The 109,548-nt window shown below is 66.3% G+C and carries 107 protein-coding genes and 3 pseudogenes (1 of these 110 only partly in view); 45 read left to right on the forward strand and 65 right to left on the reverse strand.

Annotated elements, in window-relative coordinates:
- Both atpA and ACE3Q6_RS04165 read right to left on the reverse strand, forming a co-directional pair.
- Positions 1-1,068 (reverse strand): F0F1 ATP synthase subunit alpha (atpA, locus tag ACE3Q6_RS04160; protein ID WP_374428856.1); only part of this gene is annotated, 1,068 nt, incomplete at its 3' end.
- Positions 1,068-1,628 carry a F0F1 ATP synthase subunit delta gene (locus tag ACE3Q6_RS04165; RefSeq protein ID WP_374428858.1) on the reverse strand — a complete coding sequence of 187 codons (561 nt, stop codon included), beginning with the start codon at positions 1,626-1,628 and terminating at the stop codon, positions 1,068-1,070. The genes atpA and ACE3Q6_RS04165, both read right to left, overlap by 1 nt.
- Positions 1,629-2,036: 408 nt before the next feature.
- Here ACE3Q6_RS04165 and ACE3Q6_RS04170 point away from each other — a divergent pair, with 408 nt between their 5' ends.
- Entirely contained in the window at positions 2,037-2,582 is a 546-nt protein-coding gene (locus ACE3Q6_RS04170) for a L,D-transpeptidase (RefSeq protein ID WP_374428860.1), read from the forward strand.
- A 25-nt stretch (positions 2,583-2,607) separates the two neighbouring features.
- Here ACE3Q6_RS04170 and ACE3Q6_RS04175 read toward each other — a convergent pair whose 3' ends face one another.
- Entirely contained in the window at positions 2,608-3,357 is a 750-nt protein-coding gene (locus tag ACE3Q6_RS04175) for a class I SAM-dependent methyltransferase (RefSeq protein WP_374428862.1), read from the reverse strand.
- A gap of 61 nt (positions 3,358-3,418) precedes the next feature.
- Between ACE3Q6_RS04175 and ACE3Q6_RS04180 the strand changes: the two genes are divergently transcribed.
- The 3 genes from ACE3Q6_RS04180 to clpA all read left to right on the forward strand — a co-directional run bounded on the left by ACE3Q6_RS04180 (position 3,419) and on the right by clpA (position 7,083).
- A complete protein-coding gene (locus tag ACE3Q6_RS04180; RefSeq protein WP_374428864.1) occupies positions 3,419-3,841 on the forward strand; it encodes a GFA family protein in 423 nt (140 codons plus the stop codon).
- Positions 3,842-4,606: a hydroxyacylglutathione hydrolase gene (gene gloB / locus ACE3Q6_RS04185; protein WP_374428866.1), complete on the forward strand. Its 765-nt coding sequence runs from the start codon at positions 3,842-3,844 to the stop codon at positions 4,604-4,606. It begins immediately after the preceding gene.
- Positions 4,607-4,764: 158 nt separating this feature from the next.
- Complete coding sequence (gene clpA, locus ACE3Q6_RS04190; RefSeq protein ID WP_374428868.1) at positions 4,765-7,083, forward strand: ATP-dependent Clp protease ATP-binding subunit ClpA; 2,319 nt, start codon at positions 4,765-4,767, stop codon at positions 7,081-7,083.
- 326 nt (positions 7,084-7,409) lie between these two features.
- On the opposite strand, the gene ACE3Q6_RS04195 is transcribed toward clpA, so the two are convergent.
- The 4 genes from ACE3Q6_RS04195 to ACE3Q6_RS04210 all read right to left on the reverse strand — a co-directional run bounded on the left by ACE3Q6_RS04195 (position 7,410) and on the right by ACE3Q6_RS04210 (position 11,773).
- Positions 7,410-8,258, reverse strand: a complete 849-nt coding sequence (locus tag ACE3Q6_RS04195; RefSeq protein ID WP_374428871.1) for a DUF2189 domain-containing protein — start codon at positions 8,256-8,258, stop codon at positions 7,410-7,412.
- Positions 8,259-8,393: 135 nt separating this feature from the next.
- Positions 8,394-10,001 (reverse strand): peptidoglycan -binding protein, encoded by a 1,608-nt coding sequence (locus ACE3Q6_RS04200; RefSeq protein WP_374428873.1) that lies wholly within the window; start codon positions 9,999-10,001, stop codon positions 8,394-8,396.
- Position 10,002: 1 nt separating this feature from the next.
- On the reverse strand, positions 10,003-11,178 hold the full coding sequence (locus ACE3Q6_RS04205) for a biopolymer transporter ExbB (RefSeq protein ID WP_374428875.1): 1,176 nt from the start codon (positions 11,176-11,178) through the stop codon (positions 10,003-10,005).
- A gap of 67 nt (positions 11,179-11,245) precedes the next feature.
- On the reverse strand, positions 11,246-11,773 hold the full coding sequence (locus ACE3Q6_RS04210) for a gamma-glutamylcyclotransferase (protein WP_374428877.1): 528 nt from the start codon (positions 11,771-11,773) through the stop codon (positions 11,246-11,248).
- 63 nt (positions 11,774-11,836) lie between these two features.
- Between ACE3Q6_RS04210 and ACE3Q6_RS04215 the strand changes: the two genes are divergently transcribed.
- Positions 11,837-12,865: a DUF2125 domain-containing protein gene (locus tag ACE3Q6_RS04215; RefSeq protein WP_374428879.1), complete on the forward strand. Its 1,029-nt coding sequence runs from the start codon at positions 11,837-11,839 to the stop codon at positions 12,863-12,865.
- A gap of 6 nt (positions 12,866-12,871) precedes the next feature.
- Here the strand turns inward: ACE3Q6_RS04215 and ACE3Q6_RS04220 are convergent, their stop codons facing one another.
- From ACE3Q6_RS04220 to rpsD, 6 genes are all read right to left on the reverse strand, one after another.
- Positions 12,872-13,756, reverse strand: coding sequence for an extensin family protein (locus ACE3Q6_RS04220; protein ID WP_374428881.1), 885 nt, complete (start codon positions 13,754-13,756; stop codon positions 12,872-12,874).
- Positions 13,757-13,761: 5 nt separating this feature from the next.
- Complete coding sequence (locus ACE3Q6_RS04225; protein ID WP_374428884.1) at positions 13,762-14,682, reverse strand: prephenate/arogenate dehydrogenase family protein; 921 nt, start codon at positions 14,680-14,682, stop codon at positions 13,762-13,764.
- Positions 14,679-15,764 (reverse strand): histidinol-phosphate transaminase, encoded by a 1,086-nt coding sequence (gene hisC / locus ACE3Q6_RS04230; protein WP_374428886.1) that lies wholly within the window; start codon positions 15,762-15,764, stop codon positions 14,679-14,681. The genes ACE3Q6_RS04225 and hisC overlap by 4 nt, the downstream gene beginning before the upstream one ends.
- Positions 15,765-16,076: 312 nt before the next feature.
- Positions 16,077-17,492 carry a homospermidine synthase gene (locus ACE3Q6_RS04235; protein WP_374428890.1) on the reverse strand — a complete coding sequence of 472 codons (1,416 nt, stop codon included), beginning with the start codon at positions 17,490-17,492 and terminating at the stop codon, positions 16,077-16,079.
- A 12-nt stretch (positions 17,493-17,504) separates the two neighbouring features.
- Positions 17,505-18,041, reverse strand: coding sequence for a TIGR00645 family protein (locus ACE3Q6_RS04240; RefSeq protein ID WP_374428892.1), 537 nt, complete (start codon positions 18,039-18,041; stop codon positions 17,505-17,507).
- A gap of 73 nt (positions 18,042-18,114) precedes the next feature.
- Positions 18,115-18,735, reverse strand: a complete 621-nt coding sequence (rpsD, locus tag ACE3Q6_RS04245; protein ID WP_374428895.1) for a 30S ribosomal protein S4 — start codon at positions 18,733-18,735, stop codon at positions 18,115-18,117.
- Positions 18,736-18,961: 226 nt separating this feature from the next.
- Between rpsD and ACE3Q6_RS04250 the strand changes: the two genes are divergently transcribed.
- Positions 18,962-20,806 (forward strand): methyltransferase domain-containing protein, encoded by a 1,845-nt coding sequence (locus ACE3Q6_RS04250; protein WP_374428899.1) that lies wholly within the window; start codon positions 18,962-18,964, stop codon positions 20,804-20,806.
- Positions 20,807-20,878: 72 nt separating this feature from the next.
- On the opposite strand, the gene ACE3Q6_RS04255 is transcribed toward ACE3Q6_RS04250, so the two are convergent.
- Positions 20,879-21,868, reverse strand: coding sequence for an MDR family oxidoreductase (locus tag ACE3Q6_RS04255; RefSeq protein WP_374428901.1), 990 nt, complete (start codon positions 21,866-21,868; stop codon positions 20,879-20,881).
- Positions 21,869-21,964: 96 nt separating this feature from the next.
- On the opposite strand from ACE3Q6_RS04255, the gene ACE3Q6_RS04260 reads away from it, so the two are divergent.
- From ACE3Q6_RS04260 to ACE3Q6_RS04275, 4 genes and pseudogenes are all read left to right on the forward strand, one after another.
- Positions 21,965-22,852, forward strand: coding sequence for an NAD(P)-dependent oxidoreductase (locus ACE3Q6_RS04260; protein ID WP_374428903.1), 888 nt, complete (start codon positions 21,965-21,967; stop codon positions 22,850-22,852).
- Positions 22,853-23,142: 290 nt separating this feature from the next.
- Positions 23,143-23,370 (forward strand): annotated as a pseudogene (locus tag ACE3Q6_RS04265) (integrase); the annotation flags it as partial.
- Positions 23,371-23,507: 137 nt separating this feature from the next.
- Complete coding sequence (locus ACE3Q6_RS04270) at positions 23,508-23,813, forward strand: MFS transporter permease (protein ID WP_374428905.1); 306 nt, start codon at positions 23,508-23,510, stop codon at positions 23,811-23,813.
- Positions 23,813-24,448: a class I SAM-dependent methyltransferase gene (locus ACE3Q6_RS04275; protein ID WP_374428907.1), complete on the forward strand. Its 636-nt coding sequence runs from the start codon at positions 23,813-23,815 to the stop codon at positions 24,446-24,448. Before ACE3Q6_RS04270 ends, ACE3Q6_RS04275 begins: the two co-directional genes overlap by 1 nt.
- A gap of 138 nt (positions 24,449-24,586) precedes the next feature.
- On the opposite strand, the gene ACE3Q6_RS04280 is transcribed toward ACE3Q6_RS04275, so the two are convergent.
- On the reverse strand, positions 24,587-24,985 hold the full coding sequence (locus ACE3Q6_RS04280; protein ID WP_374428909.1) for a RidA family protein: 399 nt from the start codon (positions 24,983-24,985) through the stop codon (positions 24,587-24,589).
- A 56-nt stretch (positions 24,986-25,041) separates the two neighbouring features.
- Positions 25,042-25,878, reverse strand: a complete 837-nt coding sequence (locus ACE3Q6_RS04285) for an alpha/beta fold hydrolase (RefSeq protein ID WP_374429668.1) — start codon at positions 25,876-25,878, stop codon at positions 25,042-25,044.
- Between the two features lie 350 nt (positions 25,879-26,228).
- Between ACE3Q6_RS04285 and ACE3Q6_RS04290 the strand changes: the two genes are divergently transcribed.
- Positions 26,229-27,179: a LysR substrate-binding domain-containing protein gene (locus ACE3Q6_RS04290; protein ID WP_374428911.1), complete on the forward strand. Its 951-nt coding sequence runs from the start codon at positions 26,229-26,231 to the stop codon at positions 27,177-27,179.
- A 30-nt stretch (positions 27,180-27,209) separates the two neighbouring features.
- Here the strand turns inward: ACE3Q6_RS04290 and ACE3Q6_RS04295 are convergent, their stop codons facing one another.
- A complete protein-coding gene (locus ACE3Q6_RS04295; protein ID WP_374428913.1) occupies positions 27,210-28,124 on the reverse strand; it encodes an AraC family transcriptional regulator in 915 nt (304 codons plus the stop codon).
- A gap of 96 nt (positions 28,125-28,220) precedes the next feature.
- On the opposite strand from ACE3Q6_RS04295, the gene ACE3Q6_RS04300 reads away from it, so the two are divergent.
- Both ACE3Q6_RS04300 and ACE3Q6_RS04305 read left to right on the forward strand, forming a co-directional pair.
- Entirely contained in the window at positions 28,221-28,976 is a 756-nt protein-coding gene (locus tag ACE3Q6_RS04300) for an SDR family oxidoreductase (protein ID WP_374428915.1), read from the forward strand.
- Positions 28,977-29,046: 70 nt separating this feature from the next.
- Positions 29,047-29,985, forward strand: coding sequence for an alpha/beta hydrolase family protein (locus ACE3Q6_RS04305; RefSeq protein ID WP_374428917.1), 939 nt, complete (start codon positions 29,047-29,049; stop codon positions 29,983-29,985).
- Between the two features lie 20 nt (positions 29,986-30,005).
- Here ACE3Q6_RS04305 and ACE3Q6_RS04310 read toward each other — a convergent pair whose 3' ends face one another.
- On the reverse strand, positions 30,006-30,581 hold the full coding sequence (locus tag ACE3Q6_RS04310; protein ID WP_374428919.1) for a TetR-like C-terminal domain-containing protein: 576 nt from the start codon (positions 30,579-30,581) through the stop codon (positions 30,006-30,008).
- A gap of 109 nt (positions 30,582-30,690) precedes the next feature.
- Here ACE3Q6_RS04310 and ACE3Q6_RS04315 point away from each other — a divergent pair, with 109 nt between their 5' ends.
- Positions 30,691-31,128, forward strand: a complete 438-nt coding sequence (locus ACE3Q6_RS04315; protein WP_374428922.1) for a nuclear transport factor 2 family protein — start codon at positions 30,691-30,693, stop codon at positions 31,126-31,128.
- Positions 31,128-31,961 carry an NAD(P)H-binding protein gene (locus ACE3Q6_RS04320; protein WP_374428924.1) on the forward strand — a complete coding sequence of 278 codons (834 nt, stop codon included), beginning with the start codon at positions 31,128-31,130 and terminating at the stop codon, positions 31,959-31,961. Before ACE3Q6_RS04315 ends, ACE3Q6_RS04320 begins: the two co-directional genes overlap by 1 nt.
- A 30-nt stretch (positions 31,962-31,991) precedes the next feature.
- Here ACE3Q6_RS04320 and ACE3Q6_RS04325 read toward each other — a convergent pair whose 3' ends face one another.
- Positions 31,992-32,876 (reverse strand): LysR substrate-binding domain-containing protein, encoded by an 885-nt coding sequence (locus ACE3Q6_RS04325; protein WP_374428927.1) that lies wholly within the window; start codon positions 32,874-32,876, stop codon positions 31,992-31,994.
- Between the two features lie 111 nt (positions 32,877-32,987).
- Between ACE3Q6_RS04325 and ACE3Q6_RS04330 the strand changes: the two genes are divergently transcribed.
- Entirely contained in the window at positions 32,988-33,710 is a 723-nt protein-coding gene (locus tag ACE3Q6_RS04330) for an SDR family oxidoreductase (RefSeq protein ID WP_374428932.1), read from the forward strand.
- Positions 33,711-33,718: 8 nt separating this feature from the next.
- On the forward strand, positions 33,719-34,021 hold the full coding sequence (locus tag ACE3Q6_RS04335) for an Atu4866 domain-containing protein (protein ID WP_374428934.1): 303 nt from the start codon (positions 33,719-33,721) through the stop codon (positions 34,019-34,021).
- Positions 34,022-34,082: 61 nt separating this feature from the next.
- On the opposite strand, the gene ACE3Q6_RS04340 is transcribed toward ACE3Q6_RS04335, so the two are convergent.
- Positions 34,083-34,994 carry a LysR family transcriptional regulator gene (locus ACE3Q6_RS04340; protein ID WP_374428936.1) on the reverse strand — a complete coding sequence of 304 codons (912 nt, stop codon included), beginning with the start codon at positions 34,992-34,994 and terminating at the stop codon, positions 34,083-34,085.
- Between the two features lie 163 nt (positions 34,995-35,157).
- Here ACE3Q6_RS04340 and ACE3Q6_RS04345 point away from each other — a divergent pair, with 163 nt between their 5' ends.
- Together ACE3Q6_RS04345 and ACE3Q6_RS04350 are read left to right on the forward strand one after the other, a co-directional pair.
- Entirely contained in the window at positions 35,158-35,784 is a 627-nt protein-coding gene (locus ACE3Q6_RS04345; RefSeq protein ID WP_374428939.1) for a glutathione S-transferase family protein, read from the forward strand.
- A gap of 55 nt (positions 35,785-35,839) precedes the next feature.
- Positions 35,840-37,492: a pyridoxamine 5'-phosphate oxidase family protein gene (locus ACE3Q6_RS04350; protein ID WP_374428941.1), complete on the forward strand. Its 1,653-nt coding sequence runs from the start codon at positions 35,840-35,842 to the stop codon at positions 37,490-37,492.
- A gap of 53 nt (positions 37,493-37,545) precedes the next feature.
- Here ACE3Q6_RS04350 and ACE3Q6_RS04355 read toward each other — a convergent pair whose 3' ends face one another.
- Positions 37,546-38,172: a TetR family transcriptional regulator gene (locus ACE3Q6_RS04355; protein WP_374428943.1), complete on the reverse strand. Its 627-nt coding sequence runs from the start codon at positions 38,170-38,172 to the stop codon at positions 37,546-37,548.
- A gap of 89 nt (positions 38,173-38,261) precedes the next feature.
- Here ACE3Q6_RS04355 and ACE3Q6_RS04360 point away from each other — a divergent pair, with 89 nt between their 5' ends.
- The gene (locus tag ACE3Q6_RS04360) at positions 38,262-39,245 is read left to right on the forward strand and encodes an aldo/keto reductase (RefSeq protein WP_374429670.1); all 984 of its coding nucleotides are present in this window, start codon (positions 38,262-38,264) and stop codon (positions 39,243-39,245) included.
- 305 nt (positions 39,246-39,550) lie between these two features.
- Complete coding sequence (locus tag ACE3Q6_RS04365; RefSeq protein ID WP_374428946.1) at positions 39,551-40,486, forward strand: alpha/beta hydrolase; 936 nt, start codon at positions 39,551-39,553, stop codon at positions 40,484-40,486.
- 60 nt (positions 40,487-40,546) lie between these two features.
- Here the strand turns inward: ACE3Q6_RS04365 and ACE3Q6_RS04370 are convergent, their stop codons facing one another.
- Positions 40,547-41,443 carry a LysR family transcriptional regulator gene (locus ACE3Q6_RS04370; RefSeq protein ID WP_374428949.1) on the reverse strand — a complete coding sequence of 299 codons (897 nt, stop codon included), beginning with the start codon at positions 41,441-41,443 and terminating at the stop codon, positions 40,547-40,549.
- A gap of 185 nt (positions 41,444-41,628) precedes the next feature.
- Here ACE3Q6_RS04370 and bla point away from each other — a divergent pair, with 185 nt between their 5' ends.
- On the forward strand, positions 41,629-42,513 hold the full coding sequence (gene bla, locus ACE3Q6_RS04375) for a class A beta-lactamase (protein ID WP_374428954.1): 885 nt from the start codon (positions 41,629-41,631) through the stop codon (positions 42,511-42,513).
- On the opposite strand, the gene ACE3Q6_RS04380 is transcribed toward bla, so the two are convergent.
- Positions 42,405-43,454, reverse strand: coding sequence for an AraC family transcriptional regulator (locus ACE3Q6_RS04380; protein WP_374428957.1), 1,050 nt, complete (start codon positions 43,452-43,454; stop codon positions 42,405-42,407). The genes bla and ACE3Q6_RS04380 overlap by 109 nt on opposite strands.
- Before the next feature lie 101 nt (positions 43,455-43,555).
- On the opposite strand from ACE3Q6_RS04380, the gene ACE3Q6_RS04385 reads away from it, so the two are divergent.
- The 5 genes and pseudogenes from ACE3Q6_RS04385 to ACE3Q6_RS04405 all read left to right on the forward strand — a co-directional run bounded on the left by ACE3Q6_RS04385 (position 43,556) and on the right by ACE3Q6_RS04405 (position 50,038).
- Complete coding sequence (locus tag ACE3Q6_RS04385) at positions 43,556-44,434, forward strand: NAD(P)H-binding protein (protein ID WP_374428959.1); 879 nt, start codon at positions 43,556-43,558, stop codon at positions 44,432-44,434.
- Between the two features lie 87 nt (positions 44,435-44,521).
- A pseudogene (locus ACE3Q6_RS04390) lies at positions 44,522-45,054 on the forward strand (tyrosine-type recombinase/integrase); the annotation flags it as partial.
- Between the two features lie 555 nt (positions 45,055-45,609).
- Positions 45,610-48,357 carry a cyanophycin synthetase gene (cphA, locus tag ACE3Q6_RS04395; protein ID WP_374428961.1) on the forward strand — a complete coding sequence of 916 codons (2,748 nt, stop codon included), beginning with the start codon at positions 45,610-45,612 and terminating at the stop codon, positions 48,355-48,357.
- The gene (locus ACE3Q6_RS04400) at positions 48,354-49,217 is read left to right on the forward strand and encodes an isoaspartyl peptidase/L-asparaginase family protein (protein ID WP_374428963.1); all 864 of its coding nucleotides are present in this window, start codon (positions 48,354-48,356) and stop codon (positions 49,215-49,217) included. Before cphA ends, ACE3Q6_RS04400 begins: the two co-directional genes overlap by 4 nt.
- 23 nt (positions 49,218-49,240) lie before the next feature.
- On the forward strand, positions 49,241-50,038 hold the full coding sequence (locus ACE3Q6_RS04405; RefSeq protein ID WP_374428965.1) for a cyanophycinase: 798 nt from the start codon (positions 49,241-49,243) through the stop codon (positions 50,036-50,038).
- Between the two features lie 11 nt (positions 50,039-50,049).
- Here the strand turns inward: ACE3Q6_RS04405 and ACE3Q6_RS04410 are convergent, their stop codons facing one another.
- On the reverse strand, positions 50,050-50,292 hold the full coding sequence (locus ACE3Q6_RS04410; protein WP_374428967.1) for a DUF2934 domain-containing protein: 243 nt from the start codon (positions 50,290-50,292) through the stop codon (positions 50,050-50,052).
- A gap of 114 nt (positions 50,293-50,406) precedes the next feature.
- On the opposite strand from ACE3Q6_RS04410, the gene ACE3Q6_RS04415 reads away from it, so the two are divergent.
- A complete protein-coding gene (locus ACE3Q6_RS04415; RefSeq protein ID WP_374428969.1) occupies positions 50,407-51,678 on the forward strand; it encodes an NAD(P)/FAD-dependent oxidoreductase in 1,272 nt (423 codons plus the stop codon).
- Here the strand turns inward: ACE3Q6_RS04415 and ACE3Q6_RS04420 are convergent.
- Together ACE3Q6_RS04420 and ACE3Q6_RS04425 are read right to left on the reverse strand one after the other, a co-directional pair.
- Positions 51,679-52,596: pseudogene (locus tag ACE3Q6_RS04420) on the reverse strand (manganese catalase family protein).
- 1,095 nt (positions 52,597-53,691) lie between these two features.
- Positions 53,692-55,962: an adenosylcobalamin-dependent ribonucleoside-diphosphate reductase gene (locus tag ACE3Q6_RS04425; protein ID WP_374428970.1), complete on the reverse strand. Its 2,271-nt coding sequence runs from the start codon at positions 55,960-55,962 to the stop codon at positions 53,692-53,694.
- Positions 55,963-56,074: 112 nt separating this feature from the next.
- On the opposite strand from ACE3Q6_RS04425, the gene ACE3Q6_RS04430 reads away from it, so the two are divergent.
- Entirely contained in the window at positions 56,075-56,494 is a 420-nt protein-coding gene (locus tag ACE3Q6_RS04430) for a DUF1489 family protein (RefSeq protein WP_374428972.1), read from the forward strand.
- Between the two features lie 42 nt (positions 56,495-56,536).
- Positions 56,537-57,394, forward strand: a complete 858-nt coding sequence (locus ACE3Q6_RS04435) for a DMT family transporter (RefSeq protein WP_374428974.1) — start codon at positions 56,537-56,539, stop codon at positions 57,392-57,394.
- Positions 57,395-57,418: 24 nt separating this feature from the next.
- Here the strand turns inward: ACE3Q6_RS04435 and hisG are convergent, their stop codons facing one another.
- The 3 genes from hisG to hisS all read right to left on the reverse strand — a co-directional run bounded on the left by hisG (position 57,419) and on the right by hisS (position 60,775).
- Positions 57,419-58,117, reverse strand: a complete 699-nt coding sequence (gene hisG, locus ACE3Q6_RS04440; RefSeq protein WP_374428976.1) for an ATP phosphoribosyltransferase — start codon at positions 58,115-58,117, stop codon at positions 57,419-57,421.
- Positions 58,114-59,208, reverse strand: a complete 1,095-nt coding sequence (locus ACE3Q6_RS04445) for an ATP phosphoribosyltransferase regulatory subunit (protein WP_374428980.1) — start codon at positions 59,206-59,208, stop codon at positions 58,114-58,116. Before ACE3Q6_RS04445 ends, hisG begins: the two co-directional genes overlap by 4 nt.
- A gap of 94 nt (positions 59,209-59,302) precedes the next feature.
- A complete protein-coding gene (gene hisS, locus ACE3Q6_RS04450; RefSeq protein WP_374428983.1) occupies positions 59,303-60,775 on the reverse strand; it encodes a histidine--tRNA ligase in 1,473 nt (490 codons plus the stop codon).
- A gap of 86 nt (positions 60,776-60,861) precedes the next feature.
- Here hisS and ACE3Q6_RS04455 point away from each other — a divergent pair, with 86 nt between their 5' ends.
- Positions 60,862-61,059 carry a SlyX family protein gene (locus ACE3Q6_RS04455; RefSeq protein WP_149587443.1) on the forward strand — a complete coding sequence of 66 codons (198 nt, stop codon included), beginning with the start codon at positions 60,862-60,864 and terminating at the stop codon, positions 61,057-61,059.
- 97 nt (positions 61,060-61,156) lie between these two features.
- Here the strand turns inward: ACE3Q6_RS04455 and ACE3Q6_RS04460 are convergent, their stop codons facing one another.
- The 14 genes from ACE3Q6_RS04460 to ACE3Q6_RS04525 all read right to left on the reverse strand — a co-directional run bounded on the left by ACE3Q6_RS04460 (position 61,157) and on the right by ACE3Q6_RS04525 (position 73,973).
- Positions 61,157-61,585 (reverse strand): hypothetical protein, encoded by a 429-nt coding sequence (locus tag ACE3Q6_RS04460; RefSeq protein ID WP_374428986.1) that lies wholly within the window; start codon positions 61,583-61,585, stop codon positions 61,157-61,159.
- Complete coding sequence (locus ACE3Q6_RS04465; protein ID WP_374428988.1) at positions 61,582-62,163, reverse strand: hypothetical protein; 582 nt, start codon at positions 62,161-62,163, stop codon at positions 61,582-61,584. Before ACE3Q6_RS04465 ends, ACE3Q6_RS04460 begins: the two co-directional genes overlap by 4 nt.
- Positions 62,156-62,893, reverse strand: a complete 738-nt coding sequence (locus ACE3Q6_RS04470; RefSeq protein WP_374428990.1) for a TIGR04255 family protein — start codon at positions 62,891-62,893, stop codon at positions 62,156-62,158. The genes ACE3Q6_RS04465 and ACE3Q6_RS04470 overlap by 8 nt, the downstream gene beginning before the upstream one ends.
- Before the next feature lie 101 nt (positions 62,894-62,994).
- Positions 62,995-63,789, reverse strand: a complete 795-nt coding sequence (locus tag ACE3Q6_RS04475) for a ParB/RepB/Spo0J family partition protein (protein WP_374428992.1) — start codon at positions 63,787-63,789, stop codon at positions 62,995-62,997.
- 65 nt (positions 63,790-63,854) lie between these two features.
- Complete coding sequence (locus ACE3Q6_RS04480; RefSeq protein ID WP_374428994.1) at positions 63,855-64,844, reverse strand: sterol desaturase family protein; 990 nt, start codon at positions 64,842-64,844, stop codon at positions 63,855-63,857.
- Positions 64,845-64,847: 3 nt separating this feature from the next.
- The gene (locus ACE3Q6_RS04485) at positions 64,848-65,693 is read right to left on the reverse strand and encodes a 3-methyl-2-oxobutanoate hydroxymethyltransferase (protein WP_374428996.1); all 846 of its coding nucleotides are present in this window, start codon (positions 65,691-65,693) and stop codon (positions 64,848-64,850) included.
- Positions 65,690-66,685 (reverse strand): hypothetical protein, encoded by a 996-nt coding sequence (locus tag ACE3Q6_RS04490; protein ID WP_374428998.1) that lies wholly within the window; start codon positions 66,683-66,685, stop codon positions 65,690-65,692. The genes ACE3Q6_RS04485 and ACE3Q6_RS04490 overlap by 4 nt, the downstream gene beginning before the upstream one ends.
- 139 nt (positions 66,686-66,824) lie before the next feature.
- Positions 66,825-67,706 carry an SMP-30/gluconolactonase/LRE family protein gene (locus ACE3Q6_RS04495; protein ID WP_374429000.1) on the reverse strand — a complete coding sequence of 294 codons (882 nt, stop codon included), beginning with the start codon at positions 67,704-67,706 and terminating at the stop codon, positions 66,825-66,827.
- Positions 67,703-68,803, reverse strand: a complete 1,101-nt coding sequence (locus ACE3Q6_RS04500; RefSeq protein WP_374429002.1) for a mannonate dehydratase — start codon at positions 68,801-68,803, stop codon at positions 67,703-67,705. The genes ACE3Q6_RS04495 and ACE3Q6_RS04500 overlap by 4 nt, the downstream gene beginning before the upstream one ends.
- Positions 68,803-69,579 (reverse strand): SDR family NAD(P)-dependent oxidoreductase, encoded by a 777-nt coding sequence (locus ACE3Q6_RS04505; protein WP_374429005.1) that lies wholly within the window; start codon positions 69,577-69,579, stop codon positions 68,803-68,805. The genes ACE3Q6_RS04500 and ACE3Q6_RS04505 overlap by 1 nt, the downstream gene beginning before the upstream one ends.
- A gap of 10 nt (positions 69,580-69,589) precedes the next feature.
- On the reverse strand, positions 69,590-70,579 hold the full coding sequence (locus ACE3Q6_RS04510; RefSeq protein WP_374429008.1) for an ABC transporter permease: 990 nt from the start codon (positions 70,577-70,579) through the stop codon (positions 69,590-69,592).
- A complete protein-coding gene (locus ACE3Q6_RS04515; RefSeq protein WP_374429010.1) occupies positions 70,576-72,114 on the reverse strand; it encodes a sugar ABC transporter ATP-binding protein in 1,539 nt (512 codons plus the stop codon). Before ACE3Q6_RS04515 ends, ACE3Q6_RS04510 begins: the two co-directional genes overlap by 4 nt.
- 53 nt (positions 72,115-72,167) lie before the next feature.
- Positions 72,168-73,130, reverse strand: a complete 963-nt coding sequence (locus ACE3Q6_RS04520; protein WP_374429012.1) for a substrate-binding domain-containing protein — start codon at positions 73,128-73,130, stop codon at positions 72,168-72,170.
- Between the two features lie 108 nt (positions 73,131-73,238).
- On the reverse strand, positions 73,239-73,973 hold the full coding sequence (locus tag ACE3Q6_RS04525) for a FadR/GntR family transcriptional regulator (protein WP_374429014.1): 735 nt from the start codon (positions 73,971-73,973) through the stop codon (positions 73,239-73,241).
- Between the two features lie 168 nt (positions 73,974-74,141).
- On the opposite strand from ACE3Q6_RS04525, the gene uxuA reads away from it, so the two are divergent.
- From uxuA to ACE3Q6_RS04540, 3 genes are read left to right on the forward strand one after another with little or no spacing between them, the layout of a single operon-like run.
- Positions 74,142-75,338, forward strand: coding sequence for a mannonate dehydratase (gene uxuA / locus ACE3Q6_RS04530; RefSeq protein ID WP_374429018.1), 1,197 nt, complete (start codon positions 74,142-74,144; stop codon positions 75,336-75,338).
- 11 nt (positions 75,339-75,349) lie between these two features.
- Positions 75,350-76,036: an RraA family protein gene (locus ACE3Q6_RS04535; RefSeq protein WP_374429022.1), complete on the forward strand. Its 687-nt coding sequence runs from the start codon at positions 75,350-75,352 to the stop codon at positions 76,034-76,036.
- Positions 76,036-76,935, forward strand: a complete 900-nt coding sequence (locus tag ACE3Q6_RS04540) for a sugar kinase (RefSeq protein ID WP_374429026.1) — start codon at positions 76,036-76,038, stop codon at positions 76,933-76,935. Before ACE3Q6_RS04535 ends, ACE3Q6_RS04540 begins: the two co-directional genes overlap by 1 nt.
- Here ACE3Q6_RS04540 and dnaE read toward each other — a convergent pair.
- From dnaE to ACE3Q6_RS04555, 3 genes are all read right to left on the reverse strand, one after another.
- Entirely contained in the window at positions 76,932-80,378 is a 3,447-nt protein-coding gene (gene dnaE / locus ACE3Q6_RS04545) for a DNA polymerase III subunit alpha (RefSeq protein ID WP_374429030.1), read from the reverse strand. The two genes, ACE3Q6_RS04540 and dnaE, sit on opposite strands and share 4 nt — an antisense overlap.
- Before the next feature lie 104 nt (positions 80,379-80,482).
- Entirely contained in the window at positions 80,483-81,097 is a 615-nt protein-coding gene (locus ACE3Q6_RS04550) for a glutathione S-transferase family protein (RefSeq protein WP_374429034.1), read from the reverse strand.
- Positions 81,098-81,192: 95 nt separating this feature from the next.
- Positions 81,193-81,732: a DUF2269 family protein gene (locus ACE3Q6_RS04555; RefSeq protein WP_374429038.1), complete on the reverse strand. Its 540-nt coding sequence runs from the start codon at positions 81,730-81,732 to the stop codon at positions 81,193-81,195.
- Between the two features lie 290 nt (positions 81,733-82,022).
- On the opposite strand from ACE3Q6_RS04555, the gene xdhA reads away from it, so the two are divergent.
- From xdhA to ACE3Q6_RS04600, 9 genes are all read left to right on the forward strand, one after another.
- On the forward strand, positions 82,023-83,399 hold the full coding sequence (xdhA, locus tag ACE3Q6_RS04560; protein WP_374429042.1) for a xanthine dehydrogenase small subunit: 1,377 nt from the start codon (positions 82,023-82,025) through the stop codon (positions 83,397-83,399).
- A complete protein-coding gene (xdhB, locus tag ACE3Q6_RS04565) occupies positions 83,396-85,807 on the forward strand; it encodes a xanthine dehydrogenase molybdopterin binding subunit (RefSeq protein WP_374429046.1) in 2,412 nt (803 codons plus the stop codon). The genes xdhA and xdhB overlap by 4 nt, the downstream gene beginning before the upstream one ends.
- A complete protein-coding gene (gene xdhC / locus ACE3Q6_RS04570) occupies positions 85,800-88,289 on the forward strand; it encodes a xanthine dehydrogenase accessory protein XdhC (RefSeq protein ID WP_374429050.1) in 2,490 nt (829 codons plus the stop codon). Before xdhB ends, xdhC begins: the two co-directional genes overlap by 8 nt.
- A gap of 173 nt (positions 88,290-88,462) precedes the next feature.
- The gene (locus tag ACE3Q6_RS04575) at positions 88,463-89,542 is read left to right on the forward strand and encodes an ABC transporter permease (protein WP_374429672.1); all 1,080 of its coding nucleotides are present in this window, start codon (positions 88,463-88,465) and stop codon (positions 89,540-89,542) included.
- The gene (locus ACE3Q6_RS04580; protein ID WP_374429054.1) at positions 89,542-90,474 is read left to right on the forward strand and encodes an ABC transporter permease; all 933 of its coding nucleotides are present in this window, start codon (positions 89,542-89,544) and stop codon (positions 90,472-90,474) included. Before ACE3Q6_RS04575 ends, ACE3Q6_RS04580 begins: the two co-directional genes overlap by 1 nt.
- Before the next feature lie 52 nt (positions 90,475-90,526).
- The gene (locus tag ACE3Q6_RS04585) at positions 90,527-91,615 is read left to right on the forward strand and encodes a BMP family ABC transporter substrate-binding protein (RefSeq protein ID WP_374429057.1); all 1,089 of its coding nucleotides are present in this window, start codon (positions 90,527-90,529) and stop codon (positions 91,613-91,615) included.
- A gap of 108 nt (positions 91,616-91,723) precedes the next feature.
- The gene (locus tag ACE3Q6_RS04590) at positions 91,724-92,800 is read left to right on the forward strand and encodes an NAD(P)/FAD-dependent oxidoreductase (RefSeq protein ID WP_374429061.1); all 1,077 of its coding nucleotides are present in this window, start codon (positions 91,724-91,726) and stop codon (positions 92,798-92,800) included.
- A 104-nt stretch (positions 92,801-92,904) separates the two neighbouring features.
- Positions 92,905-93,690 carry a GH25 family lysozyme gene (locus tag ACE3Q6_RS04595; RefSeq protein ID WP_374429066.1) on the forward strand — a complete coding sequence of 262 codons (786 nt, stop codon included), beginning with the start codon at positions 92,905-92,907 and terminating at the stop codon, positions 93,688-93,690.
- Positions 93,691-93,826: 136 nt separating this feature from the next.
- Complete coding sequence (locus ACE3Q6_RS04600) at positions 93,827-94,000, forward strand: hypothetical protein (RefSeq protein ID WP_374429071.1); 174 nt, start codon at positions 93,827-93,829, stop codon at positions 93,998-94,000.
- On the opposite strand, the gene ACE3Q6_RS04605 is transcribed toward ACE3Q6_RS04600, so the two are convergent.
- From ACE3Q6_RS04605 to ACE3Q6_RS04675, 15 genes are all read right to left on the reverse strand, one after another.
- Positions 93,969-94,766 carry a division plane positioning ATPase MipZ gene (locus ACE3Q6_RS04605; protein WP_374429076.1) on the reverse strand — a complete coding sequence of 266 codons (798 nt, stop codon included), beginning with the start codon at positions 94,764-94,766 and terminating at the stop codon, positions 93,969-93,971. The two genes, ACE3Q6_RS04600 and ACE3Q6_RS04605, sit on opposite strands and share 32 nt — an antisense overlap.
- A gap of 82 nt (positions 94,767-94,848) precedes the next feature.
- On the reverse strand, positions 94,849-95,364 hold the full coding sequence (locus tag ACE3Q6_RS04610) for a ferritin-like domain-containing protein (RefSeq protein ID WP_374429080.1): 516 nt from the start codon (positions 95,362-95,364) through the stop codon (positions 94,849-94,851).
- 110 nt (positions 95,365-95,474) lie between these two features.
- Positions 95,475-95,696 carry a 50S ribosomal protein L31 gene (rpmE, locus tag ACE3Q6_RS04615; protein WP_374429085.1) on the reverse strand — a complete coding sequence of 74 codons (222 nt, stop codon included), beginning with the start codon at positions 95,694-95,696 and terminating at the stop codon, positions 95,475-95,477.
- 11 nt (positions 95,697-95,707) lie between these two features.
- Positions 95,708-96,082 carry a 50S ribosomal protein L19 gene (gene rplS / locus ACE3Q6_RS04620; RefSeq protein ID WP_374429090.1) on the reverse strand — a complete coding sequence of 125 codons (375 nt, stop codon included), beginning with the start codon at positions 96,080-96,082 and terminating at the stop codon, positions 95,708-95,710.
- 255 nt (positions 96,083-96,337) lie between these two features.
- On the reverse strand, positions 96,338-97,141 hold the full coding sequence (trmD, locus tag ACE3Q6_RS04625) for a tRNA (guanosine(37)-N1)-methyltransferase TrmD (RefSeq protein WP_374429095.1): 804 nt from the start codon (positions 97,139-97,141) through the stop codon (positions 96,338-96,340).
- 43 nt (positions 97,142-97,184) lie between these two features.
- Positions 97,185-98,153 carry a hypothetical protein gene (locus ACE3Q6_RS04630; RefSeq protein ID WP_374429100.1) on the reverse strand — a complete coding sequence of 323 codons (969 nt, stop codon included), beginning with the start codon at positions 98,151-98,153 and terminating at the stop codon, positions 97,185-97,187.
- A gap of 42 nt (positions 98,154-98,195) precedes the next feature.
- Positions 98,196-98,699 carry a ribosome maturation factor RimM gene (gene rimM / locus ACE3Q6_RS04635; RefSeq protein ID WP_374429104.1) on the reverse strand — a complete coding sequence of 168 codons (504 nt, stop codon included), beginning with the start codon at positions 98,697-98,699 and terminating at the stop codon, positions 98,196-98,198.
- Position 98,700: 1 nt separating this feature from the next.
- Positions 98,701-99,333 (reverse strand): 5,6-dimethylbenzimidazole synthase, encoded by a 633-nt coding sequence (gene bluB / locus ACE3Q6_RS04640; RefSeq protein ID WP_374429108.1) that lies wholly within the window; start codon positions 99,331-99,333, stop codon positions 98,701-98,703.
- A gap of 4 nt (positions 99,334-99,337) precedes the next feature.
- Positions 99,338-99,691, reverse strand: a complete 354-nt coding sequence (gene rpsP / locus ACE3Q6_RS04645; RefSeq protein ID WP_374429114.1) for a 30S ribosomal protein S16 — start codon at positions 99,689-99,691, stop codon at positions 99,338-99,340.
- A gap of 39 nt (positions 99,692-99,730) precedes the next feature.
- Complete coding sequence (locus ACE3Q6_RS04650) at positions 99,731-100,024, reverse strand: chorismate mutase (protein ID WP_374429118.1); 294 nt, start codon at positions 100,022-100,024, stop codon at positions 99,731-99,733.
- 37 nt (positions 100,025-100,061) lie between these two features.
- Positions 100,062-100,598, reverse strand: coding sequence for a GNAT family N-acetyltransferase (locus ACE3Q6_RS04655; RefSeq protein ID WP_374429123.1), 537 nt, complete (start codon positions 100,596-100,598; stop codon positions 100,062-100,064).
- Positions 100,598-102,109, reverse strand: coding sequence for a signal recognition particle protein (gene ffh / locus ACE3Q6_RS04660; protein WP_374429129.1), 1,512 nt, complete (start codon positions 102,107-102,109; stop codon positions 100,598-100,600). Before ffh ends, ACE3Q6_RS04655 begins: the two co-directional genes overlap by 1 nt.
- A gap of 158 nt (positions 102,110-102,267) precedes the next feature.
- The gene (locus tag ACE3Q6_RS04665; RefSeq protein ID WP_374429133.1) at positions 102,268-103,245 is read right to left on the reverse strand and encodes a hypothetical protein; all 978 of its coding nucleotides are present in this window, start codon (positions 103,243-103,245) and stop codon (positions 102,268-102,270) included.
- Positions 103,246-103,363: 118 nt separating this feature from the next.
- Positions 103,364-104,248, reverse strand: a complete 885-nt coding sequence (locus ACE3Q6_RS04670) for a glycosyltransferase (RefSeq protein WP_374429138.1) — start codon at positions 104,246-104,248, stop codon at positions 103,364-103,366.
- Positions 104,249-104,299: 51 nt separating this feature from the next.
- Entirely contained in the window at positions 104,300-104,800 is a 501-nt protein-coding gene (locus ACE3Q6_RS04675; RefSeq protein WP_374429140.1) for a hypothetical protein, read from the reverse strand.
- Positions 104,801-104,929: 129 nt separating this feature from the next.
- Between ACE3Q6_RS04675 and ACE3Q6_RS04680 the strand changes: the two genes are divergently transcribed.
- Both ACE3Q6_RS04680 and ACE3Q6_RS04685 read left to right on the forward strand, forming a co-directional pair.
- Positions 104,930-105,814: a LysR family transcriptional regulator gene (locus ACE3Q6_RS04680; protein ID WP_374429142.1), complete on the forward strand. Its 885-nt coding sequence runs from the start codon at positions 104,930-104,932 to the stop codon at positions 105,812-105,814.
- Between the two features lie 14 nt (positions 105,815-105,828).
- A complete protein-coding gene (locus tag ACE3Q6_RS04685) occupies positions 105,829-106,716 on the forward strand; it encodes a DMT family transporter (protein WP_374429674.1) in 888 nt (295 codons plus the stop codon).
- Positions 106,717-106,758: 42 nt separating this feature from the next.
- Here ACE3Q6_RS04685 and ACE3Q6_RS04690 read toward each other — a convergent pair whose 3' ends face one another.
- The 4 genes from ACE3Q6_RS04690 to ACE3Q6_RS04705 all read right to left on the reverse strand — a co-directional run.
- Complete coding sequence (locus ACE3Q6_RS04690) at positions 106,759-107,703, reverse strand: phosphotransferase enzyme family protein (RefSeq protein ID WP_374429144.1); 945 nt, start codon at positions 107,701-107,703, stop codon at positions 106,759-106,761.
- Positions 107,696-108,439, reverse strand: a complete 744-nt coding sequence (cobF, locus tag ACE3Q6_RS04695) for a precorrin-6A synthase (deacetylating) (RefSeq protein WP_374429146.1) — start codon at positions 108,437-108,439, stop codon at positions 107,696-107,698. The genes ACE3Q6_RS04690 and cobF overlap by 8 nt, the downstream gene beginning before the upstream one ends.
- Positions 108,436-109,161, reverse strand: a complete 726-nt coding sequence (gene cobA / locus ACE3Q6_RS04700; RefSeq protein WP_374429148.1) for a uroporphyrinogen-III C-methyltransferase — start codon at positions 109,159-109,161, stop codon at positions 108,436-108,438. Before cobA ends, cobF begins: the two co-directional genes overlap by 4 nt.
- Before the next feature lie 97 nt (positions 109,162-109,258).
- Positions 109,259-109,548: the final stretch of a cobyrinate a,c-diamide synthase gene (locus ACE3Q6_RS04705; protein WP_374429150.1), read on the reverse strand. It continues 1,027 nt past the right edge of the window; only the last 290 of its 1,317 coding nucleotides appear in the window; its start codon lies off the right edge, out of view; the stop codon is at positions 109,259-109,261.

Genomic DNA, 109,548 nt, shown 5'->3' on the forward strand with positions numbered 1-109,548 from the left:
GGTTTCCAGGAAGATCTGGCCGTCGGTGATCGAGATCACGTTCGTCGGAATATAGGCCGACACGTCGCCCGCCTGGGTCTCGATGATCGGGAGAGCGGTCAGCGAGCCAGCGCCGAAGTCGCCGTTCAGCTTGGCCGAACGCTCCAGCAGACGCGAGTGCAGGTAGAACACGTCGCCCGGATAGGCTTCACGCCCCGGCGGACGGCGCAGCAGCAGCGACATCTGGCGGTAGGCGACGGCCTGCTTCGACAGGTCATCATAGATGATCAGGGCGTGACGGCCGTTGTCGCGGAAGAATTCCGCCATCGCGGTCGCCGAATAGGGCGCCAGGAACTGCATCGGCGCCGGGTCCGAGGCGGTCGCGGCCACGACGATGGTATAGGCCATCGCGCCGGTTTCCTCGAGCTTCTTCACCAGCTGGGCGACGGTCGAACGCTTCTGGCCCACGGCGACGTAGACGCAGTAGAGCTTCTTCGATTCGTCCGAACCGGCCGCGTCGTTGTAGACCTTCTGGTTCAGGATGGTGTCCAGCGCCACGGCGGTCTTGCCGGTCTGGCGGTCACCGATGATCAGTTCGCGCTGGCCACGGCCAACGGGGATCATCGCGTCAACGGCCTTGAGGCCGGTCGCCATCGGCTCGTGCACCGACTTGCGGGGAATGATGCCCGGGGCCTTGACGTCGGCCACGCGACGCTCGGACGCCACGATGGGGCCCTTGCCGTCGATCGGGTTGCCCAGCGCGTCCACGACGCGGCCCAGAAGGCCGTTGCCCGCGGGCACGTCCACGATGGCCTTGGTGCGCTTGACGGTGTCGCCTTCCTTGATGTCCTGGTCGGACCCGAAGATAACGATACCGACGTTGTCGACTTCGAGGTTCAGCGCCATCCCGCGGATACCGCCGGGGAATTCCACCATCTCGCCAGCCTGGACGTTGTCCAGCCCGTGGACGCGGGCAATCCCGTCGCCGACCGACAGCACGCGGCCGACTTCGGCCACTTCCGCATCCTTGCCGAAGTTCTTGATCTGGTCCTTGAGGATCGCAGAGATTTCAGCAGCCTGGATTCCCATCACCCAACCTCTTTCATTGCATTTTGCAGGGCCGCGAGCTTTGCCTTGACCGAAGTGTCGATCATGGTCGAGCCCAGCTTGACGACGAGACCGCCGATGAGGGATTCATCGACGGTCGTTTTCAGTTTCACGGTCTTGCCGACGCGGGCCTTCAGCGTCTCGGCAAGTTTCTTCGATTGGGCGGCCGACAGGGCGCGGGCGGCGGTGACCTCGGCGGTCACTTCGCCCTTCTCCTCGGCGATCATGTCGGCCAGCTGGGTCACGAACTGCGGCAGCACGAAGAGGCGGCGCTTGTCGGCCATCAGGGCCAGGGTGTTCGACATCAGGGTGCTCAGGCCCAGCTTGGCGGCGATGGCAGCGATCACGCGGCCCTGGTCATCACGGCTGATGACCGGAGAGGCGATCACGTCCCGCAGCTCCTCGCTGGCGGCCAGCGTCTCGGACAGCGCGGTCGCATCCGATTCCAAGGCCTTCAGCGCGCCGCCTTCCTTGGCCAGATCGAACAAGGCCGACGCGTAGCGCGCGGCGATGCCCAGAGAGATCGAAGCTGGTTCTGACACGTCAACCCTTCCGCTGTCTTTTGCCCCGGGCTCGTGCGAACCGGGCATCCCCTTGGCGCACACCTCGACAACCGTCTGGGCGGCACCATTCGTCGCGGGGGTCATTAGCAGAGGTGTCCCGACCCCGCAACCGGGTTGAACACGCTTTCTTGAGCCTCCGGACAGGCCAATTTGTCGCTGTTGGCGCAAACTTCGGGGCCGCGGGGCGATTGGGCGGGGACTTGGGGAAGACCCACCCGAATCCGGTGTCGATCCCCGCCGCTCGTTCCTGCCGATCCCTCTGGGACCGTCGGGGCTTCGCGGGCTCACGACGGGTCACATGGCCGTCAGGCGCGGCCTCTTGCGGTTGACCCTTCGTGTCGGCGCGGAAAGGGTGCCCGGCAACGAAGAAGCAGAAAGGCAGGCAGCATGACCCTCTCGCGACGCGCGCTTATCGGAGCAGCCCTGGGCGCACCCTTCCTGGCGACCGGAGCCCTCGCCAACCCCTCGGCCGTGCGCAACAACATCTCGAGCTTCACCATGCAGGACTGGCGCGACCATTTCCCGGATCTCGGGAAGGCCACTATCGTCGCCGATACCACCTCGCGCGCCCTGCATTTCTGGAGCGGCGACGGAGCGGACTATCGCATCTTCCCGACCTCGGTCCCGATTTCCGACGAGCTGACGAAGCGCGGCTATACCGAGATCGTCCGGAAAAAGGTCGGCCCCAGCTGGACCCCCACGCCCTCGCAGATGGAACGCTACCCGGACTGGAAGCCCATCGGCCCGGGACCCGAGAACCCCCTCGGCACCCATGCGATGTATCTCTCCTGGCCCGCCTACATCATTCACGGCACCCACGACACGCGGAAGATCGGGCGGCGGTCCTCGGACGGCTGCATCGGCCTGTTCAACGAGAACATCGCGACGCTGTTCGAGCTCTGCCCGGTCGGCACCCAGGTCCGCATCATCTGAAGGAAAGGTGGGCGGATCGCCCACCCTACTCGCGGTTCAGTGCGGGCTCGGCTTGGCCCACGCCCTCCAGCACCCGAAGCGGCTTCTTCACCGCCGCGCGCAGACCGCCCTGCGTGGGCGCGTAGACCTGCTTCGACGCCTCGACCATCAGAACCCCGCCCGCCAGCCACGGCATCTTCCGCCCGAAGGCTTCCCAGAAATCCGCCGACCGCAGCCAGAACCGCGTCGCCGACGGCGGGGCGAACAGGACCGAGCAGCTCCGTTCGGGCGTGAAGCCGTGCCGCTTCAGCTGGGCTTCCAGCTGCGCCACCGAATAGGGCCTGCCGAAGCCGAATGGCGTCACATCCCGCCGCGACCAGAGGCCCGACCGGTTCGGCACGATGAACAGCGCCCGCCCCCCCGGCCCCAGCACACGCGCGCTTTCCTCCAGCACGGCCGAGGGGTTCTCCGACGTCTCAAGCCCGTGCATCAGCACCAGCCGGTCCACCAATCCCGTCGGCAGCGGCCAGGCCGTGTCCTCGCAAAGGACGCTCACGTTTTCCATGCCCGCCGGCCAGGGCATCACCCCCTGCGGCCCCGGCATCAGGCCCACGACGCGCCGCGCCTCGGCGAGGTAGGGGCGGAGCAGCGGCACCGCGAAGCCGAACCCCGCCACCGTCTCGCCCGCCTTGGGCGCCCAAAGCCGCACGACCTGGTCCCGGATCGCGCGCTGCGCCACGCGGCCCAACTGCGTCCGGTAGTAGAAATTCCTCAGGTCCAGCACGTCGAGATGCATTGCACAGCGGCTCCGGCGCGGTCAGATTGGCGGGATCATACCCACATTGACGCCCCGCACCATGCCCGAAACCACGCCGCCCCCGGACCGAGTGGCCTCCTGCGAATGCGGGGCGCTTCGGCTGCATGTCAGCGTCGATCCGGTGCATGTCCACGGCTGCACCTGCACCCGCTGCCAGCGCAGCACCGGCAGCGTCATGAAACTGTCCGCCTGGTTCCCCGAGGACGGCGTCCGCATCACCGGCCCCTTCACGACCTGGCACTTCGCCGGCACCAACGACCCCACGCTCACGGCCTGCTTCTGCCCGACCTGCGGCGGAGGGCGGTTCTTCCGGACGGGCGACTACCTGAAGGGCTGCATCGGCATTGCCGTGGGCGGCTTCGCCGACCCGGCCTTCCCCACCCCCGACCACATCCACTGGTGGACCGACCGGCCGCACTGGCTCGGCACCCCCACCGGCCCCACGCTTCTGGAGGGCAACTGAATGCTCACGCTCGTCACCGTCCCCTGCCTGCAGGACAACTACGCCTACCTGATCCATGACGAGGCCACCGGGCAGACGGCAGTCGTCGACGTGCCCGAACCCGGGCCGATCCGGGCCGCGCTCGAGGCCCACCAGTGGCGGCTCACGCATATCCTGATCACGCATCACCATGACGACCATATCCAGGGCGTCGACACGCTGCGCGCCCAGACCAATGCCATGGTGCTTGGCGCCCGCGCCGACGCGCATCGCCTGCCGCGCCTTGATCTTGCTCTGGACGAGGCCACCAGCTTCTCCATCGGCACCGAAGCCGCCCGCGTGATCGAGGTTCCGGGCCACACCATCGGTCACATCGCCTTCCACTTCCCGCAAAGCCGCCTCCTCTTCACCGCCGACAGCCTGATGGCCGGAGGCTGCGGCCGCCTGTTCGAAGGCACCGCGCGCCAGATGCACGCCAGCCTGCAGAAACTCGCGCAGGTCCCGCCCGAAACGCTTGTCTGTTCCGGCCATGAATACACCGCCTCGAACCTGCGCTTCGCTTTGACCCTTGAAGCCGACAATCCGCAGCTTATCTCTCGTGCAGCCGAGGTCGCAGCGTTGCGCGCCCAAGGCCGTCCCACCGTCCCCGCGACGCTCGCGCAGGAGCTGGCGACGAACCCTTACCTGCGGGTGCATCTGCCCTCGCTGAAGACTGCAGTCGGCCTGCCAGATGCCGACGATGTCACCGTATTCGCCGAAATCCGGGCCAGAAAAGACAAGTTCTGACTGTCTCGTATCACAAATGGCGTGATACCTGCGGGGAAACCCCAAAATCTGGAAGATTGCGCTTGAAGTGCGGTGAAGAAAACCGAACTTTAAGCTTATGAGGCCACGGTCAGTGTGGGCGCTCGTGCCCGGCTGACCTGCAGGACAGGAGCACTGAAGTGCCATCGTTTTCGACTACCCTTGAACAGGCAATCCACAGCGCCCTGGCCCTGGCCAACTCGCGCCGCCACGAACTCGCCACGCTGGAACATCTCCTGCTGGCGCTGATCGACGAACCCGACGCAGCCCGCGTGATGAAGGCCTGCGCCGTCGACCTGGACGAACTTCGCAAGACGCTCACCGACTTCATCGACGACGACCTGTCGACGCTGGTGACCGATGTCGAGGGGTCCGAGGCCGTGCCGACCGCCGCCTTCCAGCGCGTCATCCAGCGCGCGGCGATCCACGTCCAGTCCTCGGGCCGCACCGAAGTCACCGGCGCCAACGTCCTGGTGGCGATCTTTGCCGAACGGGAATCCAACGCCGCCTACTTCCTGCAGGAACAGGACATGACCCGCTACGACGCGGTGAACTTCATCGCGCATGGCGTGGCGAAGGACCCGTCCTACGGCGAATCCCGCCCCGTGCAGGGCGCCGACGAACAGCAGGAAACCCCCAAGGCCGAGGCTGGCGAAGCCAAGGAATCGGCGCTGTCCAAGTACTGCGTCGACCTGAACGTGAAGGCCCGCAAGGGCGACGTCGACCCGCTCATCGGGCGTGAGGCCGAGGTCGAGCGGGCAATCCAGGTCCTCTGCCGCCGTCGCAAGAACAACCCGCTTCTCGTGGGCGACCCCGGCGTGGGCAAGACCGCCATCGCGGAAGGGCTGGCCCGCAAGATCGTCCTGGGCGAGACGCCCGAGGTTCTGTCGAAGGCCACGATCTTCTCGCTCGACATGGGCGCGCTGCTCGCCGGGACCCGCTATCGCGGCGACTTCGAGGAACGCCTGAAAGCCGTCGTGAAGGAGCTTGAGGATCACCCCGACGCGATCCTCTTCATCGACGAGATTCACACCGTCATCGGCGCTGGCGCGACCTCTGGCGGGGCGATGGATGCCTCGAACCTCCTGAAACCCGCGCTGCAGGGCGGCAAGCTGCGCTGCATGGGCTCCACCACCTACAAGGAATTCCGCCAGCACTTCGAAAAGGACCGCGCCCTGTCGCGGCGCTTCCAGAAGATCGACGTGAATGAGCCTTCGGTGCCGGATGCGATCAAGATCCTGATGGGTCTGAAACCGCATTTCGAGGAACACCACGACCTCAAGTACACCAACGACGCGATCAAGTCGGCGGTGGAACTGGCCGCGCGCTACATCCATGACCGCAAGCTGCCCGACAGCGCGATCGATGTGATCGACGAAGCCGGGGCCGCGCAGCACCTCGTGGCGGAATCTAAGCGCCGCAAGACGCTGGGTATCAAGGAGATCGAGGCTGTGGTGGCCAAGATCGCCCGCATCCCTCCGAAGTCCGTGTCGAAGGACGACGCCGAAACCCTGCGCGACCTGGAAAAGACCCTCAAGCGGGTGGTCTTCGGCCAGGACAAGGCGGTGGAAGCGCTCTGCTCCGCGATCAAGCTCGCTCGTGCGGGCCTGCGCGAACCGGAAAAGCCCATCGGCAACTACCTGTTCGCGGGCCCGACCGGCGTCGGCAAGACCGAGGTGGCCAAGCAGCTTGCCTCCTCGCTGGGGGTAGAGCTGATCCGCTTCGACATGTCGGAATACATGGAAAAGCACGCGGTCAGCCGCCTGATCGGTGCGCCTCCGGGCTATGTCGGCTTCGACCAGGGCGGGATGCTGACCGACGCCATCGACCAGCATCCGCATTCCGTCCTGCTTCTGGACGAAATGGAAAAGGCCCACCCGGACGTCTACAACATCCTGCTGCAGGTGATGGACCACGGGAAGCTCACCGACCACAACGGCCGGACGGTGGATTTCCGCAACGTGATCCTGATCATGACCTCGAACGCCGGCGCGCGTGAGCAGTCCCAGGCTGCCATCGGCTTTGGCCGCGAACGCCGCACGGGTGAGGATACCGCCGCCATCGAGCGGACCTTCACGCCGGAATTCCGCAACCGCTTGGACGCCGTGATCAACTTCGCCCCGCTTGGCAAGGAGATCATCATGCAGGTGGTCGAGAAGTTCGTGCTGCAGCTCGAGGCGCAGCTCATGGACCGCAACGTCCACATCGACCTCGCGCCCGAAGCCGCGATGTGGCTGGGCGACAAGGGCTACGACGACAAGATGGGTGCGCGCCCCCTGGGCCGCGTGATCCAGGAGCACATCAAGAAACCGCTTGCGGAAGAGCTTCTGTTCGGCCGCCTCGTCAAGGGCGGTACGGTCCACGTGAAGGTCAAGGACGATGCCATCGTCCTCGACATCGAGGAACCGCAGAAGCCTCGCCTTACCGGCCAGAAGCCCCCGCTCCTGACCGCCGAGTAAGTCGCACCAAATCAGAGACCCCCGCCCTCACCGGCGGGGGTTTTGCTTTGCGGGTCCCCAACCGGTTCAAGCCTTTCATCTTTGCCCAAATATCCCCGCCGGAGGCATTGCCCCACCCGGCAACCCCCATACATATTGGCCCAGATATCCCCGCCTGAGGCTCCCGTCCGCCCGTCCCGCGACCGGACTTCGGGGCGCAACACCGCGGCCCGCGATGAAAAGCCGAAGGCCCCGAAGGGCCTTTGCGCGGGCGTTAAGAAACCCCTAACGCCCGCGGCCAAGTCACTGTAATCATTGACGCATCAGCGATTGTCCACCGTGGACACTCAGGCGACCGCGGCCCTGTAGAGATGCCAGGTCGCGTGCCCCAGCACCGGCAGCACCACCACCAGCCCGATGAGCGCCGGCAGGATGCCGACCGCCAGCAGCCCCGCCACGATCAGCCCCCAGGCGGCGATCACCATCGGGTTCTCCCGCGCCACCCGGACCGAGGTCGCCACCGCCACCGGCAGGCTCACGTCCCGGTCCAGCAGCAGCGGGAAGGACACCACCGACACCGCCAGCACCGCCAGCGCCAGCAGGAACCCGACCCCAGTTCCGACCAGGATCATCGCCCACCCCGCCGGGGTCGACACCGCCTCGGCCAGCAGTGCCCCCAGGCTCTGCACCCGCTCCGGCCCCAGCGTCGCCGCGTGGATCATGTCGGCCAGCAGCAGCCAGACTATGAAGATCACGGCGTTGAACAGGGCCAGCATCACGATCCGCGGAAACCGGGGCGAACGCAGGACATCGAACATCGCGGCCCAGCTCACCTCCATCCCCGCCTCGCGCCGTCGGCTCAGTTCATAAAGGCCCAGCCCCGCCACCGGCCCGACCAGGGCGAAGCCGGACAGGACCGGGAACATCAGGTGCGTCAGCGATCCCTGCGTCGCCAGTCCCAGCAGCACCGCCCCCATCAGCGGGTAAAGCATGCAGGCGAACATCACGTCCGACCGCATCGCCGCAAGGTCCTCCCAGCCCTTGCGCAGCGCCGCCGTCAGGTCCGCCATCGTCAGGCGCCGCGTCACCGGCGAGGCGTGTTCGCGCGCCGGGGCCGCGACCACGGTCGCATAACCCGCCGCCGACCCAAGCGCGCCCATCGTCCAGGAGAGGGGATTTCCGATCGTCTTCGGCATGAAGTTTCCTCCGTTCAGAGGGACTCCGGGCCGGTCTTCCGCCCCGGTTCGTCCCAGTGGCATCGACTTCGCAAGCAACGACTTGTGGTGGAGCCTAGCACGGAACGTCCCGGGATGCAGTCACGGAATGGCGACCTACCGTTCCGTCAGCTTCAGCTCGATCCGGCGGTTCAAGGCGCGGGCGGCCTCATCGTCGCCCACCGCCACTGGCCGGTACTCCCCGAACCCCGTCGCCGCCATCCGCTCGGGCGGGAAGCCCAGCTCGTCCTGCATGAAGCGGACCACCGACAGGGCCCGCGCCTGGCTCAGTTCCCAGTTGTCCGCGAAGGCCGCGCCCGCGTTGATCGGCACATTGTCGGTGTGCCCGTCGACCCGGATGATCCAGTCGATCTCCTCCGGGATCTCGTCCCGGATCTCGTCTAGGATGCTGACCACCCCGGCGATCTGCAGCCGACCCTCCAGCGCAAGGTCGGCGGACCCCGGATTGAACAGTACCTCGGACGAGAAGACGAAGCGGTCGCCCACCACCCGCACGCCTTCCCGGCCCTCCAGCAGGTTCGACAGCTGCCCGAAGAATTCGGACCGGAAGCGTGCCAGATCGCGGTTCTCCTCGGCCAGCCGCGCCGCCTCGGCCGCCTCCAGCTCCGCGCGCTTCCGCTGCTCGGCCGCAACCTGCGCCAGGGCCGCGTTCAGATCCTTGCCCAGGCTCTCCAGCTGCACCTTGGCCGCCTCGTCCCGCGCTTGCCAATCGTCCAAGAGCGCCTGCAGGCTGCCCAGCTGGCTGCGCAGCGCCGCGACCTGCTGGTTCAGAAGCTCCACTTCGCGCGCCGCGGCGAGGACCTTCTCCTGCTCAGCCAGCAACGCCGTCTCCGCCGCGGCCAGCGCCGCGTCCTTCTCGGTCGCGCCTTTCGCCGCCTCGGTCCGCGCCGCCGCGAGAAGGGTCAGTGTCTCCTCCGCGCGCTTCCGCTCCTCCTCCAGCGCCAGCGTCATCGCCGTCAGCTCGGTGTCGGCATTGGCAAGCCGGTCGCGCAGCGCCTGCAGCGCGGCCGCATCGGCCAGCCGGGCCGCCTCGGCCTCGCTGACCTCCTCTTGCGCGGACTTCAGTGCCGCCGCATCGGCTGCGCCCTTGGCCCGCTCCTGCGCCAGCAGCGCCTCCAGCGCATCGCGCCGCGCCGCCGCCAGCCGAGCGGCCTCGGCATTGGCGTCCACCTCCTCGCGCGCCTTGGCCAGCGCCAGAGCCATAGCCTCTGACTCGCTCACCAGCTTCGCCTGCGCCGCCTCCAGTTCCGCGACCGAGGCCGTCAGCCGCTCGGCATCCCCCCGCGCGCGGTCGCGTTCGACCAGAAGGGCGGCCACCTGCGCCTCGAAATCGGTGATCCGGCTCCGTGCCGCCGCCAGTTCCCCCTCGCGCGCCGTCAGGTCTGCCGTCAGCGCCGCGATCACCCCCGCCTGGCGTTCACCCTCTGCCAAGGCCGTGGACAGACCCGCCTGCAACTCTGCCACCCGCGCCTCAAGGTCGGTGGCCTTCGCCTGCTCCAGCCCCAGCGCCTCGGCCAGCTGCGCGACCTGCGCGGTCAGCGCGTCCAGTTCCGTGTCCTGCGTGGTGATCGTGTCGCGCAGGACCGACTGCATCACGGTGAAGATGGTCAGGACGAACATCAGCACCATCAGCAGCGTCGTCACCGCATCGACGAAGCCCGGCCAGATAAGCGAGCTGTCACGGCGGCGGGTGCGGGCAACCATCTCAGGCCCGCCCGGCGCTGCGGCCCAGTTGCCGAATGGCCGCGGTCAGCTGCGAGATATCGGTCTTGAGATCGGCCAGCGTCTCTTGCCGGCCCGCCGACATCTCTTCCAGGATACGCAGAAGCTGCACGTCGATCGACCGCAACCGCATCCGGCTTTCCGGGTCCGTGCCCGACCCGCCTTCGCCGGCCTGCAAGGCCTCCAGAAGCTTTTCCTGCCCCTCGGCGATCCGCCGCAGCAGGGCCGACTGCCCGCGTTCCGCGTCGATCCGGTCAGTCAGCGCCGTCATCGCCGTGACCAGCTCGTTGATCTTCATCTCGGAATGGAAGCGGTTCGACTCGGTCTGCATCTGCAGCGCCTGGAGCTCTTCCAGCTGCTGCGCCATGTGGTCGACCAGAAGCCCCAGGGCGTTCTGGTCGGCCCCCTCGCCATCCCCGGCATAGCCCAGCCGGGTGATCGAAGAGAGCCATTCCTCCAGCTCGCGGATGAAGCGGTTCTGGCCGTGACCCGCGAAAAGCTCCAGAAGGCCCAGCACCAGCGACCCGGCAAGCCCCAGAAGCGAGGACGAAAAGGCCGTACCCATGCCGCCCAGCTGGCTTTCCAGTCCCCCCATCAGCTTTCCGAAGACATCCAGGCCGCTTTCCCCCTCTTGCGGCGCAAGCGAGCGGATCGTCTCGACCACGGCGGGAACGGTGGTCGCAAGGCCCCAGAAGGTCCCAAGAAGACCCAGAAAGACCAGAAGGTTGATCAGATAGCGGGTGATGTCCCGCGCTTCATCGATCCGCTGGACGACCGATTCCTGGATCGAGCGTGAGGAGGAGGCCGAGATCGACAGCCGTGCCGTCCGCGACCGCAGCAGCGCCGCGAGCGGGGCCAGAAGGCGGGGCGGGGCCATGCTTTCCGTACCCGGAGTGCCGCGGACGAAATTCTCGATCCAGTAGACCGACTGAGCCAGAATCCAGACCTGCCAGAAACAGGACAGCACCCCCACCAGGAAGACGAACGCGATGACCCCGTTCAGCACCGGGTTGGTGCGGATGATGTCGATGACCGTACCGTGGATCAGCCAGGCGCCCGCGCCGACCAAAAGGCAGACCAGCAGCATCGTGGTGATCGCCCGGATCGGCTGCGAGAAGGTCGTCGCGACCTCGGCCCGACCGGTGTCTGTCTGGGACATCTTGCCCTCTGGTTCCCCTGCCTTAACGCCGAGTCTAGCAGGCTGGTTGCAACAGCCAAGCAAAAGGTCAGGTCAGGGCGCGGACACGCTCGGCCAGCCAGTCAAGGTCGGGGTCGCTTATGCCAAGCTCGGCAAGGTGCGCGGCAGTGGACCAGAGGTAGTCGCAGTTCCGCCCTCGCCCGCCCGTTGCGCGCGCGATGATCTGGGCCTGTTCCTCGTGGGTCAGGTTGCAATACTGCACGTGGTCGGGGTCGATGACATAGGCCAGCACGTCCAGCGGGCCCGCCTCGGTGGTGACAGGCAGCGTCACCTCCAGGTAGGCCGAGGACACCAGTTCCCGTTCCCGCAGCGCGAAAAGCGTGGCCGCCTCGTGCCCCGGTTCGACGCGGAAGGCGACGCCGGTGCAGCTTGCCCCCTTGGCGCGGTCCAGCGCCAGGACAAGCCCCGGGTTCTCCACCGTGCCGCGATGGTGGATCGACCGCATGCAGAAACTGCGGTGCCAGCCGTCGGCCCGCGCGATCCGGCGTTCCGCGACCGGGAAGCCGGGGTCCCAGATCAGCGATCCGTAGCCGAAGACCCAGAGCGGTGCCTGCATGACTGGTCCTGTTGCCTTTGGCCCTGTAAACACCGGGGAACGGGCAATGAAAAGGGCCGCCGGATGCGCAAGCTACTCTTCCTCATGATCGCGGTGACGGCGCTCTGGTCGGGCTACTGGTTCGTCGGATCGAATGCCGTGCGCGAGGGCGTGGTCACCTGGTTCGCCGATGCGACCCGGCAGGGGATCACGGCCGAGAATGCGGGGGTGACGGTTGCGGGTTTCCCCAATCGCTTCGACCTGACCATAGACGAGCCCCGGCTTGCCGACCCGGTCTCCGGCGCGGGCTGGCAGGCGCCCTTCGTCCAGGTCTTCGCGATGACCTGGAAGCCCTGGCACGTCATCGCCGCCCTGCCGCCAGAGCAGGTGGTGACGCTGCCCGACCAAGTCGTGACCGTCGGTTCCGACGGGCTGATGGCCAGCGCCCGGGCCAAGCCCTCGACCGACCTGCCCCTGGCCGAGGTGCGGACGGCGGGGCCGTCTCTGAGCCTCGCCTCGGACGCCGGTTGGACCCTTGGCCTTGGCGAATTCACAGTGGGCCTGCGTGCTGACGAGGCACTCGGGCCGGCGGGCTATGAGTTCGGCTTCGACCTGGCGCCCCTGACCCCCGATCCCGGCTTCCTGGCCGCTGTGAAGGCCGTGTCGATCCCCGACCTTCCGGCGTCGGACTTGCCTGAGGTGGTCGAGGCGCTGTGGGGCAGCGTCTACCTCACCTTCTCCGCCCCGTTGGACCGTCATGCGGGCAAGGCAAGGCCCCATCTGCGGCGTGTTGAGATCAACCAGTTCAACCTTTCCTGGGGGGAGCTGGCCGCCAGCGCCTCGGGCGTCGTCGAGGCCGATGGCAACGGCTATGCGGCCGGGCGCGTCACCATCGACGTCACCAACTGGGACCGCTTGCCCGCCGTCCTTGTCGCGGCAGGTGTGGTGCAGCCCGAAATGGCCCCGACCATCGTGCGCGGAATGCAGGCCCTTGCGGCACAATCGCCCGATATGAAGGTCCTGTCCCTGTCGCTGGTACTGGAGGATGGCCGCATGAGCTTCGGCCCGTTCCCGCTTGGCCCGGCCCCGCTTATGGTCCCGCCCAGCGGCTGACCCTGCCTAGCGACAGTAACGCCCGCCCTTCCGGGCCGAGGTGTCGAAGTGGAAATGGTCCTCGTGATAGCCGTCCGACCCCGGCCCAAGCGTGGTCATGAAGTAGTTGCACCCGGCCTTGTAGATCCGCCGCAGCAGCCGGTTGTAGTCCCGCGCCACCGTTAGCACCTTGCCGTTCGACAGGATGAAGGCCGAGATGTCGACGGCGCGCCCCTTGCCGTGCTCGCTGATCTTTGCCCCGCGGACGTTGTTCCGGCTCCGGCAGATGTAATGCGCGGCGATCTGCAACTCGACCAGTCTTCCGTCGAAGGCGGGCTGCGCCACCTCGTCCACCCAGGAGTTCAGCGCCTTGGCGATCGAGCAATCCACCGTCGCCGGCTGGCTGAGCCTGACGCCCGAAACCGAGGTCACCATCACCGGGTCCTCGACCCCGCAGCCCCGGACGTTCGAGGTGATCCGCGCGATCTCCTCGCCCTTGATCGCGGGCACGCCGCAGACCGCACCCTTCATCGACGCCTTCTCGCGCCGCTTGCGACGCTCTTCCTTCTTGGAGGGCGGCGGGATCGCGGCGATGTCGACCTCATCTTCCGGCTCCTGCGCCGACAGATCGAGGCCCGGAGCGTTGGACGTGGCCTTCAGCGCCGCGATGCGCTCGACCAGAGCACGGGGACGGGGCGCAGGGCGCAAGGAACTCGCCAGCGCCGCCTCGGGCAGGGCCGTGGCCTCACTTGGCGCGGCGACGACAGCTTCGGACGCCGGGGCGGGTGGCGCAGGCTCGGCCACAGCGACGGCAAGGCGCGGATTGGCGGGCGGGCGGGGAGACTGGCTTACCTCCTCGGCCAAGGCCGCCTGGGCCAGCACCAGCGACAGCGCCAGGAATGCGCCCCGCATCCGGCCTAGCCCTCTTTCGCGGGCGGCGCGGCCCGGCCGAAATCCGGCGCGGCGGTGTCCTGCCCGGCTTCGATGATCCCGCGACGGATCGCGCGGGTGCGGGTGAAATAGGCGTGCAGATGCTCGCCGTCGCCCATCCGGATCGCCCGCTGCAAGACGAACAGCTCTTCGGCAAAGCGGCCAAGGATGTCCAGGACCGCGTCCTTGTTGGTCAGGAACACGTCGCGCCACATCACCGGGTCGCTGGCGGCGATCCGGGTGAAGTCGCGGAAACCGGCGGCAGAATACTTGATGACCTCGGACTGCGACACGCGGCGCATGTGGTCGGCCACGCCCACCATCGTATAGGCGATGGCATGAGGCACGTGGCTGACCACGGCCACCACCAGGTCATGGTGCGCCACATCCATCGTGTCGACCTTGGCCCCCATCGCCTCGATCAATTCCCGCAGGCGGGCAAGCGCTTCGGGGTTGCAATCCTCGGCCGGCGTCAGCAACCACCAGCGGTTCTGGTAAAGGCTTGCGAAGCCCGACCGCGGACCGGAATATTCCGTCCCCGCCATCGGGTGGCCTGGAATGAAATGCACGCCCTTCGGCAGGTGCGGCGCCACCGCGTCCACGACTGCCTGCTTGACCGACCCCACGTCGGTGACCGTCGCGCCCGGCTTCAGGTGCGGGCCGATCTCCCCGGCGATCGCGCCCATCGCGCCGACCGGTACCGCCAGCACCACCAGGTCCGCGCCCTTTACGGCTTCTGCCGCACTGTCGCAGACCCGGTCGCAGAACAGCTCCTTCGCCACCGCCCGGGTCTCGGCCGACTTGGCGTATCCCACGATCTCACCGGCCAGCCCGCCCGCCCGCATCGCATGCGCCATCGAGGACGCGATCAGCCCCAGGCCGATCAGGGCGACGCGGCCGTAGATCATTTCACACCCTTGAACTGCGCCACGGCATGGGCGACCTGGCGACAGGAGGATTCGTCGCCGATGGTGATCCGCAGGCAATGCGGCAGCTTGTAGCCCGCCACCCGGCGCACGATCAGGCCCTGCTTCTGCAGGAAGGCATCGCAGGCCTCGGCCTCTTCCTGGCTGGCGAAGCGCGCCAGGATGAAATTGGCCATCGAGGTGTCGGAGGGCACCCCGATCTCGGCCAGCGCATTGGCGAGCCAGGACCGCATCCGGGTGTTCTCGGCCCGGCACTTCGCCACGAAATCCTGATCGCGCACGGCCGCCTCGGCCGTCTCCAGCTGCGTGGTCGACAGGTTGAACGGCCCGCGGATGCGGTTCAGCACGTCGATCACGTGTTTCGGGCCATAGCCCCAGCCGATCCGCAGCCCCCCAAGGCCGTAGACCTTCGAGAAGGTCCGCGTCATCACCACGTTGTCGCGCGCATCGACCAGCGCCGCGCCACCATCGTAGCCCTCGACATATTCCGCATAGGCCCCGTCCAGAACCAACAAGGCCTGCGGCGGCAGGTTCTCGGCCAGCCGCGCGATCTCGGCGCCCGAGATCATCGTGCCCGTCGGGTTGTTCGGATTGGCGATGAAGACAAGCTTCGTGCGCCGGTTGCAGGCCGCCAGGATCGCGTCGACATCCGCCGTCCGCTCGCGCTCGGCCACCTCAACCGGCGTGGCGCCCACCGCCATGGTGGAAATCCGGTACATCAGGAACCCGTGCTCGGTGAACACCACCTCGTCCCGCGGCCCGGCATAGGCCTGGCAGAGGAAGGTGATGATCTCGTCCGACCCAGCCCCGCAGATGATGCGGGACGCATCCAGCTTGTGCACCTCGGCAATCGCCGCGCGCAGGTCGGCGTGATCGGTGTTCGGATAGCGGTGCAGAGAATGGACGGTGCGCCCGAAGGCCTCTTTCGCCTTGTCCGACGGGCCGAACGGGTTCTCGTTCGACGAGAGCTTCACGACATTCGCCACACCCGCCACATGCGCCTTGCCGCCCTCGTACAGGGCGATATCAAGAATGCCTGGCTGCGGCTTGATCTGGTCGTTCATCTGGCCCCCCGGGAGTCGACGCCCCGTTTACCCGGCAAAGCCCCGCAAGGCCAGAGGGTTCCACCCGGAGCAGACGTGGATAAGCGGAGCGCTGACGCGCAAGTCTTTTGTCTCGTCGTCGGCCTGCGCCTCCTCCTCGGAGTTGCCTCCGGCGGGGATATTTGAAGACATGAAATGGCCAATCCGCATATCATGTCGAAAAATATCCCAGGGGTTTGGGGGCAGCGCCCCCATCAGCCGAGGAGGAGGGGTGCCAAGCCCCGACGACGAGACAAAAGACTTGCGCGCCAGCGCTCTGCCAAACTGACCCGGTCAGACCGCGAGGAAGTTGGTGAACTGCCAGGGATCCTGATCGTCGCGGTCCTCGGCGAAGCTGTTGATCCGGTTCTGGATCGGGGTCCAGTCGGTGTAGTGGCACTCGATCGACCCAAGGTAGGGACGCTGGACCTCCAGGCAACGGACGTGGTCCATCTCGTCGGCCTCGACGAAGCCCTCGTTCGGATTCTCCGCCGCCCAGACCATCGCCGCCAGCACCGCACTGGTCACCTGCATCCCCGTCGCGTTCTGGTAGGGCGCCAGCCGCCGCGCCTCCTCGCAGGACAGCCGCGAGCCGTACCACATCGCACCCTTGGCATGGCCGTAGAGGAAGACCCCCAGGTCGTCGCCCCCCGCCACGATCTCCTCGGCCGTCAGGATGTGCTGCTCCGGCTGGCGCTTTCCGGCCCCGTTCATCTCGTGCAGCGACAGGATCGCGTCGTTGCAGGGGTGGTAGGCGTAGTGGCAGGTCGGGCGGTAGACGGCCTTCGCCCCCTCCCAGACCGTGTAATAGTCCGGGATCGACAGCGCCTCGTTGTGGGTGATCACATAGCCGAACTGCGGGCCCACATCGGGGCACCAGGACCGCACCCGCGTATCCGCGCCGGGGCGGTCGATCCAGATCGCATAGCCCGGCCCGTGGTCGAAGGCATGCCCGTGCGGAGGCAGCTTCTTCTCATGCGTGCCCCAGCCCAGCTCCGCCGGCTGGTAGCCCTCGGACAACAGCCCATCCACCGACCAGGTGTTCACGAAGACCCCCAGCGGCTTGGCCTTTGCCGAGACCTGAGTATCCCGCTCCGCCACGTGGATCCCCTTGACCCCCAGCCCCTGCATCAGCCGCGCCCAGTCCTCGCGGCCCTTCGGATCGGCCTTGACGCCAGTATCCGAGGCCAGCCGCAACAGCGCCTCTTTCAGCAGCCAGCTCACCATCCCCGGGTTCGCCCCGCAGCAGCTGACCGCCGTCGGACCGCCCACGTAGGCCTTACCCAGCTCGCGCACCCGTTCCCGCAGAGGATAGTTCGTCCGGTCCGCGTTGGGCAGCGACGAGCCGAAATAGAACCCCGGCCAGGGTTCCACCACCGTGTCGATGTATTGAACCCCCATCTCCTGCGCGAGCTTCATCAGTTCGATGGAATCCACGTCCACCGACAGGTTGACGATCATCCCCTGCCCCGTCGGGAAGAGGCTGCGCAGGACGTTGGCAAAGTTCTCCTCGGTCAATGCCACCTGCAGATGCCGGATGCCGTGGTCCCGCAGGATATGCGCGTGATCCGCCAAAGGCTCGATCACGGTGAACCGGCTCCGGTCAAAGTCGATGTGCCGCTCGATCAGAGGCAACACGCCGCGGCCGATCGATCCGAAGCCGATCATCACCAGCGCGCCCTCGATCCGGGCGTGGCGTTGGTTCAGCATGGGTAGCTCCTTTCAGGACTTGTAGGCCTTGGCCTGCAGGTAATCCATCAGCGCCATCAGGACGCCCGAGACCACGAAGGTCAGGTGGATCACCACCAGCCAGAACATCTCGGACTGCCCGAAGGCCACTGCCGTGTCGATGTCCCGGATCTCCATGAACTTCTTCAGAAGGTGGATCCCCGAGATCGCCACGATCGAGGCGATCAGCTTCATCTTCAGCCCGCCGAAGTCGACCTTGCCCATCCAGCCCGGCCGGTCGGCCCCCGCATCGAAATCGAACTTCGACACGAAATTCTCATACCCCGAGAACAGCACGATGAGCAAAAGGTTCGCGGCCAGCGTCAGGTCGATCAGCGTCAGCGCCGCCAGGATCATGTCCTCGGCCGTCAGATCCAGCACCTGCGGCAGGTAGTAGAACAGCTCGCGCACGAAGATCACCGTCATCATCCCCAGGGCCACCACCAGCCCCAGATACATCGGCGCCATGAGCCAGCGGCTTGCGAAGAGACCCCGCTCGAACCGGTTCTCGATCGAAGGCTTATCTGACATAACCTGCTCCACTCGCTGAATGCAAAAGGCCCGCCAGATGTGGCGGGCCCCTCTCTGCCGACAAGGGGCAGGATCAGTTCTTCGCGTAGTATTCGACGACCAGGTTCGGTTCCATCTGGACCGGGTAGGGCACGTCGCCCAGGCCCGGAGTGCGGACGAACTTGGCGGTCAGCTTGTTGTTGTCGACTTCCAGATAGTCCGGAACGTCACGCTCGGTCAGAGCGATGGCTTCCGCGATGGCGGCCATCTGGCGCGACTTCTCGCGGACCTGGATCACGTCGCCTTCCGACACGCGGTAGGACGCGATGTTGACGCGCTTGCCGTTCACCAGGACGTGGCCGTGGTTGACGAACTGGCGAGCGGCGAAGATGGTCGGGACGAACTTGGCGCGGTAGACCACCGCGTCCAGGCGGCGCTCCAGGAGGCCGATCAGCATCTCGCCTGTGTCGCCGCGCACGCGCTCGGCTTCGCCATAGATCTTGCGGAACTGCTTTTCGGTCAGGTCGCCGTAGTAGCCCTTGAGCTTCTGCTTGGCGCGGAGCTGCGTCCCGAAGTCCGACAGCTTGTTCTTCCGGCGCTGGCCGTGCTGGCCCGGGCCGTACTCGCGCTTGTTGATCGGGGACTTCGGACGGCCCCAGATGTTCTCGCCCATGCGGCGGTCGATCTTGTACTTGGCAGAGGTGCGTTTGGTCACCGCTGATCTCCTTCTATGTTACGAAGGGCGTTGTCCTTTGGTCTATCGACCCGACAGGCATCCCCTTGCGGGGGCCACCAACACCAATGAAAAGCCCCGGAATCGCTTCCGGAACGGGCGGCTTATACGGGCTCCCACGCCCGAGTCAACCACCCTCGACACCGCGACCAGGGACCGGCCTGCCTGTCGCACGATCCGGCCGACGGAAGCGAAATCTGATTGCTCGGTGCTTGTTCACCACTATCGCTCGTCCGGCCACTATCAATGGGTTCCTCGCTTGTATGTGGTCGCGAGGCCCGCGAAACTTGGGAAAGCACTAGACAGGAACGGCCCGCACATGCCCGGATTTCTGAAACGCCTGCTCAATAGACTTCGGCGCCCGGTCACCCATGTGACGCCGAATGACGGACCGGTCCTGGAAAGCATCGGCCTGTGCATGGTACGCAATGAGCAGGATATCATCGAGCCGTTCTTGCGGCACAATGCCCGCCTTCTCGATCTGGTCATCGTTCTGGACAACTGTTCGACCGACGACACCCGATCCATCGCCGTCGCAACCGCGCGCGACCTTGGCAACGTCCTTGTGACCGATCTTCCGGACCGGGCTTACAATCAGTCGGCGACGATGAGCCGGATGTTGCGCTGTGCGCAATCGGCCGGATTTGCCCGGCATGTCTTCCTGCTTGACGCGGACGAATTCCTGACGGCAACGGACCGCGGTGACCTTGCCACAAAGCTGGCCGTGATCCCTTCGGGGGCCAGCGGGCTTATGCCGTGGAAGACACTGATCCCCGATCCGTCCCTCTCCGAAAGCGAACTTCCGGACCCGATCCAGCGCCTGACGCACTGTCGCAGGGTCGAAACCCCACAATTCCATAAGGTGGTGCTCCGGCTGGACGGTTCGCTTGATCCGAGACTCGTCGTGGCCCAGGGCAACCATTCGCTTCGGGACGGCGAGGGCAGGCCGTTTCCATCCGTGACCCTGGACGCTCTGCCCTTGCTGCACATGCCGTTGCGGTCGGCCAATCAGCTTCTGGCGAAGGGGGTGGTGGGCTGGAAGGCGAATGAAGCCCGGCCCAAGAAGAAACGTGGTGAGGGATTTCAGTGGAAGCACCTGCACGACATTGCCCTGTCGGGTGAGACCGTGGATTCCCACCGCGTGACGCAAGAGGCCATGGACTATGCGCAGGACGAGAAGGGCCGCTCATTCCTGACGGATGCCGATGGCATCCAGCATGGAATTAGCCTGGAACGGAAACATTCCGATGGAACCTTCCGACCGGCCCGAGACCTGATCGCTCAGGCCGAGGCGGCGGCGTCATCGGCACCCTTCGTGCTGCCTCCGGCACCCGGAACGGCCGTTGCGTCCACGAACGTGGAACATGCCTTCGATGTGGCATGGCACTGGGAAAACCTCTTTCTCGATGAACCCTTCATTCGGGCGGCCCTGGATCTGATCGCTCCAGATTCCGTGCTTGATCTTGGCTGCGGCAGCGGCCTTTATCCCCTGCTCTATCGGCATTTCGGGGTGGAAGACATCCTTGGCGTCGACGGGCTGGAGCCGGACGCCACGGTTCTCGACGCCATGTCATACAGGAAGGCCGATCTCCAGAGACCGTTCGACGCCGGGCGCAAGTTCGACCTTGTGGTCTGCCTTGAAGTGGTCGAGCACTTGAACCCCCAAGCGACCAACGTGATCCTAGATTCGATCGTGCGCCATGCCAGGGATGACGGGACGATCCTCTTCTCGATGGCCGAGCCTGGGCAGCCCGGAAATGGCCATATCAACTGCCTCGGGATGTCCGAAGTCCTGGACCTGTGGGCTGCACGGGGCTGGTTTCCGCATGTCGCGCAAACGCTTGGGCTTAGGGCGATTGCATCCATGTCCTGGTTCCGGCGGAATACGCTGATCCTTCGCCGTGGGTCTGACGACAATCGGGGCGAGCTGCTGCGGCGGATCGGGCAGATGCCTTTCATCTGGTACGGACAGGCCCCTGGCCACCGCAAGGTCGCGTTCGATGAGCCGTATCCCAAGCTGAATTCGGCCTACGGCATCCGGCCCACCCCTTAACAAACCCCTAACGCCCACAGCTAAACCATTGGAATCCTTTGCGGTCTCCACCCTGTCCTGCGTGGACGGGCCTCAGCCGTTCACATCCACCACCACCCGGCCCTGCACGCCCCCCTTCAGGATCGCCGCCCCAAGCTCCGGCAGGTCCTCCAGCCGCGCCGGCCGGACCATCGCCTCCAGCTTCTCCATCGGCAGGTCCGACACCACCCGCCCCCAGGCCTTAACCCGCCGCTCAAAAGGAACCGTCACGGAGTCGATCCCCAGCAAATTCACCCCCCGCAGCAGGAACGGGATGACCGAGGCCGGCAGCGCCGCCCCTCCCGCCAAGCCCACCGCCGCGACCGAGGCCCCGTACTTCATCTGCCCCAGCACCCGCGCCAGCATCGCGCCGCCCACGGCATCGACGCAGCCCGCCCAGGTCTCGCTCTCCAAGGGCCGCTTCACGGTCTCCGCCAGCTCCGCCCGCGGCACGATCCGCGTGGCCCCCAGGTCGCGCAGATACCCCTCCGTCTCAGCCCGCCCCGTCACCGCCGCGACCTGGTAGCCGAGCTTCGCCAGCAAGGCGACCGCCACCGACCCCACGCCCCCTGCCGCGCCCGTCACCAGCACCTCGCCCTTGGCAGGCGCCAGCCCATGCTCCTCCAGCGCCATCACCGCGAGCATCGCCGTGAACCCCGCCGTCCCCACCGCCATCGCCTGCCGAGTGGTCAGGCCCGACGGCAGCGGCACCAGCCAGTCCGCCTTGACCCGCGCCTTCTGGGCATAGCCGCCCCAGTGGACCTCCCCCACCCGCCAGCCGGTCAGCACCACCTTGTCGCCCGGCTTGTAGCGGGCATCTTCCGACGCCTCGACCACCCCCGCGAAGTCGATTCCGCCGACATGCGGCCAGCTCCGCACGATGCCTCCGCCGTTCGGCGACAGAGCCAGCCCGTCCTTGTAGTTCAGCGTGGAATACTCAACCGCCACAGTCACATCCCCCGCCGGGAGCGCGCTCTCGTCCAGCTCGCGGACATGAGCGACAGCGGCATCGCCTTCCTTCTCCAGAACCAGCGCGCGGAACATGAGGACCTCCCTTTTGACAGACCCCAACTCCGCCCCGCCCCGAAGGGATTGTCAACCCGGCCCCCCTGCGCCACCTTCACCGGAAAGGAGACCCCAATGACCCAGGAACACATCGGCTTCATCGGCACCGGCCTGATGGGCCACGGCATGGCGAAGAACATCGTCGAGAAGGGCTACCCCCTCACCGTAACCGCCCACCGCAACCGCGCGCCCGTCGATGACCTGATCCAGCGCGGCGCGACCGAAGCGAGCATAGAAGACCTCGCCGCCCGGTCGACCATCATCTTCCTGACCCTCCCCGGCTCGCCCCAGGTGGCCGAGGCCGTGGGGCGGATGACCCCCCACCTGAAACCCGGCAGCGTGATCATCGACTGCTCCACCTCCGACCCCACCGTCACCGAACGCCTTGCCACCGACTTTTCCGCCAAGGGCATCCACTTCGCCGACGCCCCCCTTGGCCGCACCCCGAAAGAGGCCTGGGCCGGCACGCTCGACTGCATGGTCGGGGCCGAGCCGGAGGTCTTCCAGCGCATCCAGCCCGTCATCGCCACCTGGGCGGGGAAGATCGTCCATATCGGCCGGGTGGGCGACGGCCACCGGATGAAGCTTCTGAACAACTTCCTGTCGCTCGGCTACGCCGCGATCTATGCCGAGGCGCTGGCTTTGGCGTCAAAGGTCGGCATCTCCACCGCCACGTTCGACAGCGTGATCCGCGGCGGCCGGATGGACTGCGGCTTCTACCAGACGTTCATGGGCTATGCGGTGGAAGGCAACCGCGAGGCGCACCGCTTCACGCTCACGAACGCCTACAAGGACCTGCGCTACCTGGAGAGCATGGCCAACGCCGCCACCGTCACCACCACGATGGCGAGTGCGGCAAAGAACAGCTTTGCGTCCGCGATGGCGCAAGGCGGGACGGGGCCAGAGGACTATGTGCCCCACCTGACGGATTTCGTGGCTAGGGCGAATGGGGTGGAGCGCTAACCTCTTCCCTGGCAGGTGGACTTGCCCGCATGTGTCACCCGAACTGTGGCGCGCCAGAGGGTCAGCCCGACAAGCATCGGCGATTGTCCGTCCACGGCCGTCGCCTGTTCGTGAGCTGATCGGACGGAACCTCCACGCCCTTTGACCGCTTTCCGTCCAAAGCGGTCGTTTGCTGACGTAGGGCGACGTCTGCTCTCCGCCCGGCGCCCCAACTGCTGGCCCAAACGTGGTATCCTGTGGTCGTCGGCATGACCGAAGAAGGGTGGGCCCGGTGGACAGGAGGTATACTCATGCCCGTCGATTTTCTCCCCGCCCTTAGTCCTGCTCGCGTTGCCTGGAACAAGGACCGCATCATTGGTCAGAAACGCCCACTCCTGCCCCGGCACGTCTGGTCTATCCGGGTCCGCCTCAAGATGGCGGGCGACCCGCGCGACCTCGCGCTGTTCAACATGGCCGTGGACAGCAAGCTTCGCGGCTGCGATCTCGTCGCCCTGCGGGTCCGGGGCGTGTTCGCCGCCTGACGGGTCGAGGAACGCGCCTCGATGATCCAGAGCAAGACGGGCAAGCCGGTCAGCTGCTCTGCGGCAGCTTCCTCCTGATCCAGGCAATCCTGCCGGGGCTTGCACGAGACCGCCTGTGGCCATTGCGGACGGGGATGCTGGCAGCAGGCGTGGCGATGGGTCTGACGATCACCGCAGTGATGCAGTTGGGCATGTCCGGCTTGACAAGGACGCTTGCCGGGACAGGGGCCGGAGCGATCCACACCATGCAGCAAATCTGCATGGCGGCCTCGATTGCGCTGAGCTTTGCTGTCTACGGGCAGACTCTCGAAACCCGGTCAGAGCTTGGGGCTGCCTCCGCGATGATGTGGCTGCAGATCGGTTCGACAGGCACGGCGGCGCTGCTGGCTCTCGGTTTGCTGGGTCAGCACGCCATTCATCGCGGAAAGGCAAAAGCATGATGACCGATCACCATCCGGACCCTTCGGCGTTCTGGGAGGAGTTCTACCGGACCAAGCGCACGTCATCGGGCGGTCGTGCCACCGGCGCTCTCCAGCGGATCGCGGATCGGCTGACGCCGGGCCTGGCCTTGGACCTTGGTTCTTCGCATGGGGATGACGTGATCTGGTTGGCCCAGCAGGGCTGGCAGGCGCGCGGATGCGATATCTCCGCTACCGCTGTTACTCGGGCCCGTGCCCGCGCTGCGGCGCTCGGCCTGGAGCAGCAAGTGCAGCTCGAGCAGCGTGATCTCTCGGTCTCTCTGCCCGAGGGAGAGTTCGACCTGATCACCGCGCTCTATCTGCAATCCCCCGTCGCCCTGGCGCGCGCCACGATCCTTGGACAGGCGGCCCGACAGCTGCGAAGCGGCGGCCATCTTCTGGTCCTCTCGCATGCGGCCCCGCCGCCGTGGAGCCGGGACGCAAAGCCCTCGACCATCTTTCCCACCGTGGCGGAGGAAATGGCAGCCATTGGCGCGCCCTCGCGGGACCTTGAGGTGATCACGGCCGAGGTCGTCACGCGTGCGGCGCGTGGTCCGGAGGGCACCGAGGCGACGCTGGAGGACAACCTCGTGTTGGTCAGAAGAGTGCTGGCGTAGCTGATTCTCAAGCTGCAGGGGACCTGCGGAAAGCAATGGCGGGCTGACAGGCAGCGGGGGCCTGAGCGAGGACATGCGCGGCCGGCACAGGGGGCTGCGCCGGCCGCTGTTCGCAAAGCGCGAGGGGCCTCCTCGGGCCTATGCCGCTTCTGGCAGACGCGCGATCACCTTGATCTCGAAATCGAAGCCGGCGAGCCAGTTGACGCCTACGGCGGTCCATGTCGGGTGGGGAGCCGCCGAGAAGTACTTGTCTTTCACGGGCATGATCGCCCCGAACTGCGTGTCGGGATCGGTGTGGAAGGTGGTCACATCGATGACGTCGTCGAAGCTCGCCCCGGCTGCCGTCAGCACGGCTTCGAGGTTCTGGAAAGCCAAGGCAACCTGCAACGCGAAGTCTGGCTCGGGTGAGCCGTCCTGCCTGCTGCCGACCTGGCCGGAGACGAAGAGGAGATCGCCACTGCGGACAGCGGCAGAATAGCCATGCGCTTCGTAAAGCGCATGACGGTTGGCGGGGAAGATGGCGTTTCGTTGTGTCATGGTTCGTATCCCTTGTTGCCTTGAGGTGTGTGCGAAGAAGTCGTTCGGTGTCCGGCTCAACCGGTGACGAAGGCCAGCAAGTCGGCGTTCAGCACATCGGCGTTCACCGTCAGCATGCCGTGGGAGTAGCCCGGATAGGTCTTGAGCGTCCCATTGGGCAGGAGCTTGACCGCCTTCAGGGCCGACGCCGCGATCGGGACCACCTGATCGTCCTCACCATGCATCACCAGGGTCGGCACGGTGATCGCCTTCAGATCCTCGGTCTGGTCGGTCTCCGAGAAGGCTTTGATCCCGTCATAATGCGCCTTGGCGCTGCCCATCATGCCCTGGCGCCACCAGTTCTGAATCACGCCCTCGTGGACCACGGCGCCGTCGCGGTTGAAGCCGTAGAAGGGGCCCGCGGGCACGTCCCGGAAGAACTGCGCGCGATTGGCGGCGAGCGCCGCGCGAAAGCCGTCGAAGACCTCCAGCGGCGTGCCTTCGGGATTGGCGTCGGTTCGCAGCATCAGCGGCGGGATGGCGGCGACGAGAACTGCCTTGGCCACGCGGCCAGCCGGTCCGCCGTGCCGGGCAACGTAGCGCGCCACCTCGCCGCCACCGGTTGAATGACCGATGTGGACTGCGTTCCTCAGATCCAGTGCCTCTGCGACGGCGAAGGCGTCTGCGGCGTAATGGTCGATATCATGCCCCTCGGCCACCTGGCTGGAGCGGCCGTGACCGCGCCGGTCATGGGCGACGACGCGGTACCCCTTTTCCAGGAAGAACAGCATCTGCGCGTCCCAGTCGTCCGAGCTGAGCGGCCAGCCGTGATGGAAGACGATGGGCTGGGCGTCTTTCGGGCCCCAGTCCTTGTAGAAGATCCGCACGTTGTCGTCCGTGGTGATGTAACCCATTGAGGTTGCTCCGGTTATGAGGTCGAGGGTTGAAGGATCGGCGGCATGCGCGGCGCCAGGCGGAAGGCCGGCGCCTGCGACGAGTGCCGAGGCCGCGATCAGTGCGCCACGACGGCTGAGCGCCGTGCGCTGTGCAGGGGGTGAAGACATCTTTCGGCTCCATTGGTTTGGGGAAGGGGCGGGTGCGGCCGGCGTTCGAGTTCCTGGCCTTGGTCGCTCCGACGTTTGCAGGCGGGGTCGGATCTCGCGGCAGTGTGCGTCGCGATCCGGGTGAATGTGTTCAGGGCGTGCGGATGGCGTTAGTCCGGCGCCGCTTGCTTTTGCTTCAACGATCCGTTGAAGATCGGGGGATGGAAACGCTCTCGAACCTTGAAGCCTTCGTGCGGAGCGCTGAGTGCCGCAGCTTCTCCGAGGCAGCCCGAAGGCTGGGGCTCACGCCGGCAGCGGTCAGCCGCAACGTCGCCATTCTGGAACGCAATCTGGGCGTCCGGCTTTTCTATCGCTCGACGCGTGGGCTGAAGCTCACGGAAGCGGGGGAGAGCTTTCTTGCGTCGGTCGGGGATCCACTGGACCGTCTGCAGGGCGCGATTTCGGCCGTCGCAGCCCACGGACCAAAACCCGCAGGCACTCTCAAGCTGAGCATGCCGCCCTCGTTCGGGGTGGAGCATGTGCTGCCGCTCCTGCCGGGGTTCCTCGCGCGCTATCCCTTGATCCGGGCCGAATGGCACCTGGAGAACCGCGTCGTCGATCTGGTCGCGGAAGGTTACGATGCCGCGATCGGCGGCGCGATCGAGCTGTCGCCTGGCATGGTTGCGCGAACGCTTGCGCCGCTCCACGTCGTCGCTGTCGCTTCCCCGGCATACATGGCGGGCCGGACCGCTCCCAGCGATCCGACCGGACTGTCCGACTTCGCCGGTATCGCAATGCGCGTGCTGCGGACCGGCCGCATCCGGCACTGGACCATGCGCAATGCCGCCGGGCGCGAGATGCCGGCAGCGCTTGCTGAGACGGTGGTGCTGAACGAGCCGATTGCGATCCGCGAGGCCGCGCGCCTTGGACTTGGGGTGGCCCTTCTTGCAGTGACGGAGGTTTTGTCCGATCTGGAAGACGGCCGCCTGATCCGCCTGTTGCCGGACTGGTACGCCGATGCGGGTGGCGTCTCGGTCTATTACGCCTCGCGAAGCCTACTGCCGGCCAAGACGCGCGTTTTCATCGACTGGATCGACACGGCCTTCCGGGAGAACCGGCTGGCCGAACGCTTCAGCGCCCAGCCGCACGGGCGCCCTTCGCCAAGCGCCTAGCGCCACAGGCGAGTGGGGTAAGCAGACCCCCTACGCGCTCATTTGCCGTTCTGCGAACCGCCCGGGCGAAATCCCCTCATTGCGCAGGAAGGCCATCGCGAATGCGCTGGCCGAGCCATAGCCGACCCGATGCGCGATTTCCGCGTTCGTCAGCTCGCCGCGCATCAGGAGGTCCCGCGCGACCGCCAATCGCCAGGCTCTCGCGTATTCCATGGGCGAGCAGCCGAGCGCGGACTTGAAACTTTCGAAGAAGGCGGAGCGTGACATCCCGGCCTCGCGGGCCAGACCGTTCACGCTAAGGGAGCTGTCCGTGGCTTCGTGGATCCGGTGCAGCGCGACGGCAAGTCTGGGGTCGGACAATCCGCGCAAGAGCCCCGGCGGACGCTCTGGGCCATCGCTCGACCGCAGCGCCTCGATCATCAGCACTTCCAGCAAGCGTTCGAGTATCATGGCGCGGGCAGCCCGGTCGGCACGTGTCTCGTCGTGAATGAGCCGCACGAGCGCGGTCAGACGGTCTTGTCCGGACACGTGGATCATCTGGGGAAGCAGGGACAGCAACAGGGTTCTGTCTGGCACGTCGAATCGGCAATGCCCGACAAGGGCCTGCATTTCGACCGGGCTATCTGTCGGGCCAAGGCGAAATACGCCCGGACCGGTCTGAAGCGGCCAGCGCGCAGCACCCTGCGGCGGCGGGACTTCGCTGGTCAGCGTGAAGCTGTCCAGCGCGGGGACCATCACGAAGTCCCCTGCCTCCAGCATGATCGGCGCATGGCCCTTGACCGTCAGACGCGCGCGCCCTTCGACAATCGCAGCGTAGAACGGGTTTGCCATGTCGGTCCGGTCGACCTGCCAGCGTCCTCCGGCCACGACCCACTTCGAGATGTCCGGGCGCGGTTTGAGCAGGGCTACGATGCTGGACAACGGGTCTGGTGTAAGGTTGGCCATGAATCCGGACTTCCGATGAATCATCTCGGATCCCGGAATATAGGGAGTCCATCGGCGCGGGTCTATCTCCCGGTTTCACAGATTTGGAGAGACATCATGCCCCGTATCCTCATCACCGGCTGCTCCTCGGGCTTCGGACAAGCCATAGCCGCGCGCTTCCTGCACGAAGGTTGGGAGGTCATTGCGACGATGCGGACGCCGGATCCCACGGGATTGCCAGCCTCGCAACGCCTTCGCATCCTTCCGCTCGACGTGACGCAGCCGTCGAGCATCGCGGCAGCGCTGGCAGAAACTGGTCCCGTCGATGCCTTGGTCAACAACGCCGGGGTCGGGATGCTGAACGTGCTGGAAGGCGCGGAACCTGACAAGGCGCGGGAGCTTTTCGAGATCAATGTGCTGGGCACGATGGCGATGACCCAGGCAGTGATGCCGGCCATGCGCGCGCGTCGAAGTGGGGTGATCGTCAACATCAGCTCCAGCGTCGCGCTGCGCCCGTTCCCTGCATTGTCGATCTACTCTGCCAGCAAGGCGGCGGTGAATGCCTTTACCGAAAGCTTTGCACTTGAAGCCGCCGAGTTCGGCGTCCGGGCACGTCTGGTCCTGCCTGGCAGCGCGCCGGAAACCTCCTTCGGCAAGAATGCCGTGGAGAGGATGGGGATGGATGTGCCTGCGGCCTACAGCGCTTTCGTCCAGGCCTACTTCCAGTCACTGCGGAGTTCGACCGAGAAGACATCGGCCCGCGACGTGGCGGACGCGGTCTGGCGCGCCGTCACGGATGTGAACGCCCCGATGATCCTGCCCGCCGGGGCCGATGCCGAGACCCTGTTCAAAGCCGCACGCACCGCAGCCTGATCTGCCTGCTGCGTCGCACTGGCCAAGCCGCCCGGCCCGCCTGCTCTGGCCGCTTTCGGAGAATTCAGGAATGAACCGACTTATCGACCTTGCGCGGCATCTGCCGACGCCCGACCCCGCACTGACCATTGCCTACACACCGATCCGGCTTGCCCTGCCGGACCGCCCCGCACTGGAGCTTCGTCTGACCGCTCCGGCAGAGGGTCGTGACCTTCCGATCGTGCTTTTCTCGCACGGGTTCGGGCCGTCCAACTACATTCCCTCCAAGGACGGATACGCCCCGCTTGTTCAGTTCTGGGCGGAACGTGGGCTTGCCGTCATCCAGCCGACGCATGCCAGCTCTCGCGTCGGCGGGTTGGGGCCGGAGGAACCGGAAGCGCCCTTCTACTGGCGCGAAAGGGTGGCGGAAATGCGCGCGATCCTGGACCGTCTGGACGAGGTAGAGCGACAGGCGCCCGCTGTGGCGGGGCGGCTGGACCATGACCGGATCGCGGTGGCCGGTCACTCGTTCGGCGGTCACACTTCGGCGCTTCTGCTTGGAGCACGGCTGAATGGGGAAGATTTCGCGGACCCGCGCATCGGGGCTGGCGTGCTTCTGGCAGCGCCCGGTCGGGGCGGGGACACCCTCACGCCCGAGAGCGCCGCGCGTTTTCCCTTCTTCGATGTGGATTTCAGCACGATCCACACGCCGCTGCTTGTGGTTTGCGGAGCCGAGGACGATCCGCACTTCACCCCGCGTGGACCTGACTGGCATGCCGATGCCTTCACCGACGCCCCGGGCGCAAACGCCCTGCTGACCATCGCGAAGGTCGGGCATGGCCTTGGGGGCATCGCCGGCCTGGACGCCAAGGAAACCGAGGCCGAACTGCCCGACGCGCTGGAAGCGACGCGACGCCTGACATTCGCCTGGCTTGCCAGGAGTCTTGGTATCGACCCGGAGCCGTGGGACGGGGGGAGAGCCGCCCTTGAGGGCGCAGCCGCAGACCTGGCAACTATAGCCGAGCGATAAGGCGACTTTGCGGTGGCAAATCAAGTACGTCGCTGGCGGCACGAACTCTGCAATGCCGCAACGATTGCGACTGCCTCGGCCGCGAGTTGGCCGCGCGTCGGCGTGACCCCCAGAACCACCATGCGCCAGTAGAGTGGTGCGGGAAGCAGATCCAGCGCCAGATCACGGTCCACGTCCTCGTCCAATTCGCCCCGAGCTATCGCGCGGTCCAGAATGACCTGCGCCTGCGCCCGGCGCGCTGCGGCCACCCGCGTGTTCAGGTCCCGCATCGCCGGAGATCGCGCCGCCTCGGCGTGAAGATCGGGCAGGATGCGGCGGATCATGGGGTGGCGGAGGACCGCTCTCAGACGGGTCAGGAAGGCCAGGACATCGGCCTGAAGGCTGCCACGATCCTCGGGCATGGCCATCTTCAGCCCCAACGCCATAACCGCCGCTGCGGCGAAGTCGTGGTGCGTCGAGAAACGACGGTAGATCGCCGCTTTGCCCGCGCCCGCCCTGGCGGCAACGCGTTCAAGGCTAATGGCGGCAAAGCCGCGTTCAGCCCATTCCGCGAAGAAAGCACGATAAAGGGTATCGGTCAGCTCCGCGCTTTGCACGGCAGCCCCGGACGGTTTTCGGCCGGATTTTTGGACGGAACGGTTGCGTTCCAACGAAAGCCTCCTATATCGTCGATACGATACCGTTCCATCCATATGAGGTCCCTCCATGGCTGACAAGTTCGATAGTTTCTCTGACCTGCTCCGCGCCGCACTGGGCGACAAGCTGGCATCAGCGGACGGGATGCTGGACCTTTTCGCCGACGATGTCGTCTTCGAGTTCCCCTATGCGCCTGAAGGATTGCCAAAGCGGCTGGAGGGCAGGGCGGCCCTTGCGGCGCACTTGGCGAGGATCGGCCCTTTGCTCAGCTTCGGGACCATGGAGCTGGATAATGCCCACGCTGCTGGTGAAACGGTGGTTGTCGAATTCTCCTGCACCGGACAGGGCAGCGCAACGGGGGTCCCGTACAACCAAACCTATGTTTCGGTCGTGACCCTGCGAGACGGACGCATTGCGCACTACCGCGACTACTGGAACCCGCTGGTCGTGTTGGCGGCCCTGGGCGGCACCGAGGCTGCCGCCGCCGCCTTTGCAGGGGCAGCCTGATGAGAGTTGAGCGGGTCCTCATCACTGGAGGGAGGGGCAAGACAGGCCGTCGCCTGGCGTCCCGTCTGACTGCGGCCGGCATCGACGTGGTGACCGGAACGCGCATACCCGTTGGCCCCAAAGACAGGCGCTTCGATTGGGCAGATCCGGCTTCGGCGTCGGCTTTTGAAGGATGCGATGCGGTCTACCTCGTCGCGCCGACGGACCGCACCGACCACCTGGCGGTCATGCAGCCTTTGCTGCGGGAAGCCATGCGCCAAGGCGTCCGGCGGTTCGTTCTGCTCAGCTCGTCGCTTCTAGATCCCGGCGGTCCCATGATGGGTGAGGTTCATGCCTGGCTGGCGGAAAGCGCGCCCGACTGGGCGGTTCTGCGGCCATCCTGGTTCATGCAGAATTTCTCGGAAGGGCCGCATGCCGCGACGATACGGGAGGAAAGGGTCATCTACAGCGCGACGGGCACCGGGCGCGTCGGCTTCATTGATGCCGAGGACATCGCCGCCTCGGCGGCTGCAACGCTGGTTGTCCAAACGCCGCTCAATTCCGACATCGTGCTGACGGGGCCGGACGCGTTGAGTTACGACGATGTCGCCGCGACGATCTCAACGGCTATTGGCCGACCGGTACGCCACCTGTCCCTCGACCCGGCCGCCTTGACGGATCGTTTTGTGAAACAGGGCCTTCCGCCTGACTATGCCAGGACGCTCGCAGATCTCGATTTGGACATCGCGGCCGGGGCGGAAGATTACACGACGCAGGGCGTCGCCCAGTTGACCGGCAGGCCCGCGACCTCCTTCCGCGCATTTGCGAACGGCGTCATCGAGACATGGAAATGATCGATGCCCGTGCCTTTTCAGCACCGTTGATCAGCCTTCGACGCGCCACCGGCGAACGTGGTCGACCAGCGCCCGAAGTTTGGGTGCCATGTGCCTGCGCTGCGGAAAGTAGAGATAGAAGCCGGGAAACGGCGGAAGGTAGTCCTCCAGCAACGGGACCAATGCGCCGCTTTCGAAGTGCTCCCGCATGCAGTCCCGCGGCGCAAAGGTGATGCCGCCGCCCGCCAAAGCCACGCGCAACATCAGACGCAGGTCGTTGGTCGTGACCTGCGGATCGACCATGACGTCGAAGGGCTTTCCGTCCTCTTCGAATTCCCATCGCCAAGGGGCGGTGTTCGGACCGGGCCGCCAGCCGATGCAGCGATGCCTCAGAAGATCCTTCGGATGATCCGGTGCGCCGTGCTGCGCAATGTAGCCGGGTGAAGCCGCCGCCACCTCAGTTTGCTGACCGCTGACGGGCACGGCGATCATGTCCTGCTCGATCACCTCGCCGAGGCGAACGCCTGCGTCGTAGCCATGCTCGACGATGTCCAACTCGTCGTCCGTCACTGTCACGTCAACCGTGACCTTGGGATGCGCCTCCGAGAAGCGCGCCAGCAAGGGCCCCGACAGGAAGTCTTCGGCGATGGAGGTGACGGCCAACCGAAGCCTTCCACTGGGAGCGTCCGAATTCACTTCAAGGGCGTCCTGGACCGCCCCCATCGGCGCGCGCAGGCTCTCCACCAGCCTCTCCCCGGCTTCCGTCAGACGGACCGCGCGGGTGGTGCGCATGACCAGTTGCAGGCCCACGGCATCCTCCAGCCGACGTATGCCCTGGCTGACAGCGGATCGCGTGACGCCAAGCCGATCCGCGGCGGCGCGGAAGTTCCGCTCCTCGGCAACGGCCAGCAGGAGCGGCAGCAAGTTCAGATCCATCCGCGCCTCCATTGTCGAGCAATGCTAACCAACAAGTCCAACAGTTGCGCAATACCGTTTACGGCGCCCCGCGTCCATGTTCGCCCGGCACGAACTGAAACGGAGAAAGTCATGGACAAGGTCATCCTGATAACCGGAGCCTCCAGCGGCATCGGAGAAGGCATCGCGCGCGAGCTTGCGGCCCGGGGCGCCAAGGTCCTGATGGGCGCACGGCGGACGGATCGGCTGGATGCAATCGCCGCGGACCTGCGCGGCAGCGGTGGCGAGGTCGCGACGTGGTCGCTCGACGTCACGGACATTGGGTCGATGCAGGAGTTTGCGCAAGCAGCCCTCAATTTGTGGGGCCGCATCGACGTTCTTGTGAACAACGCTGGCGTCATGCCCCTCTCGCCCATGTCCGCGCTCAAGTTCGACGAATGGGACCGGATGGTGGACGTGAACATCAAGGGCGTCCTGTGGGGGATTGGTGCTGTCCTGCCAGTCATGGAACGGCAAGGTGAGGGGCAGATCATCAACATCGGCTCCATCGGCGCATTGCAGGCCTCGCCGACGGCGGCCGTCTATTGCGGCACCAAGTTCGCGGTTCGCGCGATCTCGGACGCGCTTCGCCAGGAAAGCAGCGCCATCCGCGTGACCTGCGTCAACCCGGGCGTGGTGGAGAGCGAACTGGCCTCCAGCATCACCCACGAACGGACGCGGGAGCTGATGGACAATTACCGCGCCATTGCGCTTGCGCCCGCCGACATAGCCCGCGCCGTGCGCCAGTTGATCGAAGCCCCGGCAGGCGTCGACACGACCGAGATCACCATCCGTCCCACCGCATCCGCAAACTGAGGCACATCATGGAAAAGTCGATCATGCTTACCGCCGCGCTTCTGGCAATCGGGGCCGAGTTCGCGCCAGGCACTTCCCCGCACCCCTATGTCGGGATGTGGGTGACGGCCGACAACCGCATCCGTCACGAACTGCTGCCCAACGGTCGCTACGTAGAGGCCCGAGGCGACAGGGAGCGCGCCTATGAAGGTCGCTACGAGATCACGGGCACGCATATCGAGTACTGGGACGACAGCGGCTTCACCGCCGACGGCGAGTTCGTCGAACCAAACGTGCTGCATCATGCCGGAATGGTCTTGTACAGGAAGTAGACTTCCGCAGTAGCTACACTCGACACCGGTCGGCCCCTTGTCTGCGGGCCGACCGGACGTCCTAGTCGTTCAGGACGGACAATCCCCGCAACCTGTCCCGGGCGAAGTCCAGAAAACTGCGCAGTTTGGCTGTCACACGGCGGCCCTCCTGGTGGACAAGATGGACCGGCATCGGTTCGGGTTCGAAGCCCTCCAGCACCGTTTGCAGGGTGCCGGCCCGCAGATCCGGCGCGATCTGGTAGGACAAGGCGCGCGTCACCCCCCAACCCGCCCGCGCCAGGTCCAGGGCCGCACCGACGTTCGAGATGACGAGACGGGGCTTCAACCGGACGATGTCGCCCCGGTCCTTCCCAAACCGCCAATCGGCGTAGGGTGTGACGCCGCCGATCGAGATGATCTTGTGACGGGCCAGGTCTGCCGGTGTCTTGGGGACTCCATGTGCCCCGAAGTAGTCTGGTGTCGCGCAAACCACCCGGCGCACCTGGCCGACCCGCATGGCCATCAGTCCGGAGGGCGGCAGATCGCCGATGCGCAGGCCAACATCGATGCCTTCTTCCACCAGATTCACGATCCGGTCGACCGTCAGCAGGTCCGCCGACACATCGGGATAGGCATCAAGGTAATCTGCCAGGATGGGGGCGACGTGGATCCGCCCGAACTCGACCGGGGCCGTAATCCGCAAATGGCCCGTGGGCCGCGCTGCGGTGCCGGACGCCAGGTCGTCGGCGGCCTGCAGATCGGACAGGATGCTGCGCACCTCCTCCAGGTAGTCCCGGCCCACGTCCGTCAGCCGAACCACCCGCGTCGTACGGGTGAAAAGCCGCGCGCCGAGGCGCTGCTCAAGATCGTTCACGCCGCGTGTGACGGACGGAGGGCTTAGGCCCGTCACGCGCGCGCCGCCGGCAAAGCTGCCCGTCTCGGCAACGGCCACGAACAGCTCCAGCATCTGTATCCGGTCCATCGATAGTTCCATGAAATGGAATAGTGAATTCCAAGATCGCAGTATTCTTCCTGAATGGCAAAGGATTTAGCTTGCTGCAGTGCAAGGGACAGCTCGGTAACCTGACTGTCCTTCTCCTCGATCAACAGCCCGTCGGAGCCACCCGTGCCGGTGGCCGTTTGGAAGGACTCAATCAATGACCACCCCGATCAAACTCTACCGCAACCCCAAATCCGGCCACTGCCACCGGGTCGAACTGATGCTGGCCTTTCTGGGCCTTCCGTACCAGACCATCGACCTCGACATGGCAAACGGGGCGCACAAGGCGCCCGCCTATCTCAGGCTCAGCCCGTTCGGCCTGGTCCCGGCGATCGACGACGGCGGCTACACGCTCTCTGACAGCAATGCGATCCTGGTATACCTGGTGCAGACCTATGCCAAAGGTACGCACTGGTTGCCGGAAGACGCGAGAGATGCTGCCGAGGTCCAGAGATGGCTGACCGTGGCCGCTGACAACGTCTTTTCCGGTCCTTGCGCCGCGCGTCTGGTCAAGGTCTTCGGCACCAGCCATGATCATTCTGCCGCGGTTGCAAAGGCACATGACCTTTTCAAGGTCATGGATGCGCATCTTGCGGACCGGGAATGGCTGGCCACCGACCGGATCACGATCGCCGATGTGACCTGCTACAGCTATATCGCGCACGCTCCGGAGGGCGGCGTTGACCTGGCGCCATACCCGAATGTCAGCGCGTGGCTGAAGCGTATCGCATCGCAGCCTGGTTTCGTCCCGATGGCCACGTCCCCGATCCCGGAACTGGCCTGAGGATCGAGCTGCGCCGGGACCGCGAACACCGGCGCGCTTCTCAAGGAGCCGCGAGATGAACTCGATCGATGTCCCCAACCCCTTCCACGACGGCGAGCGCGCCGCTCAGGCCCTTGCGGGCGTGGGTGACATGGCGGCGCGTGTCGGCAGCTTCATCCGTGACTATCTTCCCGAACAGCACCGCGCGTTCCACAGCTCATTGCCGTTTCTCGTGGTCTCGGGCGGGGACGCGGAAGGGAGGACCTGGGTCACGCTGGTCGAAGGGGCGGACGGCTTCGTCGCCTCCCCCGACCCGCGCCGCATCACGCTCGACACCGTGCTTGCGCCCGACGATCCGCTTTCAGCGACATTCGAGAGAGGCGCCGATATCGGCGTCTTGGGGATCGAGCTGGCCACGCGTCGCCGCAACCGCTTCAGCGGTCATGTCCAGCCTTCTGGCAGCGGCTATAGCGTCGACATCCGCCAGACGTTTGGAAACTGCCCGCAATATATCCACGAACGCGCCGTCACCCGGGTGGACAGATCACCCGGCGTGGCCAAACGGTCAGACAGCCTGACCCGGGACCAGATCGCGCGTATTGCCAGTGCCGACACGCTCTTCATCGGCAGTGGCCATCCCGAGGCATCGGGCAATGCGCGCGGATACGACACCAGCCACCGCGGCGGCGCGCCGGGCTTTGTGCGTGTGGACGGTCCCAACCGTCTGCTGATCCCGGATTATGCGGGCAACAACTTCTTCAATACCATCGGCAACCTAGTGGCGGACCCTCGCGTGGGCCTTCTTTTCGTCGACTTCGATACGGGGGGGCTCCTGCACGTCACGGGGCGCGCGAGGATCGACTGGTCGCCGGACGCGGCCGCCGAGCCGGACGCGCGGCGCATGATCGAGGTCGACGTCGAGGCAGTGATCGAGCGCCCCGGTGCCGTATCGCTGCGCTGGACCCGGATGGATCACCTGTCGCGGCGGCTGAGGGTCGCCAGGAAGGTCCGCGAAAGCGAAGACATCACGTCCTTCTACCTGCTCCCCGACGATGACCGCCCGCTCGAGATGTTCAAGGCCGGACAGCACCTTCCGATCGAGGTGCAGATCCCCGGCCAAAGGGGGACCACCAGACGGTCATATTCGCTTTCCGGGCCCCCGCAGGACCGCCGGTTCTACCGCATCAGCGTGAAGCGCGAGGACAAGGGTATCGTGTCACGGTTTCTGCACGACGACGCCCACGAGGGGAGCTTCCTATGGGCGCAGGCGCCCTCTGGCGACTTCGTGGCGCCTGGCCAGGACTGCCCGCTGGTTCTGGTCAGCGCTGGCGTAGGCCTTACCCCGATGCTGTCCGTCCTCTGGGAGAATGTAAGCCGGAACAGGACTGTCTGGTACGTCCACAGCACGCGAAACGGCGCGACCCACGCGCTTCGGGATGAGGTGGAACGCCTTGTCGAAGCAAACCCGAAGCTGCGCAGACATGTGTCATACAGCCAACCCCGGGCCACCGACCGCCCGGGCGTGGACTACGACAGGACGGGCAGGATTACCGCGCCGGATCTGCTCGCACTCGGGGCAGGTCCGCAGGCGCATTACCTGCTGTGTGGCCCGGCAACATTCCAATCCAGCCTCCAGCGCGGGCTGGAATTTCTTGGCGTTCCAGAAAGCCAGATCCATCAAGAGAGCTTCGGACCCGAAGGTCAGACCGCCACGACTGAGAGCGGCTGAGGTGCTCCAAAGTGTCAGCCGGCATGACCCGTGTCAGATCGTTATCTACCCGTTCAACGCGCGGAACTCTCATCGCGCGTGGTCGTTGGGCGCAGCGCCACGAATGCCGCGTCCAGCTTGTCGCCGAGGGACGCGACCGGGCCGGGGGCAAAGTGGGCCAGCGCGACGTCCAGGCAGGCGAGCGATGCGTGGATCAATGCGTCTGCCTCGAGGCGTCGGGTGTCGGCACCACCGAGGCGGCGCGCGATCTCCGGGCCAAGACCGGACGCCCAAGCCATATGCTTTTCAAGCGTATGGGCCCGCAGGCTTGCAGTGCCGTGGATCACACGCATGGTTCTAGCCGCGCCGTCCGGGTCGCGGTCCACGTTTTCGACGAGGACGTCGAAACCGCGGCGAAGCGATACCCAGACATCCTCACCTTGCGGGCGGGACTTCACGATCTCGATTATCCTCTCGCCGAAAGCGGCGTGCCCGGAGACGACGATGTCCTCTTTCGTCGCGAAGTAGCGGAAGAGGCTCCGCCGCGAGATGCCGGACGCCGATGCGATCTCGTCGACTGTCACCCCATCGAACCCCTTTTGGTCGAACAGGTTCAGCGCACTCTCGACAATGGATGTGGCGACTGCATCGGCCTTTATCGCCCTGAGTGAGCGGCCGGAAGAAGCGGACGTGCTCTGCATTGACACTCCATGCCGATCTTGGCACTAAGTGCCAAATCTGATACAGAATGCCAGATTAAGCACATCCCGCTAAGGAGACAATCGTGATCATGGACCGTCAGCAGGCCATCCTGCCTCGTCGCAAGCTCGGCCGGGAGGGCCCGGAAGTGTCCGCCCTCGGCTATGGAGCAATGGGCATCACCGAGTTTTACGGACCGGACAGCACCAACGACGCCATCAGGACAATCAGGCGTGCCCACGAGATCGGTGTAACATTCTTCGACACTGCCGAGATGTATGGCTGGGGCCAGAACGAACGTGTCGTGGGGAAAGCACTTGCGCCGGTGCGGGACGACGTCGTGATCGCCACCAAGTTCGGCTGGACGCGCGATTATGCCTACGACAGCCGGCCGGAGCACATCCGCGAGGTCTTGGACAACAGCCTGCTTCGCCTCGGCGTGGACCATGTCGACGTGCTGTACCAGCATCGCGTCGATCCCGAGGTCCCGATCGAGGATGTGGCGGGGACAGTGAGGGACCTGATCGCGGAGGGAAAGGTCGGCCATTTCGGGCTCAGCGAGGCGGGGCCAGAGACCATCCGTCGCGCCCATGCGGTCCAGCCGGTGGCGATGCTGCAGACCGAGTATTCGCTCTTCGAACGGGATGTCGAGCGACTGTTTCCCGTGCTCAGAGAGCTCGGCATCGGCTTTGTGCCATACGCGCCTCTCGGCCGCGGCTTTCTGACCGGGACGGCCAAGCCGGCGGACCAATACGACAAGAGCGACATGCGCAGCTTCGATCCACGCTGGCAGCCCGGCGTCTTTGAAAAGAACGTCGAGGCGGTGCGTCAGCTTGAAGACTTCGCCAAGGAACGTGGCGCGAAGGTGTCGCAACTGGCCTTGGCTTGGCTGCTGGCCCAGGGCGACGACATCGTTCCCATTCCCGGCACGCGCAGCATTGCGCGCCTTGAGGAGAACGTCGGCGCTGTCCGCTTGGAGCTCACCGCGCACGACCTCGAACGGATCGGCGAGATCCTTCCGGCCGGCGGGTTCGGTGCGCGGTACCCCGATGCGGTAATGCCGGAGTGGACGTGAGCCCAGGGCGCGGGATGCCCTTCAGCTTGTACTGGCATCATCTGGATCTGGCGCACTTGCCTTCCACCCGTTCAACGGGACACTTCTGCTGGCGGGTTCGCTTGTCTTCCTGCTGAAGGTTGCGCGTCGCCGGTCAGCGCAGAGCGAGTGCAATTGACCCAAACGAGCGTGGCGAGAGCTCCTGTGCCGCCCAACTCCGGCACCTTGCGTGACCTGCTTCAGGGTCACACGTTCTGCTGAGGCCACGCGCCATCTCTGACTCCGGCGGTGAGCGCAACAGATGAATATTGGAGGTAGGAAGAGGAATGTCTGTGCAGGAAGAGCTGACCGCGCCGGGGCCGACAGGCCCGCTCAAGGGAACCCTTACCCTTCCGGTCGGGCGGGAGCCGCTTCGCTCGAAGACGCCAGTCTTCCTGATCGTGCCCGGCTCGGGGCCGACCGACCGCGACGGCAATTCCCCGCTTGGCATCGCGGCTGGACCTTACCGCCTGCTTGCCGAAGCGCTGGCCGAGCGGGGTTTTCCGTCGCTGCGCATCGACAAGCGCGGCATGTTCGGATCCAGCGGTGCAGTTTCGGATCCCAACGACGCGACCATCGCCCGTTATGGCGACGACCTTCTTTCCTGGACAAGCGCCATCCAAGAACGGCTGCCCGCGGAGAATGGCGCACGATGCGTGATCGTCGTCGGACACAGCGAGGGCGGACTGGTCGCCCTGGCCGCCATGTCGCGGAGTCCATGCGTTTGCGGGTTGGCATTGATCGCGAGCATCGGCAGGCCATTGCACGACGTGATACGCGAACAGCTGCGCGCCAATCCCGCGAACGCTCCTTTTCTGGACGAGGCCAATGCAGCGCTCACGACGCTGATGCGAGGGGAACGGGTCGAGGGGAGTACGATAAGTGAAGCTCTTCGCCCGTTGTTTGCCCCCGAGGTCCAGGGCTTCTTGATCGATGCGTTTTCCTACGACCCGGTTGAACTGGCGGCTCAGGTCAAGGTTCCGGTGCTTGTCGTCCAAGGCACGCGCGACCTGCAAGTCAGCGTCGCGGACGCGCAAGAGTTGGCCCGTGCGGCACCCCATGCAACCCTTGCACTTGTGCCGGGCGTCAATCACGTCCTGAAGACCGTCTCATCCGACGATCCTTCGGAAAACTTGGCGACTTACGCCAATCCAACGCTTCCGATTTCTCCGGCCGTTGTACATGCGATCGCGCAGTTTGCCGAAAAGATTATGGAAGAATAGGATCGAATGGCTCCGGTACAGACGGGCACAGGCAATTCCGTCTCGCGGGCAAATGTGATGCTAGTCCGTCGCGCAGGAGGTTGGTCCTGCCGCGGTCGCCAACAACCAGGTTCGGAAATCCACCATGGCGGGCGTAGGCGGCCGGTCGGCGGGCGAGGTGAGGAAATAGCTACCGGCATGCAGCACCGTCGAGAACGGCTGAACGAGCCGCCCCTCCGCAATGCGGCGGGTGAACATGTCCACGGGGAGGAGGGCCACCCCGGTGCCGTCCGACGCGATATCAGCCATGGCCAGGGACGAGTCGAACATGGGGCCTGTAAGGGGTGGACAGGCTGACCCCGCCTCTGCGAACCAGCGGGGCCATTCGTCCGCGCGATAGCTTCGCAGCAGGACTTCGCGGCCCAGGTTCTCTGGGCTGGTCAGATATTCAGCAATCGACGGAGCGCAGAGTGGCGCGAGTGGCGCGTCGAGCAGCAGTTCAGCCTCCAGGCCCGGCCAGGAGCCGGTGCCATAGCGGATCGCCATGTCGAGCCCTTCCCGCAAGATCTCCACGCGGTTGTTGTTTGTCGAAATGCGGAGATCGATGGACGGATGGGCGCGACGAAACTCCGGAAGACGCGGCATGAGCCAACCCACGGCAAAAGTCGTGACGACACCGACCTTCAAAGTCTCGATGTGCCGATGTCCCGTGATCCGGTCCAGCGTTCGGGCCATCGCGTCGAACCCATGTTGCAGGACAGGGTAGAGAGCACGTCCCTCATCGGTCGGCACCAAACCGCCTGATGCGCGCACGAAGAGGGCAACGCCAAGCCGGTCCTCAAGCCGTGCCACCTGGTGGCTGACGGCCGCCTGGGTGACGCGCAATTCGATCGCAGCGCGCGTGAAACTGCCTTGCCTGTAGGCGGCCTCGAAGACGCGAAGGCCGTTCAGCGGCAGGTCCGGACGATCCATCGACATTACTCCAGCTAATGCCGGGGGTGATACTTTGTCGTTTGAGGCCCGTAAAGCAGCACGCTAAGGGGATCACCGTGACATCATCTGATGCCACGTAGCTCCAACACTTGATGGCCTTCCCGTCATCCCTCGCCCCATGCGGGCGACGGGGCGGGAAATCGTGCCCCTGAAAAAGGACGAGAAGACCCATGTCGACGCATTCCTTAAAACTCCCTTTGCTCGCTCTTGGCCTATCCCTCGGACTGCTGACTTGCGGACCAGCCTCTGCCGAAGATCCGGAGCAGCGCCTGACTGCAACCATCGACCGGATCGAGCAGGATCTCGACGCTCGCGCCGGGCTTCTGATCCGGGACAGCGGGTCTGATTGGTCCTTCAGCCACCGCGCTGACGAACCGTTCCTGATGAACAGCACTTTCAAGACCCTGCTGTGTGGGGCCGTCTTGCATCGGGTCGACACAGGCGAGATTGACCTCGACGAACGGATTTCGGTCCAGGCCGGGGATATTCTCGAATATGCGCCTGTCACCGAAACGATGGTCGGCAAAACGATGAGCGTCGGAGAGCTGTGTCTTGCCACGATCGACATGAGCGACAACACGGCAGCCAACCTGCTTATCGACCGGATTGGCGGTCCGGAAAGCGTGACGGCGTTCCTGCGAGAAATCGGCGATCCGGTAAGCCGGCTGGACCGCCGCGAACCCGAGGTGAATACCTTCGCGCCTGGCGACCCGCGCGATACGACCACGCCCGCTGCGATGGTCGCGACCATGGAGACGCTGCTGACGGGGGATGTCCTGAGACCGCAATCGCGCGCGCAACTTGTCGACTGGATGAGCGGGGGTGGCGTCACCGGTGCCTTGATCCGGGCAAGCACTCCGGAGGGCTGGGAGGTCGCGGACAAGTCGGGGAGCGGTGACTTCAATCGCAACATCGTGGCGATGATTACACCGCCGGACCGCAAGCCCTATTTCATCGCCGTGTTCCTGTCGGAGGCTGAGGTCGACTTCGACACCCGCAACGCCGCGGTGATTGAGCTGTCCGAAGCCGTCATGGAGGTCGTCGCCGGTCGGTAGGACGGTGCAGGCTGCTCTGCATGTGGCGCAGATGTCCCGCCGCTCAGTGCGTACCTGCGCGGGGAGCAGCCTGTTACACGCTTGAAGGCGACCGCAAACGCGCTTTCGGAGGCATAGCCGACCTCACCGGCGATCTGGGCGACCGAATGCTCTGTCCGGCGCAAGCGATCAGCGGCAAGGAGCATGCGGAATTGCGTGAGATATCCGATTGGCGTCAGCCCCGAGATCTCCCGGAACCGAACCGCGAAGGAGGTCCGCGACAGGCCGGCACGCGCCGCCAGCTCTTGCACAGTCCACGGACGGGTCAGATCACCGTGCATTGCCACTGTGGCCTGCAGGATGTGGCGGTCGGCGATTGCCGCCAGCCAGCCTCCGGCCTTGGGGGGCGCTTCTTCCAGATGGCAGCGGATGACCTGGACCAGGACGAAATGTGAGAGATGCGCAATGGACAGCGCGCCACCTGGTCGCGGGATCCGAAGTTCCTCGGCAATCCGGTCAAGCGACCATCGAACTGCGTCCTGTTGCGGGCCGGGCCGAACGCGCAGGACCGGCGGCAGCGTCGCCAGAAGGATCTTGGCCGCCGGACCGCACAGCAGAAACCGGCTTCCGGTCATGAAGAAGTCGCCGCCACCGCCATAGACCGCCGTGCTGCCGTGCGGGACCTGGGCATAGATCGTCTCGGCAGCTTCGCCAAAACGAGCCCTACGCGCCGACAGCAGGAAGGGCCGACCCTGAGGCAGGATCACACAATCCCCGGCTTCCAGTCGCAATGGCTCGGCGACACCCTCGACCGCAAGCCAGCAGCTTCCCTTCAGCACCGCGTTGCATTTCAGCCCCGCGTGCTGGCCGAACTGGATCGACCAGTCACCGCCCGCGTCCAGCCCGGCCGCCACGCAGTCTTGCGGGTGAAGCAGCGAGATCATGTCCGAAAGGGGGTCCATGGCGGGTTCCTGAACGATGGCGAAATAATTTTGTACTCTGACCGATAGCACGTTCAACGGCAGGCGATAAGTCTCTGTCAGGATAACCAGCGGAGATACCCATGATCCTCATAACCACGCCTTCAGGCGATATCGGCTCGCGCGTTCTTCAGAATGTGCTGAAGCACCGGAACGACGTACGGGTGATCGCGCGCACGCCCTCGAGCCTGCCGGAGAGCTTACGGGGTCGCGTCGAGGTGGTTGAAGGATCGCATTCCGATCCCGACGTGATCGGACGCGCGATCTCTGGTGTCGAAAGCGTCTTCTGGTTGCCGCCGGGCAATCCGGACAGCCCGAGCGCGAAAGCCGCCTATGTGGAGTTCTCCCGCGCTTTCTGCGCCGCGTTGGCTGGCTCCGGTGTCACGCATGTCGTTGGCATTTCCGCCTTGGGCCGCGGATGGCCGAAGCCTGCCGGCCTTGTGACGGCAAGTCTTCAGATGGATGACATGATCGGCAGCACCGGCGTGAACTACCGCGCCCTGACCTGCGCCTCGCTCATGGACAACATCCAGCGTCAGGCCGGGCCGATCCTAAGTGATGGTGTCTTCTATCAACCGACCCCTGCACGGCTCAAGATGCCCCATGTGGCGAAGGCAGATGTCGCGGCGGTGGCGTCGGGCCTCTTGCTGGCACCGGACTGGCAGGGCGTGCAGGAGGTTGCGTTGATGGGGCCGGAAGACATCTCGTTCGAGGAGATGGCGGAGGTCATGTCCGGCGTTCTTGGCCGACCGGTCCGCTATCAGGAGATGCCGATGGATCAGTTCGCCGCCATGATGGCGTCGATGGGTGCGAGTGACGGTATGGTCCAGGCCTATGTCGACATGCTTACCGCGAAGAACGAAGGAATGGACACGGCTACAGGACCTTCTGCACGAACGGCAACGCCGACAACATTCCGGCAGTGGTGCGAGATTGAATTCGGTCCCCTGGTCGCTGCTTGATGCAACGTAGGGAAGACCTTCTTCGAATTGGCCTGTTCCCCGCGTCGCCTGGAACAGGGACGCATCGTCGGTCAGAAGCGACCACTGATGCCGAGGCACGTCTGGTCAATTCGGATCCGGCTCGAAATCGCAGGCAATGCCCGCGACCTCGCGTTCTTCAACATGGCGGTCGACAGCAAGTTGCGCGGACGTGACCTTTTCGGCCTGCGGGTGCGGGACGTCTACGCCGCGGGTCGTGTGAAGGAACGCGCCTCGATGATTCAGAGCAAGACGGGTAAACCAGTCCGCTTCGAGATCACCGAGACAACCCGCCAATCCCTGGAGCAATGGATCCGCGACCCCGAGATGATTTGCCTCAAGTTCCTGTGGCCCAGCCGAATCCATGGAAGCCTGCACCTGTCGACCCGACAGTATGCGCGGATCGTCCGGGGGTGGGTGACGTCACTGGGCCTGGAGGCGAGCGCCTACGGCACGCGTTCGATGAGGCGCACAAAGGTGGCACAGATCTACAAAGAAGGGCGGTGCGACTGCTTCTGGGCCATACGAAGATGGACGGCACGGTCCGCTACCTCGGCGTCGACATCGAGGACGCAGTATCACTGTCGGAGGGGATCGACCTGCAGCCAAATTGTCGACCGGCGCAGAGAGGCGCCGGTCGGCCCATAGTGGACGCCCGATGCAGTTTGTCGAATGGTCGCTTCCGTGCACCAGGCCGGCCCAGTGTCGCTCGTGGCGGAGATCGACGGGCGCCGGAGGGGATGGGTCAGATATCCAACTTTCTCCACTTTCAGACTAGCGCAATGCATTGATCCGCAAGGACTGCACTCCCGTGTCCTCCGTGAGCTAAATCGAGGGTCGCAATGCATCCTTTTGGGCTGACAAGTTTCGGGCCAGGCCCGCCACGCGCGCGCGGGCAACCCACCGCGGTCGATCGCTTGCTACGAAGTGGGGGCGAACGACGCAGCGGCTTTCGCGATTGGTTGGCACCGCGACCTCGCGATGCAGACCTTTGCGTCCAACTTGCAGTTCGTGGCGCTGCTCGCGACGTGACGCTGGCCGCATTGGTTTGACGGACCTGCTGACGAGAGAGGTGGAACATTCGTCTGCCTGCAGGGTTCTTCTGCGACATGACGATCCAGGCAAAGGGCCCGGTTGCATGACCAGGGGACCCCGCGATGCCTGCCACTCTCACGTTCACCGAAAAACACGTCTCTGCGCGCCACATGACGGTTCTCGACTGTCGCGTGTTTCGCGGCCCGAACCGGTTTTCCCATGACCCGATGATCCAGATCACTCTGGACCTGGGTGCGCTGGAGGAATGGCCGACGAGCCGGCTGCCGGACTTTGCCGCCCTGCTGGTGCAGGCGCTGCCCGGCCTGGCCGAGCATGGCTGCAGCTATGGCGAGAAGGGCGGTTTCCTGCGGCGGATGGAGGAGGGGACCTGGCTGGGCCATGTGGCCGAACATGCGGCGCTGGAGCTGCAGGGGCTTGCGGGGTCCACGGCGACGCGGGGCAAGACCCGGTCGGTCGAGGGACGGGTCGGGGTCTACCATGTGATGTACGACTTCACCGACGAAGTCGTGGCGCTGGCAGCCGGACGCCTGGCCTTGGAACTGGTGGACAGCCTGCTTCCCGAGGAGCTTCGCGGTCTCCAGGGCCTGGAGGAGATCCGGCCTTCACCTCCTGGAATGAAGCCTTTGCCCGCTTCGAGGAGATGGCCAGCGACCATGCCTTGGGCCCGACGACGCTGTCCCTTGCGCAGAGGCCCTGCGGCGCGGGATTCCGATCCAGCGGATGGACGACGACAGCCTCTTGCGGCTGGGGCAGGGCCATCTGCAGAAGCGCATCCGGGCCAGCTGTTCGGACCTCACCTCCCTGATCGCGACCGAGACTGCGGCGGACAAGGATTTCACCAAGGCGCTTTGGAAGAGGCCGGTCTGCCAGTGCCGAAGGGCGAGCTGGTGCGCAGCGCCGAGGATGCGGTCGCGGCGGCCGGGCGGTTGGGGTTTCCGCTGGTGACAAAGCCCTTGGACGGCAACCACGGCCGGGGGGTGACGATCGGGCTGACGAAAGCGGACGAGGTCTGCTGGGGCTTTGCCCAGGCAAAGGAGCACGGGTCGACGGTCATTGTCGAGCAGCAGTTCATCGGCCTCGACCACCGCATCCTCGTCGTCGCGGGCGAGGTCGTGGCGGTCGCCGAACGGGTGCCGGCGCATGTGGTGGGCGATGGGCGCCAGTCGATCCGGGACCTGGTGGCCGAGGTCAACGAAGACCCGCGCAGGGGCGAAGGGCACAAGTCCATGCTGACCCTGATCAAACTGGACGAGGCGACCGAGCATCTTCTGGCCCAGTCCGGCCTGACCTCGGACACCGTTCCCGACCGCGGCCAGATGGTCAGCCTGCGCCCGACCGCCAACCTTTCCACCGGCGGAACGGCGATCGACCGGACGGACGAGATCCACCCGGAGAACGCGCTGATTGCCCGGCGGGCGGCGCAGATCGTGGGGCTGGATATCGCCGGCATCGACTTCGTCTGCCCCGACATCACCAAGTCGGTCCATGAAACGGGCGGCGGTATCATGGAGGTCACTGCGGGCCCCGGGTTCCGGATGCATCTGGAGCCTTTCCAGGGCCGGCCACGGAATGTCGCGCGTCCGGTGCTGGAGCTTCTGTTCCCCAACGGCTCGCGCGGGCGGGTGCCGATCTTTGCGATCACCGGGACGAACGGCAAGTCGACGACCGGCCGGATGCTGGCGCAGGTGCTGCAGGATGCGGGCCTGGTCGTGGGTGTGACCTCGACGACCGGCATCTATCTGAATGGCGACCGGATCGGGACGGGCGACAGCTCTGGTCCCCGCAGCGGACGGATCGTTCTGCGCGAACCCAGCGTCCAGGCGGCCGTCCTGGAATGCGCGCGGGGTGGCATCCTGCGCGAGGGGCTAGGCTTCGACGAATGCGACATCGGCGCGGTGCTGAACGTGGCTGAGGACCATCTGGGCCTGAACGGCATCAACACGGTCGAGGACCTCGCCTCGGTCAAGGCCGTGGTGGTCGAAGCGGTGCGCAACCGGGGCTGGAGCGTCCTGAACGCCGACAACGCGCTGACCGCCGGCATGGCCAAGGTGGCGGGAGGGAAGATCTGCTACTTCACCCTGCTGGACCAGAAGGAGTGGCCGGACTTCCTGACGCGCCATGTGGCGGACGGTGGTCGGGCGATTGCCCGGCAGAAGATGGCGGACGGCTGGGACATCGTGATCCACGAGGACCACGAGGCCATCTACTTCATGAAGGTCCACGAGATCCCGGCAACCTTCGACGGCCATGCCGAGTTCAACGTGGCCAATGCCCTGGCCGCCATTGCGATGGCGCATTGCCACGGCGTCCCGCTGAAGGGCGTCCGCGCCTCGATGCGGCGGTTCGCGACCGGCTATGACCAGTCGCCGGGGCGGCTGAACGTGCATGACGATCACGGGGTGCGGGTCATCATGGACTATGCACACAACGCGCAGGGCCTGGCCGAGCTGGGCAAGCTGGTGCGCGGCTTGCGTCCGGCCCATGCCCGAGTGCTGGCCGTGGTCGGCGCCCCCGGCGACCGGCGGGACAGTGACCTGGCCGAGATGGGCGCACTGGCGGCAGGCCTGTTCGATCAGGTCATCTTCCGCGAAGATCCCGACCGCCGGGGCCGCGCGCCGGGCGAGGTGCCGCGGCTTCTGCGTGACGGTGCCATGGCCGCCGGCTGCCCCGAAACGCGGATCGAGATGGTCCCCGACGAAACGCAGGCCGTCGACCATTGCCTGCGGCAGGCCCGGCCCGGTGACCTGGTGGTCATCGCCGCCGACACGATCGACGCGGTCTGGCAGCAGATCACCGGGTTCACCCCGGAGATGCGACAGGACCCGCTGCAGGCCGGTGCCGCCGAATGAGCTGGGCGATCATCCTGCACGGCGGGGCCACGACGATTACGGACGACGAGGCCGAGGCCTACCGCGCGGGCTGCCTGGCGGCGCTCGTGGCCGGTTGCGCGGTGCTGGAACGCGACGGCCTGGCGCTGGAGGCGGTCGAGGCGGCGATCCGGTTGATGGAGGACGACCCGACCTTCAACTGCGGCACCGGTAGCGCGATCAATGCCGAGGGCGGGGTAGAGATGTGTTCGGCCATCATGGACGGGCACAGTTTCGACGTCGGCGGCGTGTCGATCATCCAGGGGGTGCGGCACCCGATCAGCGTGGCCCATGCCATGCTGCGCGACGAGGCGATCCTGATCGCGGGACCCGCCGCCCGCGACTATGCCCGCGACCGCCGGCAGGAGCTTTGCAAGCCGGACGAGCTGAAGACCGAGAAGAAGGAGAAGGCGGCCCGGAAAGCGCACGACACCGTGGGATGCCTCGCGCTGGACACCGCCGGACATCTCGCCGCCGGGACCTCGACCGGGGGGCTGGACGGCAAGCCCGCAGGGCGGGTGGGCGACTCTCCACATCCGGGCTGCGGTTTCTATGCCGATGATCAGGTCCGCGCGGTGGCCTATTCCGGCGATGGCGAGCACATCGCGCGGATGATGCTCGCCGCGCGGACCTGGCAGCTTCTGCCGCTTATGGACCCTGAACGCGCAGTCACCGCGGCCCTGTCCCATGTCGCACGGATCGCGGGTGAAGCGGGCGGCATCGTCCTTTCCCCCGACGGCACGACCGGCTGGGACCACAACAGCCCCCACTTCGCCGTGGCCCAGGCCAGCAGCGCCTCACCCACCCGCGTGGTCAACCTGGCGAAGCGAGAGACGCAATGACAAAACCGACTTAAGGCCCCCTGGTGATCATCGGCGGGCATGAGGATCACCAGGGCGACCGCAAGATTCTGAAAGAGGTTGCCCGCCGCGTGGGCAAGGGCAAACTGGTGCTCGCCACCATCGCCTCACGCGAGCCAGAGGGGACGCTGGAGAAATACCAGTCCTCGCTGGGCGATTTGGGGGTGCAGGAGGTCTGCGAGCTGTATCTTGGTGACCGGGAGGAAGCCTTCGGACCCGAGGCCTTGGCAGCGCTGGAAGGCGCGGCGGCGGTGTTCTTTTCGGGTGGGGACCAGTTGCGGATCACCAGCCACTTGGGCGGCACGCCGCTTCTGGACCGGATCCTCGACATCTCGCGCAAGGGCGGGCTGATCGCGGGCACCTCTGCCGGGGCGTCGGTTCTAAGCGGGACGATGATCGTCTCCGGCCCGCAGGACGAGACCTACCGCGACAGCGAGTTGAACATGGCGCCGGGCCTGGGGCTTCTGCCCGAGGCGATCATCGACCAGCACTTCGCACAGCGGGGCCGCATCGCGCGGCTGGTGGGGGCGGTGGCGCACAACCCAAGCCACCTGGGGATCGGCATCGATGAGGATACCGCGGTCATCGTCGAGGACGGCCATTTCAAGGTCTGCGGCAGCGGGGCGGTCTACATCCTCGATGCCTCGGCGGTCACGCGCTGCAATGTGGCCAACCTCGGGGAGGACCAGGCGCTGTCGGTCCACGGGCTGAAACTGCACGTCCTGGCCGAGGGCGACCGGTTCGACCTGACCACCCGCCAGCCGAAACCCGCGCCGTCGCGGCAGGAGAAGGACGACGCCTAGAAGGTCAGGGCCTAGTAGTTCCCGGGCGGATCGCTGGCCGGAAAGCTTTCGTCAGACTGTTCATCGACGATGTCCCAGTCCTTCGGCGGCGCGGTCATCTCCTTCCGGCCCGCTGTCCGCACCTCGGCCGCGCGGCGCGTATGGACCTCGGCCTGGGCGTGGAACCAGAACTCCTCGGACCGCCCCTCGGGACGCCCCGCTTCCTCCCACAACTGATAGGCCCGTTTGCGGATCATCTGGTCGATGTCTGTCATCTCGATGCTCTCCCCTTGGACCGATGAAACCCGCAAGACGCGGAAAGGTTGCCCATCCGTGGACCGGAACAAGCGCCAGTGCACCGGGTTGGCAGTGGGGCAGCAGGAGAGACCATGCAGATCCAGGATAGAACGGACCCGCATCACGTGGCGGTCATCGGCGCGGGCTTCGCGGGGCTGCAGGCGGTGAAGACACTTGACGGATCGGGCGCGCGGATCACCCTGATCGACCGGAAGAACCATCACCTCTTCCAGCCGCTTCTCTACCAGGTGGCGACGACGATCCTGTCACCGTCCGAGATCGCCTGGCCGATCCGCCGGCTCATGCGCAACCGGCCCGAAGTCCGGACCGTGATGGCCACGGTAAAGGGGATCGATGGGGGCAAGGTGCTGGTGGAAGGCGGCGAGCCCATCCCCTACGACACGCTGGTCATCGCCACCGGATCGGTCCCTGCCTATTTCGGCCACGACGACTGGCCCGCCGTGGCCCCAGGCCTGAAGACGCTCGAGGACGCCACCCAGATCCGCCGCCGCATCCTTCTTGCCTTCGAACAGGCCGAGGTCGAACCCGACCCTGCCCGCCGCCGCGCGCTGATGACCTTCGCGGTGATCGGCGGTGGCCCGACGGGGGTGGAGCTGGTGGGCGTCATCGCGGAACTCGCTCACCGCACGCTGCGAAAGGAATTCCGCCGGATCGATCCGGACGAGACGCAGGTCATCCTGATCGAAGCCGGGCCGCGGGTGCTGGGCGCCTTCCCCGAATGCCTGTCGGCCTACGCCCAGGCCGCCCTGACCCGAATGGGGGTCGACCTGCGGCTTGGCCAGCCGGTGACGGCCCTCACCCAGGGCGGCGTACAGATCGGCCAAGAGCTGATCCCCAGCGCCACCGTGGTCTGGGCGGCGGGGGTGGCAGCGTCCCCGGCGGCTAAGTGGCTGGGCGTCGCGGCGGACCGCGGAGGCCGCATTGCCGTGGAGCCGGACCTTTCCGTGGTCGGGCGGCCAGAGCTCTTCGTGATCGGCGACCTGGCCGCTGTTCCCTGGGCCGAGGGCACGCTGGTCCCGCAACTTGCCCCGGCGGCGAAGCAGCAGGGCGCTTACGTGGGCCGCGTGATCAAGGCGCGACTGGCAGGACAGGCCCCTCCCCCACCGTTCCGATATCGACACGCGGGCAACCTTGCCACCATCGGGCGGCGCTCGGCCGTGGTGCATTATGGCAAGGTGAAACTGACCGGGGCGCTCGCCTGGTGGATCTGGGGCTTTGCCCACATCCTGTTCCTGATCGGCACCCGCAACCGGGTCGTGGTGGCCTGGAGCTGGCTCTGGACCTATCTCCGCGGCCAGAATGCCGCCCGGCTGATCGTCGATCCGCCGGACGGCAAAGACTGATCAGAGCTTCGACGTGCCGCCCATGTCCCCCGTCTGGGTCCGCCCCGCGCCGGGGCCCGCACCAAGGTCAGCGCCCGTCGTCGGGTCGGTGGCCGGATCGGACATCGTCCGTTCCGCCAGGGCCTCGGCGACCTTGCGGTCCTTCGCGGCCAGCTTGACCGTCGCCAGCCCATCGCCACCGTCCACCGGCATCACCTGCGCGAGGTCGTCCACCCGGTCCCATTGCTCGCCCGAATTCCACGGCCCCGTCGCATCGCCGTCGCCCTGCGAGGTGTTGACATACATGCTGGCATAGGCCTCGACCCCCGGCAGCTTGCCCGGTGGGAAGTTGTTCTCGATGGCGTAAAGCGCCTTCTCGAAGGACTTCTGGTGCGCCACCTCGCGGGTCATCAGGAAGGCCAGCGCGTCCCGGACACCCGGATCGTCAGTGATGTTGATCAGGCGTTCATAGACGATCTTCGCCCGCGCCTCGGCGGCGACGTTCGATCGCAGGTCCACCGTGGGTTCCCCGCGCGAATCCACATAGGCCGCCGTCCACGGGACCCCCGCAGAGTCGCAAAGCGCCGGCGCGCCCCCGAACAGGATCGACTCCTTGGCGCTGGTGCCGCTGGCACCGACCATCAGATAGAGGTCCGCCTCCTTCATCTGCCCCTCGGCCAACTGCGCTTTCAGCCCCTTGTTCAGCATGGTGACGATGGAGCCCACCACTTCCAGGTGGCTCAACTACTCGGTCGCGATGTCCAGAAGCATGTCCTTGCGGCCCATGTCATCCTCGCCCAGCCCTTGGGTGAAATAGCGCATGGCGGCGGCAAGCTCGCCATCGGCGCCCCCGAACTGCTCCATGATCATGCAGGCCAACCGCGGATTTGGCTCGGAGACGCGGACCGTGTATTGCAGGCGCTTGTTGTGCATGAACATCGGGCGGCTCCACCGGACTAGGGAATTCACGTCTCAACAGGCCGACGTTGCGATTGTTCCATGCAAGTCGTGCCGCACGGGAGGGAGGCACTCAAGTTGGTGGAACGCTTCGCTAAGCGCCCTGATCGCGCTCGTCTCTGATCGGAGATCGCCGATGAAAACGCCGTCTAACTCCTCCCCGCAAATGGCACACTTCGGGCGAACGGCGAGAACCCCTGAAAACAGCGCGCCTTGGTTCGCCAGATGTAGCGCCGGCCGGTCCGCCTTCCGCCCGCTCTCAACCTCCGTGATCCGCCAGGACCTCTGCCCTGCGGGATACCGCAAAGGCCTCGATCACCTTGCGCTTAGCCTTGAGCCCGAGCCCGCTGGCCCCCTGTCTCGCCGTCGAGATCCGCTCACAGGCCACCAGTCGCTGTCCTGCCGCCATCTCTGCCCTCTGTTCACGCCTGCCTCACTTTGGTTAGGCAGGGGTGGACTCTTCAGTCATGAGAGCGGATCGGACCAGAAGCGGACATCGTCCTACCATATGGCAGCGTCCGCTTCCCACCCTGAGCGACCGCGTGGTTACTCCCGGCCCTTTGCGCACAGGTGGTAGCCGGCCGGAACTCTACGCTCGAATTCTGAGGAGATACTGGACCCAGGGCGAGATGTCTGGACGGACAAGGACTGGAGTTCGCAACCAGAATGGCACAACTTCACACCAGCTTCCGTACCGCATCTACGACGATACCAAATCTCTCGTGATGGAGGGCGCGCCCCGCGCTTCCCCCGCAGGAATGGACATGACATGGAAAGAACATACAGCGAACATTGCTTGACCGTAAGACCTTATCTATACGGTCGTAGGTACACTTCACGGTTGTGCAGCAAACCGCATCGCTACCAAGGGAATATCTCGTAAGCACCTGGAGGTCTGCTGTCTACTCTCTATGCAATCTGACTGGAAACGAGCAACTCATTGAACAGATTGAAGATTGCTCAACTTCCTGCGTCGCCGGAAAGCTGGAAGAACCTCCCCTTGACAGCCCTCGCGTACGCTTCTCGTTTCGTTTGCGCACTCATATGCTTGCTCTGGCTTTGTCCAAAGGACGGCCGTCACCCGCACTTCGAATGCCCGCAGGACCCGCAGGTCAGGCACCCCTCCACCATCCGCAGATCATACGACCCGCACGACGGGCAGGCCTTGCCCTTCGGGGCCTCTCCGACCCGCAAAAGCTCCGCCTTGGGGTCCGATTTCAGGCCCAGCCCTTCGCCCTCGATGAAGCCGATGCTGATAAGGTGCTGCTCGATCACCCCGCCAATTGCCGCGAGGATCGAGGGGATGTAGCGGCCTTCCATCCAGGCGCCGCCACGGGGGTCGAAGACGGCTTTCAGCTCCTCCACGACGAATGAGATATCCCCGCCGCGCCGGAAGACGGCCGAAATCATCCGGGTCAGGGCAACGGTCCAGGCGAAATGCTCCATGTTCTTGGAGTTGATGAAGACCTCGAACGGGCGGCGGTGCCCCGCGATGACGATGTCGTTGATCGTGATGTAAAGCGCGTGTTCTGAGCCCGGCCATTTGACCTTGTAGGTCTGGCCTTCCAGCGCCGCGGGCCGGTCCAGGGGGTCGGAAAGGTACACCACCTCGCCCCCTGTCACCGGCTGGGATGCTACGGGCGCGGTCTGCTTTTCGGATACGGTCAGGACGGATCCGGTCACGTCATTCGGCCGGTAGGTCGTGCAGCCCTTGCAGCCCTGATCCCAGGCGGCCATGTAGACCTCCTTGAACGCGTCGAAGGTGATGTCCTCTGGGCAGTTGATGGTCTTGGAGATCGACGAGTCCACCCACTTCTGCGCCGCGGCCTGCATCCGCACGTGGTCCAAGGGGGGCAGGGTCTGGGCGTTGACGAAATGGTCGGGGAGCGGCGTGTCGCCATGCTTCTCGCGCCACAACCGAACCGCATAGTCGACCACTTCCTCCTCGGTCCGCGAGCCGTCCTTCTGCAGGACCTTGCGGGTGTAGGCATAGGCAAAGACCGGCTCGATCCCCGAGCTGACGTTGCCGGCGTACAGCGAGATTGTCCCCGTCGGCGCGACCGAGGTCAGAAGGGCGTTTCGGATGCCGTGCTTGGCGATGGCCTCGCGGACGTCCTTGTCCATCTGGGCCATGTTGCCCGAGGAAAGGAAGCCTTGCGCATCGAACAGCGGAAACGCCCCCTTCTCCTTCGCCAGATCGACCGAGGCGAGATAGGCCGCCCGCGCGATGGCATGCATCCAGATTTCCGTGACCTTCGCGGCCTCCTCCGAGCCATAGCGCAGCCCGACCATCAACAGAGCATCCGCCAGCCCGGTGACCCCCAGCCCGATCCGCCGCTTTGCCTTCGCCTCCGCCTGTTGTTCGGGCAGCGGGAAGCGGCTGGCATCGACCACATTGTCCATCGCGCGGACGGCGACGTGGACCAGATGGTCTAGCGCCTTCATGTCCATGCTGGCGTGGACGGCGAAGGCGTCCTTCACCAGCGTCGGCAGATTGATCGACCCCAGAAGGCAGGCACCGTAGGGCGGCAGGGGCTGTTCGCCGCAGGGGTTCGTCGCGGCGATGGTCTCCACGTAGCCCAGGTTGTTCATCGCGTTGATGCGGTCGATGAAGATCACGCCCGGCTCGGCATAGTCGAAGGTCGAGCGCATGATCTTGTTCCACAGATCCTGCGCCTGGATGGTCTTGTAGACCCGCCCGCCGAAGACCAGCTCCCACGGGCCATCGGCCTTGACCGCGGCCATGAAGGCGTCGGTTACCAGGACGGAAAGATTGAACATCCGCAACCGGGCCGGGTCCCGCTTGGCCTCGATGAAGGCCTCGATATCCGGATGGTCGCAGCGCATGGTGGCCATCATCGCCCCGCGACGCGACCCCGCCGACATGATCGTCCGGCACATCGCGTCCCAGACGTCCATGAAGCTGAGCGGACCCGAGGCATCCGCCGCGACCCCCTTCACCTCGGCCCCGCGCGGGCGGATGGTGGAGAAATCATAGCCGATCCCCCCGCCCTGCTGCATCGTCAGCGCGGCCTCTTTCAGCCCTGTGAAGATCCCCTCCATCGTGTCCGGGATCGTCCCCATGACGAAGCAGTTGAAGAGCGTCACCGACCGCCCCGTTCCCGCCCCCGCCGTGATCCGGCCGGCGGGGAGGAACTTGAACCCCTCCAGCGCCGCATAGAACTCTGCCTCCCACTTCGCCGGGTCCTTCTCGACCTCGGCCAAGGCCCGGGCGATCCGCCGCCAGGTGTCCTCGACACTGCCGTCGATGGGCGTGCCGTCCGCCTCCTTGAAGCGGTACTTCATGTCCCAGATCTGCTCGGCAATGGGGGTGTCGAAACGCGACATCGGGGCGAATCTCTCTGTCTGTTGTGGATAACTGGGACGAAGGACCCAAGATACGCCCCCAACCCCCGCGGGTCAACTTGAACCCCCCGCCGCAGGCCCTATGATTGGTGCCATGATTAACCTCCTGAAACTCTGCGTCGGCGCCGACTCGGTCGAGGACCTGCTCGATTGGCAGCGCAGCCAGCGCCCCCATTGGCCCGAGGGCCGCGCCGTCCATGTCACCCGCATGTGGCCGAAGCGCGAGGCCGAGGTGCTGGAGGGCTCGCTTTACTGGGTCATCAAGGGCATGATCCTGGCCCGCCAGCGCATCCTGGACCTGCAGGAGGTCAACCTGGGCGACGGCATCCCCCGCTGCGCCCTGATCCTCGACCTCGACGTGATCCGCACCGAGGCGGCCCCCCGGAGGCCGTTCCAGGGCTGGCGCTACCTCGATCCGAAGGAAGCCCCCCGCGACCTGCCGAAGGGTCGCGCGAAGGACGATCCGCTGCCACCGAAACTCGCGCAGGCGCTGGCGGAACTCGGGCTGCAGTGACGCCTCTGGCGGCCGCCCGGAAAACCCGCCACAACGGGCGCCATGTCCCGCCCCCTCCTCCTCGCCGCGCCGATCATCTTCCTGCTTCTCTGGTCCGCGGGCTTCGCCATCGCCAAGATCGGCCTCCTCCACGCCGGTCCCTTCACCCTGCTGGCCTTGCGCTACAGCATAGCCGTCCTCGTCCTCCTCCCGCTGATCCCCCTCCTGAAGCCGGACTTCCCCAGGGGCCGCGCCGCGCTGGACATCGCCGTGGTGGGCTTCCTGATCCAGGTCGCCTACTTCGGCCTCTGCTACATCGCCTTCAAGTCCGGCGTCTCGGCGGGTGGGGTCGCGATCATCGTCTGCCTGCAGCCGATCCTCGTCAGCCTGATCGCCCCGGGTATGGTCGGCGAAACCGTCAGCCGCGCGCGGTGGATTGGCCTCGCCCTTGGCCTGACCGGAGCGATCACGGTGATCCTCGCCCGATCCGGCATCGCGCATGAGCCGCTGGTCGGCCTCCTCTGCGCCGTGGGGGGCCTGATCGGCATGACCGCCGCCACACTTTACGAAAAACGCTTCGGCGTCACGACCCATCCGGTCCCGGCAAACCTGATCCAGTACGCCGTCGGCGCGGTCTTCACCCTGCCCCTTGCCCTTGCGACCGAGGGGATGCAGGCCGACTGGACGCCCGAGCTTTGGGCCACCCTCGCCTACCTGGTGATCGGCAATTCGCTGATCTCGATCACCCTCCTCCTTGCCATGATCCGCGCCGGAGAGGTCGCGCGCGTCTCGGCGCTTTTCTACCTCGTCCCGCCGCTTTCGGCGCTCTTCGCGTGGCCCCTGCTGGGAGAGGCGATGCCGCCCCTCGCCTGGGCCGGAATGGCGCTGGCCGGGATCGGGGTCGCGCTGGCCCGCAGGTAGGGTGGGCGATCCGCCCACCGCCCGTCAGAAGGGCCGCGCCGGGACCCCCAGCTTCGCCGCCAGCCGTGCATAGGCCGCAAGGTCCTCGTCCGGCCAGTCCGCGACGCGGCTGGCCCAAAGCACCGCCTGGCTGGAATGGATCAGCCCGTCCGACAGAATCCGCAGGTGGTTCGCCCGCAACGTCTCGCCCGAGGATGTGATGTCGGCGATGCACTCCGCCGTCCCGTTCTTCACCGTGCCCTCGGTCGCACCCTGGCTGTCGACCAGCTGGTAATCCGCAACCCCTTGCGCCTGCAGGAAATCCCGCACCAGCCGGTGATACTTCGTGGCAATCCGCAGCCGGTGGCCATGCGCCTTGCGGAACCCCGCCGCCGCCGCGTCCAGGTCGTCCACCGTCTCGACATCGATCCAGACGTTCGGCACCGCGATCACCAGGTCGGCATGGCCAAAGCCCAGCTTCGCGACCTCGGCCACCTCGTCCTCACCCAGCTGCTCGCGCACCAGGTCGCTTCCAGTCACACCCAGATGGATCCGCCCCGCCGCCAGCTCGCGCGGAACCTCGCCAGCCGATAGCAGAACCGGCACCACGCCCTCGACCCCTTCGACCACGCCGGAATACTCCCGGTCCGACCCCGCGCGCTTCATCACCACGCCGCGCGCGCCGAACCAGTCGAAGGTGTCCTGCATCAGCCGCCCCTTCGACGGCACCCCGATCCGGATCATATCGCCCCCTTGAGCCGCGCGACGAGACCCGGCCGGATCACCCCACCCACCGCCGGGATGAAGGCCCCTTGGCCCAGCACCGCCGTCAGCGCGTCATAGCGCCCGCCCGAGGCGACGGGGGGCATCCCGTCCTTCAGGAAGCTGAAGACGAAGCCGTCATAATACTCCAGCGCCGTTCGCCCGTGGCTCGCCTCGAAGGCCAGGGTAGAGACATCCACGCCGCGCTCCGCCAGCGCGTCCAGCCGCGCCGCAAAACGGTCCACCGCCGGACCGATCGCGGGCAGCATCGGAGTGATCCCGCGCAAATGGTTCAGCGCATGGCCCGCCGGGGCCTCGAGGCTGAGGAGATCATAGAGCAGCGCCGCCTCGGTCGCCTTGATTGGCGGGGTTTCCGCGTCGGCCACCAGCGCCTCGGCCCGCGCGGTGATCTCTTCGGGGGACCGGAGGCCCACGAAGGTCCCCGCCTCCTCGATCAGTTGCGCCGGAGTTCCTGCCTTGAGCCGCTCCAACAGCGCAATGCGACCGGGAGGCACCGGCGCGCGCCCGGCAAATCGGTCCAAGAGCGCCTTGAACCGCTGGGGGCGCCAGACATGCCGCAGCAAAGCCGCCTTGCGTCGGTCCGATGTCTCCAGTCCGCGAACCGCGGCCATCAGGATGCCGATGTCCCCCGTCACCGGGCGCAGGTCCAGCCCCGCCAGCAGGTCGCGGAACAGCGCAAACACCTCGGCGTCCGCCGCTTCCGGCGAGGCGCGGTCGAAGACCTCATACCCCACCTGAAGGTATTCCGACGCCCGACCCGAGCCGCGCATCTGCTTGCGGAAGACCTCACCCAGATAGGCATACCGCGCCGGCTCCGCCCCATGCGCCATGTGCGCCTGCACCACGGGAACAGTGAAGTCCGGCCGCAGCATCATCTCGCCGCGCAGGGGATCGTCGGTCACATAGGCCCGCGCCCGGATGTCTTCGCCATAAAGGTCGAGCAGCGTGCCCGCTGGTTGCAGGACATCTGCCTCGACCGGCACCGCGCCAGCGGCAACGAAGGCGGCCAGAAGCCGCTCCCCCTCCGCCCTGATCGCCGCCTTGGGGGTCATGCTACCGCTCCTGCAGCAGAGGATCGGCGCGGAAGAAGCGCCTCCCCTCCCCCTCCGTGGGGAGGGGCCGGGGGTGGGGGGGTCACCCAAAGGCTCATTGCCCCAACATCCGCGTCACGGCGGCCACCAGCTCAGACCGAGGCACCTCGACCTGAGCCGGGCGGTCCTTCCACTCCTCCAGCGTCGCGCTTTCCGCGATCTTCGCGCCGAGGATGAGGTCCTTCAGAATCACCGTCCCCGCCGCGGCCTCATTGCCGCCCTGGATCACGGCGACGGGAGAGGCCCGCTTGTCCGCATACTTGAGCTGGTTGCCGAAGTTCTTCGGATTGCCCAGGTAGACCTCGGCCCGGATACCCGCTTGCCGCAGCTCACCCACCATCGCCATGTAATCGGCCATCCGGTCCCGATCCATGACCGTCACGACCACCGGCCCAGCCACGTCCCCCGAGACCCTACCCTTGGCCCGGAGCGCCGCGAGGAGACGGTCCACCCCGATGGAAACACCCGTCGCCGGCACATCCTGCCCGGTGAACCGCTTCACCAGCCCGTCGTACCGGCCGCCCCCAGCCACCGAGCCGAACTGCCGCTTGCGGCCCTTTTCGTCCAGGATCTCGAAGGTCAGCTCCGCCTCGTAGACCGGCCCGGTATAGTAGCCGAGCCCGCGGACCACTCCCGGGTCCAGAACGATCCGGTCCGGCCCGTAGCCCTGCGCTTCCAGGAGGGCCGCGATGGCTTCCAGTTCCGAAACGCCCTCGGCGCCGATCGTAGAAGCTCCCACCAGCTCCCGCAGACGGGCGACCGTTGCGGCTCCCGTGTCGCGCTTGGCGGTGGTGAAGCCCATCACGACCTCGGCTTGCTCGGGGGAAAGACCTGCGCCCTTGGTGAAGTCGCCGCTTTCGTCCTTGCGGCCCTCGCCGAGGAGCGCCCGGACCCCATCCGGTCCCAAACGGTCGATCTTGTCGATGGCCCGCAGGACGATGCCGCGTTCGGTTTCCTTTTGGTCCCCGGAAAGACCAGCGACTTCCATCACGCCGTTCAGGACTTTCCGGTTGTTCACCTTCACCACGTAGTCGCCGCGGGGGATGCCGACCTCTTCCAGGGCGTCGGACAGCATGGCGCAGATTTCGGCGTCGGCGGCGACCGAGGACGACCCCACCGTATCCGCGTCGCACTGGTAGAACTGGCGGAACCTTCCCGGACCCGGTTTCTCGTTCCGCCAGACGGGGCCCATCGCGTACCTGCGGTAGGGAGAGGGGAGGTCGTTGCGGTACTGGGCGGCGACGCGGGCGAGGGGGGCGGTGAGGTCGTACCGGAGGGCCAGCCAGTCGGCGTCCTCGTCCTGCCAGGCGAAGACGCCCTCGTTGGGGCGGTCGACGTCGGGGAGGAACTTGCCGAGGGCCTCGACCGTCTCCACGGCAGAGGTCTCCAGCGGGTCGAACCCGTAGCGGTGGTAGACGCCGGCGATGCGGTCGAGCATGGCTTTCCGTTCGGTGACCTCGGCCCCGAAGTAGTCCCGGAATCCCTTCGGGGTCTCGGCGCGGGGGCGGCGGGGGGGCTTGTCGGCCATGGCGGGACCTTCGCTTTTGATCGCCGTCCGTGTATCGGATGGGGGGAGAGGCGGCAAGGTATCGGGAAGAGGGGGCGGGGGGTCCAATGAACTCGGTCGATCTGGAAGAGAAGGTGGCCCACCTGATCCGGGCGGTGGAGGACCTGTCGGACGTGGTGGCCCGGCAGGCGACCGAGATCGCGGGGCTGGAGCGGCGGGTTCGGCTCTTGATGGAGCGGGCCGCGGAGGAGGAGGCCCTGCGGGGGGAGGCCCCCGAAGCGAACGTCCGCCCGCCTCACTGGTGAGGGGTGTCCACGCAGGACAGGGTGGGGGCCGTCAAGGATTCCAAGGAGTTAGCTGTGGACGTTAGGGGTTTGTTAGGAGTTTCCCCAATGGTTGGGTCTAGTCTAGGTCTGCGGCAGAGAAAAGCTCGGCAATCGCATCTTTTGCCAGCGTTTCAAGAAGAGTTGCTTCTTCGGGCCAATCGCCTAAGCCAGCATGGCACTCATACTCGCCATCTGGGTTATGGAAAGCGGTAATCTTGTGAGGGTCAAGGCTTCTACGAATTTCGAGTACCTGAGATTTCCAGTAGACCGTCTTTCCTCCGCCACTTCTAACTTTCCTCATTTGGGCGACCGCAAGCTTGGTCTGTTGCGCGGCATCGGCATCAAAGTACTCGCACCAAGCCACAGAAAGATACGGCTCGCCCTCTCGAAGAGTGAACGCATGGTGCGTCACTCCAATACATTCGTCTTCGCCATTTCGAACTTGCTTCGAGAAAGGAACCTGCCTTATGACATGGTCCTCGTCAGAAAGACTGCCTGCGGTCATTGTTTAAGCCATGACTCCACATCATAGGGCGCGAGTGCCGCCTTGATTCTGGATGCGCTCGAGATACCTGCAGCGCGGTCAGTACTTCCATCGTCTTGCTTCTTGCTCAAAACAAAGTCAACAGAGTCCCTTTCTCTAACCGTAAGAGTTAACCGTCCATGGTCAGATACCCAAGTGGCTGACAGAGCACGACGGCCGTCCGTGCCAATACTGGGCGCAGCACTCGCATCCAGTGTTAAGCAACAACGCAGCAGAGTGAGGAACGCACCTGGACTGGGGAGGGGATCTTCAAAATCCCAATTTTCAGAATTCAAAAGTGCCTTTAGTTTACGCGTGATCGAAAGCCGGAACTCCACACTAAAATACATGGAAAGTGTGGATAAATCCGTTACATATCGCTCAAACAAGCTTCTTAGGCTGTACTCTTGAGGAGGAAGTTGCTGGTTCCTGTTCTCCCGCGCAGATTTAATGCGGCCCGAAAACCCTTCGCGAGCGGTTGTTGCGTTTTTGAAGGCCGTGAACTGCTCAAATCGACCGGATTCGAAAAGGCCCTCGAACGCAGGAGAGGTCTTATGCATTTTTTCTTACCCCAAACTTTTCCCGTGCAGCATCTGTTATCGACTCCTCGAAGACCTTGTTCTTCACTTCCCTCAACTCAGCAAGCGTTTCGGAAAGGTTTGACATGGGTCGACCATCCAAAAACACCGCAAAAGCGTCTATATCTAGAAGTATCCCCAGACTCGCCGGAGCTGGCGACTCTACAGTCCCACAAGTTATATTGAAGCCGTGATTCGTTTCTGGAATTTCCCGGCTGAACGAGACGATGAAGCGCGTCACATTTGTCCCACCGAACGAAAAATCTCGCGGATAGACTGTCACAAAATCTTCGAACCTGCCAAGGTTATCCTGCAATGGAACGTCCAGCCGGTTGACGAACCTTACCCCAAGTCTTGAAACGCTAACATCTCCAATCAATGTGATGATATTTGTCAGCTCTGCATCTATCCAAGACACAAAATCGCCCCACCCTGAATAGGTACCCTTCTGTGATAGAACGACTGAGTTGGTGTCCAGTATCAGTATGCGATTGCCGTCGCCATTGACAAGTTCGAAACCAATGTGTTGGACGTCAGACTTTACCTGCGCCGTCTGCAGATCAATCGTAGAGGAAACACTTCTTCTGTCGGTCTTTGATGCGAAGTGGTCCATCAATACATCGCAAGCACTCGAAACGACTTTGATGTCCAGATTATCTGAGAACGAATATTGGACCACTGCCTCAATTATCGGCGGCGCAACATACTGCATGTCGTTCCCGAGGGTTTTTCAGATGCATCTTCAGAACCATCAGAATCCCTTTCATCGATTTGGTCAAGCACCTTTCAGCCCCTCCCAAACCACTCCTCCACCTAGTCCAGCACGTCGTCGATCAGCCCTGACCGCGCCTGAGGCCCGCTGAACCGCAATATCCAGCCCGACGGTGTCGGCTCCCGCGTGATCGTCAAGCCCTGGCGGAGCTTCAACAGCCTCCGGGGGCGGCGGGTGGTGGGGTTGGTGGGCTCCCTGAACACATCCTGAAGGACGGGGCGGAGGGTGGACCATTGCGTCTCAACCCCCTGGCCGATGACGGGGTGGAGGGTGGCGGTGAGGAGGTCCTCGTGCCCGGACTGGAGCGCGGCGGCGAGGGTGTCGAGTTGGCGGGTGGTGAGGCTGGTGGGGTCGGTGAGGAGGGGGGCGAGGGCTTCGACCACGGACACATGGTTGCGGATGCGGGTGCGGGTGGTGCGGGGGAGGGCGGGGAAGAGGGCGGCGATGGCGGTGTCGGGGGTGTCGAAGTGGCCCTCGTGGATCGCGTTCAGAATGAGGGTGGCCTTCTCCCACGGGGTGACGGGTTCGCGGATCTCGTTCTCGGTCACCATCTGGGCGAGGGCCTGGGCGATGGTCTGGGGGGCGCGGAGGAAGGCGGGGATCGTCGTGTGGCCGAGCGCGCGGCAGGCGGTAAGGCGGCGGAGGCCGGAGATGAGGCCGTAGGTATGCCCGTCGCGGGGGGTGGAGAGCTGCCAGACCTCGATGGGGGTGCGGAGGCCCTCGGTCGCGATGGAGTGCTGGAGGAGTTGCAGGGCCTGGGGGTCCAAGGCGGTGCGGTCGCGGAGGAGGGCGTGGGGGGCGATTTCCGCTAGGGGGAGGTGGTGGAGGGGGTCCATGTGCGTGCCTCTGCTTTTGGCGGAGGGAAGCGCATGGGGGTTAAGGGGGCGTGAGGGCTGCGGCCTCAGGTCTTGCGGGCCATGCGGCGGCGACGCTCCTTGATGCGTTCCGTGGCGGCGTCGGAGCCGTCGTGGAAGGAGCCGAACCAGCGGTCCCAGGGGACCTCGGCCGTGCCGTAGTTGCATTCGAAGAAGCGGTGGTGGAGCTGGTGGTGGAAGTCGCCGGCGTTGATGAGACGGGTGTCGCGGGCGAGGAGGCTTTCGAAGCCGGCGTGGGAGAAGGCGGGGCCGATCATCTTGATGTAGATGTGGACGAGGAAGATCACGGGGTGCGACGGCACGACGAAGTGGATGAGGACGGCGGAGGCGTAGAGGAGGCTTTCGACGGGGTGCATGGAGAGGCCGGACCAGGGGCCGATGTTGATGGACCGGTGGTGGAGCGCGTGGACGCGGGCGTAGAGCGGCGGCCAGTGCAGGAGGCGGTGGACGAAGTAGAAGTGGGCCGAGGTGAAGATGGGGACGGCGAGGAGCCAGAGGAGGAACCAGGCTTCGTTGCCGCGGAAGGCGAAGGTGGGGATGACGTTGTTCGAGACGCCCCACCAGTAGAGCACCTCGAACAGCGTCCAGGCGGCGACGCCGGAGGTCAGGCTGTGGAACATGTTGTCCTTGACCTGGTCGCGGAAGGCGAAGGCGCCGTTGTCCCTTGTCAGCGGGCGGGCGTCGTATTTGAGGCGGTCGCCCTGAAGGGTGAAGGTGAAGAGCCAGAGGTGGAGGGTGCCCGCGTAGAGGGTGAGGAGGAGGAGGTTGCGCGCCCAGATCGTCAGGACCCAGCCGGGGGCGAGGGTCTGCATCGTCTCGGGTGCGGGCTGGAGGAGGTTGTAGACGAGGATCGCGGTGGCGAGGAAGAGGGTGCCGGAGGTGAGCTGGATCCAGCGTCTGGTGACCCACCAGAGGGCGGCCTTGGGGTTCAGGGGCCAGTGGAAGAGGGCGGAATCCGGGATGGGGAGGGGCGGGTGGTGGTTCCAGATCTCGCGGCGGGGGGGCTGTTCGGGCATGGGTCACTCGTGGAGGGGGCGGAGGCGGGCGAGGGCGTCGTGGAGTTTGTCGCGTTCCTCGGGGGGCATGGTGGTGGTGGTTTGTGCGTCGGGGAAGGTGTGGGTGCGGACGGCATCGGCGTAGGCGGAAAGGGCGCGGCGGCGTTCGGTGTCGAGGGCTTTCCGCAGCGGCGGGAGGTCGCCGAACGCCTTGGCGTGGCGGGGGAGTTTGGGGGTGTCGCCGCAGATGTCGGCGGTGAAGAGGAAGATGACGTCGGTGCCGTGGCCTGAGCCGATGCCGTGGGTGATGAGGGGGGTGCGTTGGCTGATGGCAGTGGCGGCTTCCTCGGCGACGCATTCGAGTTCGACGGCGATCGCTCCGGCATCTTCCAGGCGGCGGACGTCGTGGAGGATGGCGAGGGCTTCGTCGGCGGTGCGGCCCATGGCACGGAGGCCTCCGGTGGTTATGGACTTGCGGGGGATGAGGCCGGCGTGGCCCTGGACGCTTAGGCCCTCACGCGCGAGCATCTCGATGATCTGCAGGCTGCGGATGGTGTAGATGCAATCGGCCCCGGCGGTCGCGACACGGAAGGCCTCGCGCAGGACCTCGTCGGGGGTGACGAGGTGGGGCGCTCCGATGGTGGCGATGATGTACTGGTCGGGGGCGGCGGCGCGGGCTTCTTCGTAGCGGAGCGAGGTGACGGAGAGGAGGTCGATGCCCGAGGCGGCGACGGCGGCGGCTTCGTCGGCGATGTCGCGGGTGGCGTTTGCCTGGGTGAGCTTGAGGCCCTGCACCTTGGCCTGGCGGAGGTCGCGGAGCGTCAGGTTCCGCCGGGCGGGCTGGCCGCCGAAGGTGTAGATCGGGGTCATGTGCCGACCCCGATGCGGTAGCGGGTGGTGAAGGGCTGGTCGGGGTGGAAGGACTGGGCCGTGGCGATGCCTGCGGCGCTGATCGGGTTTGGCGCAGTGGAGACGGCGGGGCCCAGGTCGAAGGCGGCGTTGACGGGTTCGACGCCCAGCGCGACGTGGCGGCTGTTCCAGGGAGCGTAGGACCGGCCCCGGTTGGAGACCCAGAGAAGGAGCGAGGGGAAGTGCTGGGTGTCCCAGTCCAGCGTCACGGTCCAGCCATCGGGGTGGTGCAGGCGGAAGCCGCCGGTCACGCCGCAGAGCTGGACGAGTTCCTCGGTGTTTTCCGCCAGGGGAAGGTGGGTGAGAGAGATGGTCGTGCCGTCCCGCTTCGGGATAGCAGCGAGGGCGGTAAATGTGGCTCCGGGTTGCAGGAGGCCTTGGCCGGGTTCGACGTCGAGGGGGAAGGTGCGCCCGTTGTGGAAGCCCGGCGGTTCGAGCTTCGCCCTGGCGTCGAGAGGTAGGCGCAACGTGGGATGGAGGCCGATGGGCAGGCGGCAGGGGCGGCGGGCCTCGACCGTCAGGGTGATGTCCAGAGCGGGAGCCTGTGGGTCGGCGGCAATGGTGCGGGTCAGGCGGCGGATGGGGTGGGTCTCGGGGTAGTCGCAGGTGAGGGCAATGCGGTCGGGGGCGGTTTCGGTGAAGACCCATTCCGCGTTGGAGGAATGGCCGTGAGGGGTCCCTGCCCGATCGAAGGTTTCCCCGCTTGCCGACCAGCCTTCTGGAAGGGTGCGAGGGGCGTCTGTGCCGAAGGGGACGCAGGGCCATTCGCCCCGAAGCTCTTGCAGGATGGGAGGTTGGTCCTTGCGGGTGGGGTCATCGAACCAGGGCGCGACATGGAGGGGGGAGGCCTGACGGCCATCGGGCAGGAGGAAGGTTACTGGGCCAAGCATCCCGCCCAGGGCCTGGACCGAGGCCATGCCATGCGCCCAGGCGATGGCGTGGCGGGTGGTCATGGGAGGCCCATCAGGCCTTTGGCCCGACTGTTGAGGAACGGGAGCGTGGTGGCGCGATGGCCGTCCCTACCCATGCCACCGGGGCTACTGGAAAAGAGCGGGGCGGGTTGGAGTGAGGTCCAGGCGGTGCGGCAGGCTATCATCGGACGGCCATCAGGTTCTCCGCCATGCCGGGTGTGTCGGTGCGCAGGCGAAAGAGGCTGCCGGCAAGGCGGTGGCCGGGGGGCGTGACGATGGAGGCGGTGGTGACGTAGAGGGTGCGGAGGTCCGTGCCGCCGAAGACACAGGTGGTGACGTTGGGGACGCCGATGTCGATGGCCCCCTTGAGTTTCCCGTCCTGGCCGACGCGGGCGATGCAGCCGCCGCCGAAGCGGCAGTTCCAGAGGTTGCCCTCGGCGTCGATGGCCGAGCCGTCAGGCAGGCCCCGGTCGAAGCCCCGGAAATGATCTCGGCGGTTGGTGATCTGGCCCTCGGAGTAGTCGAAGGCCCAGATCACGTTGTCGAGCGTGTCGCCGAAGTAGAAGGTCCTGCGGTCGGGGGACCAGCAGAGGGTGTTCGAGATGCCGATGCCTTCGGCCCAGGTGGTGACGCTGCCGTCGGGGGCGATGCGGAAGAGCTTGCCTTCGCCCGGGCCGGGCTCCCCCAGTTCCCCGTCGGGGAGGACGTTGTTCTTCATCGAGCCGACCCAGAAGTTACCCAAGGGGTCGGTGCGGCCGTCGTTGAGGCGGACCCTCGGGAAGCCCTCCAGCCGGAAGCCGTGGTCCTGGCGGCGGTCGGTGGCGGGCAACCACCAGATGAGGCGCGAGGCGAGGCAGACCAGCATCCTGCCGGGATCGGTGGTCAGTGACAGGGCGACGACGGGTTCGTCGAAGAGCCAGGAGCGGGTGGCGGAGGAGGCCTCATCGAAGCGGTGGACGAGGAAGCGGTTGATGTCGGTCCAGTAGACCGCACGTTCGGGGGCGGACCAGACCGCGCCCTCGCCGCAGCGGTCGCCGATGGGGGTGGCGACCTCGACTTTCATTCGGCGGCCGCCATGAGGCTGCGGGCGGGGCCGAGGGCGTGGGCGTTCTGGACGAGGGCCTTCATGTAGCCAAGCGCGAAGGCTTTGCCCGCGTGCCACGAGGCGTCGCAGGTCATTTCGGGCGTGTGGTCGGGGATCATCACGCCCTGGTAGTTCTCATCGCGCAGGATGCGGACGATCTCGGCCATGTCGATGTCGCCGTCGTCGACGAAGGTCTCGACGTAGCGGGGAACCTTGCCGCGCACGTTGCGGAAGTGGATGTAGCCGATCCGGCCCGACCGGGCGAAGCGGCGGACGTGGTCGTAGATGTCGCCGCCGGGCATTTCCTGAAGGCTACCGAGGCAGAGTTCGAGGCCGTTCCGGGGGCTGTCCACCAGGGACATGAGGCGGTCGTACTTCTCGGGCCGGTTCACGAGGCGCGGGGTGTTCCGGAGAAGGTCGAGCGGCGGGTCGTCGGGGTGGGCTGCGAGGGTGACGCCAGCCTCTTCCGCGACGGGGATCAGTTCGGCAAGGAAGTGCTGGAGGCGGTCCCAGAGTTCGGTTTCCGTCAGGGAGACCGGGGGGGCTCCGGGCCGTTCGGGGCGGTAGCGCATGTTCCAGACCATGCCGTCGGGGATGGGGGCGTCGAGTTCGGAGGGGGCCATGCCGAGGCCGACGGAATTGGCGCGGCCGCGGGCGTAGGGGCCGCGGGTCCAGCCGTAGACCCCGGCGATGGAGAAGTTGTAGCCGATGCAGGGGACGCCAGCGCGGCCCGCGTCGCGGATGAGGCGTTTCAGCCCCTCGATCTGGGCGGGGCGTTCGGGGCCGCCGAGGAGGACGTCGTACCAGAAGCGGGGGGAGAAGTTTTCCAGCGCGGCGAGTTCCAGGCCCTCGGTACGCAGCGCGGCGACGAGGGCGGAGAGTTCGTCGTAGGTCCAGAGTGTGTCGGTGGAGCAGTCACCCCAGCCCTGCCGGGGATCGCCGCCGTGGATCTTGGGGTCGCGCCCGGCGAAGTAGTTGGTCAGGTGGGCGACGACATGGGTGGCCCCCGCCTGCACGGCAAAGCGGAAGTTGTCGGGCGTCAGTTGCTCGCGGTAGAGGCCAAGGCCGATCTTCATCACTTCACTCCAATCCCGGCGGTGAGGCCGCCGTCGATGCGGAAATCCGAGCCGGTGATGAAGCCGGCCTTGTCCGAGGCAAGGTAGGCGACGAGGTCGGCCACTTCCTCGGCTTCGCCGATGCGGCCGATGGGATGGGCGGCGCCGAAGCGGGCGAAGGCCTGTTCCTCGGTCACGCCCTCGCCGCCGTAGGTGCGGGCGGCGAGGGAGAGGAGGGGGGTGCGGACCGAGCCGGGGGAGATCGAGTTGACGCGGATGGGCGCGTCGGCGTGGTCGAGGGCCATCGCGCGGGTGAGCGCGTGGATGGCGCCCTTTGTGGCGACGTAGGCGGCGACGTTTTGCTGGCAGTTGAAGCCCTGGACCGAGGCGATGTTCACGATGGCCCCTCCGCCGGTCATGTGCGGGATGCCGTGGCGGGCGGTGAGGTAGATGGAGCCGACGTTGACCGCCATGCAGCGGGCCCAGGTGGCGGGGTCGGTGGTCAGGACCGTGCCGTAGGGGTGGATCGCGGCGGAGTTTACGATGATGTCGAGCCGGCCGTGGCGGGCGATCAGGTCGGCCACGGCGGCGGCGACCTGGGTGTCGTCCGAGACGTCGCAGAGGCGGGCGGCCATTGCCAGCCCGTCGGTCTTGGCGAGCGCGTCGAATTCGGCGTTGGCGGCGGGGTCGATGCCGAGGGCGAGGACTTTCGCTCCGCCTTGCGCCAGACGCCGGGCCGAAGCGCGGCCGATGCCGGAGGTGCCGGTGACGAGAGCGACTTTGCCTGAGAACTCCATGGTGACCCCCTTAGCGGCTGCGATCGAGCATCTGGTTCAGAAGGACGGCGCCCAGGATGATCGCCCCCCGCACCACGTATTGCCAGTATTCCGAGACGTTCAGCAGCGTCATCCCGTTGGAGATGCAGCCCAGGAAGATGACGCCGACGAAGGTGCCCCAGATCCTCCCCTTGCCACCAAACAGCGACGTGCCCCCGATGATGACGGCGGCGATGACGTCAAGCTCCATCCCCGTGGCGGTGGTGCCGGTGCCGGACCCGATCTGCGAGGCGATGAGGGTGCCGGAGACGGCGGTGAGGACGCCGGTGAGGGCAAGGGTCAGGCTTTTCACCTTCCAGACGTCGATTCCGGACAGCCGCGCGGCCTCCATGTTGCCACCCACCGCATAGACTTCGCGCCCGAAGGAGGTGTGGTTCATCAGGAAGTGCATGCCGATGAAGGTCAGGACGAAGAGGTAGACCGGGAAGGGGATGCCGAAGAGGTAGCCGCCGCCGAAGAAGCCGAAGCTGGAGGGGAGGTTCGACAGCGGGAAGCCCCCGGTGATCAGGTTCGCGGCCCCGCGCAGCGCGGTGAAGAGGGCGAGCGTGGTGATGAAGGAGGGGACGTTGAACCACTGGCGGAACTTGCCGGTCATGAAGCCGGTGAGGAAGCCGACGACCACGGCGCAGAGGAAGCCGAAGCCCAGCGCCGCCGTGCCGCCCCAGCTTTCGGTGTAGTTCACGCCGAACCAGGCGACGATGCAGCCTGCAAGGGCCGCGCCCGCGCCGACCGACAGGTCGATCTCGCCCGCGATGATGACGGCGGTCATGCCGAAGGCGATGATCCCGAGCATGGCGACGGTGCGCAGGACGTTCAGGGTGTTGGCCAGCGAGGCGAAACCGGGGGCGGTGAAGATCAGGAAGACGATCAGCGCCAGAAGGATCAGCTCCATCGTGTAGCGGCGGACGAAGGGCATCAGCCCCCCGCCAGCCCTTTGCGCGGTGGTCGGCGCGTCGGTCATGTCTGGTCCTTCATGCAGATGGCGTAGAGGTCGTTCAGGGTGATTTCGGTCGGGTCCACCGTCGCCACGATGCGGCCCTGGCGCATGACGAGGATGCGGTCGGCGACCTCCAGCACCTCTTCGAGTTCGGTGGAGACGAAGACGGCGCCCAGGCCCTCGGACGCCTTCTGCCAGATGATGTCGAAGATCTGCCGCTTGGCCTGGACATCGACCCCGCGCGAGGGTTCGTCGAAGAACATCACCTTGGGCGCGGTGTTCATCCACTTGCCGATCACCACCTTCTGCTGGTTCCCGCCCGAGAGGGAGGAGACCGGCAGCATCGGGTCGGGGACCTTGATGGCGAGGTCCTTGATCTGGCGGTCGACGAAGCCCTGCTCGCCCAAGCGGCTGACGATCCCGGCCTGGGAGATGCGGCCAAGGCTCGCGAGGCAGAGGTTGTCGTGGGTGGAGAGGATCTGGACGAGGCCCGCCTCTTTCCGGTTTTCCGGGGTGTAGCCGAGCCCGGCCTGTTTCATCGCCTGCAGGCCCGGGCGTTGGTAGCTGCGGCCGGCGACGGTCACGGTCCCTGCATCCACGGGGTCGGCCCCGAACACCGCGCGAAGGACTTCGGTGCGGCCCGCCCCCAGAAGCCCCGCGATGCCGAGGATTTCGCCGGGATGGACCTGGAAGCTGATGTCCTCGAACACCCCGTGCCGGGTCAGGCCCTGCACGTCCAGAAGCGGCGGGCCGGAGCGGTCGATGGCGCGGCGGGTGGGGCGTTTCGCCTTGGCGGTTTCGCCGAACATCATCTCGACGATGCGGTCGGGGGTGGCCTGCGCCATGTCGATCGACCCGGCGAAGACCCCGTCTCGCAACACGGTGCAGGTGTCGGCGATCTGGAAGAGCTCGTTCATCCGGTGGGTGATATACAGGATCGTCACGCCCCGTTCGCGCAAGCGGCGGACGAGGGTGAACAGAAGGTCGACCTCGCGCGTCGCCAGCGCCGAGGTGGGTTCGTCGAGGATGAGGATCGCCGGGCGGAAGGACATCGCCTTGGCGATCTCGATCACCTGCTGCTGGCCGACCGAAAGCGTGGAAACCTCCTGATGCGTGTCGAGGTCGAGGCCCATTTCCTGCAACAGCGCCGCTGCCTCGCGATGCATCCGGGCCCAGTCGACGACTCGGACGCCCAGACGGCGGGTCATCGGCAGGCGGCCGAGGAAGATGTTTTCGCCGATGGAGAGTGAGGGAATAAGGGACAGTTCCTGGTGGACGGTCACCACGCCCGAGGCGAAGGCGTCATGCGGCGAGGCGAAGCTGGCAGGCTTGCCGCCCACGCGCAGAGTGCCTTCGGAGGGCTGGACGACCCCGGCCAGGATCTTGACCAGGGTCGACTTGCCCGACCCGTTCTTGCCCATCAGGGCATGGACCTTCCCCGGCGCGAAGTCGTGGCTGAAGCGCGACAGCGCCAAAATCGGGCCATAGGCCTTGGAGACGGCGGTGAACTCCAGCCGCCCGCGGTCGGGGCTATGGGTGGGTTGGGCGTCAAGCATCATGCGGCCTTCAAGGGGGTGGACCGGCCCTGGGAGCTTAGGGCCGGTCCAGAGGGTCAGCCAAGCGCCTTCAGCTGTTCGAGGAAGGCCTTTACCCCGTCGGGGTTGGTGCGCGTCAGCGGCAGCACCGGGACCGACTGGTTCTTCTCGACCTCCTTGCCGTCAAGGACTGCATTGGCGGCTTCCAGCGCGAGCCGACCGACCTCGAAGGGCTGCTGGGCGGTGACGGCTTGCAGCACGTTGTCGGGGTCGAGGAGCATGTTGGCCAGCTGTTCGGTCCCGTCGATGCCGAAGACGAAGACCTTGCCTTCGAGGCCCGCCTTCTTGACCGCCTGTGCCGCACCGATGGTGCCGCCTTCGTTGGCGGCATAGATCAGTTCGATCTCGGGATTGGCGGTCAGGATGTCCGAGGCGACGGCCACGGCCTTTTCGGCCAGCCAGGCGTCCTGCTGGGCGACGACCTCGACCTGATCCTTCACCTTGTCGAGGAAGCCGTTGACGCGGTCATCGCTTTGCTCGGGCAGGAGCGACTTGAAAGCGACGGTGGCGATCTTGACCTTGCGGTCGGGGGCGAGCGTCTTGAGGAAGGCCGAGGCCGCATCGCCGGTGGCATTGCCAAGGTCGATGTTCGACGAGGTGATCGAGGCCTTGGGCAGGTCGCTGTTCACCGTGGTGCCGAAGGTGATGACGGTGATGCCGGCATCGACGGCCTTCTGGATCGCCGGGATCGAGCCGTCGGCGCTGAGCGGCGTCAGCGCGATGGCCTGCACGCCGCGGGCGATGTAGGTGTCGATGAGCTGGGTCTCTTTCTCCAGCTTGTTGTCGCTGTTGGCTTCCAGAAGCTCGACCCCCGAAGCCTCGGCCGCGGCGGCCATGCCCATCAGCACGGTCCGCATGTACTGGTCCTGCTGGAAGACGATGCCGGCGATGGCACGGTCCTGCGCGAAGGCGGGCAGTCCGATGCCTGCTGCGGCGGCTGCGCCCACGGACGACAGCAGCATTCCCCGTCTGGTAATCATGTCAGTTTCCTCCCGGTTCGGTGCGCTCTCTCCTCAGGGCGGCCGGCGCGTGAGCGCTTCGTTCCGGTCGCTGGGATGCGCGGCCCGCCAAGGCGGACGGCGCGGGGGTCAGGTCCGCCGGTCCCCTGCCGCCGCGACGAAGCGGAGGCCGAAGTCCAGGTGGCGGCTGAGAAGGTAGGCATAGGCGACGCGGTCGCGGGCCCTGAGGGCGGCCACAACCTCGGCATGGGCGGTGTGGGTGTCGGCCTGCACGGGGCGGGCGGACTTGCCGATGCGCATGACCTCGATGATGACGGGCGACAGCATCCGGTAGGCGGCGAGCGTGGTGCGGTTGCCGCCGAGCGCGATGATCGCCTCGTGGAAGTCGTAGTCGGCCTTGGCGGCGTCGTCGACGGTGGCGGCGGTCAATAGCCGGTCGTTGACGGTGGACAGCGCGTCGATCTCGGCGTCGGAGGCTTTCAGGATGATCTCTTCGCCCACGCCCAGCTCGACGATGCGGCGGAAGCCCTGGAGGTCGCGGAAGCTGTCGGGGGAGATGCCGTTGTGGAAGGCGAAGAGGCGCTTGATTGCCTCGCCATGGCCCGCGGCGACGACGGCGCCGACCTTGGGGCGGGTCTCGATCAACCCGTAGGCGCGCAGGACGACCAGCGCCTCGCGGACGGTGTTGCGCGAGGCCTGGAACATCTCGCCGAGTTCGCGTTCGGTGGGGACCGGGTCGCCGATGGTGAGGCCCCGGTCGGTCATCATCTCGCGGATCTGTTCGACCAGGCGGTCGACGGCCGACACGCGCGGGGCATCGGTGCCGCTGCCGTTTGCGCTGTCCTCGACGTCCTCTGCCAGCACGGTGTGCCCCCTTCAGGTCTGCTCTATTCGTTGGACCAGGATTCGGATTCTGTCAATCGTCTTTGCTTAAGGCTGCAGTTTTTGCCATGAAACCGAAGGTGTGGCGTTGATTTCGCCTGGAAAGCGGGTATCAACGTGGGAATTGGTCCAACAAGAGCGAGGGCGGCGATGGAGCGGATGGAGGAGTGTTTCCGCTGGTATGGGGCGAATGACCCCGTGCCCTTGGCCCATATCGCGCAGGCGGGGGCGACGGGGATCGTGACGGCGATCCATGAGATCTACGATGGTTCTGCGTGGCCGGACGAGGCCATCGCGCGGCAGAAGGCGATGATCGAGGGCGCAGGGCTGCGCTGGTCGGTGGTGGAGAGCATCCCGGTGCATCCGTCGATCAAGCTGGGGACGGCGGAGCGGGGGCGGTACATCGGCAACTGGAAGGATTCGCTGGCGGCGCTGGCGCGGCACGGGATCGGGACGGTCTGCTACAATTTCATGCCGGTGGTGGACTGGACGCGGACGGAACTGCGGCATCCGATGCCGAACGGCGCGCTGGCCCTGCGCTTCGACGCGGTGGACTTCGCGGCCTATGACGTGTTCGTCCTGAAGCGGCCGGGGGCGGAGGGGGACTACTCGGCGGCGCGGCTGGAGGAGGCGAAGGCGCGGCTGGCTGGCATGGACGAGGCGGCGGTGGCGCGGGTGGAGCGGAACCTGATCGCGGGGCTGCCTGCGACCGAGCAGAAGTATGACCGGGCGGGGTTTCTGAAGGCGCTGGCGGCCTATGACGGGATCAGCCCGGCGGACCTGGCGGAGAACCTGAACCACTTCCTGCGGGCGGTGGTGCCGGTGGCGGAGGAGCTGGGCATCAACCTCTGCATCCATCCTGACGACCCGGCCTTTTCCCTGTTCGGCCTGCCGCGCGTCGTATCGGACGCTGGAGATGTCCGGCGGATCTTCTCGGCTGTGGATACGCGGACCAATGGGCTGACCTTCTGCACCGGGTCCTTCGGCACGCGGGAGGACAATGACCTGACCGCGATGGCGCGAGAGTTTGCGCCGCGCATCCACTTCACCCACCTGCGGAACGTCACGCGCGAGTCGGACGGGTCGTTCCACGAGGCGGATCATCTGGGTGGGTCGTCGGACCTGCCGGCGGTGATCCAGGTCCTTCTGGACGAACAGGCACGGCGGCGGAGCGAGGGGCGCAAGGACTGGCGCATTCCGCTGCGGCCGGACCACGGGCACCTGATGGCGGACGACCTGACCAAGGACCGGATCAACCCGGGCTATTCGCTGATCGGGCGGCTGCGGGGGTTGGGCGAGATCAGGGGCGTGATGCATGGCATCGACGTCGCGCGTCGGATGCAGTGAGGGGATAGCCGATGAAGTTTGCCGACGACGCCGAGATGTTCGCCGCGATGAAGCGGAATCTGTTCACCGCCGTGGTGGGGGACATCCTGGACACGATGGGCCTTCTCCACCAGTTCCTTCCCCCGCGCCTGAGGCCCGTGCGGGAGGACATGGTGGTGCTGGGCCGCGCCATGCCGGTGCTGGAGGCGGACCATTTCGGGACCATCGTGCAGGGCCAGAACCCGCTGACGGCCAAGCCCTTCGGGCTGATGTTCCGGGCCTTGGACGACCTGAAGCCGCATGAGGTGTATATCTGCACCGGCTCCTCCCCACGCTATGCGCTGTGGGGGGGCCTCATGTCGACGCGGGCGATCCACCTGAAGGCGGCGGGGGCGGTGCTGGACGGGTATTGCCGCGATACCAATGAAATCCTGGAGCTGAACTTCCCCTGCTTCTGCATGGGGAGTTTCGCGCAGGACCAAGGCCCGCGCGGCAAGGTCGTCGACTACCGCGTGCCGATCGAGATCGAGGGCGTGGCGGTGCGTCCCGGCGACATCGTCTATGGCGACCGCGACGGGGTGCTGGTGATCCCCTCGGAAGCGGCGGAGGAGGCCATCACCAAGGCCTTCGAAAAGGCCTCGACCGAGAACAAGGTTCGTCTTGCCATCCAGAACGGCATGAGCACAGTGGAGGCCTTCGAGCGCTTCGGGGTCATGTGATGTTTCTGGGACGGATCGCCTGCCTGGGCGAGGTGATGGTCGAGGTCGCCCGCACGGGCGGCGATACGGCGCGGATCGGCGTTGCGGGCGACACGTTCAACACGGCGGTCTACCTGTCGCGGGCACTGGGGCGGGGCCGGGTGGCCTATGTGACCGCGCTGGGAACGGACCGGCAGTCGGACCGGATCATCGATGCGCTGAAGGCCGAGGCGCTGGATACGGCCCATGTCGCGCGGCTGCCGGGTCAGATGCCGGGGCTTTACATGATCGACACGGACTCTCGCGGCGAGCGGAGTTTCTCGTACTGGCGGTCAACCTCGGCGGCGCGGCGGATGTTCGCGCCGGGAAGCGGGCTGACGCCGGATTTCCTGGACGGGTTCGACACGCTTTACCTGTCGGGGATCAGCGTGGCGATCCTGGACCAGGGGGCGCGCGACCGGCTGGCGGACGGCTTGGCGCGGTTTCGCGCGCGCGGCGGGAAGGTGGCGTTCGACACCAATTACCGCCCGGTCCTGTGGCCCGACACCGAGACGGCGCGGGCGGAGATGTCCCGCTTCATCGGGTTGAGCAGCATCGCTTTCCCGTCGCGGGACGACGAGGCGGCGCTTTTCGGCGACGAGCTGACCGACGAGATCCTGCAGCGCTATGCGCGGATGGGCATCCGGGAGGGCGCTTTGAAATGCGGCGGCGAAGGGGCGATTTCGCTGGACGGGACACGGACCCACCGGCCCGCCGCGGCGGATGTGACGGTGGTGGACACCACGGCCGCCGGGGACAGTTTCAACGCGGGTTTCCTGGCGGCCATGGACCGGGGCGCCGATGTGCCGGGCTGCCTGGAGGCGGCCGCCTCGCTTGCCGAGCGGGTCGTCTCGGTCCGCGGGGCGATCCTGCCGCGCTAGATTTCCTCGACCGCGAGGACGCCCTGCATGGCCTTGATCGCGCCCTTGATCTGCGGGTTCACCGGGAACTGGCCCGGGAGGTCGATGTCGATCTCGCGCCCCGCCGGATCGGTCACGCACAGGGTGATCTGGGCGCGGGTGCGGGCCTCGACCTTCGACAGGAGTGCGGCGAGGGACTGCGCGGCCTCGGGCCGGGCGAGGTGGATGCGGAGGTCCTGCGCACCTGCGGTGGCGGTGGCGGCGTCGATCGGGGTGATGCCTTGCGCGAGGAGCTTCAGGGTTTCGCCTTCGAGCTCGGCTTTCACGGTGAGGACGACATTGGAGCCCGCGTCGAGGTAATCGCGGGAGGCTTCGAGCACGTCGGAGAAGCAGGTGACCTCGTAAAGGCCGGTGGGGTCGGAGAGTTGGATGAAGGCGAAGCGGTTGCCCTTGGCGGATTTGCGTTCCTGGCGGGAGGAGACGCTGCCGGCCAGCTTGGCGATGCAGGGGCCGCGTTCGGCCTTCTGGGTGACCTGGGCCAGGGTCTCGACACCTTTCTTCCGAAGCGCGGACATGTAGTCGTCGAGCGGGTGGCCGGAGAGGTAGAAGCCGATGGCCTGGTGTTCCTGGGACAGGCGTTCGGTGGGAAGCCAATCGTCGCGGAAGGGGAGGCGGGGTTCGGGGATATCGGCCCCGGCGGTGCCGAAGAGGGAGTTCTGGGCGGAAGCCGCGGCCTCGTGGATGGCGGCGGAGTAGGCGACGAGGGGGTCAAGGGCTTCGAAGACGCGGGCGCGGTTGGGGTCGAGCTGGTCGAAGCAGCCGGCGCGGGCGAGCATCTCGAGGGGGCGCTTGCCGATGCGTTTCAGGTCGACGCGGCGGGCGAAGTCGAAGAGGGTGGCGAAGGGTTTGTCGCCGCGGGCCTGGACGATGAGGTTCATGGCATCGACGCCGACGTTCTTCAGTGCGCCGAGGCCATAGACGATGGCGCCGTCGCGGACGGTGAAGGTGGCGAGGGAGGCGTTGACGCAGGGGGCGATGGTCTTGAGGCCCAGCTTGTCGACCTCACGCTTGTATACGGCAAGCTTGTCGGTGAGGTGGATGTCGCAGTTCATCACGGCGGCCATGAACTCGGCCGGGTAGTTCGCTTTCAGGTAGGCGGTCTGGTAGCTGACCACGGCGTATGCGGCGGCGTGCGACTTGTTGAAGCCGTAGTTGGCGAACTTTTCGAGGAGGTCGAAGACCTCTCCCGCCTTCTTGGCGTCGATGTTGTGGGTGGCCTTGCAGCCTTCGATGAACTTGGGCCGTTCCTTCGCCATTTCCTCGGCGATCTTCTTGCCCATCGCGCGGCGGAGGAGGTCGGCGCCGCCCAGGGAGTAGCCCGCCATGACCTGGGCGATCTGCATCACCTGTTCCTGGTAGACGATGATGCCCTGGGTTTCCTTCAGGATGTGGTCGATGGTCGGGTGGATGGATTCAAGGTCGCGGAGGCCGTTCTTGACCTCGCAATAGACCGGGATGTTTTCCATCGGGCCGGGGCGGTAGAGGGCGACGAGCGCAACGATGTCCTCGATGCAGGTGGGCTTCATGCGCCGCAGCGCGTCCATCATGCCGGAGCTTTCGACCTGGAAGACGGCCACGGTCTTGGCGCTGGCGTAGAGGTCGTAGGACGGCTTGTCGTCCAGGGGGATCAGGTTGATGTCGAACTCGATCCCCCGGAGTTTCAGGAGGTCCATGGCGTTCTGGATGACGGTCAGGGTTTTCAGGCCGAGGAAGTCGAACTTCACCAGGCCCGCGGCTTCGACCCATTTCATGTTGAACTGGGTCGCGGGCATGTCTGACCGCGGGTCGCGGTAGAGGGGGACCAGCTGGTCGAGCGGGCGGTCGCCGATCACGACGCCGGCGGCATGGGTCGAGGCGTTGCGGTAGAGACCTTCGATCTTGGCGGCGTAGTCGAGGAGGCGGCCGACGACCTCTTCCTTGGCGGCCTCGCGCAGGCGGGGTTCGTCGGCCAGCGCCTTGGTGATCGAGACGGGCTTGACGCCTTCGACCGGGATCATCTTCGACAGCTTGTCGACCTGGCCGTAGGACATCTGCAGGACCCGGCCCACGTCGCGGACGGCGGCCTTGGACAGAAGCGCGCCGAAGGTGATGATCTGGGCTACCTTGTCGCGGCCGTATTTTTCCTGGACGTACTGGATCACCTCTTCCCGGCGGTCCATGCAGAAGTCGATGTCGAAGTCCGGCATCGAGACGCGTTCGGGGTTGAGGAAGCGTTCGAAGAGGAGCGCATAGCGAAGGGGGTCAAGGTCGGTGATCGTCAGCGCATAGGCGACGAGCGAGCCCGCGCCCGAGCCGCGGCCCGGACCGACGGGGATGTTGTGATCCTTGGCCCATTTGATGAAGTCGGCCACGATCAGGAAGTAGCCGGGGAAGCCCATCTTCTCGATGATCCCAAGCTCGAAATCGAGGCGGGCCTGGTATTCCTCGGGCGTGGCGGAATGGGGGATGACCTTGAGACGGGCCTGCAACCCTTCGTTGGCCTGGCGGCGGAGTTCCTGGACCTCGTCATCGGCGAATTTCGGCAGGATCGGCTTGCGCTTGGTTGCGGCGTAGGCGCAGCGGCGGGCGATCTCGACGGTGTTCTCCAAGGCCTCGGGGAGGTCGGCGAAGAGGGCGACCATCTCGGCTTCGGACTTGAAGTAGTGCTGCGGGGTCAGACGGCGGCGGGGCTGCTGCTGGTCGACATAGGCGCCTTCGGCGATGCAGATGAGGGCGTCGTGGGCCTCGTAGAGGTCGGCCTTGGGGAAGTAGACATCGTTCGTGGCGACGATGGGGAGGCCGAGGTCGTAGGCGAGGTCGATCGCCCCGCGTTCGGCCAGCGCCTCGGTTTCCGGGAGCGCCCCGCCGGGGCCGGGGTGGCGCTGGAGTTCGACGTAGAGGCGGTTCGGGTAGACCGCGGCGAGGCGTTCGAGGAGGGCCCGGGCCTTGGCCTGCTGGCCGGTGGCGTGGAAGCGGCCCAGGGGGCCATCGGGGCCTCCGGTCAGGCAGATGAGGCCGTCGGAGTGTTGCGCCAGTTCGTCGAGGGTGACTTGCGGCAGGTTCGTGGAGCTGTCCACGGTCCCCTCGATGTAGAGGAGCGTGTTGAGCCGCATCAGGTTCATGTAGCCGCGTTCGTTCTGGGCCAGCAGCACGATGGGCGCGGGGTTTCGCGGCTTTTCGCCCGGCTGGGCGGGGTCGTGGGCGATGCTGATCTGGCAGCCGACGATGGGCTGGACGCCTGCGCCCATGGCGGTGACCGAGAATTCAAGGGCCGCGAACATGTTGTTCGTGTCGGTCACGGCGACGGCGGGCATGTTCTGCGCCGTGCAGAGGCCGACGAGCTTCTTCACCGGCACCGCGCCTTCGAGGAGCGAGTGTTCGGTGTGGGTTCTCAGGTGGATGAAACGGGGGTTCGCGCCGGGCATGGGGGGAGTCTAGCGCGGCTGATTGGCGACGGGAAGGCCCGCGCGCGACTTCGTCGCTCCTCGCTGGGGTCGACCGACGAGGAGGCGAAGACGAACGAGGAGGGTCAGGCTTCCTCGGCCAGCGCGCGGATCACGGAGGGGCGTTCGGACATCATCTGCCGATGGGCCATGACGCGGGGGATCAGGGTGGCGTCGACCTGGTCGCCCTCGATCCAGGTGGACATGGTGTAGAGGTATGGGTCGGCGATGGTGTAGGTGTCGCCCATCACGAAGGGGCCTTCGAGCATCGTGTCCTCGACCAGCTTGAAGGCGGCGGTGACGGAGGTGGGGACATAGGCTTTCAGCGCGGCCTGGGCGGCGGCGTCGTCGGTCCAGCGGCTGCCACGGGGGCCGTGGGCGTGGGCGACGTGGAGTGTGGAGGAAAGGAAGGCGGTGAAGGACTGGAGCCGGGCCAAGGCGAAGGGCTCGGTCGGCGCGAGGTTCGCCTGGGGGTGCGTCTGGGCGATGTAGGTGAGAAGCGCGGTGGTTTCGGTCAGGATGCCCTGGGGTGTCACCAGCGCGGGGACGCGGCCCTTGGGGTTCAGGGCCAGGAACTCGGGCGCGCGTTGTTCGCCCTTGGCAAAGTCGATACGCTTGAGCGTGTAGTCGGCCCCGGCGTCGATCAGCGTGATATGGGTCGCAAGGGCGCAGGTCTTGGGGGTGTAGTAGAGCGTCAGCATGATCCGTCCCGTTGATGGGTCCGGATCATCCTGTCAGATCGGAGGCGATGGCGCAGCCCGGAACTTTGCGGATCCGGGTTGCGCGATATAGACCCTTACACCGTTGCGCGCGGCAGGGGTCGCAGAGCGGCCAGAGCGGCGAGGATGATGATCGCCCCGATGCCGCCGAAGATCGCGAAATCGCTCCACGAGGGTTTGACGACCATCAGGAAGACGATGGCGAACTGGACGGCGTAGTCCATCAGGGCAAGGCGCTGGACGCGGCGGAGCGAGGGGATCGCGGCCTCGGCCCCGTGGGTGTCGGCCAGTTTCAACGCGCGTTCGCAGGACGGGCCAAGGACGAGGGCGCCGAAGCCCGCGGTGAAGATCACGCCCGCAAGGCCCAGGACGGTGAAGGGCTGCCAGCCCCAGCCGGCGATGAAGAGGAGGGTGACTCCGGTCGCGAGCGTCAGGATGGAGGCGGGGATGAAGAGCCGCGGGGCGAGAAGCGTGGTCGCGCGGACGATGGCCAGTTGCGCCTCGGCCGGGCTGCGGCCATTGAGCAGGATGCTGGCCAGGATGGTGGTAAAACCGCCGCCGACCCAGAGGACGGCGGCGAGAACGTGAGCGAATTTGAGGGTGGTTGCGAAGTCCATTGGAAAAATCCATTTGTGTGTATGCTAACGGTTCGCGGCGTATATATGCATGGTTATGCATGTGCGAGTAAGGGATGCCTTACCTTTGCGTCACCTGCGGCCGACTGGTGAATTCTTCGGCAGAATCACGTAAGTGCTTCGCCTTTTCCCGAATAGTTTGTTCTTGCCTTGAATCGGGCTGGCCTTCTTGATGGAGTGATAACCAGAAGAAGGGGCGCGTGGATCGCTTTACGCCGCATCGGGCGATCCCGCAGAGTGCCTCGAATGGGGAGAAGGCGGCGGACAGACGGATGAGCATTGCGTTTCTGTTGAACGGAACGCCGGTTCGCATCGAGGGGGAAGCCCCGACGCGGACCCTCTTGGATTGGCTGCGCGAGGTGCGCGGTCTTCGTGGAACCAAGGAAGGCTGCAACGAGGGCGACTGTGGGGCCTGCACGGTGATGGTCACCGATGCCGAGGGCTCGAAGGCGCTGAACGCCTGCATCCTGTTCCTGCCGCAGTTGCACGGGAAGGCCGTGCGGACGGTGGAGGGGATCTGCGGGCCGAAGGGCGAGATGCATCCGGTGCAGGCGGCGATGGTTTCTCACCACGGGTCGCAGTGCGGGTTCTGTACTCCCGGGTTCGTGGTGAGCATGGCGGTGGCGCATCTGAATGGCGCTACGGATCACGACGATCAGCTGGCGGGGAACCTGTGCCGGTGCACGGGGTACGCGCCGATCGTCCGGGCGGCGGAGGCGGCGGCTTCGGATGCTGTGCCGGCGTGGATGGTGGCGGATCGTGCTGCGGTGGCTTCGTTCGCGGCGGGGGAGGTGGGGGTGTTCCGGCCCTCGGATTCGGACGCGCTGGCGGAGTGGTATGTGGCCAACCCGGATGCGGTGCTGGTGGCGGGCGCGACGGATGTGGGGCTTTGGGTGACGAAGCAGCTGCGGGAGTTGCGGCCGGTGGCGTTCCTGAACGGCGTCGAGGACCTGAAGGGGATCGAGGTGCAGGGCGGGCAGCTGCATGTGGGGGCTTGCGTCACGATTTCTGCGCTGCGGGAGGCGGTGAAGGATCGGTTGCCGTCGTTCGGGGAGCTGTTGCGGCGATATGCGTCGGTGCAGGTGCGGAATGCGGCGACGATCGGGGGGAACATTGCGAATGGGTCTCCGATTGGCGACGGGCCGCCGGCGCTGATTTCGCTGGGCGCGACGCTGCATCTGCGGCGCGGGGATGAGATGCGGTCGATGCCGCTGGAGGACTTCTTCCTGGAGTATCGGAAGCAGGACCGGAGGCCGGGGGAGTTCGTGGCGGGGGTTTCGTTCCCGGAAAAGGCTCCGGCGCTGCGGTGCTACAAGATTTCCAAGCGGTTCGACCAGGATATCTCGGCGGTCTGCGGGTGTTTCAACGTGGTCGTGGAGGCGGGCGTGGTGACCTCGGCCCGGATCGCGTTCGGGGGCATGGCCGGGGTGCCGAAGCGGGCGTCCTTGGCTGAGGCGGCTTTGGTCGGGAAGGCCTGGACCGAGGCGAGCGTCGAGGCGGCGGCGGAGGCGATGGCGGGGGATTTTGCGCCTTTGTCGGACATGCGCGCCTCGGCGGCGTATCGGATGCTGACGGCGCAGAACCTTTTGCGGCGGTATTTCCATGATCTGAACGGCGTGCCGGTGTCGGTGCTGGAGGTGGCGCCATGAGCATGGGGAAAGCCCTGCCGCATGACGCGGCTCCGCTGCATGTGACGGGGCAGGCGCGGTATGTGGATGACCTGGCGGTGGCGAATGCGCTGCATCTGGCGTTCGGGTTGTCGACTGTGGCTCATGGCGAGATCACGGGGATCGATCTGTCGGCGGTGAGGGCTTCACCCGGTGTGGTGGCGGTCTTGTCGGCGGAGGATTTCGACGAGATGCCAGACTGTTCGCCCTCGGCGGCGGATGAGCCGCTGCTGGCGGTGGGGAAGGTCCATTACGTCGGGCAGCCGGTGTTTCTGGTGGTGGCGGAGAGCCATCTGGCGGCCCGGAAGGCGGCGCGGTTGGGGAAGGTGACGTACCGCGAGTTGCCGGCGTTGCTGACAGTTGATGACGCGCTGGCTGCGAACAGCCGGTTCGAGCAGGGGCCGGTGGTCTGGGCCAAGGGTGATGCGGCGCGGGCCATCGAGAAGGCTCCGAGGGTCGTCGAAGGGTCGTTCGAGGTGGGGGGGCAGGAGCACTTCTACCTTGAGGGCCAGGTCGCGGCGGCGGTGCCTCAGGAGGGCGGGGATATGGTGATCCATTCCTCGACCCAGCACCCGACCGAGATCCAGCACAAGGTCGCGCATGCTTTGCATCTGCCGATGTCGTCCGTGCGGGTGGAAGTGCGGCGGATGGGCGGGGGGTTTGGCGGGAAGGAAAGCCAGGGGAACGCGCTGGCGATTGCCTGTGCGGTGGCCGCGAAGGCGACGGGGCGGCCGTGCCGGATGCGCTATGACCGGGATGACGACATGGTCATCACGGGGAAGCGGCATGACCTGCGGATTTTGTACCGGGCTGGCGTCGATGACGAGGGGCGGATTCTTGGGCTGGAATTCACGCATCTGTTCCGCTGCGGATGGTCTCAGGATTTGAGCTTGCCGGTGGCGGACCGGGCGATGCTGCACTCGGACAACTGCTATCACCTGCAGCATGTGCGGATTGAATCGCATCGGCTGAAGACCAACACCTGCAGCGCCACGGCCTATCGCGGGTTCGGGGGCCCTCAGGGGATGGTGGGGATCGAGCGGGTGATGGACCACGTGGCCTTCGTCGTGGGACGCGAGCCGCTGGAGGTGCGCAGGGCCAACTTCTATCGCGGGATGGAGACGTCGGATGCCTCCGGCGGGGATATTTCAGCAAAGATGAAAGGCCAGGGGAGCGGGGCCGAGGTGGACCTGACATCGCGCGGGGCGGCGGCTCCGGTCGGGTCGCATGAGGTGCCCTCGGACGGGCGGGTGCAGACGACACCCTACATGATGCCGGTGGAGGATTTCATCGGGCATGAGCTGGTGGCGGAGCTGGAGCGGACCTCGGACTACCGGGCGCGGAAGGCGGAGATTGCGGAGTGGAACAAGCGCTCGCCCGTGCTGAAGCGGGGGATCGCGCTGACTCCGGTCAAGTTCGGGATTTCCTTCACGCTGACCTGGCTGAACCAGGCGGGGGCGCTGGTGCATGTCTACCAGGACGGAAGCGTGGCGCTGAACCACGGCGGGACCGAGATGGGACAGGGGCTGTTCCAGAAGGTGGCGCAGGTGACGGCGTCGGTCTTCGGGCTGGACGTCGGCATGGTGAAGATCACTGCGACGGATACGGGGAAGGTGCCGAATACGTCTGCGACCGCCGCATCCTCGGGGTCGGATTTGAACGGGATGGCGGCGAAGGCGGCGGCGGAGACCATTCGCGGGCGGCTGGCGGAGTTCATTGCCGAGAAGCATCAGGTGAAGCCGTCGTCGGTCCGGTTCGTGGACGGGACGGTTCGCGTGGCGGGCGAGGTTTACGACTGGGCGCGCGTTGTGGCCTGGGCCTATCAGGCGCGGGTGTCGCTGTCCTCGACGGGGTATTACGCGACGCCGAAGATCATCTGGGACCGGGTGAAGGGGGTCGGGCGGCCGTTCTACTACTTCGCCTACGGCGCGGCGGTGACGGAGGTGGTGATCGACCGGCTGACCGGGGAGAACCGGATCCTGCGGGCGGATTTGCTGCATGACACGGGGACCTCGCTGAACCCGGCGCTGGATGTTGGCCAGGTGGAAGGGGCCTATGTGCAGGGGGCGGGCTGGCTGACGACGGAGGAGCTGGTGTGGGACGGGAAGGGACGTTTGGCGACGCATGCGCCGTCGACCTACAAGATCCCGGCCTGTTCGGACCGTCCCCGGGATTTCCGCGTGGCCTTGTGGGGGAAGCCCAACCGGGAGGATGCGGTGGGCAAGTCGAAGGCGGTGGGGGAACCTCCGTTCATGCTGGGGATCTCGGCGCTGTATGCGCTGTCCGATGCGGTGGCGGCTTGTGGGGATGGGTCTGTGTATCCGGCGCTGGATGCTCCTGCCACGGCGGAGCGGGTGTTGATGGCGGTGCGGAGGGTTGAGCGTGTTTGACCTTTCGGCATTGGCGGCGGCTTTGCAGGCGCATGGGCGGGTGGCGCGGGTGGTGATCGCGGGGGTGGAGGGGTCGTCTCCGCGTGAGGTCGGGGCGTCGATGCTGGTCTGGAAGGACGGGCAGTCGGGGACGATTGGCGGCGGGGCGCTGGAGTATGAGGGGGCTGGGAGGGCGCGCGAGTGGCTGGCGGCGTGCCCCTCCACCCCAGCCCTCCCCCACGGAGGGGGGAGGGGGCCTGTTGCGCCTCGGGTGGAGCGGGTGTCTCTGGGGCCCAGCCTTGGGCAGTGCTGTGGCGGGGCTGTGGTGCTTTGGACTGAGGTGTTCGAGGCGGTGCCGGAGGCTGTGGCGGGGGTTGTTGCCCGGGGCGTCGGGGAGATGCCGCTGGCGGTGAAGCGGGTCTTGGCGGCGGCGCGGGGGCAGGGGGTGAAGCCTGCCTCGGGGCTGGTGGCCGGGTGGCTGGTGGAGCCGGTGATGGAGGCGGAGCGGCAGGTCTGGGTCTGGGGCGCGGGGCATGTGGGGCGGGCGCTGGTGTCCGTCTTGGCTCCGCTGCCGGGGATTGCGGTGACCTGGGTGGATGTTGGGCCGGAGCGGTTTCCGGACGTGGTGCCGGAGGGGGTGACGGTAGTTCCGGCGAGTGACCCGGCTTTGGTGGCGGATCATGCTCCGGTGGACGCGGAGCATCTGGTGCTGACGTTTTCGCATGCTCTCGATCTGGAGCTGTGCCATCGGCTTTTGCTGCGGGGGTTCAAGGGCCTGGGGCTGATCGGGTCGGCGACGAAATGGGGGCGGTTTAGGTCTCGGCTGAAGGCGCTGGGGCATGAGGCGGCGGCGGTGGGACGGATCCGGTGTCCGATCGGGGACCCAAGTCTGGGCAAGCATCCGCAGGCGATTGCGGTGGGGGTGGTGGCGGAGTTGCTGCGGGCCTTTCAGGTGAAGGTTGGGGGAGAAGCGGGCATGACGCGGCCAGAGCTGTTGCGGGTCGAGGGGATCACCAAGGCCTATCCGGGGGTGGTGGCGAACTCGGATGTCACGTTCTCGATTGGCGAGGGGGAGATCCACGCTCTGCTCGGGGAGAACGGGGCGGGGAAGTCGACCATGGTCAAGATGATCTATGGTCTGGTGCGGCCTGACAGCGGGACGATGACGCTGCGGGGGGCGGCTTACACGCCGTCGAAACCGGCAGAGGCGCGGCGGCTGGGGGTGGCGATGGTTTTCCAGCACTTCAGCCTCTTCGAGGCGCTGAACGTGGCAGAGAACGTGGCGCTGGGGATGGAGAACCCGCCGCCGATGCGGGAGCTGGCGGCGAAGATCCGGGCGGTGTCGGAGGAGTATGGGCTGCCGCTGGACCCGTCGCGGATGGTGGGGGACCTGAGCGCGGGGGAGCGGCAGCGGGTGGAGATCATCCGGTGCCTGCTGCAGGACCCGAAGCTCTTGATCATGGACGAGCCGACCTCGGTCCTGACGCCGCAGGAGGTGGAGATCCTGTTCAAGACGCTGCGGCAGTTGTCGTCGGAGGGGACAGCGATCCTGTATATCAGCCACAAGCTGGAGGAGATCAAATCGCTTTGCGACGAGGCGACGATCCTGCGGCGGGGGAAGGTCGTGGCGACCTGCACGCCGCGCGAGCGGACGGCGCGGGAGATGGCGGAGCTGATGGTGGGTGCGACGCTCAAGACGCCGGAGCGGCGGGTGGGGGCGAAGGGCGAGGTGGCGCTGGGGGTGAGCGACCTGTCGGTGGCGTCGCCGATTCCGTTCGGGACTTCGTTGAAGGGGATCAGTTTCACGGTGGCGAAGGGTGAGGTGCTGGGGATCGCCGGGGTGGCCGGGAACGGGCAAGATGAGCTTTTGCTCGCATTGTCGGGGGAGCTGAAGGCCTCGGCGGACAAGGTGCGGATCGCGGGGCAGCCGGTGGGCGACTGCGGGCCGGTTGAGCGGCGGCGCGCCGGGCTGGTGGCGGCGCCGGAGGATCGGTACGGGCACGCGGCGGCGCCGGACATGTCGCTGGTGGAGAATGCGTTCCTGACGGCGGGGGTGCGGAAGGGGCTGACGAGGAACGGGTTTGTCGATTGGGCCGGGACGCGGAAGTTCGCGGAGGAGATCATCGCGGCTTATGACGTGCGGACTCCCGGGCCGGATGTGGCGGCGCGGGCCTTGTCGGGGGGGAACTTGCAGAAGTTCCTGATGGGGCGCGAGCTGATGCAGGGCGCCTCGGTCATCGTGATCAACCAGCCGACCTGGGGCGTGGATGCGGCGGCGGCGGCGCAGATCCGGCAGTCGATCCTGGACCGGGCCGGAGAGGGCGCGGCGGTGGTGGTGATTTCGCAGGACCTGGATGAGTTGCTGGAAGTCTCGGACAGTTTTGCGGTGCTGAACGAGGGGCGGCTGACGAAACCGCGGCCGACCGAGGGTCTGACGATGGACGAGATCGGGCTGATGATGGGCGGGGCGCATGGGATGGAGGTCGCGCATCATGTGGCGTGATGTGACTGGCCGGGTGCCCCCCACCCCCGGCCCCTCCCCACGGAGGGGGAGGGGAGGCGCGGGTTGCAGCGTTGCACTGGACCTTGAAGCGGCCCGCTTGTGGAACCTTCGGACCGGGGGGCCAGCCCCCCAGACCCCCCGGGATATTTGTGGACATGAAATGGGTTGTGGTCATGCTGAGGCTTGAGAAGCGCCCTACCCCCAGCAAGTTCTGGCTTTATGCGACGCCGCCCGTGGCGGTGATCCTGACGATGATCGCGGGGGGCATCCTGTTCGCGGCGATGGGGAAGAACCCGTTCGAGGTGATCCGGACGATCTTCTGGGACCCGGTCTTTGGCGAGTTCGCCTTCTACCTGCGCGGGCAGCTTCTGGTGAAGGCGGGGCCGTTGATCCTGATCGCCATCGGTCTCGCGCTGGGGTTCCGGGCGGGGATCTGGAACATCGGGGCGGAAGGGCAGTACATCATGGGCGCCATCGTGGGCGCCGGGGTGGGGCTGGCGGTCTTTCCGACGGAGAGCCGGTGGATCTTTCCGGTGATGGTGATCGCGGGGGCCTTTGGGGGCTGGGCCTGGGCGATGATCCCGGCGATCCTGAAGACAAAGTTCAACACGAACGAGATCCTCGTCAGTCTGATGCTGGTCTATGTGGCCGAGACGATCCTGGCCAAGGCCTCGACGGGTTTTCTCAAGAACCCCGAGGGGATGGGCTTTCCGGGGAGCCGCAATTTCTCCAGCTATCCGGCGGCGCAGAACGGGTTCCTGTATGAGCCCCTGGGCCTGCACTGGGGCGGGGTGGCGGCGCTGGTGACGGCGGTCTTGGCCTATATCCTCCTGACGCGGCACCAGGCGGGGTTCCAGATCAAGCTCGCCGGGCAGGCGCCGAGGGCGGCGCGGTTCCACGGCGTGTCGCCGACGCGGCTGGTGGTGCTTTGCATGGGCATCTCAGGCGCGCTGGCGGGGCTGGCGGGGATGTTCGAGGTCACGGGGCCGGCCGGGCAGATCAGCATCGACTTCAACACCGGGTATGGGTTCACGGCGATCATCGTGGCGTTCCTCGGGCGGTTGAACCCGCTGGGGATCGTGCTGGCGGGGTTCCTGATGGCGCTGACCTATGTGGGGGGTGAAATGGCATCGACGAACCTTGGCCTACCCGACGCGGCGATCCAAGTGTTCCAGGGGATGCTGCTGTTCTTCCTGCTCGCGGTGGACGTGCTGACGAATTACCGGTTCCGGCTGGCTGTGGGGGCGCACTGATGGATCTTGGCGGTATCAACCCGGTCATCCTGATCGCGACGCTCATGGCCTCGGCCGTGCCGATCCTGATGGCGGCCCTTGGAGAGACGGTGGTCGAGCGGTCCGGGGTGCTGAACCTGGGCGTCGAAGGGATGATGGTCATCGGCGCCCTGGGGGGGTTCATCGTGGCCGTGCAGACCGGGAGCCCGGTTCTGGGTTTCCTGGGCGGCGCCGCGGCGGGGGCGGCGTTGAGCCTGATCTTTGCCGCGCTGACGCAGGTGTTCCTGGCAAACCAGGTGGCGACGGGGCTGGCCTTGACCTTGTTCGGGCTGGGGGTGTCGAGCCTTGGCGGGCAGGGCTACAACGGGATCAAGCCGCCGCCGACGCAGCAGTTGCTTCCGGACGCATTGGCGGACCTGCCGGTGGTGGGACCGATCCTGTTCGGGCATGACTGGATGGTCTATTTCAGCATCCTGATGACGGCAGTGCTGTGGTGGGTGCTGAAGTCGACCCGGATCGGCCTGATCATCCGTGCCGTGGGCGAAAGCCACGAGGCGGCCCATGCGCTTGGCTACAAGGTCAACCGCATCCGCCTGATGTGCATTGCCTTCGGCGGCGCGATGGCGGGGATGGGCGGGGCCTACATCAGCCTCGCCCGGGTGCCACAGTGGGTCGACGGGATCACGGCGGGTGCGGGCTGGATCGCGCTTGCCATCGTGGTCTTCGCCAGCTGGAAACCCTGGCGGGTGTTAATCGGTGCTTATCTTTTCGGCGGCATCACCGTGCTGCAGTTGAACCTGCAGGTCGCGGGCAGTGCCATCCCGGTCGAGTACTTGTCCATGGCCCCCTATCTGATAACCATCCTTGTGCTGGTCATCATGTCGGCGGGGCGGAAGGGCAAGGCCAATGGTGCTCCTGCGTCGTTGGGACAGAACTTTCACGCCTCGCGATGAGGCTTCAACTTGCGGTGCCGCGAAAGGTGCCGCCACCACGGGGAGAAGAAGAATGAAACGGAGAAATCTGCTGGCGACCGCCGCGATGGGGCTGCTCTTGGCCTCGGGCGGGGCCTTTGCGCAGGGTATGGACAAGGTGAAGGCCTGCTTCGTCTATGTCGGCCCGATCGGCGACGGCGGCTGGACCTTCCAGCACCACCAGGGTGCCCTGGCCGTGCAGGAGGAGTTCGGCGACAAGGTCGAGATCCAGTGGCAGGAAAACGTGCCCGAGGGTGCGGACGCCGAGCGCGTGCTGACCCAGATGGCGCTGGGTGGCTGCAACATCATCTTCACCACGTCCTTCGGCTTCATGGACCCGACGAATGCCGTCGCGGCCAAGTTCCCGGACGTGAAGTTCGAACATGCCACGGGCTTCAAGCGCGAGCATCCGAACGTTTCCACCTACAACGCGCGCTTCTATGAAGGCCGCGCGGTGCAGGGCCACATCGCGGGCAAGATGACCAAGTCGAACAAGATCGGCTACATTGCGTCCTTCCCGATCCCCGAGGTGATCATGGGGATCAACAGCTATTACCTGCACGCCAAGAAGGCCAACCCGAACGTCGAGCTGTCGGTGGTCTGGGCCTTCACCTGGTTCGACCCGGCCAAGGAGGCTGATGCCGCCAAGGCGCTGATCGACCAGGGCGTGGACGTGATCGCGTCGCACACCGACTCCACCGCTCCGCTGGCCGAGGCGGCCAAGACCAATGGCGCGGTGATCGGCTTCGGCCAGGCATCGGACATGGCGGAGTACAAGGACGGGCCGCGCGTGTCGTCGATCATCGACAACTGGGCGCCCTATTACGTGAAGCGCGTGGGCCAGCTGCTGGACGGAACCTATGCGCAGCAGGACGCTTGGGAGGGGATCGCCGGTGGCGAGGTCGAGATTGGCGAGATCACCGACAAGGTGCCGGCCGAGGTGAAGGCCGAGGCCGAGGCGCTGCGCGACGCGATCGCGGCGGGGACCTACCATCCGTTCACCGGGCCGATCAACAAGCAGGACGGCTCGCCGTGGCTTGCCGAGGGCGCGACCGCTCCGGATGGCGATCTTCTGGGGATGAACTTCTACGTCGAAGGGATCACGGGCGACATTCCGCAGTGACCTAGGTCGGAAAAGCGGGGGCCAGCCCCCGCACCCCCGGGATATTTGTGCAAAGATGAAAGGGCATGGGGCGCGACCCGTGCCCTTTCTTTCGTGGAGGGACATGTAATGGATGCGGATTTCCTGATCATCGGGGGCGGGATCGCCGGGATTTCGGCGGCGGCGCGGATGTCGGAATTGGGGTCGGTCGTCGTGCTGGAGGCCGAGGAGGCGCTGGCGCACCATGCCTCTGGCCGGTCGGCGGCGCTGTTCGAGCCGCGCTATGGCGCGCCTGCGGTGGTGGGGCTGTCGATGGCGTCGGAGGCCTATTTCCGCAGCGTCCCGGGCGTACTGTCGCCGCGGGGGCTACTGCTGGTGGGCAAGGCGGACGGGGTCGAGGCCTTCGAGCATGACCTGGTGGAGATGGCCTTCGACCGGATCAGCGTCGAGGAGGCGCGGGGGATCGTGCCGATCCTGAATCCGGAGACGGTCGCGATGGCGGGCTATGCGGCCCATGCCGAGGATGTGGACACCGACCTTCTGATCCAGGGCTTCGCGCGCGAGGCGAAGGGGCGTGGGGCGCGGATCGTGACCAAGGCGCGGGTCAGTGCCATTGCGAAGGATGGAGCCGGGTGGCGGGTCAGCTCGGCAGCGGGGCAGTTCACGGCGCGGATGGTGGTCAATGCGGCCGGGGCCTGGGTCGACCAGGTGGCGGCGCTGGCGGGGGTGGGGACGCTGGGGTTCACTCCCTACCGCCGGTCGATGGCGCGGATACCGGCTCCTGGTGGGCACGACCTGTCGAAATGGCCGATGATGTTCGGGCCGGGCGAGGACTGGTACGCCAAGCCCGACGCCGGGGCGCTGATCGTGTCGCCCGCCGAGGAGGACCTGATGGAGCCGCATGATGCCTGGGCGGACGACATGGTCCTGGCCGAGGGGCTGGCGCGGTACGAGGAGATGGTGACGGAACCCGTGACGCGGCTGATTTCCAACTGGGCGGGCCTGCGGACCTTTGCGCCGGACCGGGTGCTGGTGATCGGTCCGGACGTCCGGGAGCCCAGCTTCTTCTGGCTGGCGGGCCAGGGCGGATACGGGTTCCAGACCAGCGCGGCTGCAAGTCGGCTGGCGGCGGACCTGATCGGGGGCCGCGCGCCCGAGCTGGACGCGGGCCTGGTCTCGCAACTCTCACCGGCGCGGTTCGGGTAACCCGTCAGCGCGGGTGCGCGGAAGGTTGCCCATCGGGGCCGACGGGCCCGTGGCGCCCCGATTTCCGGCGTGACAGTCCGGGCGCCACGCGGCAGGCTTTGCCCATGATCCGGAGCCTTGTTGTCCTGCTTTTCCTTGTCCTGGCCGCCTGCGGGGGTGCCCGGCGCGATGCCGCGCCCGAGGCGCTGGAGGTTTCCGTCACCAGCTCGAACTTCACCGACAGCGACCCGACCGACTGGCCGGGGCGGTCTCCCGACCGGTATCCGGTGCACGGGATCGACCTGTCGCGGTTCCAGACTCAGGTGGACTGGACGACCGCGCGGGCGAACGGGGTGAACTTCGCCTTCATCAAGGCGACCGAGGGCGGCGACATGGTGGACCCCTTGTTCGACAGCCACTGGCGCGGGGCGGGGGCGGCGGGGGTCATGCGGGGGGCCTACCACTTTTTCTACCATTGCCGCCCGGCGGCCGAGCAGGCGCGCTGGTTCATCCGGCATGTGCCGAAGACGCCGGGCGCCCTGCCCCCGATCCTGGACATGGAATGGACGCCCTTCAGCCCGACCTGCACCATCCGCCGGGACGGGGAGACGATCCGCAAGGAAGCCAGGATCTTCCTGGATATCCTGGAACGGCATTACGGCCAGAGGCCGCTGGTCTACACCACGGTGGACTTCTTCGATGACACCGAGCTTTGGCGGCTGAGCGGGGTGGAGTTCTGGCTGCGCTCGGTCGCGGATCATCCGCATGGGGTCTATGACGGCAACGCCTGGACGTTCTGGCAGTATACCTCGACCGGCCGGGTTCCCGGGATCGCGGGGCCGGTGGACATCAACGTCTTCGCAGGTTCGAAGCAGGCCTGGGCCGCCTGGTTGCGGGGCCGGTCGCTGTAGACGGTCATGCATGTGGCAAAAACGGACACGCTCTGTCGCCAAATGAGCGCAAACCCGACTCGGTAATTGTCATAGACTGCCATAGTCCTGCCCCGCTTTGACAGGACAAGAAGGGCAAGACCGAAAGGGACGCCCCATGAAAAAGACGATCAAGCTGCTGAAGAAGATTGGCCTTGGCCGCGTTCGCAAGGCCGAGGAAGAGACGACCTTCGACAAGCGTCTGAAGAAGGTCAACCGCACGCGCATCGTGAACCATGTGGGCCTTGGTGGCCCGGTGTTCAAAAGCCGATCTGAAGAGACGGAAGCCTGAGGCCCGCCATCAGGTCACGCAGTTCCTGTCGGGCCGCGATGTTCGACAGGCTCAGCTGGTCGACGCCGGTGTCCTTCAGGTCCAGAAGCGTGATGCCGCGCGGGAAGAGCTCGCGAAAGATCACGCGTTCCGAAAACCCGTTCAGGACGCGAAAGCCGATGCGGCGGGACAGCTCTTCCAGCGCGGCGCCGACCTTTTTCTTGTTGTGCATCTGCTGTGCGCCAAGCCGGTTGCGGACGACGATCCAGTCGATCGGCTGCAGGCCCGCCTGTGCCCGCATCTGCCGCGCGCCCCAGACCATCTCGGAATAGATCGACGGCCCCTTGATCTTGCCGGTCAACCCGTCCATCCGCGCCAAGAGGTCGAAATCGACGAAACTGTCGTTCAAAGGCGTGATCAGCGTGTCGGCAAGCGTATGGGCGACCTGGGACAGGCGCGTGTGGCTGCCGGGGCAGTCGATGACGATGTAGTCCTTTTCGGCGTGCATTGCCTCGATTGCGCGGGTCAGGCGGTGGTCCTGGTTCTCGCCACTTGATGGGTCGGGATCGGGCAGGTCGCGATAGTCGGGCGTGGGCAGGTCAAGGCCGGCCTGCGCCATGTAGGCGCGGCGGTTCTCGATATAGCGGCCGAAGCTTTTCTGCCGCAGGTCGAGGTCAAGCGCCCCGACCCGTTGGCCCAGGCGGGCAAGGGCGGTTGCGACATGCATGCAGGTGGTGGATTTGCCCGAGCCGCCCTTTTCGTTCCCGACGACGATGATCCGCGCCATTCTGTCCCCTGCCTTGCGTCCCGCCGCGTTCTAGTCGGGGACGGTGGCAGGGGAAAGCGGGTTTTCGCCGATCCCGGACGCGTCAGACGTCGGCCTTCTGGCCGCTGGCGGTGCGCGCCAGGAACTCTTCGGTCACGCGGGGCAGGCTTTCGATCAGCATCTGCTGGAAGCGCTGCTCCTCGGCCAGGTTCTGCTGCAGGAGGGGCAGCGCCGAGCTGTGGCCCATCGCCTGCGCCATCGTGATGAGCGAGGTGTAGGCGGCGATCTCGAAGTGCTCGAACATGTAGTCGGCCATGTGGTTCTTCAGCACCTCGTCAGCCGCAAGCGCGTTGCCCAGCGCATGCATCGAGCCCATCGCGGACATCGCCGTGTCCTTCAGGGTCGAGGCGCTTTCGCCCATGCCTTCGAAGATCTGGTCGAGCCGGGCAATCTGGCCCTCGGTCTCGCGCCGGTGCTGCTGCAGCATGGCGATTATCTCGGGGTAGCTTTCCAGGCGGCCAAGCTGGGCGTCAATCACCGACAGGGCCTGGCTTTCCATCGCATGCGCGTTGCGCAGGCCGGTGACGAAGAGTTCGTGGGTTTCTTCCGAATGGTGCATCTGGTCCTCGCTTTCAGGGTTGGTAAGGGCAACCGCTGCGGCAGGGGGATGTTCCAAATGGAAACGCCGCCCGGGATGGGGCGGCGTTCTGGGATCGCTTGCGACGGGTCTTAGAAACCGAGGCCGGCGTACTTGTTCTTGAACTTCGACACGCGGCCACCGGTGTCCATCAGCTTGGCCTGCTGGCCGGTCCAGGCCGGGTGCGCCAGCGGGTCGATGTCGAGCGACATGGTGTCGCCGTCCTTGCCCCAGGTCGACCGGGTCGTATAGGTCGAGCCATCGGTCATCTTGATGGTGATGGTGTGGTAGTCGGGATGGGTATCGGCTTTCATGGCTCCACTCCTCACTCGGCTTTTTCTTTGTAGTTGGTGACTTCGGCGATCCGGGCCGATTTGCCGCGACGGGCGCGGAGGTAGTACAGCTTGGCGCGACGGACCTTGCCGCGGCGGACCACTTCGATCGAGTCGATGTTGGTCGAGTAAAGCGGGAACACGCGCTCCACGCCTTCGCCGAAGGAAATCTTGCGGACGGTGAACGACGCCCCGATCGTGGCGCCGCCCTTGCGGCCGATGCAGACGCCTTCATAGGCCTGCACGCGGCTGCGCGAGCCTTCGGTCACCTTGTAGCCGACGCGGATGGTGTCGCCGGCCTTGAAGTCCGGGATGGTCTTGCCGAGGGAAGCGATCTGCTCGGCCTCGATCTGCGCGATGAGGTTCATGCGCTGTCTCCATTTTGCCTGCGGTGGTTTCCGCAGAGGTGATGCCGCGCCAGAGCTTCCGGTCTTCGTCCGGGTCCCCCCTGGTTGCCCAGGAAGCCCGCCGCAGGTGGCGCCTGCTTTGTGTGGTGCCGTCCCGTCGCGATGACCCTGCGGAAGAAGGCAGGCAGGCAAAGGGAATCGGGTCCGTGGGCCTGACGGTCCCGGACCGGGCGCGTATAGGGGGAAGGCGGGGTTCGGTCAAGGGCCGCCGGGGTTTCAGCGGCCCCGCTTTTCCCACAGATCCGGGCGGCGTTGCCGGGTCAGCTCTTCCGACCGCGCGCGGCGCCATTTGGCGATCTCGGCGTGGTTACCGGACTGGAGGACGGCGGGGATCTCTTGCCCCTCCCACAGGGCGGGGCGGGTGTATTGCGGGTGTTCGAGAAGGCCGTCGGAGAAGCTTTCCTCCTCGGTCGAGGCGGCGTTGCCGAGGACGCCGGGGATCAGGCGAACGGTGGCATCGAGGATGGCCTGGGCGGCGATCTCTCCGCCGGTGAGGACGAAGTCGCCAAGGCTGATCTCTTCGACCTGGTGGTGGTCGAGGACGCGCTGGTCGACGCCCTCGAACCGGCCGCAGAGCAGGGTCAGACCATCGGCCTGGGCCAGGCGGCGGGCGGTGGCTTGGGTGAAGGGCACGCCGCGGGGGGAGAGGTAGATGACGGGCCAGCGGGCACGGTCGACGGGGGTGCCGATGCGGGCGTGGCGGAAGGCCGCGTCCACCACGTCGGGGCGCAGGACCATACCGGCCCCGCCGCCCGCGGGCGTGTCGTCGACGTTGCGGTGCTTGCCCTCGCCAAAGTCGCGGAGGTCGATGGTTTCCAGCTGCCAGAGCCCGAAGTCCAGCGCCTTGCCGGTCAGGGACAGGCCCAGGGTGCCGGGGAAAGCGTCGGGGAACAGCGTGATGATCTTGGCCGTGAAGGCGCCCTTGACCAAGCGCGGCTCTTCCATGAGGTCGCGGGGCTTCAGCGTGGGCCGGATCGACAGGCGACCGTGGCTTTTCGGGGTGTCGGGGGCGTCGGACATGGGCGGGGATTAGCGCGAAAGGCCGGGCCTGGAAAGCCCCGGATCACGCGGTGCGCGGCGCGGCCTGCGGTGCCGGGGGTGCGTCAGGCTGGGCCGTCGTGGCCCGCGAGCCAAGCGCCGTCTCGACCGACCGGGCCAAGGCGCGGAGGCCGTCGCTGAGGTCGTCCTGCAGATGCGCTGGAAGATCCGAGTCGGGCAGGTTGTCGGCAACGCTGCGCAGACGCGCGGGATCGGGGAAATCGCTGGCGCGCGTCGGGAAGGCCGCGATCAGGGCCATCGCGCGGGGCAGGTAAAGCCGCAGGAGGTCGAGGTTGCCATTGGCAATCTCGAAGGCGTTGGCCATGCTTTCGGCGACTTGGCCCGGCGCGACGATCTCGGGCTCGGTGGCCCAGAACACCAGCGCGCGGCGGAGCGCCGCATGGCTGCGGTTCGGATTGGACAAGGCCGCCGTGAGCGCGTTCAACCGCAAGTCGGCGGCCGGGACGTCCAGAGCGTCGGCAACGGCGGCGGCAACCTCGGCATCCGGGGCGGTGTCGGGCAGGTTCAGAAGCGGGATGATCGAGGTCGCGGCAAGGCCGGGCGCGGTGCTGGAATGGGCGGCCTCGGCCTCGTCATCCAGGAAATAGCCGAGGCTTGCCGCCTCGCGGGCGTCCCAGAGCATACGGCACAGCGGGATGGCCAGGAAGGAGACCGACAGCGGCAACATCGGGTCAAGGTCGACGGCTCCGATATTCGCCAACCCACCCAGCCCGCGCCCGATGGCGAACAGGATGCAGACCAGAAGGAGTTGGGAAAGCACCTGCGCCAGCGCCGCGAGCCAGGCCGGGGCGGTCAGCCATTCGGACGGGGTCGAGGGCCACTGCTCGGGGCGGAGCACCATCAGCCAGACGACGAAGATTGCCGTGAAGGAAAACACCATGCTCCAGCCGAAGCCGCACAGGCCCGCGATCAGCGGCCCGAGGTAGAGCAAGGCTGCCATGCCCTTGGCAAGGCGCATGCGTGTCAGCATCACCTAATCTTCCTTCCCTGCACCCCAGTCCCCCGATTGGGCCGATCAGTCGGTCTCGTCCGGCATGTCGACGACAATGCGGCCAGCGGCCAGGTCGACATTGGGCACGATTGCTAGGGTAAAGGGCAAAAGCAGGGCCGATTTATGACGCGAGGTCGATATTTCGAGGATATCTCCTGCACCGTGGTTGTAGACGGCCGTGACTTTGCCGATCAGCTCGCCGCCCGTGTCATAGGCGGAAAGCCCGATCAGGTCGGCGTGGTAGAATTCGTCGTCGGGCAGCGAGGGCAGGCGTTCGCGCGGGACGTGCAGCGTGACGCCGCGCAGGGCATCGGCCTGTTCCTTGGTGTTGATACCCTTGATCCGCGCACCCAGCCCGCCCGAGACGGGTCGGGTGAGGGTGATGTGGAACAGGCGCGTGCCGTCCTCGGTCGAGAGGGGGCCGTAGGCGGCGATGTCGGTCGGTTCCGAGCAGAAGGACTTGAGCCGGACTTCGCCGGAGACGCCGAAGGACCCGGCGATGGCCCCGATGCAGATCAGGTCGGACATGTCAGCGCGTCTCCAGGATCAGGGCCTGGGCGCGGGCTTCCCAGCCGGCGCGTTCCAGTTCGGGCACGATGTCGTCCTCCTCGGGCCAACCGATGCAGAGATAGCCGATGAAACGCCAGTTGGGCGGGACGTCAAGGTCTTGCGCCAGGCGGGCGGCGTCGAGGATCGAGACCCAGCCGAGGCCAAGGCCCTGTGCGCGAAGGGCGAGCCAGAGGTGGGTGATGGCCCCCACGACGGAATAGGCGCGGGTTTCGGGCATGGTGGCGGCGCCCAGGCCGTGGCCCTTGGGCGTGGCATCGTCGCAGAAGACGGCAAGGTGGACAGGGGCCTCGGCCATGCCGGAGAGCTTGAGCCGGGCATAGGCCGCAGCGCGGTCGTCAGACTGGCAGGCCAGCGCCTGGGCGTTGCAGTCGCGGTAGTTGTCCAGGCAGGCGGCGCGGGCTTGCGGAGAGCTGACCCGCAGGATGCGCCAGGGTTCGGACAGGCCCACGGACGGGGCGAGGGCAAAGGCCTGCAGGCCGCGGGCGAGCAGGTCTTCGGGAACGGCGTCGGTGCGGAAGCGGCGCACGTCGCGCCGCCACCGCATGAGGTCGGCCAGCTCCTCCCGGAATTGGGGGCTGAACTGGCCGGTCAAGGGCTTACTCGGCAGCCGGTTCGGCGGCGCGGGCGGCCTTCTTGGCGGCGCGTTCGGCCATCGCCTTGCCGGGGGTGCCGGTCTTCGGGTTGTTGCGGACAGCCTTCGGACGGGCGCCGGCGGCTTCCAGGAAGCGGGCGACGCGGTCGGTCGGCTGGGCGCCCTGGCAGAGCCAGTAGGTCACGCGCTCCATGTTCATGACGACGCGCTTTTCGTCGTCCTTGGCGAGGAGCGGGTTGTAGGTCCCCAGCTTCTCCAGGAAGCGGCCGTCGCGCGGCATGCGCGAGTCGGAGGCGACGATGGAATAGAACGGGCGCTTCTTGGAACCACCGCGCGCGAGACGGATCTTCATAGCCATGATGTTACTCCTGTTTGGCTTTGGGCCGGGACATCCCGGTCATTTCTGGAAGGTTTCGTGGTGCCTGATAACTTCACTGATGATGAAGTTCAGGAATTTCTTGGCAAACTCCGGGTCGAGGTCGGCCTCTTCGGCCAGCCGCTGCAACCGTTCGATCTGCCGTGCTTCGCGCGCCGGGTCCGACGGCGGAAGGGCGTGTTCGGCCTTGAGTTTCCCCACGGCCTGGGTGTGCTTGAACCGTTCGGCCAGCGTGAAGACGAGGATCGCGTCCAGCCGGTCGATCGATTCGCGGTGATGTTTCAGCAGGTCCGCTGCCTTGGTCGCGGTGTCCATCAGGCCCCCCTCCTGGTGGTGTGACGTGCAATCGGTGTCATGCGACGGCCCCCGGGGAAGGGTGGCGCCAGATGTTGATCAAGGTTCCGAACACCTCGGACTGGCGCTCGGGCTTGGCGCCAAGACGACGCGCAACAGCTTCCGAGCGGGGATTGGCCGGGTCGATGTAGCTGATCGGAGGCTGGGCCGAGATGCGGGCGTGGTAGTCGTCGCGGGCTGCGCGGGCGGCTTCCACGGCGTAGCCCTGGCCTTCATAGCCGTCGAAGAGGTGCCAGCCGAGTTCGGGCTCGTCCCAGCCGTCGTGGTAGAGCATCCCGATGCGACCGATGAAGTCGCCTGCCTTGGTGTCGACCGAGAAGAAGCCGTAGCCCCGCAGAACCCAGTGGCCGATGTTTGCGAGGAGACCGCGCCAGACCCATTGCCGGTCTCGCCCGCCGCCGACGAACGCGGCACGGGGGCTGTCGTTGAAAGCGAGCATGGCGGGGAAGTCCGCCTCGCGCGGTTCGCGCAGCACCAGACGCTCGGTCTCGATGACCGGGATCGTCATGGTGATCTGGTGCGCGGTCTGGGGCATCACTTCTTCCGCATCAGCCCCGACAGGCCCGCAGGCAGGGTGATCCCGCGCGGGAAGCCGCCCATGCCGGGGGGAAGGCCGCCGCCCATGCCGCCAAGGCCGCCCTGCATGCCCTTGGCCATCTCGGCCAGCTGTTCGGGGGACATCTTCGAGGGGTCGGGCATGCCACCCTTGCCGAGGAGCTGCTTGACCATGTTCTTCATCATGCCCCCCTTGCCCATCTTCTTCATCATGTCCGCCATCTGCTTGTGCTGTTTCAGCAGGCGGTTGAGATCGGCGACGTCGAGACCCGCGCCAGCGGCGATGCGCTTCTTGCGCGAGGCCTGCAGCATGTCGGGGTTCGCGCGTTCCTTCTTGGTCATCGAGTTGATCAGCGCGATCTGGTGGTGGAGCATCTTGTCGTTCAGGCCCGCGGCCTCGGCCTGGGCGGACATCTTGCCCATGCCGGGCATCATGCCCATCAGGCCCTGCATCCCGCCCATCTTCAGCATCTGGTCGAGCTGCATCTTCAGGTCGTTCATGTTGAAGAGGCCCTTGGCGAAGCGCTTGGCCATGCGTTCGGCCTGTTCGGCCTCGAACGTCTCTTGCGCCTTTTCGACCAGGGCGACGATGTCCCCCATGCCGAGGATGCGGCCTGCGACGCGTTCGGCCTCGAAGGGCTCGATGGCGTCCATCTTCTCGCCAAGGCCGACGAAGCGGATCGGCTTGCCGGTGATGGCGCGCATCGAAAGGGCGGCACCGCCGCGGCCGTCGCCGTCCATCCGGGTCAGGACGACGCCCGAGATGCCGACCTTGCCGTCGAACTCGGTCGCGACGTTGACGGCGTCCTGGCCGGTGAGGCCGTCGACGACGAGGAGCGTCTCGCGCGGCTGGGCGATGTCGCGGACGGCCTGGACTTCGTCCATCAGGACTTCGTCGATGTGCAGTCGTCCGGCGGTATCCAGGAACACGACGTCATAGCCGCCGAGATTGGCTTGCGTCTTGGCGCGCTTGGCGATCTGGACGGCGGTTTCGCCCTTCACGATGGGCAGCGAGTCGACGCCGATCTGGGTGCCGAGTATCGCCAGCTGCTCCATCGCCGCGGGGCGGTTGGTGTCGAGCGAGGCCAAGAGGACCTTCTTGCCGTTCTTTTCCTTCAGCCGTTTGGCGAGCTTGGCCGTGGTGGTCGTCTTGCCCGAGCCCTGCAGACCGACCATCAGGATCGTCGCGGGCGGGTTGTCGATCTTCAGCGCTTCGGGCGCGTCGTCGCCGGCCAGGACGCGGATCAGCTCGTCATGGACGATCTTCACGACCATCTGGCCGGGGGTGATCGACTTGGTGACGGCGGCGCCGGTGGCCTTTTCGGTAACGCGCTTGATGAAGTCGCGGGCGACGGGGAGGGAGACGTCGGCCTCGAGCAGGGCCACGCGGACTTCGCGCAGCGCGGTGACGACGTCGGCCTCGGTCAGCGCGCCGGCCTTGGTGAGCCGGTCGAAGACGCCGCCAAGGCGTTCGGAGAGACTTTCGAACATCGCGTCACCCTTTCGTTAGCGTTCGCCCCGATATGGGGCGGCGAAACCTTGCTGCAAAGCGGAAGCGCACCCGTGGGCGCAGACGCGCTGACGGATGGCGATCCCGGGCAATGGCCAAGGGACCGGAAGCTGATGCCTCCGGGGAATTGGGGCGGGGATTACGCCGAAGCGGCGGGGGAGTCAATGACGCCGAGCATGTCGATGGCCAGGGTGGCCTGCGCGAGGGCGGTGACGGGGACCCCGGTCGAGCCGGGGCCGGGGCGAGGGAAGCGGGCGTGGCGAACGGCGAGGTTGCCGTGCAGGTCCTCGGGTCCCGGTCCTCCGGCGTAGTGGGTGGTCGCCTTCAGCGGCGTGAGGTGGGGCATCCGGTCCAGCGCAAGCGCGTCCATCGCCTGGTGCGCGGCCAGGGCGAGGTCGGCGGAAGTGCCGGACGCCGACATCCAGGCGAAGCGGCCTGCCTGCCGCAGGATCGCACCGCCGGGCGTGGTGGTGGCGCAGACGGGCGTGGAAGCGAGGGTCAGGACCGCGGTGACTCCGGGCCGCGGCGGGATCACGCGGGCGTCAGGATCGGGAATGTGGCTCGGCGGGGCGTCGGAAGCGAACCACTGGGCCATGAGAAGCCGGCTTTCGTCGATGTGGGAGAGAAGTGGCAGGCAGGACGCCATGTCCGGGCCGGAGAGATGGCAGAGGATGAGCGGGCCGCCTTCGACCAGCGTCAGGCTGGCGGGCCCGGCGCTGTGGCGGGTCGTCCGGGGGCTGGCGGCGATGGCGTAGAGGTCGACTTCGATCCGCATGCCGGGGTAGTAGAAATGCGGCAGAGGGACCGGAGCGAGAGCCGCGCCGGGGAAGGCGGCGGCCAGGGGTTCAAGCACTTCGGCCGGGTCGGCGCAGTCATGGTAGACGGTCAGCAGCGCTGGCTCGAACCCCGGCAGGTGCGCAAGGACCCCCTGCCCCATCCGGGCGATGAGCACGGCCTGCTGCTGTGCATCGCCGGGCGACTGCACCTGGCCTGCATCGTCCAATGGGCACTGGCCGCAGGTGGCGGCGATCCCCTCGGCCGCAACGGCCAGCGAACAGGCCACGGGAACCGGCATGTTCCACATCAGGCCCATCGGCAGGTGCAGCGGCCCTGTCATCGCACCGAACCGGGCGGGGCCATGATGACGTTTGCGGATGGCACCCTGGTCCCCTCCTGTCTGGTGGGCCGACAGTGTGACGGGCGCGTGCCCCCGGTCAAGCCTGCGACCCTAAGCGTCAGGCGACCGGCGGCAGGTCGTCCAGAGACCGGACCGCGTCGCAACGGGCGAGAAGGCCGTCCAGCGTCTCTCGGTCGATCCAGGGGAAGTTGACGGCCAGCGCCTTGTCGACGACGGCGGCGTGGCGGTGGCCACGGCGGCTGGTGCGTTCCCGCTGCAGCGCCCCGATGATCTTGTCCTGGCGCAGGACGGTGTCGTTCTCGAAATGCTGGGTGCGGATATGCGAGAAGAAGGTCGGGTCGGAGACGACCGGCCAGCGCGTCCAGACGTTGCCGTGCATCATCTGGTAGGGGTTCTTGTGAAACCCGCCGCCGTTCACCGTTGCCAGGCCGATTGCCGTCAGGAAGCGCTGCTGCATCATCGACACCCCGTCCGGCGCGTCGGGCCGGGCCGGGAAGAGGAAGATGCCGGTCGGGAAGGTGATATGGGTCGAGGGCGAGAGCACCCGGCTGACATGGCGCAGGCGCGAGATGTAGTTGACGGACACGGCGTCGTCGTCATCCAGCCGGAAATGCACCGAGCTGCCGCGAACCTTGTAGCCCGCGGCCTCGATCACGAAGCGGTGGAAGGCCTGGTCGCCGTGCCGGTGTGGCGAATATTCGACCACGGCACCGGGCAGGCGCTCGGCCAGCTTGCTCAGTCTGTCCTTGTAGCGGTCGGGCATCACGTCCGAGGACATGATGACGGTCTTGAAGCCGCCATCGGTCTGGTGGATCAGGCTGGGAAGGGTCAGGTTTTCGAACAGGAAGAACCGCCGGGCCATGCGGGTCTCATCGTAAAGCCGGGCCAGGGCAGATCCGTCCTCGTCCGGACGCTCGACCGTGTCGGTGACACCGTAGAATGAGAACCGGATATGGCCGTAGATCGGCCGGTCTTCGAACACGCGCGCACCTTTCCCGTTTGCCGGACAGAAAGGGCGATGCTCCCGGTCAAGTCAAGCGCCCGGCGGTCCGTCAGACGCAGCGAGCCAGCGGTTGATCGCGGCGGCATTGACTTCGGCAGACGCGCCCGCGCTTGAGCTTTGGGTCAGGGGCAGCGGGCCAGCGCCTGTCACCAGCACGGTCCGATGGGTCACGCTGACCGAGAGGTTGCCATCGTTCGAGGTCGAGGTGCTTCGCGAGGTTTCGACCTCGGCCCGCAGGATGTCGGTCAGCGGCAGGGTTTTCTCGTCCTCGCCCATCAGGCTGCGGGTCCGGATCACCATGGCCCCGGCGGCGCGGTCGAAGATCACGATCACCCGCTGGACGAAAAGCACAAGGCAGACCGCAAGCAGCAGGGCGGCAAGGCCGAAGCCCAAGGTCAGCCAGGCGCTTTCGCGCCACAGGACCATTGCCAGGGCCAGAAGGATCACGATGCAGACGCCCAGGACGGCACCCAGAACCCAGGGGCGTTGTTCAAGGACCAACCGGGCGGGCGTTTCCTGTGTGACCTGCATGGCTTGCTCCGTTCGGGCGAACTTGCCGGGTCCTGAGTTTGCCCGTCAAGCCGCCGAACCCGGCTTTGCCCTTGCAAATCGGCTGTCAAGCTGGGTTCATGTGCGCAGATGCACCACAGGGGGTCAGGGATGGAGAACTGGGACGAAATCCGCACGGCATTCCAGGTGGCGCGGCTGGGCACGGTCTCGGGCGCGGCCGAGGTCTTGGGCGTCCACCATGCGACGGTGATCCGGCACATCGACGCCTTGGAACGCAGGCTGGGCGCGAAGCTTTTCCAGCGCCACGCGCGGGGCTACACGCCGACCGAGTCGGGGCGGGACCTTCTGGCCGTGGCGCAGACGACCGAAGAGCAGTTCGCCCATCTCGTCAGCCGGATCAAGGGCCAGGGCGAAACGGTCGCGGGCGAGCTTGTGGTGACCTCGATCGCGGGGCTGGCGGATCTGCTGACCCCGGTGATGGTCAGCTTTCAGGAGAAATTCCCCGAGGTCCGGGTGCGGTTCCTGACCGACATGCGCGTCTTCCGCCTGGACTACGGCGAGGCACATGTGGCGATCCGGGCGGGCTCGGCCCCCGAGGAGCCTGACAACGTGGTCCAGCCGCTGACCCGGATGCAGGCGGGGCTTTATGCCTCGCGGTCCTATGTCGAGCGATACGGCCGACCCGCGTCCGAGGCGGAATTTGCCGGTCACCGCTTCGTCTGCACGGACGCCGAGGTCACCCGGGCCCCGTTCCACCGCTGGCTGCGGGCGACGGTCCAGCCCGATCAGATCACCTATGCTGCGACCGAGGTCGCCGCGCTGGAGCAGGCGGTGCGCCAGGGCGCGGGGATCGGGTTCATGATGAGCATCCGCGCCATGGAGGACCCCGACCTGGTCGAGATCCTGCCCCCGCGGCCTGAGTGGGAATCGCAATTGCGGATCGTCACGCATGTGGACCTGCACCGCACGCGCAAGGTCCAGGCCTTCCTGGTCCATCTGAAGGATGCGGCGAAGGAGTGGAAGTCCTGCGTCTGAATCTGTCGGGTCCGATGCTGGCGGGCGTGTCCGAGCCCGCGCGTGGGCATCTGGCGATGCTGGCCTTCTCGGCGCTGGTGGCGGGGTCCTTCTCGTTGGGCGTGCTGGCCGCGCCGCACATCGACCCCGGGGCCTTGTCGGTGGTGCGCTTCATCCTTGCCGGGGTGCTGGTCGGCGTGGCGGCGGTAGCTACGACGGGCATCCCGCGCAGCGCCTGGGTGGCGCCGTGGCGGTATCTGGTGCTTGGCGGGCTGTTGGGCGCGTATTTCGTGCTGATGTTCGAGGGGCTGAAGACGGCGGCCCCCGTGTCGGCGGCGGCGGTGTTCACGCTGACCCCGCTTATGGCCGCCGGGTTCGGCTGGCTGTTCCTGCGGCAGCGGCTGACCGGGCGGATGGCGATGGCCCTGATGATCGGCGGGGCCGGGGCGCTTTGGGTGATCTTCCGCGCGGACTTCGCGGCGCTGATGGCGTTCCAGGTCGGGCGGGGCGAGGCGATCTATTTCGTGGGTTGCGTCGCCCATGCGGCCTATGCCCCCCTGGTCCGCAAGCTGAACCGGGGCGAGCCGGCAGTGGTCTTTACCTTCGGGATGATGGTGGCGGGGACGGCGCTTCTGGCGCTGTACGCCTGGCCCGCCGTCATAGCGACGGACTGGGCGGCCTTGCCGGGGATCGTCTGGGTGACACTGGTCTATGTCGCGGTGGCGGCCAGCGCGATGACCTTCGTGCTCTTGCAATATGCCACCCTGCGGCTGCCGGCGGCGAAGGTGATGGCCTATACCTACCTCGTCCCCAGCTGGGTCGCGCTGTGGGAGGTCGTCCTGCACGGGCTGGTGCAGCCGGGCATGGTCCTGGTGGGCGTGGCGATGACGGTCCTGGCGCTGTTCCTGCTGCTGAAAGAGTAGCGGCTCGTCGTTGGACTTCGTCCCTCCCCGCTTGAGGAGCGGTCAGGGGAGAAACGCCTTCAGCCCGTCGGTGAGGTAGCGGTCCGCCAGCTCCAGCGTGCCGTAGGTATAGGCCGGGCCACCGAGGTCCTGCGCAGTGTCGCTGTCCGCGCGGGTCGAGAGCCAGGCGGTGAGCAGCACCCGTCGCAGGAAGATCAGCGAGGGGATCATCGCGCGGTCCTGGGGCCGCAGGGGGGCGATGCGGGTGTAGCCCTGAACCCAGGCGGAGATGAGGTCGGGCAGGCGCGGGTCGGTCTCGATGAAGCTCAGCGCCGAAGCGAGATCATAGGCCCACCAGCCGAAGCCGCAGTCGTCGAAGTCGATGGCGGTGAGGGCGTCGCCGTCGACCATCAGGTTCGCCAGACGCAGGTCGGCATGGATGAGGCCGAAGGTCTCGGGTCCGGTGCCGTAGGCGTGAAGCTTCGTGGTCAGCGCATCGGTCGCGCGGGCAAGGAGTGTTTCGCCGTCCCGGTCCAGCCCCTGCGCCTGCCGCCAGTGGCCCCAGTGCGGGTGGGGGCCGAGGATGGTCTCCACATTCCAGCGTTTGCGGGTGAAGCCCTTGGGCGGGGTCCATTGGCGGGCGTGGAGGTGCAGACGGGCGGTGATTTCCCCCAAGGGCGCGAACCAGCGGGCGAGGTTGTCCCCGGGCTGGAGTTCCTGGCCGTCGATGGGCGCGAAGGCAACCAGGAAGCGGCCGTCCAGTTCGGTGACAAGGCCCTGTGCGCCGGGGATCGGGCGAGTTGTGTTCAGGCCGGGAAGGTCCTGCAACGCGGTCAGCCAGGCGAGTTCAGAGGCGATCTCGGGTTTGGTGTGGTAGCCTTGGCGGTGGAGGCGGAGGATGAGGTCTCCGGCTGCCCAAGTCTCATTTTCCGAGCGGTTGAGGAGGGTGAGGGGCGTGTCCTCGGGCAGGCCGTAGACCGGGAGGGCGCGGCGCAGCAGGTCAGACATCGCCGCCCCGGCGGAGGAGGTAGATGTCCATGATCCAGCCGTGTTCGGCCCGGAGCCGGGCGCGGGTGGCGAGGATGTGGTCGGAGACTTCGGCGAGCGTGCCATGGATCAGGGTTTCCTCGGGCATGCCGACATAGGCGCCCCACCAGATTTCGGTGTCGGGCGGCAGCACGGTGAAGGCCCCGCCCTTGTCCAGCATCACGGCGAGCGTCGTCGCACCCTCGGGCCAGCCGTGGTCGCGAAGCTGGCGGCCGGTGGTGATGGTCACCGGCGCGGCGAGGGTGTTCAGTGGGATCGCGTGGGCAGCGGTGAGGGCCTGCAAGCTGGTGATGCCGGGGATGACCTTGACGGTCAGACCTGGCAGGCGGGCGGCGATCCTCAGCGTGCTGTCGTACAACGAGGGGTCGCCCCAGACCATGAGCGCGACGTTCTGTGCGTCGGGGCGGTGGGCGGCGATGGTCTCGGCCCAGACCTTGGCGATGGCGTCATGCCAGTCGTTCACCGCGCCGAGGTAGTCCTCCTGGTCGGCCCTTTGCGGGACGTCGTAATCGGCCACGGGGACGGGGGCGGTCAGGATCTGCGACAGGATCAGCTCCCGCACCTCCGCCAAGTCGGATTTCGCCGTGCCCTTGCGAGGGATCAGGATCAGGTCGGCCGCGTTCAAGGCCTTGATGGCCTGGCCGGTGACGTGGTCGGGATTCCCGGTGCCGATGCCGATCAGCCAGAGGGTGGTCATTCCGTCCCCTCGGCGAGGTTGCCGACGAGGATCAGGCCGGGCAGGGGCGAGCGGTCCTCGGCCAGCCGGGCGGCGAGATCGGCGACGGTGGAGCGGTGGAGGGTCTGTTCGGGCGTCGAGACGGATTCGGCCAAGAGGGCGGGGGTCGTGGGCGGCAGGCCGTGGGCGATCAGCGCCTCGGCCAGCGCGGGGAAGGTGCGCTTGCCCATGTAGATGACAGTGGTGGCCTGCGGGTCGGCGAGCGCCGCCATGTTCAGGCCGGGCGGCAGGTTGCCGGTCACGTCGGCGGCAGTGATGAACTGGACGCGCTGCGCGTGCTGGCGTCTCGTGAGGGGGATGCCCGCGGCGGCGGCGGCGGCCGAGGCGGAGGTGACGCCCGGGATGATCTCGCAGGCGATCCCGGCGGCGCGGACGGCGGTGAGTTCCTCTTCAAGTCGGCCGAAGATGCCTGAGTCACCGGATTTCAGGCGGACGACGTGCGCGCCGGTCAGGGCGTAGTCGACCAGAAGGCGGCTCACGTGGTCCTGCTTGGGCGAGGCGCGGCCGGCCCGCTTGCCGACGCCCACCAGGTCGGCCCCCGGTTTCGCCAGCGCCAGGATCGGGCCGGAGGACAGGTCGTCGAACAGGACGGCATCGGCGCGGGCAAGGGCCTTCACCGCCTTGACGGTCAGCAGGTCCGGGTCGCCGGGTCCGGCAGAGACGAAGGTGACGAAGCCGGTCATCCGCGCCCCCGATTTCTTCGAAGAAATCGGACCGGAGCCTTCGAAGGCTCCGAACCGGAATTTTTGAAAATTCCGGGGCCAGGCGGGACAGGTGGTTTCATGCGCTTGCGATCAGGTGGAAGAAGGTGCCGGTCGATAGCCCGCCGCCGGTCTGGAGTCGAGTGGAGCCGGTTTCGGCGACGGCGGCGCCGGTGGCATCGGTGACCTGGGCCAGGGGGGCGTCCGGTTGGTCGAGGATGGTGGAGTAGTGGAACTCATGGCCCCGCAGCCGGGTGCCCGCGGCCTGGCCGGGGATTGGCTGCGAAAGCTGGGCCAGCCGGTAGCCCAGGTGCATCTTCCGCTTCTCGAAGCTGGTGACGAGGCCGAGAAGCCCCGCCATCCGGTGCC

The organism is Tabrizicola sp., assembly GCF_041913445.1.
Classification (GTDB): domain Bacteria; phylum Pseudomonadota; class Alphaproteobacteria; order Rhodobacterales; family Rhodobacteraceae; genus Tabrizicola.

What these genes read in the sequence shown, in the direction of transcription:
- ACE3Q6_RS04170 (WP_374428860.1), top strand. Translation starts at nt 2,037, where the DNA reads ATGACCCTCTCGCGACGCGCGCTTATCGGAGCAGCCCTGGGCGCACCC.
- ACE3Q6_RS04175 (WP_374428862.1), bottom strand. Translation starts at nt 3,357, where the DNA reads ATGCATCTCGACGTGCTGGACCTGAGGAATTTCTACTACCGGACGCAG.
- ACE3Q6_RS04180 (WP_374428864.1), top strand. Translation starts at nt 3,419, where the DNA reads ATGCCCGAAACCACGCCGCCCCCGGACCGAGTGGCCTCCTGCGAATGC.
- gloB (WP_374428866.1), top strand. Translation starts at nt 3,842, where the DNA reads ATGCTCACGCTCGTCACCGTCCCCTGCCTGCAGGACAACTACGCCTAC.
- ACE3Q6_RS04195 (WP_374428871.1), bottom strand. Translation starts at nt 8,258, where the DNA reads ATGCCGAAGACGATCGGAAATCCCCTCTCCTGGACGATGGGCGCGCTT.
- ACE3Q6_RS04200 (WP_374428873.1), bottom strand. Translation starts at nt 10,001, where the DNA reads ATGGTTGCCCGCACCCGCCGCCGTGACAGCTCGCTTATCTGGCCGGGC.
- ACE3Q6_RS04205 (WP_374428875.1), bottom strand. Translation starts at nt 11,178, where the DNA reads ATGTCCCAGACAGACACCGGTCGGGCCGAGGTCGCGACGACCTTCTCG.
- ACE3Q6_RS04210 (WP_374428877.1), bottom strand. Translation starts at nt 11,773, where the DNA reads ATGCAGGCACCGCTCTGGGTCTTCGGCTACGGATCGCTGATCTGGGAC.
- ACE3Q6_RS04215 (WP_374428879.1), top strand. Translation starts at nt 11,837, where the DNA reads ATGCGCAAGCTACTCTTCCTCATGATCGCGGTGACGGCGCTCTGGTCG.
- ACE3Q6_RS04220 (WP_374428881.1), bottom strand. Translation starts at nt 13,756, where the DNA reads ATGCGGGGCGCATTCCTGGCGCTGTCGCTGGTGCTGGCCCAGGCGGCC.
- ACE3Q6_RS04225 (WP_374428884.1), bottom strand. Translation starts at nt 14,682, where the DNA reads ATGATCTACGGCCGCGTCGCCCTGATCGGCCTGGGGCTGATCGCGTCC.
- hisC (WP_374428886.1), bottom strand. Translation starts at nt 15,764, where the DNA reads ATGAACGACCAGATCAAGCCGCAGCCAGGCATTCTTGATATCGCCCTG.
- ACE3Q6_RS04235 (WP_374428890.1), bottom strand. Translation starts at nt 17,492, where the DNA reads ATGCTGAACCAACGCCACGCCCGGATCGAGGGCGCGCTGGTGATGATC.
- ACE3Q6_RS04240 (WP_374428892.1), bottom strand. Translation starts at nt 18,041, where the DNA reads ATGTCAGATAAGCCTTCGATCGAGAACCGGTTCGAGCGGGGTCTCTTC.
- ACE3Q6_RS04255 (WP_374428901.1), bottom strand. Translation starts at nt 21,868, where the DNA reads ATGTTCCGCGCGCTGGTTCTGGAGAAGGAAGGCGATGCCGCTGTCGCT.
- ACE3Q6_RS04260 (WP_374428903.1), top strand. Translation starts at nt 21,965, where the DNA reads ATGACCCAGGAACACATCGGCTTCATCGGCACCGGCCTGATGGGCCAC.
- ACE3Q6_RS04270 (WP_374428905.1), top strand. Translation starts at nt 23,508, where the DNA reads ATGCTGGCAGCAGGCGTGGCGATGGGTCTGACGATCACCGCAGTGATG.
- ACE3Q6_RS04275 (WP_374428907.1), top strand. Translation starts at nt 23,813, where the DNA reads ATGACCGATCACCATCCGGACCCTTCGGCGTTCTGGGAGGAGTTCTAC.
- ACE3Q6_RS04280 (WP_374428909.1), bottom strand. Translation starts at nt 24,985, where the DNA reads ATGACACAACGAAACGCCATCTTCCCCGCCAACCGTCATGCGCTTTAC.
- ACE3Q6_RS04285 (WP_374429668.1), bottom strand. Translation starts at nt 25,878, where the DNA reads ATGGGTTACATCACCACGGACGACAACGTGCGGATCTTCTACAAGGAC.
- ACE3Q6_RS04290 (WP_374428911.1), top strand. Translation starts at nt 26,229, where the DNA reads ATGGAAACGCTCTCGAACCTTGAAGCCTTCGTGCGGAGCGCTGAGTGC.
- ACE3Q6_RS04295 (WP_374428913.1), bottom strand. Translation starts at nt 28,124, where the DNA reads ATGGCCAACCTTACACCAGACCCGTTGTCCAGCATCGTAGCCCTGCTC.
- ACE3Q6_RS04300 (WP_374428915.1), top strand. Translation starts at nt 28,221, where the DNA reads ATGCCCCGTATCCTCATCACCGGCTGCTCCTCGGGCTTCGGACAAGCC.
- ACE3Q6_RS04305 (WP_374428917.1), top strand. Translation starts at nt 29,047, where the DNA reads ATGAACCGACTTATCGACCTTGCGCGGCATCTGCCGACGCCCGACCCC.
- ACE3Q6_RS04315 (WP_374428922.1), top strand. Translation starts at nt 30,691, where the DNA reads ATGGCTGACAAGTTCGATAGTTTCTCTGACCTGCTCCGCGCCGCACTG.
- ACE3Q6_RS04320 (WP_374428924.1), top strand. Translation starts at nt 31,128, where the DNA reads ATGAGAGTTGAGCGGGTCCTCATCACTGGAGGGAGGGGCAAGACAGGC.
- ACE3Q6_RS04325 (WP_374428927.1), bottom strand. Translation starts at nt 32,876, where the DNA reads ATGGATCTGAACTTGCTGCCGCTCCTGCTGGCCGTTGCCGAGGAGCGG.
- ACE3Q6_RS04330 (WP_374428932.1), top strand. Translation starts at nt 32,988, where the DNA reads ATGGACAAGGTCATCCTGATAACCGGAGCCTCCAGCGGCATCGGAGAA.
- ACE3Q6_RS04335 (WP_374428934.1), top strand. Translation starts at nt 33,719, where the DNA reads ATGGAAAAGTCGATCATGCTTACCGCCGCGCTTCTGGCAATCGGGGCC.
- ACE3Q6_RS04340 (WP_374428936.1), bottom strand. Translation starts at nt 34,994, where the DNA reads ATGGAACTATCGATGGACCGGATACAGATGCTGGAGCTGTTCGTGGCC.
- ACE3Q6_RS04345 (WP_374428939.1), top strand. Translation starts at nt 35,158, where the DNA reads ATGACCACCCCGATCAAACTCTACCGCAACCCCAAATCCGGCCACTGC.
- ACE3Q6_RS04350 (WP_374428941.1), top strand. Translation starts at nt 35,840, where the DNA reads ATGAACTCGATCGATGTCCCCAACCCCTTCCACGACGGCGAGCGCGCC.
- ACE3Q6_RS04355 (WP_374428943.1), bottom strand. Translation starts at nt 38,172, where the DNA reads ATGCAGAGCACGTCCGCTTCTTCCGGCCGCTCACTCAGGGCGATAAAG.
- ACE3Q6_RS04360 (WP_374429670.1), top strand. Translation starts at nt 38,262, where the DNA reads ATGGACCGTCAGCAGGCCATCCTGCCTCGTCGCAAGCTCGGCCGGGAG.
- ACE3Q6_RS04365 (WP_374428946.1), top strand. Translation starts at nt 39,551, where the DNA reads ATGTCTGTGCAGGAAGAGCTGACCGCGCCGGGGCCGACAGGCCCGCTC.
- ACE3Q6_RS04370 (WP_374428949.1), bottom strand. Translation starts at nt 41,443, where the DNA reads ATGTCGATGGATCGTCCGGACCTGCCGCTGAACGGCCTTCGCGTCTTC.
- bla (WP_374428954.1), top strand. Translation starts at nt 41,629, where the DNA reads ATGTCGACGCATTCCTTAAAACTCCCTTTGCTCGCTCTTGGCCTATCC.
- ACE3Q6_RS04380 (WP_374428957.1), bottom strand. Translation starts at nt 43,454, where the DNA reads ATGGACCCCCTTTCGGACATGATCTCGCTGCTTCACCCGCAAGACTGC.
- ACE3Q6_RS04385 (WP_374428959.1), top strand. Translation starts at nt 43,556, where the DNA reads ATGATCCTCATAACCACGCCTTCAGGCGATATCGGCTCGCGCGTTCTT.
- cphA (WP_374428961.1), top strand. Translation starts at nt 45,610, where the DNA reads ATGCCTGCCACTCTCACGTTCACCGAAAAACACGTCTCTGCGCGCCAC.
- ACE3Q6_RS04400 (WP_374428963.1), top strand. Translation starts at nt 48,354, where the DNA reads ATGAGCTGGGCGATCATCCTGCACGGCGGGGCCACGACGATTACGGAC.
- ACE3Q6_RS04410 (WP_374428967.1), bottom strand. Translation starts at nt 50,292, where the DNA reads ATGACAGACATCGACCAGATGATCCGCAAACGGGCCTATCAGTTGTGG.
- ACE3Q6_RS04415 (WP_374428969.1), top strand. Translation starts at nt 50,407, where the DNA reads ATGCAGATCCAGGATAGAACGGACCCGCATCACGTGGCGGTCATCGGC.
- ACE3Q6_RS04425 (WP_374428970.1), bottom strand. Translation starts at nt 55,962, where the DNA reads ATGTCGCGTTTCGACACCCCCATTGCCGAGCAGATCTGGGACATGAAG.
- ACE3Q6_RS04430 (WP_374428972.1), top strand. Translation starts at nt 56,075, where the DNA reads ATGATTAACCTCCTGAAACTCTGCGTCGGCGCCGACTCGGTCGAGGAC.
- ACE3Q6_RS04435 (WP_374428974.1), top strand. Translation starts at nt 56,537, where the DNA reads ATGTCCCGCCCCCTCCTCCTCGCCGCGCCGATCATCTTCCTGCTTCTC.
- hisG (WP_374428976.1), bottom strand. Translation starts at nt 58,117, where the DNA reads ATGATCCGGATCGGGGTGCCGTCGAAGGGGCGGCTGATGCAGGACACC.
- ACE3Q6_RS04445 (WP_374428980.1), bottom strand. Translation starts at nt 59,208, where the DNA reads ATGACCCCCAAGGCGGCGATCAGGGCGGAGGGGGAGCGGCTTCTGGCC.
- hisS (WP_374428983.1), bottom strand. Translation starts at nt 60,775, where the DNA reads ATGGCCGACAAGCCCCCCCGCCGCCCCCGCGCCGAGACCCCGAAGGGA.
- ACE3Q6_RS04455 (WP_149587443.1), top strand. Translation starts at nt 60,862, where the DNA reads ATGAACTCGGTCGATCTGGAAGAGAAGGTGGCCCACCTGATCCGGGCG.
- ACE3Q6_RS04460 (WP_374428986.1), bottom strand. Translation starts at nt 61,585, where the DNA reads ATGACCGCAGGCAGTCTTTCTGACGAGGACCATGTCATAAGGCAGGTT.
- ACE3Q6_RS04465 (WP_374428988.1), bottom strand. Translation starts at nt 62,163, where the DNA reads ATGCATAAGACCTCTCCTGCGTTCGAGGGCCTTTTCGAATCCGGTCGA.
- ACE3Q6_RS04470 (WP_374428990.1), bottom strand. Translation starts at nt 62,893, where the DNA reads ATGCAGTATGTTGCGCCGCCGATAATTGAGGCAGTGGTCCAATATTCG.
- ACE3Q6_RS04475 (WP_374428992.1), bottom strand. Translation starts at nt 63,789, where the DNA reads ATGGACCCCCTCCACCACCTCCCCCTAGCGGAAATCGCCCCCCACGCC.
- ACE3Q6_RS04480 (WP_374428994.1), bottom strand. Translation starts at nt 64,844, where the DNA reads ATGCCCGAACAGCCCCCCCGCCGCGAGATCTGGAACCACCACCCGCCC.
- ACE3Q6_RS04485 (WP_374428996.1), bottom strand. Translation starts at nt 65,693, where the DNA reads ATGACCCCGATCTACACCTTCGGCGGCCAGCCCGCCCGGCGGAACCTG.
- ACE3Q6_RS04490 (WP_374428998.1), bottom strand. Translation starts at nt 66,685, where the DNA reads ATGACCACCCGCCACGCCATCGCCTGGGCGCATGGCATGGCCTCGGTC.
- ACE3Q6_RS04495 (WP_374429000.1), bottom strand. Translation starts at nt 67,706, where the DNA reads ATGAAAGTCGAGGTCGCCACCCCCATCGGCGACCGCTGCGGCGAGGGC.
- ACE3Q6_RS04500 (WP_374429002.1), bottom strand. Translation starts at nt 68,803, where the DNA reads ATGAAGATCGGCCTTGGCCTCTACCGCGAGCAACTGACGCCCGACAAC.
- ACE3Q6_RS04505 (WP_374429005.1), bottom strand. Translation starts at nt 69,579, where the DNA reads ATGGAGTTCTCAGGCAAAGTCGCTCTCGTCACCGGCACCTCCGGCATC.
- ACE3Q6_RS04510 (WP_374429008.1), bottom strand. Translation starts at nt 70,579, where the DNA reads ATGACCGACGCGCCGACCACCGCGCAAAGGGCTGGCGGGGGGCTGATG.
- ACE3Q6_RS04515 (WP_374429010.1), bottom strand. Translation starts at nt 72,114, where the DNA reads ATGATGCTTGACGCCCAACCCACCCATAGCCCCGACCGCGGGCGGCTG.
- ACE3Q6_RS04520 (WP_374429012.1), bottom strand. Translation starts at nt 73,130, where the DNA reads ATGATTACCAGACGGGGAATGCTGCTGTCGTCCGTGGGCGCAGCCGCC.
- uxuA (WP_374429018.1), top strand. Translation starts at nt 74,142, where the DNA reads ATGGAGCGGATGGAGGAGTGTTTCCGCTGGTATGGGGCGAATGACCCC.
- ACE3Q6_RS04535 (WP_374429022.1), top strand. Translation starts at nt 75,350, where the DNA reads ATGAAGTTTGCCGACGACGCCGAGATGTTCGCCGCGATGAAGCGGAAT.
- ACE3Q6_RS04540 (WP_374429026.1), top strand. Translation starts at nt 76,036, where the DNA reads ATGTTTCTGGGACGGATCGCCTGCCTGGGCGAGGTGATGGTCGAGGTC.
- dnaE (WP_374429030.1), bottom strand. Translation starts at nt 80,378, where the DNA reads ATGCCCGGCGCGAACCCCCGTTTCATCCACCTGAGAACCCACACCGAA.
- ACE3Q6_RS04550 (WP_374429034.1), bottom strand. Translation starts at nt 81,097, where the DNA reads ATGCTGACGCTCTACTACACCCCCAAGACCTGCGCCCTTGCGACCCAT.
- ACE3Q6_RS04555 (WP_374429038.1), bottom strand. Translation starts at nt 81,732, where the DNA reads ATGGACTTCGCAACCACCCTCAAATTCGCTCACGTTCTCGCCGCCGTC.
- xdhA (WP_374429042.1), top strand. Translation starts at nt 82,023, where the DNA reads ATGAGCATTGCGTTTCTGTTGAACGGAACGCCGGTTCGCATCGAGGGG.
- xdhB (WP_374429046.1), top strand. Translation starts at nt 83,396, where the DNA reads ATGAGCATGGGGAAAGCCCTGCCGCATGACGCGGCTCCGCTGCATGTG.
- ACE3Q6_RS04575 (WP_374429672.1), top strand. Translation starts at nt 88,463, where the DNA reads ATGCTGAGGCTTGAGAAGCGCCCTACCCCCAGCAAGTTCTGGCTTTAT.
- ACE3Q6_RS04580 (WP_374429054.1), top strand. Translation starts at nt 89,542, where the DNA reads ATGGATCTTGGCGGTATCAACCCGGTCATCCTGATCGCGACGCTCATG.
- ACE3Q6_RS04585 (WP_374429057.1), top strand. Translation starts at nt 90,527, where the DNA reads ATGAAACGGAGAAATCTGCTGGCGACCGCCGCGATGGGGCTGCTCTTG.
- ACE3Q6_RS04590 (WP_374429061.1), top strand. Translation starts at nt 91,724, where the DNA reads ATGGATGCGGATTTCCTGATCATCGGGGGCGGGATCGCCGGGATTTCG.
- ACE3Q6_RS04595 (WP_374429066.1), top strand. Translation starts at nt 92,905, where the DNA reads ATGATCCGGAGCCTTGTTGTCCTGCTTTTCCTTGTCCTGGCCGCCTGC.
- ACE3Q6_RS04600 (WP_374429071.1), top strand. Translation starts at nt 93,827, where the DNA reads ATGAAAAAGACGATCAAGCTGCTGAAGAAGATTGGCCTTGGCCGCGTT.
- ACE3Q6_RS04605 (WP_374429076.1), bottom strand. Translation starts at nt 94,766, where the DNA reads ATGGCGCGGATCATCGTCGTCGGGAACGAAAAGGGCGGCTCGGGCAAA.
- ACE3Q6_RS04610 (WP_374429080.1), bottom strand. Translation starts at nt 95,364, where the DNA reads ATGCACCATTCGGAAGAAACCCACGAACTCTTCGTCACCGGCCTGCGC.
- rpmE (WP_374429085.1), bottom strand. Translation starts at nt 95,696, where the DNA reads ATGAAAGCCGATACCCATCCCGACTACCACACCATCACCATCAAGATG.
- rplS (WP_374429090.1), bottom strand. Translation starts at nt 96,082, where the DNA reads ATGAACCTCATCGCGCAGATCGAGGCCGAGCAGATCGCTTCCCTCGGC.
- trmD (WP_374429095.1), bottom strand. Translation starts at nt 97,141, where the DNA reads ATGTCCGACGCCCCCGACACCCCGAAAAGCCACGGTCGCCTGTCGATC.
- rimM (WP_374429104.1), bottom strand. Translation starts at nt 98,699, where the DNA reads ATGTCCGACCTGATCTGCATCGGGGCCATCGCCGGGTCCTTCGGCGTC.
- rpsP (WP_374429114.1), bottom strand. Translation starts at nt 99,691, where the DNA reads ATGGCTATGAAGATCCGTCTCGCGCGCGGTGGTTCCAAGAAGCGCCCG.
- ACE3Q6_RS04650 (WP_374429118.1), bottom strand. Translation starts at nt 100,024, where the DNA reads ATGGACACCGCGACCAAGGCAGCGGACCTGCTGAAACATCACCGCGAA.
- ACE3Q6_RS04655 (WP_374429123.1), bottom strand. Translation starts at nt 100,598, where the DNA reads ATGCCCCAGACCGCGCACCAGATCACCATGACGATCCCGGTCATCGAG.
- ffh (WP_374429129.1), bottom strand. Translation starts at nt 102,109, where the DNA reads ATGTTCGAAAGTCTCTCCGAACGCCTTGGCGGCGTCTTCGACCGGCTC.
- ACE3Q6_RS04665 (WP_374429133.1), bottom strand. Translation starts at nt 103,245, where the DNA reads ATGACAGGGCCGCTGCACCTGCCGATGGGCCTGATGTGGAACATGCCG.
- ACE3Q6_RS04675 (WP_374429140.1), bottom strand. Translation starts at nt 104,800, where the DNA reads ATGCAGGTCACACAGGAAACGCCCGCCCGGTTGGTCCTTGAACAACGC.
- ACE3Q6_RS04680 (WP_374429142.1), top strand. Translation starts at nt 104,930, where the DNA reads ATGGAGAACTGGGACGAAATCCGCACGGCATTCCAGGTGGCGCGGCTG.
- ACE3Q6_RS04685 (WP_374429674.1), top strand. Translation starts at nt 105,829, where the DNA reads ATGCTGGCGGGCGTGTCCGAGCCCGCGCGTGGGCATCTGGCGATGCTG.
- ACE3Q6_RS04690 (WP_374429144.1), bottom strand. Translation starts at nt 107,703, where the DNA reads ATGTCTGACCTGCTGCGCCGCGCCCTCCCGGTCTACGGCCTGCCCGAG.
- cobF (WP_374429146.1), bottom strand. Translation starts at nt 108,439, where the DNA reads ATGACCACCCTCTGGCTGATCGGCATCGGCACCGGGAATCCCGACCAC.
- cobA (WP_374429148.1), bottom strand. Translation starts at nt 109,161, where the DNA reads ATGACCGGCTTCGTCACCTTCGTCTCTGCCGGACCCGGCGACCCGGAC.